This window comes from Methylobacterium sp. J-072 (genome assembly GCF_022829425.1).
Taxonomy (GTDB): domain Bacteria; phylum Pseudomonadota; class Alphaproteobacteria; order Rhizobiales; family Beijerinckiaceae; genus Methylobacterium.
The window spans coordinates 1-112,981 of sequence record NZ_JAKSYK010000076.1 but is presented as its reverse complement, the minus strand read 5'-3'; the positions used below and the strand labels follow the sequence as shown (position 1 = coordinate 112,981).

Here is a 112,981-nt window from a genome sequence, read left to right as displayed (position 1 = left end):
ACGCCTGTCGCCCGCCGGCAACAATCAGATCGGCCTCAGACGGCCCGGGCCAGCGGCACGACGTTGTGCAGGGTCTTGTCGCCGCCGTCGAAGAACCGGCGGATGTTGCGCGCGGCCTGCCGGATCCGCTGCTCGTTCTCGACCAGCGCGATGCGGACATACGCGTCGCCGAATTCGCCGAAGCCGATGCCCGGCGCCACGGCGACGTCGGATTTTTCGAGCAGCAGCTTCGAGAATTCGAGGCTGCCCATCTCCTGGTAACGCTCCGGGATCGGCACCCAGGCGAACATCGAGGCCGCGGGCGACGGGATCGTCCAGCCGGCCTTGCCGAAGGATTCCACCAGCGCGTCGCGCCGCTTGCGGTAGGTCGCCCGCATCTCGTCGATGCAGTCGTCCGGGCCGTTCAGCGCCGCGGTCGCGGCGACCTGGATCGGCGTGAAGGCGCCGTAATCGAGATACGACTTCACCCGGGAGAGCGCCGCCAGCAGACGCTCGTTGCCGACCGCGAAGCCCATGCGCCAGCCGGCCATGGAATAGGTCTTCGACAGGGAGGTGAACTCTACCGTGCAGTCGATCGCGCCCGGGACCTGAAGGACCGAGGGCGGCGGGTTGCCGTCAAAATAGACCTCCGCGTAGGCGAGGTCCGAGAGCAGGATCAGCTCGTGCTGCTTGGCGAAGGCGACGAGGTCCCGGTAGAAATCGAGATCGGCCACGTAGGCGGTCGGGTTCGACGGATAGCAGACCACCAGGGCGACCGGCTTCGGGATCGAGTGGCGCATGGCCCGCTCGAGGGCCGGGAACATCGCCGGGGTCGGCTCGGCCGGCACGGAGCGGATCACGCCGCCGGCCATCAGGAAGCCGAAGGCATGGATCGGGTAGCTCGGGTTCGGCACCAACACCACGTCACCCGGGGCGGTGATCGCCTGGGCCATGTTGGCGAAGCCTTCCTTCGAGCCCAGCGTCGCCACCACCTGGGTGTCGGGGTTGAGGCTCACGCCGAAGCGGCGCTGGTAATAGCCGGCCTGGGCCTTGCGCAGCCCGGCGATGCCCTTCGAGGCGGAATAGCGGTCGGTCCGCGGACGCCCGGCCGTCTCGCACAGCTTGGCGATGACGTGCTTGGGGGCGTCGAGGTCGGGGTTGCCCATGCCGAGATCGATGATATCGGCGCCCTGAGCTCGGGCGGTGGCCTTGATCCGGTTGACCTGCTCGAACACGTAGGGCGGCAGGCGCTTGATGCGGTGGAAATCGGTCATCGGCGTGTCCATCGGCGCGTCCCGAATCCGGCGTCTCTCGTTCATGGCGGGCGCGCGAACGAATCGCTCTAGCAGAGTTGCGCGCCGCCGCCGACCCTCAAAAATCCGGTCCGGATCGGGCGCGCTATTGCGCCGCCGCGGGGGCCGGCTTGATCGCGGCCGCAGCCCCACGGCCGGCGCTCTCTGCAGCGCGCCCGCGGGACTCGTTGCGGCCGCGGGCGCCTTCGAGCTCGGCCTCCAGGGCCTTCTGGCCCTCCGACGACTTGGCCCGGACCGGGCGCTTGGGCGCATCGACGCCCACCGGCATGAAGGCCGGCGCCTCCTTGCCGCGCGACTCGGTCACGAAATCCGGCGCGGCGACGACCCGGGGGCCGTAGCCGGCATCGGTGGCGAGCGTGCGCACCGCATCCCCCGAGCAGGCGGCGAGCAGCCCAGCCGACAGAGCCAGGACAGCCAGCGCGAAGCCCCGCGCCGGTTTCAGCCGTGCGGAAGGCCGGGCGGCGGACGAAGCCGGGTTCAAAAAAGCGCGGCGCATGGGCACACAGGATGGGCACAAAGGTATGAGAAGAACGCCCGGATGTTTCGACGACCTGTGCGGCCGGGCTGGTGCAACCTCTCGCTCGCTCCCTAATTTGTCGGAAACGAGGCTCATGATCAGTCGAGCCGAAACATACACAGGGAGGCACGCGTGACGAGCCCGCGAACGCAGGCGCCGGACCCGGCAGCCGCTCGGACTTCCCTGGCCAACGGCGCGATGCCGGACGGCATCACACCGCCGTTGCCGGACATCGAGGCCCTGTCGCGCAATGCCGGGCAGTTCGTGGAGGCGCTGGGGCGCAGCGCCGCCCGCATGCTCACGCCCGAAGCCCAAGCCGGCGGCACCTCCGGAGAGATCAACGAGGCGGTCAAGACGCTGGGCCAGGTCGCCGAGGCGTGGATGTCGGATCCGAACCGGAGCGCCGAGGCCCAGGCCAGGCTTTCCCAGGCGTTCCTGACGCTCTGGGGCTCGACCTACCTGCGCCTCCAGGGCCAGCAGGCCGATCCGGTCGCGGTCCCGGAGCCCCGGGACGCGCGCTTCAGCGATGCCGAATGGTCGACCAACCCGTATTTCGATTTCCTCAAGCAGGGCTACCTGATCGCGACCCGCTGGGCCGAGGGACTGGTCGACGAGGCCCAGGGCATCGACGAGCACACCCGCCACAAGGCGCAGTTCTACCTGCGTCAGCTCACCAGCATGCTGTCGCCGTCGAACTTCCTGCCGACCAACCCGGAATTGATCCGCCACACCCTGAAGGAGAGCGGCGCCAATCTCGTGCGCGGCCTCAAGATGTACGAGGAGGATCTGGAGGCCGGTGGCGGCCAGCTGCGGGTCCGCCAGACCGATACGAGCGGGTTCGAGGTCGGGCGCAACATCGCCGTGACCCCCGGCGAGGTGGTGTTCCGCAACGACCTGATCGAGCTGATCCAGTACGCGCCCGCCACCGAGACCGTGCTCAAGCGCCCGTTCCTGATGGTGCCGCCCTGGATCAACAAATTCTACATCCTCGATCTCAATCCCCAGAAGAGCTTCCTGAAGTGGATGGTCGACCAGGGGCTGACGGTGTTCTGCATCTCCTGGGTGAACCCGGACGCGCGCCACGCCGACAAGGACTTCGAATCCTACATGCGCGAGGGCATCGAGGCGGCGATCGACGCGATCGGGGTCGCCACCGGCGAGACCGAGGTGCATGCGGCCGGCTACTGCGTCGGCGGGACCCTGCTCTCCGTCACGCTCGCCATGCAGGCCGCCACGGGCAACCGCCGGATCAAGAGCGCGACCCTGCTGACCACCCAGGTCGACTTCACCCATGCGGGCGACCTCAAGGTCTTCGCCGGCGAGGAACAGATCCGGGAGGTCGAGGCGCGGATGGCCGAGCGCGGTTATCTGGAGGGCAGCCGCATGGCCAACGCCTTCAACATGCTGCGGCCGAACGACATGATCTGGTCCTACGTCGTCAACAACTACATCAAGGGCAAGCCGCCCGCGGCGTTCGACCTTCTGTACTGGAATTCCGACGCCACCCGGATGCCGGCGGCGAACCACTCGTTCTACCTGCGCAACTGCTATCTCGAGAACAGCCTGGCCCAGGGCCGGATGGTGCTCGGCAACGTCCGGCTCGACCTGAAGAAAGTGCAGGTCCCGATCTTCAATCTCGCCACCCGGGAGGACCACATCGCGCCGGCGATCTCGGTGTTCGAGGGCTCCAAAACCTTCGGCGGCAAGGTCGATTACGTGCTGGCCGGCTCCGGCCACATCGCCGGGGTGGTCAACCCGCCGTACAAGCCGAAATACGGCTACTGGACCGGCGGCCCGGTCAAGGGCGAGCTGAAGGACTGGATCGCCGCCGCAGCCGAGACCAAGGGCTCGTGGTGGCCCTACTGGTTCCAGTGGATCGAGGCCCAGGCCTCCGAGCGGGTCCCGGCCCGCAAGCCCGGCGGCGACGCGCTGCCGTCCCTCGGCCCGGCGCCGGGGACCTATGTGCGGATGCGGGCCTGAGGGGACCACGCCGGCCGCGCAGCTTGCGGATTGACGGAGCGGGTTCCGACCCGCTGTGCAAAGGCCTGCGCGTTCGCTGAGGCGCGCGGGCGATTTTCCCCTCGCCCCGCTTGTGGAGAGAGGGGTGAGTTGAGGGATCCGGTCTTTCCGGGGAGGTCGCACCCCTCACCCTGTCCCTCTCCCGCACGGGCTACCGGACTCACATATCGGGCTGGGTAACACGGTTGCAGGATCAGGTGCGGGTCCCCTCTCCCGTGCGGGAGAGGGACAGGGTGAGGGAACAGGTCTTTCCGGAGATGTCGCATCCCTCACCCCAACCCTCTCCCGCACGGGAGAGGGGGTTCGTCGCGCCCTATTGAGTGCCGATGTGTGAACGCCGTAGCCCGCACGGGAGAGGGGACCGACGCCATGTCTGGACACCTTTGGTCCGGTAGCCGCGAATGCGGGGGGCTTGCCCCTCAATACCCCAGAGCCGCCCCGTCCTTGCGCGGATCGGAGCCGGCCACCAGCGTGCCGGCCGTGCGATCGATCCAGATGATCTGACCGCCGCCGAGCGGCAGCGGCGCCCGGATCGCCGGGTGGCCGCGTTCGATCAGGCCGGCCATCGCGGCGTCGGAGATGCCGCCCTCCAGCTCCAGGCTGCCGCCATAGGCGAAGCTGCGCGGGGCATCGAGCGCCGCCTGGACATCGAGGCCCCGGTCCAGGATGCCCGACAGCAGCTCGACATGGCCCATGGCCTGGTAATGGCCGCCCATCACGCCGAACGGCGCGACCGCTTGGCCGTCCTTCATCAGCATGCCGGGGATGATCGTGTGCATCGGCCGCTTGCCCGGCCCGATGCTATTCGGGTGCCCGGCCTCCGTGCGGAAGGACAGGCCGCGATTGTGCAGCAGCACGCCGCTCTCCGGCGCCAGGATCCCGGAGCCGAAACCCTGGAACACCGAGTTGATCAGCGACAGCGCGTTGCCGTCCCGGTCGACCACGCAGAGATAGACGGTGTCCTTGTGGGCCCGCTCCTCCGCGATCTCCCGGGCGATCTCGGGATAGATCTCGGGCGGCCGCGCCCGGTCCATGTCGATCGCCCCATGGGCGGCCGCCTTCCAGGCATCCGACAGCAGGTGCTCCACCGGCACCCGGGCGAGGTCGGCGTCGCCGAACAGCACGTCGCGGTGGTGATAGGCCTGCTTGCAGGTCTCGGCGAACAGGTGGAGCCGGTCGAGATCCGACAGCGCGCCCACGTCGTAATGGGAGAGCACGTTCAGCATCATCAGCGCGGCGAGGCCCTGGCCGGCGGGCGGGCATTCGTAGACGTCGTAGCCGCGGTAGCGGGTGGAGACCGGCGTAACCACGTCCGGTCGGGCGGCGGCGAAATCATCCGCGGTGTGCAGGCCCCCGAGTTCGTTCAGGCGACGGACCATGTCGTCGGCCACCGGCCCTTTATAGAAGCCGCGCGGGCCCTCCTCGGCGATGCGCCGGAGCGTTGCCGCGAGCTTCGGCAGGCGGAAGACGCTGCCGATCGCCGGGGCCGCGCCGCCGGGCAGGTAGGTCGCGGCGGCGTGGGGATCGCCCGCGACCCGGGGGGCGCAGCGCAGCCAATCCCAGCCGACGCGCTGCTGGATCACGAACCCGTCCTCGGCATAGCCGATCGCCGGCTGGAGCAACTCGCTCAAGGGACGGGTGCCGTGCTGGCGCACCAGCAGGTCCCAGGCCCCGACCGCCCCCGGCACCGTGACCGCGTGCGGCGAGGTCGGCGTGATCGCGACGCCGTGCTCGGCGTACCAATCGGGGGTCGCGGCCGCGGGCGCCCGGCCCGAGCCGTCCAGTGCGATCGGCTTGGACGCGCCGGCCGGCGCATAGAGGGCAAAACAATCGCCGCCGATGCCGGTCATCAGCGGGTCGACCACGCATTGCACCGCCACCGCGGCGATGACGGCATCGACGGCGTTGCCGCCCGCGCGCAGCACCTCGATGGCCGTCAGGGTCGCGAGCGGATGCGAGGTCGCCACGGCGGCGTTCGCGGCATAGACCGGGGAGCGTCCGGGTGCGGAAAAGTCTCTCACGGGAAATCCTGTCCTGTGCGATCGAGCCGCCGGCCTTCCGCCCCGTCGGAGCGGAGGGGCCGCCGCCGCTCATGCCGAACCGCCGGCTCGACCCTGTCGGCGCCGGCTCGAAACCGTATCCTATATTCAAATGATCCGCAGCGCCCCCGGAGGGCGCCGATGCAAGCTCGGCGGCTCGCGTCACGCCTTCTCGATGATCGAGACCTTGCCGTCGCGCTCGACGATGCCGACCGCGACCTTGTCGAGATCGTCCAGGCCCTGCTGGCGGGCGGCGGTGCGGATGTCGGCCTGCTGCATGCGCAGCTGGCGCATGCGCGCCTCGTCCCAGATGCCGTCGCGATAGACCACGATCGGCGTGCCGTCGACGATCCGCTCGAACCAGACGACGCGCAGCTTCAGCCACGAGACGGCGACGTGCATCAGCCCGACCGTGAGCAGCGCGCTCATCGCCCCGGTGAAGGAATGGTCGTCGCCGAGCACCGCGCTGACGCTCAGGCCGCCGAACAGGAACAGCACGACCATGTCGATCGGCGCCTGCTGGCTGGCCGTGCGCCGCCCGATCAACCGGATCACGAACAGGACGATGAGATAGGCCGCCGCGGCCTTGACGACGGTGTTCATGGCTACGGCACCGCGTATTGCGACCAGGACAGGGTCTCGCCGGCGTCGAGATGGGCCGTGAGGTCGACGCCGCCGTGGAAGCTCGGCGACCCGGTGAAGCGGATCAGCGCGCGGGTCTCGCCCTGTTGCACCGGGAAGACCAGCCGGATGTTGGCGCCGGCGATCTGCCAGGTCTCGGGCCGGGGCGTGATGCTCTCCAGCCCGAACAGGTCGACGAGGTTCTTGGCGATGGTCACCGCGACCTTGTCGCCGCCCGGGGGCACGCGGGTGTCGAGCCGCAGGATCGTCGGGGCGCCGAACCGGACCACCGGCTCGTACCGGATGGTGATCGAATCGTCGGCGTTGGTGCGGGTGCGCTCGCTGAACGGCCCGTGCCCGAGGAGGCCGAGCGCACAGATCGCCACGAAGGCCAGCATCCCGAAGCGGCCGGCGATCTCGGCGCGGCGCCAGCCGTCCTCGAAGGCCGGGTAGAAGCCCGCGGCGATCTCTTCCGGCATCGGCGGGTCGTCGTGGATGATCTCCAAGGCTCATCTCCTCCCGCGCGGCGCGCCCGAAGGCGTGACCGTTACGCGCACCGGAAGCCGGAGTTCCGCCGTTGCTCGCGATGCTGAGCCTTTACAGGCCTGCATGCGCCCTCGAGTTGTAGATTGAAGTCTCCGTTGGATGACGGCCTGCAGACGAATCGATTTTAATGAAATTCGGAAGACCTTCGCAGGCTTCGCCATCGCAGAAGCCCGTCGATGGATCGAACACCGATGACAGGTCGATGACCGGCATGACGAGCCAACGGCACATGGTCGTGCTGCCTGCTCTCTGCTGGAACATCCGCAGGCCGGATTTCTACGCAGTTACGGCCGACGTCACCGCGGAGGGGATCCGGCTCCGGTCCTCGGCCCGGCTGGCGGCGGGTGAGGATCTGACCTGCAGCATTCGCCATATCGGGCAGCTGGAGGTGCGGATCACCGAGGTGTCCGGCCAGGACTTCGTCGTCTGGGTCCGCGGCGGCCGGGCGACGCTCAACGGGCTGGCCCGGCAATTCGTGACGCTGGCACGCGCCCAGAACTTCTCCCTGGAGCCGATCCGCGGCCACCGCCGCATCGTGCCGGCCCAGAAGACCGCCGTGATCACCCTGGAATCCGGGGTGACCTTCCCGGGGCACGTCCTCAACGTCTCGGCCTCGGGCATCGCCCTGCTGGTCGACCAGGCGTTGGAGCTCGGCGAGACCATCTGGGTCGGCAGCCGGGCGGCCCGGGTCGCCCGGCATTTCGAGCACGGCATCGGGGCGGCGTTCCTGGAGCCGTTGGAGCCGGACGCGGTCCACGCGGCGATGACGCTCTGAGGGCCCCCTGGGCGGCGCCCCTCGCAGAGCTGCGGGATCGGCGCTACATCTTGGGGAGACCCTCGAAGGATACCCGATGAAGCGCCTGCTCGCCGCACCCCTCGTCTCGTCCCTGGCCGCCCTTCCAGCCGCACTCGCGCTGCTGCCGCAGGCGGCTTTGGCCCATCCCGGCCACGGGGCCGCGCTCGGCGCGGAAGCCGGCTTCCTGCACCCGCTGATGGGGGCCGACCACGTGCTGGCGATGGTCGCGGTCGGCCTGCTGGCTGCGCTACGCGGCGGCCGGGCCCTATGGGCATTGCCGCTGTCGTTCCTGGCGCTGATGAGCGTGGGGGCGGGGCTGGGCATGGCCGGCGTGGCGCTGCCCTACACCGAGACCGGGATCGCGCTCTCCATCGTGGTGTTCGGCCTTGCCGCGATCGTCGGCCTGCGGGCGCCGGTGGCCTTGCTCGCCAGCCTGGTCGGGGTGTTCGCGGTGTTCCACGGCTACGCCCACGGCGCCGAGATGCCGGAGACCGCCTCAGGCCTGTCCTTCGGCCTCGGATTCCTGGCCGCCACCGCGCTCCTACACGCGGCCGGGATCGGCCTCGGCATCGCCGCCGCGCTGCTTGGTGCGACTCGGGCCGCCCCGGCGCTCGGCGGCGCGGTCGCGGCGGCCGGCCTCGCCCTCCTGGCGCTCCCGGCCTGAGCATCGACGCCGGGTCTGGGCGGCTGACCGCCCCGCCCGGCGGTCGCGATGTCACAGGCGCTTGGGGCTGACACGGACGCCCCGAGTCCCAGGTCACGCTCGCCGCGCATGTCTCCGCGGCGAGAGGACCCCTAAATGGCAAAACTCCCGACACTCGCCTTGGCGAGCCTGCTGACGCTCGGCACGCAGGCCCAGGCCGCCGCGCCGCCCGAGCGCCTGCGCGGCACGATCGAGGCCGTCGCGGACGGCGGCTTCACCCTCAAGACCCTGGACGGCAAGAGCGAGCGGATGACCCTGGCGCCGGACGCCAAGGTGTCCTGGGTGGTCCCGGCCCAGCTCGACCAGATCAAGGATGGCGTGTTCATCGGCACCGCCACCAAGGGCGAGCCGCCGGTGGCCCTGGAGGTGGTGCTGTTTCCGGAATCCATGCGCGGCACCGGCGAGGGCCATTACGATTGGGACGTGATCCCCGATCGCACCGGCGGCTCGGCGGTGAAGAGCACCATGACCAACGGCACCGTGAAGGCCGCTGGGCCGTCGACCGCGCCGGACGCCCCCCGGGTGAAGAGCGCGATGACCAACGGCACCGTGAAGGCGAGCGGCAGCGGTGCGGAGCGCACCCTCACGGTCGATTACGGCAAGGGCCAGTCGATTCAGGTCCTGGTCCCGCCTCAGGCTCCGGTGGTCACCTTCGAGACCGCGGATGCGGGCGCGATCGCGCCCGGCGCCAAGGCGTTCGTGGTCGCCGCGCGCGGCGCGGACGGCACGATCACGGCGCGCCGCGTCGCCGTCGGCAAGGACGGCCTGACGCCGCCGATGTGAGCCGATGCCGGGCGCGTCCCCCCGAACCGGGGTGTCCGACGCCCGGACGGCGCGATGCCGGTGACTCGCGAAGATCCCACACGGTCTGATCGCCCCGACCCATCCGGCCGGTCGGGGCGGCACCGGCCGTGCCCGGTTCGGCAGCACCGCTGCCGCTCCGGAATGCATACCATTACATCCGGCAAGCTGTTGCCGGCTAAGGCGTTCTGATATTGTTGCCGGGCGGCAACATCGCACAGGAACCAATTTATCCGAGCCGAATTCTGATTGCTCGCCGAAACCCGTTCGCACATGGTGATCGTGCACGGGGGCATCGCCAAGCGAGAGCCCGCAGGAGCCTGCCACCTAAGACGCAGGCCAAACCTACAAGACGTGCGGCAAGATCCGGAGAACCGGACATGTCCGCATCATTGGGTCTCGAAGCTTTGGAGATGTCTATGAAGCTCTTGAAGAGCTCTCTACTCGGTTCCGCCGCCGCGTTCGCCGCGATCGGAGCCGCCCACGCCGCCGACCTGCCGGTCAAGAAGGCGGTCCCGATCGAGTACGTCCGCGTCTGCTCCGCCTACGGCGCCGGCTTCTTCTACATCCCGGGCACCGATACCTGCCTGCGTCTCTCCGGCCGCGCGCGGTTCGAGGGCGGCTACATGACCAGCTACTCGCGTCAGGCCGGCACCAACGGCGGCGACACCTCGGGCTACCAGGGCCGCATGCGCATCAACCTCGATGCCCGCACCCAGACCGCCTACGGCACCCTGCGCGCCTTCGTGCGTCTCGATGCTGGCGCCCGCACCGGCTATTCCGGCGTCGGTCAGTCCGGCACCCAGCAGCGTATCGGCCAGGCCTATGCTGGCATCGGAACCGACAGCTTCGGCCGCGACTCGCAGTTCTCGAACGTCGACAAGGCGTTCATCCAGTTCGCCGGGTTGACCGCCGGTCGCGCGTCCTCGTTCTTCGACTTCTACGCCCACGACTTCGAGTTCGCCGGCGCCACCGCGGGTTCGGACCTCGCCTCCACCAACCTGCTCGCCTACACGGCGACTGTCGGCAACGGCTTGTCCGCCACGATTTCGATCGAAGATCCGGTCTTCCGCCGCACCCCGATCTTCTCGCCGAATAGCATTTCTCCTACGGTAAGCACTGGGTCTGCATCGAACTTCGGTGTGACCAATCAACCGACCCCGATCTTCGTGGGTCCTGGCCGCTACGGGAACATCGATAGCATCGAGCGCTCGCGCTTGCCCGACTTCGTCGGCGCCCTGCGCCTCGACCAGGCTTGGGGCTCGGCCCAGCTCTCTGCCGCCACGCACGAGCTGAACGTCGGCAACTTGTCCAACACCGCCAGCGTGGGGACGGGTCCGATCGTGGTGCCGCCCCACACGAACAACGTCCAGGGCTGGGCGGTGCAGGGCGGCATAAAGGTGAACACGCCGTTCATCGCGCCGGGCGATGCCTTCTACCTGCAGGGCGCCTACGGCGACGGCGCGCAGCTCTACACCGGCTACTCCTCCTTCACGGGCTCGTATATTCAGAGCACGACGACCATCCAGGGCCAGAAGTTCGCCCAGTACTTCTCGGATGCGACAGTCAACCCGTTCACCGGTCAGCTGCAGACCTCGCAGAGCTTCACGGTGGTCGGTTCGTACCTGCACTACTGGACGCCGGAATGGCGCTCGGCCATCTTCGGCTCCTATGGCGAGCAGAGCTTCTCCAGCGGCGCTCGTTTGGCTCAGGGCTCGATCTACAACCTCGTGAGCGGACTTGCCGGCAGCAACCCCTTCGGAACCAACGCGGTGGGCGCACCGGGGACCCGGTTCTACCAGCTGAGCCAGGCGCTGCGCGACACCTACCAGTTCGTCGCCGGTGCGAGCTTGATCTGGTCGCCGGTGAAGGATCTCGATATCGGCGTCGAGGGCTACTACACGCAGATCGGCCTGAAGAGCGGCCGGGCTATCGACCTCGACAAAAGCCCGACGGCCTATACCAACGTTGCCGGCATCAACAACGGTACCTACGTGCCGCGCACCGCGACGCAGGACTCGGTCTCCTCGTTCCGCATGCGCGTCCAGCGCGACTTCTAAGCCGCAAACGCGGCGCCGGGGATACGATCCCGGCGCCGACCCCCGTGCATCACGGATCTCAAGGCCCAGCCCTCGGCTGGGCCTTTTTCGTTGCGGGCAGCACGGACAGGCGGGATCTTGCGTCCCAGGCGTCCCAGGCGCCGCGCATAGCCCTTCCGCCAAGCCTCTTGTGGCCCACCTCGGCCGAGGCATGGCTCAGGCCCGACCGGTGCCGCGTATCGCGCCTGGTACTGCGCCGCGAATCGATGGCGCTGCCTCGCGCGGATCCCGACCCGTGTCGCGCGCTATTTCGCTCCACCGGACAGGCCGCTGCGGACCGTCTGTCCGCTCCTCGCGCTGTCCCCGCCGCCGGCCAGCTATCCGATGCCACGCCGAGACCGAGGCGGCGATTGCCCTGGCCAAAGACCTTGGACGCTGAGTCCGGCGGGATACGATAGCGGCCTTCCCGATGTTCTCGACCGGCGCCCACACCAGGGGGCGGTAAGTCGTCCGGCCTGGGCGTCGGCCTCGTCGAGGTGGAATTGGACTCGCGCGGCAGCGCGACCAACGCTCGGGTGCGCTGCCGCGGCAGCCAGAATGCGCGCATCCCCGAAGTGATTCTCCCATCCGTTCGAATCACCGTCATCGCGGGCGCGCCAGCCGCCGGCCTTCGGGGCCGTCGCGTTTGAACGATGTGGTGCTGAACCTTGCCGGCTTAACAGATGTACGAGGCGGTTCTGCGGGCCAATGCGAGCGCTGGGCCCATGCGCCAAGGCATGTCTGCATCCGTTGCAAGGGACGGAATGTCATTATCCCAGTTTTTGATATATGTCCGATATAAATCGTAATAAATATCCGACACGCCGATAGTTATATCATTCAAATTCTGAAAAATAATACTTATAACTACTTCCAGAACGTTGCGAGTGTGCAACAACATAAAGCAATCCTTGAGTCGATATGAAATCGATGTTGCTCGGATAAGCGCGGATCCACCATATGGACCGGCGAAGAGGAATCTCGGACGCGAGATATCTCTGAAGTATGCCGTCAAATTTGCAGATAAAAACAAAAATAAACGCTGCGACGACCGGATAACCCGGAGTCGTTGTTGTTATCGGGTCTCGAAGCTTTGGAGATATCTATGAAGCTCTTGAAGAGCTCACTGCTCGGCTCGGCCGCCGCCTTCGCGGCGATCGGAGCCGCCCATTCCGCCGACCTGCCGGTCAAGAAGGCGGCGCCGATCGAGTACGTCCGCGTCTGCTCCGCCTTCGGCGCCGGCTTCTTCTATATCCCGGGCACCGATACCTGCCTGCGGGTCTCGGGCCGCGCCCGGTTCGAGGGCGGCTACATGGGCAGCAATTCCCGCAGGAGCGGGGATGGCGGCGACACGTCGGGCTACCAGGGTCGTCTGCGCATCAACCTCGATGCCCGCACGCAGACCGCCTACGGCACCCTGCGCGCCTTCGTGCGCCTCGATGCCGGCAGCCGCACCGGCTATTCCGGCATCGGCCGGTCCGGCACCCAGGAGCGTATCGGCCAAGCCTACGGCGGCACCGGCGTCGATCAGGCCGGCCGCGATCAGCAGTATGTGAACGTCGACAAGGCGTTCATCCAGTTCGCCGGTCTGACCGCTGGTCGCGCGTCGTCGTTCTTCGACTTCTACGCCCACGACTTCGAGATCACGGGCAACACCGCGGGTTCGGACATCGCCTCCACCAACCTGTTCGCCTACACGGCGACCTTCGGCAACGGCCTGTCGGCGACCCTGTCGGTCGAAGATCCGGTCTTCCGCCGCACGCCGATCTTCGCGCCGTCGGGCGGCGCTGCCCCCGTCAGCCCCGTCTTCGTCGGCTACACCCGGGGCGTGCCGTCGAGCTTCTCCAACATCGACGCCATCCAGCGCGAGCGTCTTCCCGACTTCGTCGGTGCCCTGCGCGTCGATCAGGCCTGGGGCTCGGCTCAGCTGTCGGCTGCGACGCATGAGCTGAACGTCGGCAACATCGCAACAACTCCTGTCGCTGGCGCGAACGTCGGCCTCGCGCACACCAGCAGCGTGCAGGGTTGGGCGGTGCAGGGCGGCCTGAAGGTCAACGCGCCGTTCATCGCGCCCGGTGACGCTCTGTACCTGCAGGGCGCCTATGGCGACGGCGCGCAGCTCTACACCGGTTACTCTGCGTTCAGCGGCTCCTACGCACAGAGTGCGGCCACAATCCAGGGCCAGAAGCTCACTCAGTACTTCGCCGATGCAACAATCAATCCCTTCACGGGCCAGTTGCAAACCTCGCAGAGCTTCACCGCGGTGGCGTCGTACCTGCATTACTGGTCGCCGGAATGGCGCTCGGCCTTCTTCGGCTCCTACGGCGAGCAAAGCTTCGCTCGCAGCGCTCGCCTCGCCCAGGGTGCGGCCTACGGCCTCGTGAGCCCGACCGTCGCGACCGGCGCCAATGCCGTTGGCGTACCGGGCACCCGGTTCTACCAGCTGAGCCAGGCGCTGCGCGACACCTACCAGTTCGTCGCCGGTGCGAGCCTGATCTGGTCGCCGGTGAAGGACCTCGATATTGGTGTCGAGGGCTTCTACACACAGCTTGGCCTGAAGCGTGGCCGGGCGATCGACCAGGACAAGAGCCCGACGGCCTATGCCAACGTCGCCGGTATCAACAACGGCACTTTCGTGCCGCGCACCGCGACGCAGGACTCGATCTCGCAGGTCCGTTTCCGCGTCCAGCGCGACTTCTGATCCGACACACCGGCGCCGAGGCGTTGGCCCCGGCGCCGGTCCCCGTGCATTTCGACTTTCAAGGCCCGGCCCCGCGCCGGGCCTTTTTTTGTCGCGGGTATCGTCGTGCTCGCCGTTCCCCAAGATATCGCGGCCTCGGCCTCGGCCTCGATCATCGGCGAGCCGGTGTCTCCCGGCATGTCCGAGCCGGGTCGCGCGCGCTCTGGAGTGGCGACGCCAGCGGGTTGAGAGCGGTGCCGCTTCCCGATCGAAGGCGCCGCCGGGAAGGACCTGTGCGGCGTCCGCCGGCGGGAACATCGGTCCAATGTGCCGGCCGGTCGCGCCAACTACCCATCCGACGTGATTAAATAAATACCTCTCGTTTCCAATATAACAGTGTTTATGTAAAATAAGAACGCGACATTCTCTACATATACCGGCATGAGCACAATAATACATTCAATAATATTTGCAATTGATATGTTGTTATGAAGCAACAAGCTCATAAATGTAATTTTATTTTCGAAATAAGTCTTGCTCCGTGACATTATGGAATGCAGAATATACATATTGATAATATATAAGGCAATATGTATGGTAATTTATAGAAATAGTTCGATAATAATTATTTTAGATGAATTTTAATTGCAATAAACAGCCCCAAGTTTGAGGTCAAATATCGAGGCCGCGATGAGATTATTAAGACGTTGCCTGCTCGGGTCCCTCGCAGCGTTCGTCGCGGTCGGAGCCGCCGACTCCGCCGACCTGCCGGTCAAGAAGGTGGCGCCGATCGAGTACGTCCGCGTCTGCTCCGCCTTCGGGGCCGGCTTCTTCTACATCCCCGGCACCGAGACCTGCCTGCGGGTCTCCGGCCGAGCGCGGTTCGAGGGCGGCTACATCACCGCCTATACCCGGCAAGCCGGCACCAACAGCGGCGATACATCGGGCTATCGCGGATTGCTGCGTTTCAACCTGGATGCCCGCACCCAGACCGCCTACGGCACTCTGCGCGCCTTCGTACGCCTCGATGCGGGCAGCCGCGCCGGCGCTTCCGGCGTCGGCCGGTCCGGCACTCAGGAACGCATCGGCCTAGCCTATGCCGCCACCGGCGTCGATGAGACCGGCCGCGCGCAGCAGGTCGTGAACGTCGACAAGGCGTTCATCCAGTTCGCCGGCCTGACCGCCGGTCGTGCCGCCTCGTTCTTCGACTTCTACGCCCACGATTTCGAGCTCTCGAGTGCCACCGCGGGGTCGGATGTCGCCTCCACCAACCTGTTCGCCTACACGGCGACCTTCGGCAACGGCCTGTCGGCGACCCTGTCGGTCGAAGATCCGGTCTTCCGCCGCACGCCGATCTTCGCGCCGTCGGGCGGCGCTGCCCCGGTCAGCCCCGTCTTCGTCGGCTATACAAGGGGTGTCCCGTCGAGCTTCGGCAACATCGACACCATCCAGCGGGAACGCCTGCCCGACTTCGTCGGCGTCCTGCGCGTCGATCAAGTCTGGGGCTCGGCCCAGCTCTCGGCTGCAACGCATGAGCTGAACGTCGGCAACATCGCCCTCGGTACCGGTGCGAATGTCAGCGTCGCCCATACCAACAGCGTCCAGACCTGGGCGGTGCAGGGCGGCCTGAAGGTGAATGCGCCGTTCGTCGCGCCCGGTGACGCCCTGTACCTGCAGGCTGCCTATGGCGACGGGGCCCAGTTCTACACCGGCTATTCCACGTTCAGCGGCTCAGCGTCCCCGAACGCCGCCACGATCCAGGGCCAGACGTTCAACCAATACTTCTCCGATGCGACGATCAACCCGTTCACCGGCCAGTTGCAGACCTCGAACAGCGTCACCGCGGTGGCGTCGTATCTGCACTACTGGTCGCCGGAATGGCGCTCGGCCGTCTTCGGCTCCTACGGCGAGCAGAGCTTTTCCCGGAGCGCCCGCCTTGCCCAGGGCGCGGCCTTCAACCTTCTGAATCCGAACGGCACCAACACCTTCAGCACCAACGCCGTCGGCGTGCCGGGGACTCGGTTCTACCAGTTGAGCCAGGCTTTGCGCGACACCTACCAGTTCGTCGCCGGTGCGAGCCTGATCTGGTCGCCGGTGAAGGATCTCGATCTCGGCATTGAGGGCTACTACACGCAGATCGGTCTGAAGAGCGGCCGGGCGATCGACCTCGACAAGAGCCCGACGGCCTATGCCAACGTCGCCGGCATCAACGCCGGCACCTTCCTGCCGCGCACCGCGACGCAGGACTCGGTCTCGCAGGTCCGTCTCCGCATCCAGCGCGACTTCTGATCCGACCTATCGGTGCCGGGCCTCACGCCTGGCACCGGTTCCCGTGCATGTCGACGTCCAACGCCCGGCTCCGCGCCGGGCTTTTTTTGTTGCGGCTTTCGAACCGACGCACGGCCCCGGCTTGCAGCGCGTCGACCCGGTGCCGAGTCAGCGCACGCCTCCGAAGCCCGTTTGGAACGACGGCACCGTCGAGGTGCTCGATGGCCGGCGCCCTTGGCGCCCACCGCTCAGGGATGCGCGCGCCATCACGATTAAACAATCGGACGCGTCGGCCGCTGCGTGAGAACGATAGTAACGCGACCGAATTTTTCAAAAATCAATAATCAACCCGTCGTATATTTATATGATCCTCCCATATAAATCCGCATTTTACTGTTTCTTATATGCAACTCATTCGCAAATGAGCAGATGAGTTCAAGAATGACTGTTGCCCGCTAAAGAACTGAAACGCAGGATAATCATCCAAATACGGACTTTATCCGCCAGATTTGGAATAAATATTCCGCCAACAAGCGGAATGAGAAAAAATCCTTCGACAGATGGGGGAAGCCGAGGAGGGTTGCCGTTATCGGCTTCAAACATCTGGGGGCATTGATGAGTCTATCGAATCGTTTCCTGCTGCTTGGTTCTACCGCTGCTTTCGCCACGGTCGGCGCGGCGCACGCGGCCGACCTGCCGGTGAAGAAGGCCGAACCGGTCGAGTATGTCCGCGTCTGCACCACGCACGGCGTCGCCTTCTTCTACATCCCCGGTACCGATACCTGCCTGCGCATCTCCGGCCGGACCCGGTTCGAGGGCAATTACCAGACGACCTACTCGCGCCAGACCGGCACGGGCGACACGTCGGGCTATCGGGGGCTGTTGCGCTTCAACTTCGATGCTCGCACCCGGACCGAGTACGGAACCCTGCGCGCCCTGGTGCGCCTCGATGCCGCCTCCCGCACCGGCCTCATCCATTCCGGCACCCAGCTGCGCATCGGCCATTCGTACGCCGCCACCGGCGTCGACGAGGCCGGCCACGCACAGCAACATGTGAATGTCGACAAGGCGTTCATCCAGTTCGCCGGCCTGACCGCCGGTCGTGCGGCGTCTTACTTCGACTTCTACGCCCATGACTTCGAGTTCTACGGCGCCACCTCCGGCTCGGATACGTCGTCGACCAATCTGCTCGCCTACACGGCGACCGTCGGCGACGGGTTCTCGGCGACGCTGTCGGTCGAAGACCCGGTCTACCGCCGCACGCCGGTCTTCGCGCCCTACGCGACCACGGCCACGACCCCGGTTGGCCCCGTCTTTGTCGGCTATGCCGACGGCCTGCCGTCCCGCTACGGCACCATCGACAGCATCCAGCGCTCGCGGCTGCCCGACTTCGTCGGCGCCCTGCGCGTCGAGCAGGATTGGGGCTCCGCGCAACTCTCGGCCGCCACGCACGAGATCAATGTCGGCAACCTGAGTACCGCCCCGGCCGACGGCACTGGTGGTGTGATCACCGGTGTTGCGCATACCGGTTCGGTCCAGGGCTGGGCGGTGCAGGGCGGCGTGAAGGTGAACACGCCGTTCATCGCCCCGGGCGATGCCCTCTACCTACAGGGCGCCTACGGCGACGGAACGCAGAACTATGTCGGCTATTGCATGATTGCCGGCTGCTATGCGCAGGCCAATACCGGTTTTGGTGGGCAGAAATTCGCGCAGTCCTTCGCCGATGCGTCGATCAACCCGTTTACCGGCCAGTTGCAGACCTCGACTAGTTTTTCGGCGGTCGCCTCGTTCCTGCATTACTGGTCGCCGGAATGGCGCTCGGCCGTCTTCGGCTCCTACGGCGAGCAGGATTTCTCGGCCGGCGCCCGTTTGGCGCAGGGCGCGGCCTACAGCCTCGTGAGCCCGAACGGCGCCGTCGCGTTCGGCGCCAACGCCGTCGGCGTGCCGGGGACCCGGTTCTATCAACTGAGCCAGGCGCTGCGCGACAGCTACCAATATGTGGTCGGGGCGAGCTTGATCTGGTCGCCGGTAAGAGATCTCGATATCGGCGTCGAAGGTTTTTACACCCAGGTCGGCGTGAAGAGCGGCAGGGTCATCGACTCGGACAAGAGCCCGACGGCCTATGCCAACGTCGCCGGCATCAACGCCGGCACCTTCGTGCCGCGCACCGCGACACAGGATTCGGTCTCGCAGATCCGCCTCCGCGTCCAGCGCGACTTCTGATCCGACACATCGGTGCCGGGTCTTCGGTCCCGGTCCCGTGCGATGCGACGTTTGAGGCCCGGCTCCGCGCCGGGCCTCTTTTTGTTGCGGGCGTCATCGTGCCGACCGGTCGCGACGCTCCCCCGGCCAATGGCGTCCGGGCACCGCGCCTGCGCATACGGCTGAAGGTGATCGAAGGCGGTTGCGATTCGCTGGCGAGGATCAGCGTGGCCACTGCCCGTCAGGATGGCGGCCCAAGCGGCGCCCACCACCGACAGGCGAGGGCAGCCTGCCGGCAGTGGCAGGAACACCATCGGTTCAGCAGGCCGGGCGACTCGTCCGCCGCCCCTCAAGATCAGATGATCTGCTGCATCGGGCGCGCGTCAAAACAGCGATAGCGCAAGTGATCATTTCCTATTGAATGATTTGATGTCGAATATTTGAATATAGACTGAACAATAATAGGCACATTCAACGTGGCGGATTAGCAACATCAGCGTAAATGCGAAGACGAATCATGGAATAAATGTTGCTCGCTAAAGACCGCGATCGCAGGATGAACGTCGAAAGATGAATTCCGGGTCCTAAGTCTCGGATCAATCTTCTACAGAACATAAAGCATAAAAAAAATCCTGCAATCGTCAGGACATGCGAAACGCATTGCCGCCGTAGGCTCAAAATATCTGGGGGTCTTGATGAGATTATTGAATCGTTTCTTGCTTGGGTCCGTCACCGCATTCACCGCGGCCGGAGCCGCCCACGCCGCCGACCTGCCGGTCAAGAAGGCCGCGCCGATCGAGTACGTCCGCGTCTGCTCCGCCTACGGCGCGGGATTCTTCTACATCCCCGGCACCGATACCTGCCTGCGCATCTCTGGCCGGGCCCGGTTCGAAGGGGCCTACCAGACATCGTCCAGCCGCCAGCCGGGCGCTGTCGGCGAGACGTCGGGCTATCGCGGGTTGGCGCGCTTCAACCTCGATGCCCGCACCCAGACCGCCTACGGCACCCTGCGCGCCTTCGTGCGCCTCGACGCCGCCTCCCGCACGGGCGTCATCCATTCCGGCACGATGCTGCGCATCGGCCAGGCCTACGGCGCCACCGGCGTCGACGAGCGGGGCCAGGCGCAGCAATACGTGAACGTCGACAAGGCGTTCATCCAGTTCGCCGGCCTGACCGCCGGTCGCGCGTCGTCGTTCTACGACTTCTACGCCCACGATTTCGAATTCTACGGCGCGACCTCGGGCTCGGACAATTCGTCCACCAACCTGCTCGCCTACACGGGCACCTTCGGCAACGGCGTGTCGGCGACCCTATCGATCGAAGATCCGGTCTTCACCCGCTCGCCGGTCTTCTCGCCGTCCGGGAACGCACTCACCCCCGCCTTCGTCGGCTACACCGACGGCCGGCCGTCCCGCTACGGCAACGTTGATACCGTCCAGCGCTCGCGGCTGCCCGACTTCGTCGGCGCCCTGCGCGTCGACCAAGCCTGGGGCTCGGCTCAGCTCTCGGCCGCCACGCACGAGATCAACGTCGGCAACCTGAGCACCGCCACGGCCGCGGGCGCGGGCGGCGTGCTCACCGGGATCCGGCACGCCAATTCAGTCGAGGGCTGGGGCGTGCAGGGCGGCGTGAAGTTCAACCTGCCATCGATCGCCCCGGGGGATACCCTCTATCTCCAGGGCGCCTACGCCAACGGCGCGCAGAGCTATGCCGGCTATTGCATGATCGCCGGCTGCTACGCGCAGTCCAACACCGGCTTCGATACCCAGAAGTTCGAGCAGTACTTCGCCGACGCGTCGATCAACCCGTTCACCGGCCAGCTCCAGACCTCGACCAGCTTCTCGGCAGTGGCGTCGTACCTGCATTACTGGTCGCCGGAATGGCGCTCGGCCCTGTTCGGCTCCTACGGGGAGCAGGATTTCTCGGCCGGCGCCCGCCTGGCCCAGGGCGCGCTGTTCAGCCTGGTGAACCCGAGCGGCAACAGCTTCGGCACCAACGGCGTCGGCGTGCCCGGCACCCGGTTCTACCAGCTGAGCCAGGCCCTGCGCGACACCTACCAGTACGTGCTCGGCGGCAGCCTCATCTGGTCTCCGGTCACCGACCTCGATATCGGCGTCGAGGCCTTCTACACGCAGGTCGGCGTGAAGAGCGGCCGGGTCATCGACCTCGACAAGGGCCCGGGTGCGTACGGTGCCGTTGCCGCCATCAACAACGGCACCTTCGTGCCGCGGACCGCGACGCAGGATTCGATGACCCACGTGCGCTTCCGCGTGCAGCGCGACTTCTGATCCGACCGGCCGACCCCGATCCCGGAGCCGGCCCCCGCATCGCGACGTTTTCGGCCCGGCCCCCCGCCGGGCCGTTTCGCGTCGCGCCCGCGTGCCGAGACTGAGAAGCCAGTTTAATCCTGATCCTCAATACAGGTTGCGCGCTTTGTTCCGCGGTTCGCGTTGCCGGTCTCGGCGGGCGCTGATACGCCGGAATCGACTTTATCTCCGCCGACCGCGCGGCCCCGGTCGCCACCATCGCGGCGACCGGGGCCGCGCGGCGAAGGCCGGAAGGGCCCGCGCGTGGTCGGAAGTCCGGAGGAAGCCGATGACCAGTTCCGCCTCGACCAGCCCCGTGCCGGCATCGGCCGAAAACCCGGTCGCCGAGCGCCGCGCGTCGCGGTTCTGGCCGGAGGGCTGGTGGCGCCTGGTCGACATGAAGATCGGCATCATCCCGCTGCCGCTCTACGTCATCGTGGCGATCCTGCTGGTGGTCCTGGTCCAGGAGGGCGAGGTCAAGCCGGACGGGCCGACCATGATCGCCGTGCTGGTGATGGGCGGCTTCACCTGCGCGGAGATCGGCAAGCGCATCCCGATCCTGCGCAACATCGGCGCGGGCGCGATCTTCGCAACCTTCATCCCGTCGGCGCTGGTCTATTACAAGCTGGTGCCGCCGCAGATGGAGAAGGCGATCTTCGATTTCACGAAGTTCACCAACTTCCTCTACATCTACATCGCTACGATCATCGTCGGCTCGATCCTCGGCATGGATCGCGACGTCCTAATCAAGGGCTTCCTCAAGATCTTCGCGCCGCTCGCGGTCGGCTCGGTGGCGGCCGCCATCGTCGGCACCCTGGTCGGCACCGCGCTGGGCCTTGGCCCCTACAAGACCTTCTTCTTCATCGTCGTGCCGATCATGGCAGGCGGCGTCGGCGAGGGCGCGATTCCGCTCTCGATCGGCTACGCGGCGATCCTGGGCCAGCAGCAGGGCGTCGTCTTCGCCCAGGTGCTCCCGCCGGTAATGCTCGGCTCGCTCACTGCGATCATCTTCGCCGGCACCCTCAACGCCGTCGGCAAGCGCTATCCCCACCTCACCGGCGAGGGCCGGCTTCAGCCCGGCGCGGAGGGCATGGAATCGAGCGACGCGCAGGCGCGCTCCGAGGCGGCGCGGGGCCAGATCGACGCCGCCACGATCGGCGCGGCCGGGCTCACGGCCATCACCCTCTACCTGCTCGGGGTCATCGCCCACCACCTCGTCGGCCTGCCGGCGCCGGTGGCGATGCTGTTCCTGGCGGTGTTCGCCAAGCTCGGCAGCGCCGTGTCGCCCCACCTCCAGGCCGGTGGCTTCGTGGTCTACAAGTTCGTCCAGGTTTCGATGACCTATCCGCTGCTCTTCGCCATCGGGGTGGCGCTCACCCCCTGGAACGAGCTGATGGCGGCCTTCACCCTGGTGAACCTGATCACCATCGTGTCGACCGTCTCGACGCTGATGGTCACCGGCTTCTTCGTCGGCCGCGCGCTCGGGATGTACCCGATCGAGACCGCCATCGTGAACGCCTGCCACAGCGGCCAGGGTGGTACCGGCGACGTCGCGATCCTCACGGCGGCCAACCGCATGGCGCTGATGCCGTTTGCCCAGATCGCAACCCGGATCGGCGGCGCCCTGACCGTGACCGGGACGATCATCGCGATGAAATGGATCGGCGTTTGAACGCGAAATCCGGAGCGTTGCATCATGGCCGGTGATCCGGGCTCCGTCGAAGCGACTCTGCAATCCAGGATCGGGGCGATCCTCCGCGCGACGAGCGGCAACTTCCTGGAGATGTTCGACTTCTTCCTGTTCGGGTTCTACGCCAGCTACATCTCGCGGGCGTTCTTCCCCTCGGGCAACGAGACCACCGAGCTGCTCCTGACCTTCGGGACCTTCTGGCTCGGCGCGCTGATGCGGCCCCTCGGGGCGATCGTGCTCGGCGCCTATATCGACCGGATCGGGCGCCGGAAGGGGCTGATCGTCACCCTGGCGATCATGGCGAGCGGCACGGTGCTGATCGCCTTCTGCCCGAGTTACGGGACGATCGGCATCGCCGCACCGCTGATCGTGCTGGCCGGGCGCCTGCTGCAGGGCTTTTCCGCGGGCGTCGAGATCGGCGGCGTCTCGATCTACCTGTTCGAGATCGCCACCCCTGGGCGGAAGGGTTTTTACACGGCGTTCCAGTCGGCCAGCCAGCAGGTGGCGATCATGTTCGCGGCCGTGATCGGCTACGGGCTTAACGCCTACCTGACCAAGCAGCAGATCGGCGATTTCGGCTGGCGGATCCCGTTCTTCATCGGCTGCCTGATCGTGCCGTTCATCTTCTTCATCCGGCGCGCCCTGCAGGAGACCCAGGAATTCGCCCGCCGGACCCATCATCCGGGCACGCGCGAGATCCTCACCACCGTGGCGACCAACTGGCGGATCGTGCTGCTCGGCATGATGCTGTCGACCATGACCACGGTGACCTTCTACATGATCACCGTCTACACCCCGACCTTCGGCAAGAACGTCCTCAAGCTCACCGAGACCGACAGCCTGATCGTCACCCTGTGCGTGGCGATCACCAACTTCATCTGGCTGCCCGTGGGCGGGGCGCTCTCGGACGCGGTCGGGCGCAAGCCGGTGCTGCTGACGATCTCAGTCCTGTCGCTGCTGACCACCTACCCGGCCCTGCACTGGCTCGTGGCCGATCCGACCTTCGGCAAGATGCTCGGGGTCGAGCTGTGGCTGTCGTTCTTCTTCGGCGTCTACAATGGCGCGATGATCGTGGCGCTGTCCGAGGTGGTGCCGGCGCGCGTGCGCGCCAGCGGCTTCTCCCTGGCCTACAGTCTCGCCACGGCCCTGTTCGGCACCGCCACCCCGATGGTCTCGACCTACCTGATCGACCAGACCGGCGACCGGGCGGCGCCGAGCTACTGGCTGATGGCGGCCGCCGCCTGCGGCATCGTCGCGACGCTCGCGCTGTTCCGCGGCGGGCCGCGGGACGCGCGGGTTCCGGCCCACGCCTGACGGCGAGGTCCCTACACCCCCTGCCAGATCCGGATCCGTGCCTTGAAGGCGGCGCGGATATGCGCGCGCGCCGCCGCCTCGGCGCCGTCGCCGTCATGGACCCGGATCGCCGCGATGATCGCGGCGTGCTCGTCGAGGGACTCCCCGGCGCGCTCGGGCGCCGCCAGCGTCGTGGCGCCGGGCAGAAGCACCAGCGACAGCCGCATCGTCTCCAGGGTGCCCTGCAGGAAGCGGTTGCGCGCCGCCGCGTGGATCTGCCGGTGGAACAGCCGGTTGTTGCGGGCCAGTGCCGCCGCGTCGCCGGTGAGCGTCCGGTCGCGGGCGATCATCTCCTCCAGGATCTCGGTTTCGACCGCGCTCGCGTGGATCGCGGCGAGCCGGGCGGCCGTGCCCTCCAGCACCTCGCGCATGTCGTAGAGCTCGCTGACCTGGCCGTAATCGAGCTGCGCCACGCTGGCGCCCCGGTGCGGCTCGTGCGCGACGAGGCCCTGCGCCTCCAGGCGGCCCAGCGCCTCGCGCACCGGCGTGCGGCTGATCGCGAAGCGCTCGGCCAGCTCCGCCTCGCGCAGGCGGCTGCCGGGGGCCAGCTCGCCCTCCTCGATCGCTTGCAGCAGACGCTCATAGGCGGCGACGCCGTTGGAGCGCTCCGACTCACTCGCTTTCATGTCAGGCTCTCCTCGACCGGGGCCTTAGCCTGAATCCACGCCGTCCGGAACGCTTGCAGCCGATTGCATGCGAGCGTATACAATCATGGACATAGAGCGGAGCGGTGGAGGCGGGGATGCAGGATCGTCCGGACGGATCATGGGATGTCGTGGTGGTCGGCTCCGGCAACGCCGCCATGAGCGCGGGCCTCGCCGCCCTCGAGCGCGGCGCCTCGGTGCTGATGATCGAGAAGGCCGAGCCGGATCTCGCCGGCGGCAACACCGCCTACACGGCCGGCGCCATGCGGTTCGTCTACCAGGGCAACGACGATCTGCTCCCGCTGCTGGCCGACCCGGACGATCCGCGCCTGCCGCGCACAGATTTCGGCGCCTACACGGCCCAGACCTTCGAGTCCGACCTGCTCGGCTTCAACGACGGCCGGCCGCTCTCGCGCGAGCAGCGCATCCTGATCGACGAGAGCGGCGCGGCCCTGCGCTGGCTCTCGACGCAAGGCGTGAAGTTCGAGCCGATCTATGCCCGGCAATCCTTCGAGAAGGATGGGCGCTTCGTGTTTTGGGGCGGCCTGACGCTGGCCACCCACGACGAGGGCTTCGGACTCGCCCGGGCTGAGCTGGAGGCCTTCACCAAGGCCGGCGGCGAAATCCGCTACGGCTGTCCGGCGACTGGGCTGATCGTCGAGGCGGGCCGCGTCGTCGGCGTGGAGACCCCCCAGGGCGCGTTCCGGGCCAACGCCGTGATCCTGGCCTGCGGCGGCTTCGAATCGAACCCTGAGCTGCGCACGCGCTTCATCGGCGAAGGCTGGGACAAGGCCCGGGTGCGCGGCACCCCGCACAATCGCGGCGACGGGCTGGAGATGGCCCTGGCGCTCGGCGCCAAGCCGCACGGCTTCTACGGCGGCTGCCACGCCACCCCGATGGACCTGCACACCCCCGATTACGGCAACCTCGACCTGCCCCACGGCGAGCGCAAGCACTACCGCAAGATCTGCTATTTTTTGGGCCTCATGCTGAATGCTGAGGGGCAGCGGTTCGTCGACGAGGGCAAGAATTTCCGCAATTACACCTACGCCCAGTTCGGCCGCTCGATCATGGAGCAGCCCGGCCACGTCGCCTGGCAGATCTTCGACGCCAAGGTCGATCACCTGCTCTACAGCGAGTACCGGTTCCACGACGCCCACTTCGTCGAGGCCGACACGCTCGACGGCCTCCTGGACAAACTCGACGGCATCGACCGCGCGGCGGCCAAGCGCACCATCGCCGAGTTCAACGCCGCCGTGGACGACACCGTCCCGTTCGACCCCACCGTGAAGGACGGCCGCGGCACCAAGGGGCTTCCCCTGCCGAAGTCGAACTGGGCCCAGGCGATCGAGACCGGGCCGTTCAAGGCCTACCCGGTCACCGGCGGCATCACCTTCACGTATGGCGGGGTCGAGGTCGGAGAGGGCGGCGGCGTTCGGCGCGAGGACGGCAGCGAGATCCCGGGCCTCTACGCCTGCGGCGAGATGGTCGGCGGCGTGTTCTTCAACGGTTATCCCGGCGGCTCGGGCCTGACCTCCGGCGTCGTCTTCGGGCGGCGGGCGGGCTACGGCGCCGCCGCGGCGGCGCGGGGGGCATAGGTTCTCACCGCCCACCGTCCTTGCGAGCGTAGTGAAGCAACCTAGGGCAACGCTACGTCCGGGGATCGCGCGCCGCGCTGGGTTGCTTCGCTGCGCTCGCGATGACGGCACGCGTTCGCCGTCGTCGCACGCCCCTGTCCCGACCCGCCGAGCCCGCGTAAAAGGCGCTCCATGTCAGAGCGGCAGGCCGTCTTTACCATCACCCGGGGCGTCCCGTTCCTGCCGGTGCTCGCCGAGGCGCTGCTGTCCGGCCGGCTGGTCGGGCCGGTGGCGGAGGATCCGCTGGCGCTTGCATCGGTCACCATCTATTTGCCGACCCGCCGCGCCGCGCGGGCGCTGGGCGCCATCCTCGCCGACCGGCTCGGCCGGCGGGCGCATGAGCGGGGCGCGCCTGGCTACGCCGCCCTGCTGCCGCGGATGATCCCCCTCGGCGAGGCCGACGAGGCCGAGCTCGACCTCGCCTCCGAGCCGCTGCTGGAGGACAACGATCCGCTCAGCACGCCGATGCCGCCGCTGGAGCGCCGGCTGATTCTCGCCCGCCTGGTCCAGGCCTGGGCGAAGTCGGTCGACCGGACCCTGCTGCCGCTGGACGCCGAGGTGCCGTTCCTGGTGCCGTCCTCGCCCGCCGACGCGGTCGGGCTCGCGGGCGATCTCGAGCGGCTGATGGATGCGCTCACCGTCGAGGGCCTGCCCTGGTCGGAGATCGGCGCTGCCGTGGAGGCCGAGTATTCGCGCTATTTCGGCCTGACCCTGGATTTCGTGAAGATCGCCGCCGAGAACTGGCCGAAGCTCCTGGCTGAGCGCGGCCTGTCCGATCCGGTCGCCCGCGCCCGCGGCCTCGTGCTCGCCGAGGGCCAGCGGTTGGCGCGGACCGCGCCGACGGATCCCGTGATCGTCGCTGGCTCGCTGGGTTCCGTGCCCGCCACGGCCCGGCTGATCGCGGCCGTGGCCAAGCTGCCCCGCGGCGCCGTGGTGCTGCCGGGGCTCGATCTCGACCTCGACGAGGCCGGCTGGTCCGACATCGACACCGGCGAGGGGTTTTCCCGGGTGATCGCCCACGGGCACCCCCAGGCGGTGCTGCACCGGCTGCTCGGGCCGGACAATCTCGCCCTGCCGCGGGCGGAGGTCGTGGCTTTGGGCGATCCCGATGCCGGCCAGGCGGCCCGGGCCGCTTTGCTGTCCCAGGCCCTGCGCCCGGCCGACACCACCGACGCCTGGGCCGATCTCGACCCGGAGAAGCGGGACTCGGTCGCCGAAAGCGGCTTGAAGGGGCTGGCTCTCGCCGAGGCCGCCGACGAGCGGGAGGAGGCCCTGGTCGCGGCGCTGGCCCTGCGCGAGGCCCTTCAGGTCCCCGGCGCCACCGCGGCCCTGGTCACGCCGGATCGCGGGCTCGCCGGCCGGGTCGCGGTGGAGCTGCTGCGCTGGGGCATCGTCGCCGAGGATTCGGCCGGGCTGGCGCTGGCCGGAAGCCCCGCCGGACGGCTCGCCCGGCTCACCGCGGAGCTGGCCGCCGACCTCGCCCGCAACCAGGCCGACGCGATCCCGGCCCGGCTGATCGCGCTGCTCTCGCACCCGATGGTCCGCCTCGGCCTGGCCCGGTCCGACGTGGTGCGCGGCGCCGCCGCCCTGGAGATCGGGCTGCTGCGCGGCCCCGTCCCGGCCCCGGGTTTTTCCGGGCTGCGAAATGCGCTGGCGGCCGAGCGGGTCGGGCCTCTGGAGCGCCGCCCCCGGGCCAAGCGCCGCCTGAAGGATATCGACTGGGATCTCGCCGAGGACCTGCTCGACCGGCTGGATCAGGTCTTCGCCGACTTCCCAGGCCCGGACGGGGCCGGCGAGTGCGATCTCGTCGCCACCGCCGCCCGGCATCGCGCCGCCTGCGACTGGCTGCTCGCCGGCCCGGAAGACGCCCCCGAGGAGGTCGAGGACGGCTCCCTGTCCTGCCTCGACGCCCTGTTCGACGATCTGGAGATGGCCGAGCCCGGCCTGATGCCGGGGCGGTTCGACGATTACGCGACGTTCTTCACCGCGCTCGCCCGGGAGCGCCTGGTCGGCTGCTCCGGCGAGGCGCCGCATCCACGGCTGCGCATCCTGGGCCTGCTGGAGGCGCGCCTGCTCTCGGTCGACCGGGTGGTGCTCGGCGGGCTCGACGAGGGCGTCTGGCCGGTGCGGACCCTTACCGACGCCTTCCTCAACCGGCCGATGCGCGAGCGGGTCGGCCTCAACCCGCCCGAGCGGCGCATCGGCCAGATGGCGCACGACTTCGTGCAGGCGCTCGGCTGCCGCGACGCGGTGATCACCCGGGCGCTCAAGCGCGAGGGTTCGCCGACCGTACCGTCGCGGCTGATCCAGCGCCTGCGCGCCCTCGCCGGCGATGCCCGCTGGGAGGCGGTGCTGGCGGCCGGACGGCGCTTCACCGGCCTCGCCGCCAGCCTCGACACCGCCCCGGCCGAAAAGCGGCTGAAGCGCCCGGCGCCGAAGCCGGACCCGGCTCTGTTCCCGCGCTCGCTCAGCGTCACCGAGATCGAGACGCTGGTCCGCGACCCCTACAGCATCTTCGCCCGCCACGTGCTCGGGCTCGATCCGCTGGAGCCGCTGGCTGCGGTGCCGAGCGTCGCCACCCGCGGCTCCCTGGTGCACGACATTTTTTCGGAGTTTGCCAGTGCCCATCCGGATGGCCTACCCGGGCGGCCGGAGGAGCATCTCTTCGCCATCGCCACCAACGCCTTCGGCGAGATCGCCGACACCTATCCGGAACTCTACGCCGAGTGGTGGCCGCGCTACGAGCGCATGGCGGCGGCCTATCTCGCCTGGGAGACGGAGCGCCGGCCGGTCTTGCGCCGCATCCACCCGGAGGTCTCCGGGCGCTGGGTGATCCCCCTAGGCCGCGAGAGCTTCACCCTGCGCGCCCGGGCCGACCGGATCGAGCTGCGCCCGGACGGCAGCGCCTGCATCGTCGATTACAAGACCGGTACGCCGCCCTCGGCGAAGATGATCTTTTCGGGATTCTCGCCGCAGCTCACCCTGGAGGCGGCGATGCTGATGCACGGCGCCTTCGACGGCCTGCCGGCGGTAAAGACCACCCCCGACCTGCTCTACGTCCATGCCTCGGGCGGGAGGAAGCCGTTCGTCCCGGCCCCGGTGAAACCGCCCCGCGGCGAGGAGCGCAGTGTCGAGGCGATCGTGGCCGAGCACGCCACGCGCCTGAAAGGCCTGATCGCCCGCTTCCTCACCGGCGAGGCCGCCTACACGGCCCGGCCCTACCCGCAATATGCCAGCCAGTACGGGGCGTACGACCACCTGGCGCGGGTGCTGGAATGGTCTCTGGGCGGGGAGGAGGGTGGGGAGTGAGCCGCACTGGACGGCGGGCGAGACTCGGGCTCGGGTCCGAATCGCGGTAAGTACATCTCTCGATGGCTCGTCCCATCTGCGTCCGATCCAGTCTGACCGGATGGGGCTCTGAAGGGGGGAGCCGGTCTGTTCCTGGGGGTTGTGATGGCCGACAAGAAGCCGCTGGCCGATCCGGCCGATAGGGCGGCGTCCTCGGGATCGGGTGCCGCGCCGCAGGGCGGGTTCGCGGCCCTCGTTCCGGAACTCAGCGTGACGGATCTCGATGCCAGCCTTCGGTTCTGGTGCGGTCTATCCAACCGCGCAAAGCCGTTAAGCACCGCCGCAAGTCTCCCGACCGACTCGGATCAAGCCCGGCGGAACCGGCGGCTCAGAAACACGCTGCCCAGCGCGAACAGCGCCAGCATCGCCAGCCCCGCCACCATCTTGGGCGTGATCAGCGCCCGCAGGGTCAAAGCCTCGTCGCAGCCGGGCGCGCCCGAGGCCAGGCAGGCGGCCTTGGCGGTCTCGTGGGCGGCGACTACGTCGTCGATCCCGGCTCCGGTGGTGGCGTAGACCAGCGCGCCCGGCAGCAGACCCAAAAAGGTCGCCAGCACGAAGATCCGCATCTTCACCCCGCAGGCGGCGGGCGCGAGATTCGTCATCCAGAACGGGAATAGCGGCAGCAGCCGCATCACCGCGATGTACCCGAAGGCGTCGCGCCGGAACCCGTCCGTGAAGGCCGCGAGCCGCGTCCCGCCCACCCGGCGCAGCAGATCGACGCCGGGCCCCTTGCCGATGGCGAATACGATCGCCGCCCCGGTGGTGGCGGCGCAGACTGCGGTCAGCGCCCCCGGCACGATCCCGAACAAAAAACCGCAGATCATGGTCAGGATCAGCGTGGCCGGCACCGAAACGACCACGGAGATGACATAGAGCAGGTAGGCGGCCACCAGGGCGCGCACGAACCCGGCCTCGACGAAGCCGTGCAGCCAGGCCCGGGAGGCGAGCAGCCGGTCGAGGCTCAGGAGGTGCGCGGCCCCCGAGACCAGCACGACCGCCGAGATGCAGAGCAGCAGCACCAGCGGCAGCCAGCGCCGCAGTCGCTTCCAGAGCCCCTCGGGGACGGGGGCTGATCCGGTCTTGCTCACCCGGCTTTGCGCATCCGCAGGATCTTGAAGAAGCCGCCCGGGAAGGTCGGCTTCAAGCCCAGCACCTCGACGCCGTTGCGCCGGGCCCAGGCCTCGATCCGGGTCGCCTTGAAGTCCGACGACCAGCCGATCTTGGTGCAAAGTGGCGCCACCACCTCCTCGACCCGGGCCAGCGGGCCGTCGCTCTGGCCGAAATGGTTGGCGAGCACGATGCCGCCGCCCGGCCGGACCACCCGCAGGAACTCCGACATCGCGGCTTCGGGGTCGGGCACCAGGGTGATCAGGAACTGCGCCACCACGGCGTCGAAGCTCGCATCGGCGTAGCCGAGGTGGCAGACATCCATCACCTGCAGGCCCTTCACGTGGGACAGGTTCCGGCGCTTCACCTTGGCGCGGGCGCGCTTGAGCATGTCCTCGGAGAGGTCGACCCCGCAGACGAAGCTCGCCTTCGGGTAGTAGCCCAGCGCCAGCCCGGTGCCGACGCCGGCCTCCAGGATCCGCGGACCGTGCTCGGCCGCCGCCTCGACGGCCGCGCGGGCCGCCGGCTCGGTGAGCTTGTCGTAGACCACGTCGTAGACGGGGGCCCAGCGGGCATAGGCCTTACGCATCAGGGCCGTGCTCGGCCCGGCCATCTGCGGCTCGCTCAGCATCGTTCAGACTATCCAGAGATTGAGATCAGGCGGCTTCGCGGGGCCGGGCCGACAACGCATCGACCCTGCGGATGGTGCCGCCGCCGAGCACCCGAGCCCGGGGGCCGTCGTCGCCGTAGATCGCGCAGGCCTGGCCGGGGGATACGCCATCCTCGGGCTCGGCCAGCACCACCTCGGCGGTGCCGTCCGGACCGATGCTGAGCGTCGCCGGCCGGGGCGGCCGGGTCGAGCGGACGCGGACTGCCACGGGCAGGTCGCGCACCGACTCGGGCCGGCCCTCGCCCAGCCAGTTGAGGTCCGACAGGCGGATCCGGGTCGTCGCCAGGGCGGTACGCGGCCCAACCACCACCCGGGCGGCGTCCGGCTCCAGGCGCACCACGTAGAGCGGCTCGGAGCCCGACAGGCCGAGGCCCCGGCGCTGGCCGACCGTATAATGAACGATGCCGTCGTGCCGGCCGAGGACGTGGCCGGCGAGGTCGACGATCTCGCCGGGCCGGGCCGCGTCCGGCCGCAGGCGGGCGATCACGTCGCTGTAGCGGCCCTGCGGCACGAAGCAGATGTCCTGGCTGTCCGGCTTCTCGGCGAGCGACAGGCCGAGATCCTTGGCGAGCGCCCGGGTCTCGACCTTGGACATCTCGCCCAGGGGAAAGCGCAGGTAGGCGAGCTGCTCGGCGGTCGTCGCGTACAGGAAATAGCTCTGGTCCCGGGCCGGATCGAGCGCGCGATGCAGCGCCCGGCCGCCCTCCGGCAGGGCACGGCTCGCCACGTAGTGGCCAGTCGCCAGGGCGTCGGCGTCGAGATCCCGGGCGAGACCCAAAAGGTCGCGGAACTTCACCGTGCGATTGCACTCGACGCAGGGGATCGGCGTCTCGCCGGCGAGGTAGCTCTCGGCGAATTTTTCGATCACCGCGTCGCGGAACCGGTCCTCGTAATCGAGGACGTAATGCGGGATGCCGAGATGCTCGGCCGCGGCCCGGGCGTCGTTGATGTCCTGGCCGGCGCAGCAGGCGCCCTTGCGATGGGTCGCGGCGCCGTGGTCGTAGAGTTGGAGCGTGACGCCGACCACGTCGAAGCCCTGCCGCTTCAGGAGCCCCGCGACCACGGAGGAATCGACGCCGCCGGACATGGCGACGACGACGCGCGTCTCGTGGGCTGGCTTGGGAAGGTCGAGGGCGTTCATCGCAGGGGTCCGCCGCCGCCGGCTGAAAGGCGTCTCGGCTGCACGGCCCGTCTATAGCGGGAGTCGGGTTGGCTTTCCAGGGCGGCGTTTTTTGACGGGGGCGAGCCGGTTTGCGCGGGCGCGGTGCGGGACGTGGGATCAATCCCGGCAGCAAGCGCCGTCCACCCTCGCTGCAGCCAAAAGGAGGCAGAGGTTTCCGGACGACGCGCAAGTCCCCTCTCCCGCGCGGGAGAGGGACAGGGTGAGGGATGCGACCTTTCCGGATGAACCTAGTCCCTCACCCCAACCCTCTCCCGCACGGGAGAGGGGGCACGTCCCGTCTCCAAAGTAACGATGGTGATCATCACAGCCCCCTGAGATGGGAGGGAGCCGCGGGTGTCTCTCCGGCCTGCATGACCCAGCGACCGAGTGCCCCCCACCCGGCAAATGCTGCCGGGCGCGCGGCAGCTTCGGACCCGGACGATATCCGGCACCCGAGAGCGGCACGACAAAAGTCATTATCAATCAGTCTGTTATCCAACCGCCCCAATGGCCTGGCCCTTGCTCAACTCCCATCGAGAGGAGCCCAGCATGGCGAGCGGTGCGGCGGATCGGTTGGATGTCACCGGGTGGATTCCGTCCGCCCGCGCGGCGTCAACCACGCGATCGAGCTGGGATGCGGCGGGCGTTGCCGCCCGATCCGGCGACTCGTCGCAGGATCGCTTCGGCGCGGCGCTGAGCGCGGCCCGGGCTCGGGACGATGCGGCGGCGACACAGGCTCGCACGGACACCCAGCGCAGCCAGGCCGACGCGGCCCGCACGGCCGCGGAGCGTGCGCGGGATGCGGCCGATACCGCGAAGGCCCGCGCCGCCGCCCGGCCGGACGCCCGGCCCACCAATCCCGCCAAGCCGCCGGAGCCCCGCGCGCAGGCTCAGACTGCGACGCCTCCAGACAAGCGGTCTGACACATCGATGTCCCGCGCCGGGGTGCAGGCGCCGGCGAAAGCCTCGACATCCACCCCCGCCGGGGCTGCCCGAGACACGGATCCGAAGGCGCAGCCGGCCTCCGATACGGCCAGCCCCCCCGCACCGGAAGCCGCGACCGATGCGACGGCCGCCGATGCCGCCAAGACCGACACGAAAGCGGGGGATCCAGCCGCCACCGAGACCGCCCAGATCGAAGCCGTGCCGAGCGAGGCGCCGCCGCAGACAGCACCTCAGCCGGCGAGCCCAGCGGTGCCGGGAACGCTGCAGTCCCTGCTGGCCGAGCTGGTCAAGGGTGCCCCCGTCCTGGCCGGCGCCGCCGCGGCCGGTGGAGAGAGCGGAGAAGTGGGGGCGACCGGAGCGGTCGGCGCCGGTGCCGCGGGTTCGGGCGCGGCGGGTTCAGCGACGGCGCATGCCGACATCGCCGATGCCGCCGCGGCTTCGGCCGGCGCCGGGACCAAGATGGGCGTGGCGCCCACAACTCTGCGGGCTTCGGGCCAGGGCGCGAGCCCGGTGGAGGCCGTGAAGGCCGGCGCGGTTGATCCCGCGGGGACAGAGGCGGCTTCAAGCGCGTCCGCCGGCTCGGACTTTTTGGCCGCCCTGGCGGATGCCGGCCAGGGGAGCGGACAGGGCGCGGCCGCGGGTCTGCAGGCGCCGGTCCCAGCCCTGCCCCAGGGCAATCCGGACGCATCCGTTCTCGCCCCGCAGGCAGCCGGGACGCATACCGCCGCGACGCAGGCCGCCGCGCCGACCCCGACCCAGGCGCAGGCCCCGGTGGATCCGGCGGTGCCGATCGGCCAGGTGCCGATGACCATTGGGTTGCGCTCCCTTGCCGGGTCGAGCGAATTCCAGATCCGGCTCGACCCCGCCGAACTCGGGCGGATCGACGTCAAGCTCGAGATCGACAAGGCCCGCGGCACGGTGACGACCCACCTGGTGGTCGAGCGGCCCGAGACGCTGGCCATGCTCCAGCGCGACGCCAACCAGCTGCAGCAGGCCCTGTCTCAGGCCGGGCTCGATCCGTCCGCGGGCGGGCTCAACCTGTCGCTGCGCAGCGACGGCAACGCCCAGGGCGGCGCGGGCGGCGGCCAGGGCGAGGCGCCCCGGAGCGGCCAGACGGCCTGGGCGCAGGATCGCGCCGAGGCGCCCCAGGAGACCGCCCCGACGCGCTGGCTGCGCGGCTACGGCGGCCTCGACATCCGGATCTAGCGCGATGCGCGACCACATCGAAACATCCCGCGTCCCGGCTGTCCGCCCCGACGCGCCACGGGAGCGAGCCGCATGACCTCCGGCATATCCAGCGTTACCAACACGTCATCCACAGCGTCGAGCGCCACCGCGAGCGGCAATGCCAGCGAGATCGCCAGCAACTTCACGCAGTTCCTGACGCTGCTCACCACGCAGCTCAAGAACCAGAACCCCCTCGACCCGATGGATACCAACCAGTTCACTCAGCAGCTGGTCCAGTTCGCGGGCGTCGAGCAGCAGCTCAAGTCCAATGATCGCCTTGACAGCATCCTGACCGCGTCGAAATCGGCGAGTTCCGCCTCGGCCACGAGCTATATCGGCAAGAGCATCACGGCCGATGGCAGCGCGTCCCAGCTGTCCAAGGGCTCGGCATCCTGGACGCTGACACCCGCCCGGGCTGCCCCCAAGGCAGTGGTGACGATCCTCGATTCTAAGAACAACGTCGTGGCGACACAGACCACGTCGCTCACCGCCGGCAGCCAAACCTACAGCTGGAACGGCAAGACTTCGGCAGGGCTGACCGCGCCCGACGGGGCCTATTCGATCAAGGTCTCGGCCTCCGATACGACCGGGGCGAACGTGGCGGTCGACACCAGCCTCAACGGGACGGTGGACTCGGTCGACCTCAGCGGCGCGGCGCCGGTCCTGATGATCGGCTCTCAGAAAGTTCCGCTCAGCAGCGTGCAAAGCATAGGGTTGTCCACAAGTGGCACCTGACGAATCATATCCGAGTGATCCGCTTCAACATCTCTTAAGCGGAGGCAAGTACCTTCAACGCTCGACAGGTCAGTCGAGTGTAGAGCGTATCATGACCGAACCCAGCCGCCCGAGAGTCAAATACGTGATCGGGCCCGACGGCTCTCCTCTGACCATCGCGGATCTTCCGCCGCCGAGCACCCGCCGCTGGGTGATCCGGCGCAAGGCAGAGGTCGTGGCCGCCGTGCGCGGTGGCCTCCTCAGTCTCGAGGAGGCGTGCAAGCGCTACACCTTGACCACCGAGGAATTCCTGAGCTGGCAGTTCTCGATCGACCAGCACGGCCTCGCCGGGCTGCGGACGACCCGGATCCAGCACTACCGGCACTGAGCCGATGGGAGTCGGGATCGCGCCCCGTGCGGCCCGATCCCCCAAAAAAGCCGTCCGAAGCCGCTTCCGCACCCCGGATGCGGCTTCGTTCCGTTCCAGGGCCGTCTTTAACGCCCGTACGGCGCCCGGCATTAACGCCCCGCTAACCTTGGGCTGGGCAATTTCTGCCGGGCGGCCCGTCGGGCGCCGCCAGCGTTAGAGTGCAGCGAACCATCCCGTGAAGCTGGTCCTCGATCTCGTCACGAAGCTCGGACCCGCCCGGATCGCCGCCATGGCGGCGGTGACGCTGACCCTCATCGGCTTCTTCGCCTTCATCATCCTGCGGGTCTCGCGCCCCGATATGGGCGTGCTGTTCTCCGACCTGACGATGCAGGATTCGGCCGCCGTGATCCGCGAGCTCGACAGCCGCGGCATCCGCTACGAATCGAAGGGCGATACCGGCCAGACCATCATGGCGCCCCGGGCCGACCTCGCCCGGCTGCGGATGGACCTCGCCGGCAAGGGCCTGCCGGTCCAGGCCGGCGTCGGCTACGAGATCTTCGACAAGGGCGACGCGTTCTCGTCCACCAACTTCGTGCAGAACGTGAACCACCTGCGCGCCCTGGAGGGCGAGCTGTCGCGTTCGATCCGGGCGATCGGCCGGGTCCAGGCGGCCCGGGTCCACCTGGTCCTGCCCGAGCGGCGCCTGTTCGAGCGCGACCGGGAGACCCCGAGCGCCGCCATCGTGCTGAAGCTGATGGGCGAGCTCGATGCCGGGCAGGTGCGGGCGATCCGGCACCTCGCCGCCTCCGCCGTGGAGGGCCTGAAGCCCGAGCGGGTCTCGATCGTCGACGAGCGCGGCCGCCTGCTGGCCGACGGCGCCAAGGACGCCGATCCCAACGCCGCGAGCGCCTTCGAGGATCGGCAGATCGGTCTGGAGCGGCGCCTACGCGGCCAGATCGAGGACGTGATGGCCGGCATCGTCGGCCCGGGCCGTGCCCGGGTCCAGGTGAATGCCGAGCTGGACCTCAACCGGATCGAGAGCCGCTCCGAGACCTTCGACCCGGAGAGCCGGGTCGTGCGCTCGGCCCAGACCCGGACCGAATCGGCCGTCACCGGCAATGCCGACGGCCAGGTCACGGTCGGCAACGAGCTGCCGGGCGCCAATGGCGGCGACAAGCCCCCGGCCCCGAAGGACGCGACCAACAAGAACGAGGAGACCACCAACTACGAGATCTCGAAGGTCACCAAGACCGAGATCGCCGAGGGCGGCCGGGTCAAGCGCCTGTCGGTCGCCGTGGTGGTCGACGGGATCTACGCCATCGCCCCCGACGGCAAGCAGACCTACACGCCGCGCCCGCCCGCCGAGATCGAGCGGATCACCGCCCTGGTCCGGAGCGCGGTCGGCTTCGACAAGGCCCGCGGCGACCAGATCGAGGTGGTGAACCTGCGCTTCGCCGAGGCGCCGAGCGTGCCGCAATTCACCGAGCCGACCCTGATCGAGTCGCTGCTCGCGCCGACCAAGGAGGACGTGCTGCGCATGGCCGAGCTCTCGGTGCTGGCGCTCCTGACCCTGATCGTCCTGCTCACGGTGGTGCGGCCGCTGTTGCGGCAGGTGCTGGCGCCGGTCCCGGCCCCGCCGGTCCTGGCCGCCCCCGCGACCCTCGCCGAGGCCGCCGCCGCCGCAGCCGCGGGTGCGACGGTCACGATGATCGAGCGCGACAGCCCGACCGCCCGGCTGATGGAGTTCGCCAAGATCAACGGCCAGATCCAGGCCGACACCGTGCAGCGCGTCGTCGACATGGTCCGGGCCAGCCCGGCCGAGACGGTCGAGGTGCTGCGCGGTTGGATCCAGGAAGAGTAGCGCGTCGAGGATCGGGGACGAACGATGGCGGCAGGACTGGCGAATTCCCTGACGGCCGAGGGCGGCGACGCCTTCGCGGCGATGCCCGGTGCGCAGCGCGCGGCCGCGCTGCTTCTCATGCTTGGCGAGGCCGAGGGCGCGCCGATCTGGCAGATGCTGGAGGAGGACGAGGTCAAGAAGGTCAGCCACGCGATGGTCCAGCTCGGCACGCTGGAAGTCGCCACCGTCGAGCGGCTGATCATCGAGTTCGTGACGAAGCTCAGCAACAGCGGCGGCATCTCGTCGAACTTCGAGCGCACCGAGGCGCTGCTCCTGAAGATCTTCCCCAGCGATCAGGTCTCGCTGATCATGGCCGAGATCAAGGGCGCCTCGGGCAAGCGCGTCTGGGCCTCGATCGCCCAGGTCGATCCGGAGATCCTGGCCTCGTTCCTGCGCAACGAGTACCCGCAGACCGTGGCGGTGGTGCTGTCGCGGGTGCGGGCCGACTACGCCGCCAAGGTGCTCACCATCCTGCCCGAGGAATTCGCCATCGACGTCCTGAACCGGATGCTCCGCATGGAGACGGTGCAGAAGGAGGCCCTGCGCCACATCGAGGAGACCCTGCGGGTCGAGTTCGTCTCGACCATCGCCCAGACCCAGCGCCGCGACGCCCACGAGATGATGGCGGACGTGTTCAACGCCTTCGACCGCCAGACCGAGGGCCGGTTCCTGGCCGCCCTCGACCAGGCCAATCGCGGCTCGGCCAAGCGCATCCGCGAGCTGATGTTCACCTTCGAGGATCTGCTGAAGCTCGATCCGGGCAGCGTCCAGACCCTGATGCAGAGGATCGACGGCGCGACCCTGTGCCGGGCGCTCAAGGGCGCCAACGAGCCGACCCGGGCCTTCTTCATGAAGCAGATGTCGACCCGGGCCGCCAAGAACCTGACGGACGAGATGGCCTCGCTGGGCCCGGTCCGCCTCAAGGAGGTCGATGAGGCGCAAACGAAGATGACCGAGGTCGCCAAGGACCTCGCCGAGAAGGGCGAGATCATGATCGCCAAGAACAGCGCCGAGGAGGAGCTGGTCTATTGAACGCCTCGTCGCCCCAGATCGCGAAGCCGTTCTTGTTCGAGACCGACTTCCGCAGCCCGCGCCCGAGCGCGGCGGCCCAGCGCGCCGCCGAGGCGGCGGCCCGCGCGGAGGTGGAGGCGCATGCCCGCGGCGTGCAGGAGGGCCTGATCCAGGCCGAGGCCGAGATCCAGGGCCGGCTCGCCGGCGCGCTGAGCCACCTGGCCCAGGCCGCCGCCGCCCTCCTCGCCCGGGCCGACGCCCACGATGCCGAGCGCGAGGCGCAGGCGGTCGAGGTCGCCGTGCTGATCGCCCGGAAGGTCGCCGGCGACGCCCTCGACGCCGCCCCGCTGGCCAGCATCGGCGAGGCCGCCCGCACGGCGCTCCAGCACCTGCGCGGCGTGCCCCATCTCGTGGTCCGCGTGCATGACGGCCTCGTCGAGGACGCCGAGGCCCTGGTGAAGAAACTCGCCCGCGAGCGCGGCTACGAGGGCCGCCTCGTGGTGCTGGGCGATCCCGACATGCAGGCGGGCGACGCCCGCATCGAATGGGCCGACGGCGGCATCGTCCGCGAGCGCGCCCGCATCGAGGCCGCCGTCGCCGACGCCCTCGGCCTGCCCCCGACCGCCTAAGGATCCCGGATGTCCGACGATTTCAGCCTGCCCCAGCTCGGTGACACCGATCCCGACTACGCCGCGGGCTCGATCCGCGACACGCCCACCACCCCGAAGACGGCCGCCGACCTGGAGCAGCTGTTCGACGTGCCCGTGATGGTCTCGGCGGTGCTCGGCTCCTCGCGGATGCCGATCGGCGACCTGCTCCGGCTCGCCCCCGGCGCCGTGCTCGAACTCGACCGGAAGGTCGGCGAGGCGATCGACGTGTTCGTCAACAACCGACTCGTCGCCCGCGGCGAGGTCGTCCTCGTCGAGGACCGGCTCGGCGTGACGATGACCGAGATCGTCAAGGGCGAATGATTTTTTTGGGACTTTGCGCGGGAGACCGCCGCCTTGCGAGGCGGCTTGCACCTCACGCCACGACATTTGAGAGGGACGAACCATGCGGCTCCTGATGATCGGGCGGCTCAACGGCGAGCTGATCACCGCCTCCAAGATCGCGATGCGGCGCGGCGCCTCGGTGACGCAGGCGGACGCGATCCCGCAGGGCCTCAACGTCCTGCGTGCCAAGGGCGCCGACCTGATCATGATCGACGTGTCGCTGGAGGTGCGCGATCTCGTCGACGCGCTGGAAGCCGAGCGCATCCGCACGCCGGTCGTGGCCTGCGGGGTTTCGGCCGACGCGCAGACCGCGGTCGCGGCGATCCGGGCCGGGGCCAAGGAGTACATCCCGCTCCCGCCCGATCCCGAGCTGATCGCCGCGGTGCTGGAGGCGGTCGCCTCCGACCGCGCCGCCTTCGTCTGGCGCGACCCGTCGATGGAGCGGGTGGTCAAGCTCGCCGAGCAGGTCGCCCCCTCCGAGGCCTCGGTACTGATCACCGGCGAGAGCGGCACCGGCAAGGAGGTGCTGGCCCGCCACGTCCACCTGAAATCCCACCGGGCCGGCAAGCCGTTCGTCTCGGTCAATTGCGCGGCGATCCCCGAGGCCCTGCTCGAATCCGAGCTGTTCGGCCACGAGAAAGGTGCGTTCACCGGCGCGGTCGCCCGGCGCATCGGCCGGTTCGAGGAGGCCAATGGCGGCACCCTGCTGCTCGACGAGATCTCCGAGATGGATGTCCGCCTGCAGTCGAAGCTGCTGCGCGCCCTGCAGGAGCGGGTGATCGACCGGGTCGGCGGCACCGCCCCGGTGCGGGTCGATATCCGCGTGCTGGCGACCTCGAACCGCAACCTGATGGAGGAAGTCCGCAAGGGCACGTTCCGGGAGGACCTGTTCTACCGGCTCAACGTCGTCTCGCTGAAGCTGCCGGCCCTGCGCGACCGGCCGGCCGACATCCTGGAACTCGCCGCCCATTTCGCCCGGAAATACGCCGAGGTGAACGGCGTGCCGGCCCGGCCGCTCAGCGCCGAGGCGCGGGCGCTGATGCTGAAGAACCCCTGGCGCGGCAACGTCCGCGAGCTCGAGAACACCCTGCACCGGGCGGTCCTTCTGGCCTCCGGGCCCGAGATCGGCCCCGACGCGATCCTGTCCCCGGACGGCGAGTCGATCGCCACGGAAGGGCCCGCCGGCCGCGCCGTGCAGGCCGCCGAGGCCGCCACCCGCGGCCTGGTCGGCCGGACCGTGGCGCAGGTCGAGTGCGACCTGATCCTCGACACCCTCGACCATTGCCTCGGCAACCGCACCCACGCAGCCAAGATCCTCGGCATCTCGATCCGCACCCTGCGCAACAAGCTCAACGAGTACGTCTCGGCCGGCCTCGACGTGGCCGAGCCCGGCGCCGTCCGGGCGAGCGCGGCTTACGGCTGAGCTGTTTCTTGGACTGACGGCCGTATCACGCGCGTGGAAGCGGCCCGATCGCGCCCGGGCGCAGCTTGCACGCGCGGCAACCCGCGAGATAGGCGCCGCTTGCCGCGAGCTGGATGGCGGCGGCGGCCCAAAAGATCGCATTGTCCGATCCGAGCTGCCGCAGCAGGCCGAACAGGGCCGGCGCGAAGGCGTAGGCGGCCTGCGAGAGCGCCACGATCAGCGCGACCACCCGCGGCGCGTCGGCCTGGGCGAACTCGACCTGCGCGATGAGCGGCGGCAGCGAGGTCGCGTTTCCGATGCTGGACCCGACCAGGACGATTCCGAGGAGCAGCAGGGCAACGTCGGTGCTGCCGGACAGGATCAGCACGCCGCAGCCCAACGCCTGGACCAGCAGGTTGAGCGCGGCGACGGCGCGGCGATCCGCGCCGGCCGGCATGCACCAGCCGACGAGCATCCGCCCGGCGATGGCCGCGGCGGTCGAGAGCCCGGCCGCGAGGCCCGCCCCCTGCGTCCCAAGGGCCGGCGCGAGCACGGAGACGAACTGGGCGATCAGGCCGATCTGGGCGAACAGTGCCAGGGCCATGCCGAGGCTCAGCGTCAGGAACGCCCGGTCGTGCGCCAGACGCGCCACGGGGCGCATGGGGGCGCTCTCCATCTTCGGATTTGCGGCTGCACCGGCATTGCCATCGGGAATTTGGCCCATTCCGCCGGGGGTCCGTGGGAGCACGATCAGCGCGAGCAGCCCGAGCGTGCCGACCATGACGGCACCGACGATCAGAGCCGCCGCCGGAAAGCCGACCCGGCCGATCAGCGCGACCCAGAGCGGGGAGAACAGGACCCCGCCGATGCTCGCGCCGTTATAGGCCATGCTCAAAGCGGCCGGGCGCCGCGCGACGAACCACGGGGCGATCATGGCGTTCACGGCCGCGGCACCGAGCGCCGGCCAGCCCGCGCCGGTCAGCAGCGCGGCGGCATAGAGCTGCCCGGGGGTCTGGGCACAGGCCCAGCCCAGGACGCCCAGCGCCAGCACCACGGCCCCGGCGAAGGTCACGGCGGGCAAGCCGAAGCGTCGATGCAAAGCGGGCAGGTTGGCGACGATGCCGACGCCCGCCAGGAAATGCAGGGTCACGGCCCCGGACACCAGGGTGATCGGCCAGCCATGGGCCTGCCGGACCACCTCCAGATAGACCGGCGGCCCGTAGAAGCCGACGCCCCAGCCGAACACCGCGACGATGAAGGCGGCGGCCACGACGCGCCAGCCATAGAAATCCGATAGGCTGCCCATGCTCGAAACTCCACGCGGTCGGAGAGACTGGACGACCGGAAGCGTCGCCCGATCCGGCGATCCCGCGCTCGGCTTCGGAGGTCGTCGGGGTCGCCGTCCCTGGCCGGACCTATGGCCGAGGCAACCGGCCGGCTGCTTCGGTGGGCACCGAACCATCGCCGCCCGAAAGCCGCTATGAATCGGGGTACGAGGTGGAGCGATGGTGACGACGGTCTCGGTCGCGCAGGTCGGCGCCCTGGTGGGCGATCCGGCGCGCGTGGCCATGCTGCAAGCCCTGATGGATGGTCGCGCCCTGACGGCCTCCGAGCTGGCGCAGGCCGCCGGGATCACGCCGCAGACGGCGAGCGGCCATCTCGCGCAGCTCGCGGCGGCGTCCCTCGTGACCGTGTCGAAGCAGGGCTGGCACCGCTACCACCGCCTCGCCAGCCCGGAGGTCGCCCGGCTGCTGGAAAGCCTCATGCTACTTGCCTCCAATGCGGCGGTGCGTCGGCCCCGCACCGGACCGCGGGATCCGCACCTGCGCCTGGCGCGGACCTGCTACGATCACATGGCCGGCTGGCTCGGCGTCCAGCTCGCCGATGCGCTGGTGGCCCGGAACTGGGTCGAGCTCGCCGAGGACGGGGCGCTGGTCACACCGGAGGGCCTGAATCGGCTGGCTGCCCTTGGTCTCGATGCGGCAGCCGGCGGCCGGGCGAAGTTCTTGTGCCGCCCATGCCTGGATTGGAGCGAGCGCCGCCCGCATCTCGCCGGTCGACTCGGCACGGCGCTGTGCACGCACAGCCTGCAACGGGGCTGGGTCCGCCGGCAGTCCGGCTCGCGCGCGCTCAATGTCACGTCCGCCGGCTGGCGGGCCTTCCACGAGCTGTTCGATATCAGGCCGCCCGCGGCGCCCTGAGCCGCGGCCCGCGTCACCGCCCGTTGCGGGACGCCTTGTTGGCCTCGTTCTGGGCCGCGAAGGCCGCGTCGAGCTTGCGCAGGGATTCGTAGCGGGCGACATCGCCCTCCACGTCGCGGATCGTCTCCTCGACGAGATGGCGCTGGAGCGCGACGCGCGGGTCGTCGGGGGGCAGCGCCTCGCGCTCTTGGAGGCGGAGCACGGCCTGCCGCACGACCGTGTAGACCGCCTCGCGCTCCGCCCGGCTCATCGAGGGCCGGATCGCCTTCGCGACGAGATCGGAGAAATCCGACATGGACCGTTAGACTTCACGCATTGACCGGGGAGGCCCGGGACACCGGGCCGTCTCCCTCTACAGACCGCGCGGCGCGGGATCCAGACCCCGCGGCGCCGGCTTACATCCGCTGGTCGCGGATGCCGGCGATCAGGAGCGAGGACGAGCTCCAGAGCACGAAGAAGCAGAAGAACGCCACGATCAGGGTGTGGCCCCGCTCGGGGTAGAGGCTGTCGGTCGGGAGGACCGGCGGCACGAAGGTCGCCAGGAAGATGTGCTGCTTGCTGGCCGAGACCCGAGCCCGGTCGAGCAGCATGTGCGCCGATTCCTCGAGTTTTTCCGCGATGGTCCGCTCGACCAGCAGGCCCTCGTACTGGAGCAGCGCCTCGGTCAGGTTGGTGCCGCCGCCCGCGGCCGCGCCGGCATTGGTCAGCTCGTCCTGCAGCGTCTTCATCTGCTGCTCGATGGCCGCGATGTTCGAGACCAGCGTCTGGATCGAGCGCGAGCGCTCATCGAGGTTCGAGCCGCGCAGGACCTGCAGGTCGGTCTCGAGCTTCAGCTTCTCCTTGCGCAGGATCGTCAGGGTGGTGAGCGTCCCCTCGGCGGTCTTGATCGGGTCGATCACGCCCCACTGGTTGCGAAAGCTCTGCAGCCCGAGATGCGCCTTGCGCAGGCGCTCCTGCGCCACCGTCGCATCCGCCTGGGCCTGCTTGACCATGTCGGCCTGGGCGCGCTTCGAGATGTCGTTGATCAGCGCCTCGGACCGGCTCACCACCTCGCGGGCAATGGTCAGGGCGTCCTGCGGGGTGAAGGCGCGCACCGACAGGCGGATCACGCCCGAGATCGAATCGATATGCGCATCGACGTGCTTGCGCCAATATTTCGTCAGGTCCTCGATCGGGTCGCTCGGATCGAACCGGGCCCAGAAATCGGCCTCGGGACGGGAGAACATCTTCGAGATGCCGATGCTCTTCTCCAGCGCCTCCACCAGGGTCTGGCTGGCGATGAAGTCGCGGACGATGAAGCTGTCCTGGCTGTTGTGCTTCTGAATCAGGTTCGTGTACTGGCCGAGCGAGATGTTCTCCATCGGCTCGACGTTGCCGCGCACCGTGAACTGCGCTTCGGCGATGTACTGGTTGGACGCGAAGGCGAACAGGTACAGGCCGACCACCAGGGTCGGCAGCAGCACGAACATCCCGACGCGGCGGATGATCCGCGCCCCGTAGCTCGACGTGTCCTCCCGGCGCCGGCCGAGGCCGGGCAGGCGGGTCCAGTCGAGACGCTCGCGCGCCGCGGCCACCAGCGCCCGGGCGCCGCGCTTCTCAGGCACCGGACGGATCGTCTCCGCGCCGTGGCGCAGCTCGGTCATCGTCGATGGGGCGAACGTCACGAGTTCGCCTTCGCGCGTGTCGTCCTTGACGTCGTCGAAGCTCATCCGCTCACTGTTCCTGGGTCTGCGCCGGATCCGCCACCGCGAAACCGGCCGGAGGACGGCCCGTGCGCAGGGTCGGAATCCCGTTCTTTTAGGCCCTTTTTAAGGCACCGCCCCCCGCCCCTGCCGCACCGCGGCGACGGGCAGCGTAGCCGGCCCCGGTATCGCGCCGTAGAGTCTCCCGATGATGACACGCCCTCGCGTCTCCCCCGGCCCCGGAGACCGCACCGCCGGCCGACCGGCCCTCACCAAGTCGGCCAAGACCCGGTCAGCGAAAACCAAGCTCGCGGAGGTCGTGGTGGTGTGCTCAAAATGCGCCAAGCGCCAGGGCCTGCGCCCGCGGGCGGTGCGGGCGATGCTGAAGGGCGCGGCCAAGCAGGCGGCCAAGGACGGGCTGCTCACCGGGCGGACCAAGCTCTGCATCGTCGAGTCGGGCTGCCTCGGGCCTTGCCCGAAACGCGCGGTGGCCGTGGCCACGGGTGCGAGCCTGGCGGAGGGCCGCGTCGTCCTGCTCGATCCCGAGGCCGCCCCCCAGGACGCCCTCGCCGCGGTGCTGCGCCCCGTGCTACCGCGGCGGTGCGCCCCCGAATTCGGCCCCAATACCCCCCTAGCGGCGGTGGCACCTGCCGAATCGCCGCCGGATGCTTGACTGGCGCAACCTGGAGCGCTCGCCCTTGCCCGCCATTCGGCGCACATCCCCTGCGGGCCGGCCGTGAGCGGCGACCGCGCCTCCCCGATGCGCCGCTTCGGCCTGGCCGTCCTGCGCCGGCTGCCCCTGATCGGCACGCTGATCGGCCTCGGCCTCGCGGTCTGGCTGGTGGCGACCAACGATCTCTCCGCGGTGGCCGCGGCGTTCGGGCGGATCGGCTTCGTGGGCTTTGCCGGCGTCACGCTGGTCCGCGCCCTCGTGGTGCTGGTCTGCGGCCTCGCCTGGGCGCGCATCATGGACGGGCTGTCGCCCGCCCCGGCCTCGGCCTGCCTGATCCTGCGCTTCGTGCGCGAGGGCATCAACGTGCTGCTGCCCGTGGCCTCGGTGGGCGGCGACGTGCTCGGAGCGCGGCTCCTGACCTTCTGGGGCGTGACCGGCACCCTGGCGGCGGCCTCGGTGCTCGCCGACATGCTGTTCCAGGTCGGGACGCTGGCGCTGTTCGCCGGCCTCGGCGCCGGCCTGTTGAGCCGGGTCGAGGGTCCGGCGGCCGCCGAGCTGGCGCACTGGACCTTGCGGACGCTCGCGGTGGCGGGCCTCGCGGTGGCGGCGTTCTTCGCGCTCCAGCGCACCGGGATCGTGCGCGTGCTGGAGGATCGCATCGCGGCTCTGGGCCGGCGCTTCGTGCGCGAGACGGAGGCGCGTTCCGAGCCGGCGCCGCGGATCCAGGGGGCCCTCGACACGGTCTGGGCGGCGGAACGGCGCGGCCGCCTCGTCCAGTCCTTCGCCCTGCACGCCCTGGCCTGGCTGCTCGGCGCCGCCGAGGTCGCGGTCGTCCTCACCTGCATCGGCGTCGAGAATCTCAGCCTGTCGGAGGTCCTGGTGATCGAGGCGCTGAGCCAGGCGATCAAGGCTGCGGCCTTCCTGGTGCCGAGCGGGCTCGGTGTGCAGGAGGGCGGCCTCGTGCTGGTCTGCGGCCTGTTCGGGATCGATGCCGGCACGGCGATCGCCCTCTCCCTCGCCCGCCGGATCCCGGATGTCGTGCTCGGCCTGCCGGCGCTGTTGGTCTGGCAGAACCTCGAGGCGCGGCGCACGGGCGTGCGCCCGGCCACCCCCACCTGCGACCGTCCGTGACCCCGATGCCCGTGACCCCGATGGATGACGCGCCGGCCGGCGACGCGAAACGGTCCCTTGTCCGAAAACGCCGCATCCTGAGCCTCGCCGGGCTGGCCGGCGCCCTGTTGGCGGCCGGACCGGCCCTGGCCCAGAGCCTCAGCGTCGATCTCGGCGCGGGCGGCACCACCGAGCGGGCGCTCCAGCTCGTCGCGCTGATCACCGTCCTGGCGGTGGCGCCCTCCGTGCTGGTGATGGCCACTGCCTTCACCCGGATCGTCGTGGTGCTGTCGATCCTGCGCTCGGCGCTGGGCACCCAGACGGCGCCGCCGACCGCAGTGATCGTCAGTCTCGCGCTGTTCCTCACCGCCTTCGTGATGGCCCCCACCGGGCGCGCCGCCTACAGCGCCGGAATCGAGCCCCTGGTCGCTGGGCGGATCACGCAGGTCCAGGCCTTCGAGCGGGCGTCCGCGCCGTTCAAGACGTTCATGCTGAAGAACGTGCGCGAGAAGGACCTGAAGCTGTTCCTCGACCTCGCCAAGGTGCCGGTGCCGAAGGGGCCGGAGGATGTCGGCCTCGAGATCGTGACCCCGGCCTTCATGATCTCGGAGCTGCGCCGCGCCTTCGAGATCGGGTTCCTGCTGTTCATCCCGTTCCTGATCATCGACCTCGTGGTCGCCTCGGTGCTGATGGCGGTGGGCATGATGATGGTGCCGCCCGCCACCGTCGCCCTGCCGTTCAAGCTGATCTTCTTCGTGCTGGTCGACGGCTGGACCCTGGTCGCCGGGTCACTGGTCCAGAGCTACGGCGGATAGAACGCGCGTTGCCGAAGTGGATACCGGTTCGGCGCCAGTTGGCGCGTCATGGCAATGACTTTGAGAGGCCGGCCCAATGCGATCAGGCCGGATGCGGCCCAAGATTCACCAAGGTAAGTCCATAGAGTCCCCAAGTCTGTCTTAACTTGGGTTTAGCAATCCCTTGCTAACTGAGCGCATGTTTTTCATGCATCACTACGTTCGCGATCGGAAAGGGGCGGCTGCGGTCGAGTTCGCCCTGGTCGCGATGCTGTTCATCCTGGCCCTGCTGTTCGTCATGACCGTGGCCACGATCCTGTTCATCAACCAGTCTCTGGACTACGCCACGACGCGAGCCGCCCGGCAGATCCTCACCGGGGCGGCCCAGGCGAGCGCCCTCGACCAGGCGAGCTTCAAGACCTCGCTGTGCCGCAACCTGCCGGCGACGCTGAAATGCAGCAACCTCGTCGTGAACCTGTACGTGGTGCCGACCGGTTCTTCCTCCAGCGGCTACTACACCTACGTGAAATCCGACCTCAGCGGCCTGGCGATCCCGGCGCTGACCCCGGGTTCCGGCCAGTACAGCCTCGGCACGCGCGGGCAGTACCAGTACCTTTTGGTGATCTATCCGATCACCTTCCTGCCTTCGGCGTTCGCGTCGATGCTCGGCGGCGGTGCGACCTTCAACGGCGCACCGGCCTACCTGACGATCTCGACGGCGGCGTTCCGCAACGAGCTGTTCTGATGGCGGGTGGTTTGCCCTCGGCAGCGTCCTTCTTCCGGGACACGCGGGCGGTCTCGGCGATCGAGTTCGCCCTGCTCCTGCCGGTTCTGCTGATCCTGATGCTCGGCGGCATCCAGCTGGTCACCTACGTCAACGCCAGCCGCAAGGTCGGGCTGGTCGCCCAGTCGATCAGCCAGATGATCTCCCAGGCGATGCCGCCCTCGGGCTCGACGGTGGCGACCGTCAACGCCGCCGACCTGCATTTCAGCTACGATTCCACCCTCGTGCTGTTTCCGTATTTGATGAAGGACGGGCCGCGGCAGGGCCTGCAATGGTGGCAGGACATCGCCATCACCTACGCCGCGGTCGCGTTCACCCAGACGGCGTCGAGCTGTACGGGCAGCGACCTGAGCGCCTGCTACACGGCCGCCGTCGCCTGGACGAGTTCGGGCACCACCGGCGGCAATTACCGGCCCTGCGCGGTCCCGCAGCTTCCCGCCGCCGACACCGCCCCGCCCAACCGGACGACGCTGCCCCGCTCGGTCTTCGGGCCGGGTTCGATCGTCGCGGTGGATGTGGTCTTCAACTTCCGGCCGTCCTTCGGCGCGCGGTTCGTCCCCGCCGTTCGGATCGCCCGCTCGATGTACGTGCAGCCGCGCTACGCCTCGCTGGTCAATTTCGACCCGGCGGGCAACGATGGGATCGCCGTGAAATGCCCGGGTTTCTGAACCGCGCGCGCCGCCTCGTCGCCCGGGCGGCGCCCCTTTCGGGCGCGCGCGCCGGCAACGTGACGATCCTGTTCGGCCTGAGCCTGCTGCCGATGGTCGGCCTGCTCGGCTATGGGGTCGATTACGGCGTGGCGATCACCGACAAGGCCAAGCTCGACGCCGCCGCGGATGCGGCCGCCATCGCCGCGGTGGCGACCGCCAAGGCCTACATCGCCGCCAATCCGGGCCAGGCGAACGTGACCGCCAACGCCATCGCGGCCGGCATCGCCCAGGCGACCAACGCCTTCAGGGTCAATGCCGGCACCGTGCCGTTCGCGCAGGTGCAGCTCCGGACGCCGACGATCGTGCGACGAAGCCAGACCCTGGTGTCGACGGTCGTCTACAGCGCCGCGGTGAAGAACAACTTCGGACAGATCTTCCGGACACCGACCACGAATTTCTCCAACACGGTCACGGCCTCGGCCGACCTCGCGAGCTATCTCGACTTCTACCTGCTCCTGGACGTGTCGGGCTCGATGGGCCTGCCGGCGACCACCGCCGGCATGAGCAAGCTGGCGAGCCAGAACAACGACATGAAATGGGATTACCAGCAGGGCTGCCAGTTCGCCTGCCATTATCCCGGCAACGACGGCTGGGGCTTGGCCGCAGGCAAGATCCAGCTGCGCTCGGACGCCGTCAACAACGCGGTCTGCTCGCTGATCCAGCGGGCCGCCAACCCGACGGTGACGAATCAGTACCGCGTCGGCCTGTACCCGTTCATCAACCAGATGGGCACGCTCGCCGACATCAACAGTTCGATCGCGACCCTGAACACCGCCGCCCAGTGCTCCCTGGCCTGGCCCCTCGCCCTGACCGGCCTGCTCGATACCGGAACCACCCAACTCTACACGAACAACGACCCGAGCACCGGCATCGGCTCCGGCGGCACGCATTTCGAGGTCGTCCTGCCGCAGATGAGGACCGCCATCACCAATACCGGCGGGTTCGGCGACGGCTCCAGCATCAACGCGCGCAAGCCATTCGTCTTCCTGATCACGGACGGGATGCAGAACGGTCAGCACTATTCCATCTTCAAGAACAACAAATACTACTACCCGGGCAACCCTTCAAAATTCTCGGGCTACGCCAACGCCGACTTCGACATATCGACCCCTTCACAGATCGATCCGTCACTCTGCACGGCGCTGAAGAATGCCGGAGCGACGATCTCGATCCTGTACATTCCCTACAACATCATCACCTTCACGGATTACGGCGGGATCGTCGCCGGGGAAAACAAGAAGGTGAACGCGTTCAGCCCGACACTCGCGACGCCTCTGCAGAGCTGCGCCTCGCCGGGATATTTCTACACGGCCAACAGCCCGGCTGACATCAAGAGTTCGCTCAACGCCATGTTCGATCAAGCGCTGCAGGTCGCGCGGCTGACGCAGTGAGGATCGGGCCCTCCAAGTCGCCCTCACCGTCATTGCGAGCGCAGCGAAGCAACCCAGGGCTGCGCGCGCGTTCCGAACGTGGCGGTTCCCTAGGTTGCTTCGCTCCGCTCGCAATGACGGCGCGGGGCGATGGAAGTCCGGGATCGGGCGTCGACGATCCGCATGACCGAAAACCCCACTTCGCGCGCCGGCGGCTCGAACGGGTGCTTACGAGCGGGACACGCTTGTCGCCTCGCCGCCGCGGGTTTCGCCCCGGGGGACAGCGTGGAGAACATCCCTCACCCCGGCGGCGTGCCCGGGGTCTCGACGCTGCTCTGACGCGCGCCGGTCGCCGCGCCGCGCTCCGGCAAGGCGGTCTCGGGATAGCGCTTGCGGTACTCGGCCAGGAAGGCCGACAGAGTCTCGGCCTTGGTGGCGCGGGCCGCGATGGCGCGGAATTCCGGCGTCTTCGTCGGATTGGCACCCGTAAGCAGCGCAAAGGTGCGCGCGTCCGGGCTCTCGGCCATCGCCTCGGAGAACTTCGCCTTCAGCCGCTCCAGGCCGATCGCCTCGCCGGCGAGGTCGTACGCGATCGCGGCGCGGACCGCGTCGGCCCGGGCCTGCTCGTCCAGCGGCCGGCCGGCGCGCCAGGCGTCTCCAAGCAGCGCCTCGTGCGATTCGCCGGCCTCGCGCCAGCGGCGGGCGCCCCAGTAGATGTCGGCGCGCAGGCGCTCGATATCGGAGCCGCTCTCGTCCTCGATCGTCTCCAGGGCGAGGTCGGTGCGAGTGAGGTCCGAGAGGGCGCGGGCGCGGACCAGGGCGCGGGCGCGCTTCAGCTCGCCGGGCAGCTCGGGCAGGTTGGTGGCGTCGAGCACCTGCAGCGCCCGCATCGGCTTGTCGTCCATCAGCCGGATCGTGGCGAGCCGGGCCGCCACGGCGGACTTGGCCGGGCCGGTGAGGCGGTTGTCGATCTGGTACTGGAGCAGGTCGGCGGCCGAATCGAGCAGGTCGAGCCCGACCAGGCGGTCGGCCAGCCGGCGCACCACCTCGTCGCCGCGCCGGCCGATCGGGGCAAGCTCGCGGAAATCGAAATACAGCGCCACCGCGTCGACCCCGGAGAGCGCGTCGCCCTTGTCGGTGAGGTAGAGGTTCTCGAAGGCGGCGCGCACCTCACGGGCCAAAGCCTGGGTGGCGGTGTCGTTCGGCGCGAAGGCGCTGGCCCGGCGCAAGGCCGTGAAGGCGTCGCGCCAGCGGCCGGCGCCGAGATAGAGCCGCGCCAAGCCGGCCGAGATGCCGGTCTCGGTCGGGCCGCCGTGCCAGGTGAGCGCCAGCCGCTCCAGCCGGTCGATCGCCGCATCCGGTTCGAGCTTGCCGGAGGCGCGGGCCAAGAGCGTGCCGCGCAGTTGCGCTTCGGCCGCCACCGGCCGCTGGCCGACCTTCTCCAGGCGGGCATAGGCGTCGAGCGCCGCCTCGGTCTGGCCGGTCGCCTCCGAGACGCGGGCGCGGACCAGGGCGAGGCGATCGCGGATCCAGGGGGGCAGGTTGGGCGCGTCCTCGGCCCGGGCGGCAGCCGTCTCGGCATCGCCGTTCTCGATGGCCGATTCCGCGGCCTGGGCGCGAATCTGCTGGGCGAGGTCCGGGGGATAGCTCTCGGACAGCGGCAGCGTGTTGAGGAAGCCGGTCTCGGCCGCCTTCCAGTCGCTGAGCCCGGCCGCGGCCATCGCCCGCCACAGGGCGGCCTCCGGGTCGCTGGCGAGCTGCGGCGCCGACAGGGCCTTCAGGGCCTCGGCGTTGCGGCCGCTGCGCACCAGCGCCAGGCCGCGCAGGACGGCGACGTCGCGCTGGGTCGCCAGCAGCGGGTCGTCGGCGGCGGCCGCCTCCAGGGCCGCGAGCCCTTCGAGGTCGAAGCCGTTGGCGATGTTGGCACGGGCATGTGCGAGCCGCGCCGGGCCGCGCTGGGCGGGCGGCACGGTCGCGGCGGCATCGGCCAGGGCCCGCAGGGTCTCGCGCACGTTGCCGGCCCGGGCTCGATCCCACGCATCGGGCGGGACCGCGAGGGTGCCGGCCTCGGCCAGGGCGGGATCGGCCTTACGGGCGGCCGTCGAGGCGGCGAGACCGCCTTCCCGGCCGATCGTCACCCCGTCGAGCTGGGGCCGCACCGCGAGATCGTCGGCGCCGGCCAGCACCGCAACGCCGTGCCGGCTCGGCAGGATCTCGAAATCCACGAAGCGGCGGCTCTTCGGATTGCCGATGGCGCGCTGCGCCGCCGAGGTGACCACGGCGATGCGCTCGCCGTCGCGGTCGAGCCAGGTCGCCGATCCGGGCCGGGGCAGCGCCAGCGCGACGGTGATCCGGCCGGTCGGGTCCGGCTTGCGGATTGGGTCGAGGCTGTCGCTCGGGCTCAGGGCGTCGCCGGCCGACAGCTCCCAGGCCGGACTGGCCCCGGTGGTGACGGCGGCCAGATCCACCAGCCGGCCCGGCGGCACGGTGAAGCGCAGGATTGTGACCGCGCCGATCCGCTCCGCTGCTCCCACCGGCGCGAGGCCCTGGCGGCTCGCCGGCACGGTCACGGGCTCTGCGGTCTCGAACACCAGCGTGGCGACGCCGCCGCGCTCGAACAGGGCCGCGGGCGGCAGGGTCTGGAACGGGAAGACCAAGCCGGCGCCCGCCTGGCGCTTCGGCAGGGCCTGGGGGGCAGCGTCCGGGACGGCCGGGGCCTCGGCCTTCCGGGTCGGTGCGGGGATGGGTGCGGCCGGCTTTGCGACGCTCGGCTCGGCCGGGCCGGGCACGTCGGCGGCCTTGGACTTCGCGGCCTCCGGCGGCGCCTTGCTCACGACATCGATCGTGTAGGCTCCGTCCTCGCGCTCCGTGGTGATGGAAAAACCCTCGGCGGGGGTGACCAGGATGCTGGCCGAGCCCTCGTCGGATTCGGTGGCGAGCTTGGCGATGCCGGGCCGCGGGCGGCCGCGGGCGTCGTTCGAATCGATGGTCCAGGCCCCGGCCACGCGCAGGCGCGTCGTCGCCCCCTCGGCACTCACGGTCGCCATCGTGTCGTCGGGCAGGCGCAGGGACAGGCGCGTCAGGGTCGGGAGCCGGGCGAGTTCCAGGCTGAGGGGCTTGCGCACCGGCGGCGGGGTGCGCGCCCGCAACGCCTCCTCGGCGACCCGGGCCCGGCGGGCGAGTTCGGCGACCACCTCGGGGGGCAGCGGCGGCGGCAGGCCGGACCAGCCCTCCGGCAGCAGATCGACGAACACGCGCTCGCCGGCCGACTGGACATTGGCCCGGAACGGCCGCTGCAGCGCGACCCGCAGGCCCGAGCCGTCGGGATCACGCCGGACTGTGGAGACGAAGGCCGGCATCTCTTCGGCGAGATGCTCGGGACCGGGCGCGACGCGCTCGCCGTAGCCGATCAGCAGGATGCCGCCGGCGAGCTTCGCCTTGACGGTGACCGGCTTGTCGAAGGTGAGCACGATCCGGCCGTAGCCGCCGGGGCCGGTGCCCGATTCGCTGCCCTTGGCGCCGATCAGACGGGCGGCCAGTGCCGGGTCCATCGCCGCCAGAAGGGCAAGCGCGGGCAGCGACACACGCAGCAGCGCGCCGCCGTATCGGCCGATCCGGGATCGCCTGCCCTCCGAACCCATCGCCTCGCCGATCCGATCCCGGCGCGCGACCCCCTCGGGCCACGGCGCCCGGCGCCACACATGGGATCCACCTTGCGGCACCGCGGCTAACGCTGGCTTAACCGTAACCCGGGGATTGGCCGGATCCGGTCCGATCGGTCTCAGCCGCTGAGGGCGACGGCGCGGTCGAGCGCCTGCGGAAACCCTTCCAGCGGCACCGTGATGGTGGCGGGCTCGGTGCCGCTCGACTTCTGGCCGGTCACGAACAGCTGCTTGGCATTGCGCATGCCGTCGAGCGCCAGCGCCGGGAAGCTGATCGGCACGAGGCAGCCGTCGGAGACGCACAGGCTGTAGGGTGCGCCCTTGCCGAGGGTCTGCTCGTCCAGCTTGAAGGTCACGCCGGCCTCGATGGATAGGCCGAAGGGCATCAGCACGATGCCCTCCGAGCGGCCGTCATTCGGAACCTGCAGCTCCACGCCGAACTTGCGCCGGCCGGTCTGCGAATCGCCCTGGGACTGGGCGATGATGCAGGTGACCTTCTCGCTCGGGCGGGTGCAGGTCATGGTCCAGTCACCGTAGCTCTCGCTGACCGTGCTGGCGCCGGTGGGCCAGGTCGCGTGCGCTGCAGCGGGCGTGGCGGCGGCAGCCGGCTTGGCCGCCGGCTTCGGAGCGGGCGGCTTCGGCTTGGGTTTGGGCTTGGCTTTGACCGGCGCGTCACCGGCGGCCGGCGCCTCGGGCTCGGCATCCTGGGCACGCGGCGACGCGAACGGAACGGCAAGCAGCAGCGTCGCGATCAGACTGAGGCGAACGACTGCTCGAAACGTCGACATGGAATCACGATCCCCCGGGCCATTGACGGCAAAGCCGCCTAACGTCCCAATCGGGGTGAGGCAATCACCGGCCGACGCCGGTCCACTCCGTCGGCAAGCCTCAGAACGGGTTCGGTCCGCCGGCGGCCTCGGCGAGGGCGCAGCGGCGCGCGAAGGCGGCCTCGGCCCCGATGCGGATGGCGCGGGCCAGGGTGAACACGAGGGTGAGGATGCCGGGATCGCGGTCGGCGGTCTCGGCGACCGGGCCGGGGATGCGGGTGGCGATGAAAGCGAGCATGACGACTCCGAAGATCAGGATCTCGGACGTTTCCTCGGCCCCAGGGATGTTGATTGTTCTGCGGGACCTTTGCTGCACCGCAATATGAGCCATGCGGAGACTGCTCGCCACTCGCCTTTGCGCGTAGGCCACATGCACTGCAAACATGATGGCGTGTGCCGTTCCTCAATGGCGCCTTAACCGTCTATGGTGCAGCGCAGTTGACCGCCGGCGGGTGAGCCGCCATTGAGCGGCTTTCCGACGACCGGATTCGACGTACGCGCCGGCGCAGGCCGCGCAGCACGCCTGTCGCCCCACTGTCACACGCGCGCCATAACCCGCTCGCGAGCCTCAGAGCGGACCTCAGGCGTCCGCCAGACAAGGATTTTTTCATGACCGAACAGCCGTCCCGTCACCCGATCCATGGCCGTATCAGCGGTCCCATCGTGATGATCGGCTTCGGCTCGATCGGACGCGGCACCCTGCCGCTCATCGAACGGCACTTCGCGTACGACCGCGCCCGCTTCACCGTGATCGACCCGGTCGACACCCACCGGGCGCTCGCCGAGAAGCACGGCCTGCGCTTCGAGAAGGTCGCGCTGACCCCGGAGAACCTGCGCGCGGTGCTCACGCCCCTCCTCACCGAGGGCGGCGGCCAGGGCTTCTGCGTGAACCTCTCGGTCGATACCTCGTCGCGGGCGATCCTGGAGCTGTGCCGCGAGCTCGGCGCCCTCTACATCGACACCGTGGCCGAGCCCTGGCCGGGCTTCTACTTCGACAAGAGCCGCGGCCAGGGCGACCGCACCAACTACGCCCTGCGCCAGGATATCCTGGACGCCCGCGCCCAGAAGCCGGGCGGCCCCACAGCGGTCTCCTGCTGCGGCGCCAATCCCGGCATGGTCTCGTGGTTCGTCAAGCAGGCGCTCCTGAACATCGCCAAGGATACCGGCGTCACAACGCCCGAGCCGAAGTCCCGCGAGGACTGGGCCGCCCTGATGAAGACCCTGGGCGTGAAGGGCGTGCACATCGCCGAGCGCGACACCCAGCGCGCCAAGAACCCCAAGCCCCGGGGCGTGTTCGTCAACACCTGGTCGGTGGAGGGCTTCGTCTCCGAGGGCAACCAGCCGGCCGAGCTCGGCTGGGGTACCCACGAGACCTGGAAGCCCGCCAATGCCCGCGAGCAGGAGAAGGGCTCGCGCTGCGCGATCTACCTGCTGCAGCCGGGTGCCGACACCCGCGTGCGCACCTGGGTGCCCACCGCCGGCTCGCAGTTCGGCTTCCTGGTGACCCACAACGAGGCGATCTCGATCGCCGACTACTACACGGTGCGTGAGGGCGATCAGGCCGTCTTCCGGCCGACCTGCCACTACGCCTACCACCCGGCCGACGACGCCGTGCTCTCGCTCCACGAGATGTTCGGCAAGGCCGCCAAGGTGCAGGAGCAGCACCACATCCTCGACGAGACCGAGATCGTCGACGGCATCGACGAGCTGGGCGTGCTGGTCTACGGCCACGCCAAGAACGCCTACTGGTACGGCTCGCAGCTCTCCATCGAGGAGACGAGGGCGATCGCCCCCTACCAGAACGCTACCGGCCTGCAGGTGACCTCGGCGGTGCTCGCCGGCATGGTCTGGGCCCTGGAGAACCCGGAGGCCGGCATCGTCGAGGCCGACGAGATGGATTTCCGCCGCTGCCTGGAGGTCCAGACCCCGTATCTCGGCCCGGTCGTGGGCGTCTACACCGACTGGACCCCGCTCACCGACCGTCCGGGCCTGTTCCCGGAGGACATCGACACCAGCGATCCCTGGCAGTTCCGCAACGTGCTGGTGCACGGCTGAGGTCTCCCGGGCCGGCGGATCCTGTCCGCCGGCCCGGTCTTGCTTTCGGTCGCCCCCCTGTCTCAAGCTTAGCCGTGACTTGATGGGGGAGCACGACAGATGACAGCGACGACCCAAGAGAAGATCCTGATCGAGCAGCGCGTCGCCAACGAAGGACCGAGCGTCGTCCTGGCCTACGTGCTCTGGTTCTTCTTGGGCTTTTTCTCTGCCCACCGGTTCTATCTCGGCCGAACCGGCACAGCGATCCTTCAGATCGTGCTCAACTGCATTGTCGTCGGGCTCGTCTGGCTCGTCATCGATCTGTTCCTGATTCCCGGGTTGGTGCGCGCGAAGCAGGCCAGCCTCCGCGCGCGCCTGACGCAGGAACTCGGACCGTCCCTCCCCGCCGGTGGCGCAGCCCTGGCCTCACCCGCTGCCGTTTGAGCCCCGGCCCGGCTACTCCGCCTGCCGGCGCGTCACCAGGGTGCGGTTCGGCTCGACCTCGTTCGTGTCCTGCTGGTAGAGCGGCACGATCACCCGCAGCCAGCCGCGGGTCTCGCGGCCGCGGTAATTGCGCTGGACCACATCGCGGGTGAGATAGGCCTGCAGGTTCACCGGCCCGAAATTGTACCCGACCAAGCCGCCCACCGCGATCTGGCCTTGGGACAGGTAGCTGGACACGCCGGTCGGCAGGTCGCTCGATCCGAACGCGACGGCGCCGACCTGCCACTTGCCGAACTTCTTCGCCGCCGTGAGATCCAGGTTCAGGTAGTCCGGGTAGAGCGTGCCGAAGGGCGAGCGCGTGTCGAGAAAGATCCCGTGGAGCAAGTTCGCGGTCAGGCTCCAATCCTGGCCGGTGTAGCTGATCGCGAAACGGTGGGTCAGCGACGCGGATTGGGTCAGGAACCGCGTCTCGATCGGCAGGTAGCCGCCGAAGAAGTAGCTGACGCCGACATCGTTGCCGAGATCCCAGGCGAGCTGGGCGGCGAGCAGCGGCTGGCCGATGCCGCTCTGGTAGGGCGCGCCCTGGAGGGTCGCGGCCACGACCGGCTGGGTGACGAAGAATTGGAGGCGCCCGCCCGCGATGTCCCACGGCGTCGCCCAGGCGAAGGTCGGCAGGTTGACGTTCGTCGCGGTGTCGCCCGGCCGCGCGCTGCGGCTACCGAAGCTCGACAGGTTCACGAAGTACAATCCGACCGGGAGCTGCGCGCCCACTGGCAGGCCGATGGTCTGTCCGGGCTGCGCCGCGGAAGCAGCGTAGGCCGAATTCGTGGCGCTCGCACTGTAGAGGGCCAGAGCAGCCGACGCGATCCCACGTAATCTCAGGCCAAATCCGGTCATGAAACCCCCGATCCAGAGCCCCGTGACTAGGGGCTGATCGAGGTATGACGCTCGGTCGAACCAGGCTCATCCGGGCTCTACGGCCAAGCTGTGTGCAACGACACGCCCTGGACGTGTCGCGCCCGCCGACCGGGACTAAACCGGCCGGCACCGTCCAGTCCGTGCGCGCCCGCCGCGGTTCAGCTGCGCGGCGTCGACAGGGCCCGGCCGGCGGGATTCCAGGCCAGCAGTCGCGCCTCGACCAGATCGACCTCGCGGACGAGCTGGCGCAGGACGACGTCGTCGATGGCCCGCGACCGGCGCAGGCGATAGAGCGCCTCGCGCTCGGCCTCGATCCCGGCGAGCCGCAGGCGCTTCTCGGCCACCGCGAGCTGCCGAGCGCGGCCGCCTCCCTCCCGGGGGGCACCGGTCGGCGCTTCCAGGCCTTCGTAACGGTCCATGGCCCGGGCGCCGGCCTCGACCGCGATGGACGCGTCCTCCTGCTCCTCGACCAGCCGGTGCTGGAGCGCCTCGATCGCCGTCACGGCGTCGTGGCGCGCGGCGGCGCGGGCCGAATCCTCCTCGGCGTCGTGGCTGGAATCGGCTGGCAGGCGCAGGCCCCGCAGCAGCGGCGGCAGGACCGTGGTGGCCAGTAGCAGCGAGGTCATGATCACCCCCATCGCCAGCAGGATCGCGAGATCCCGGGCCGGGAACGGCGTGCCATCCTTCAGGGTGAGCGGCAGGGTCAGGATGCCGGCGAGCGTAATCGCGCCCTTCACGCCCGCGAGAGTCGTGGCCGCCACGAGCCGCCAGGTCAGGCCCTCGCGCCGCTCGCCCCGGCGATGCGCCTTTACGAGGACGAAGTGGAGCGAGACCCAGACCCAGGCGAATCGGATCGCCATGAGGCCCGCCGTGATGGCCAGCACCCAGGCCACCAGCCAGCCGGCGCCCTGCACGTCGGCCTGCTTGACCGCGTGGCCGAAGACCTCGGGCAATTGCTCACCCAACAGGACGAAGATCGACCCGTTGGCGGCGAGCGCGACGGTGTCCCACACGGCGGTGCGGCGGACCCGGGTGGTGCCGAGGCTGCGCCCCTGGATCTCCACGTAGGTCATGGCGATGCCGGCCGCGACCGCGGCCAGGATGCCCGAGGCGTGGACGTGCTCGGCGGCGAGATAGGCCCCGAACGGCGTGAGCAGGCTGAACAGGATCTGCAGGCCCGGATCCTCGCCGGTCCGCCGCCGCAGCAGGTCCTGGGCGCCCATCAGCAGGAAGGTCGTGGCGGCGCCGATGCCGAGGCCGCCGAGCGCCAGCCAGACAAAGGTGGTGGCGGCCTCCGATAGGGAGAAGGTCCCGGTGAGTGCCGCCGCGATGGCGAAGCGCAGGCAGACGAGGCCGGTGGCGTCGTTCAGGAGCGCCTCGCCCTCGAGGATGTGCATGAGCCGCCGCGGCACCGGGGCCTGCGCGGCGACCGACGAGACCGCGATCGGGTCGGTCGGGGACAGGACGGCCGCGAGGGCGAAGGCGACCGCCAGCGGGATGCCCGGGATCATGGCGTGGATCAGCATGCCGATCCCCAGCACCGTCAGCGCCACGAGACCCAGCGCGAGCGCCAGAACGGTCCGGCCGTTGCGGAACAGGTCGCGCTTCGGGATGCGCCAGCCGTCGAGGAACAGCAGCGGCGGCAGGAACACCAGGAAGAAGATCTCGGGATCGAGGGCCGTGCTGGGCAACGGCCCCAGCGCCAGGGCCACGCCGATCGCGATCTGGATCAAGGGCAGCGGCAGCGGGACCAGCCGGCCGAGGGCGCCGCTCACCAGCACGGACAGCAACAGGGCCAGGACGACGGTGACGCTTTCCATGCGTGTCTTTCGAACAAGGGCCGGCTTCCCCTCGGGAGGCGTCGACCGGGTGATGCGCGGATGGCCGGGATCGGGCCTTGTAGCATCTGCCGGGCTGCGGGATGCCGGCGATCGACGACGCCGGGCGACCGATCGAGCGAAACGATGCCGATCGATTAATCGGAATTTTTAGAAATCATTATATAGCATTCGAAGAGCGCAGAGGGCGCTTTTGCGAGTCTATTCTGGAAGTATAATGCTCGACTTTATGTCAATCAAAGGCAAGCTGATCATCTGCTTTTCGGTTATGCTTGCTCTGATCTGTAGCCTGGCGGCGTTGTCCTACTACCACATTGAAACGATCAATCGTGTTGCCACGGACATGCGCGCCAGCCGCCTGCCGGCGGCGCAGGCCCTCACCGGCATCCAGGTCGTGACCTTACGGATCCGCGTCAACGGCAGCCGTGCCCTGACGGCGAAGTCGGCCGAGCACAGAAAGGACGCCTTCGATTCGATCCAGCGGCGGCTGGCCGAGTTGCGGACCTACCAGGCCAGCTACGCGAGCCTCCTAGAGACCGACGCGGCCCGCGAGCTCTACAAGACCTTCGAGCGGCAATGGGCGACGTATCTCGACCAGCAGGCCGATGGATTCGCGCGGGCCGAGCGCGGCGACCTCGTCGGCGCCCAGGAACAATACAACACCACGATGTCGGACACGATCCGGACGACCATCGCGACCCTCGTCGCGATGTCGGATCAGCAGAGTGCGGCGGCGGCGGCCAGCGGGGCGGAGGCGCAGGACGCCTATGGGCGCGCCCACCGGCTGATGACGGGCTTCCTGGCGCTCGCCGCGATCCTGGCGATCGGGGCCGTCGTGATGCTGGTCCTGGAGATCAGCCGACCCCTCGGACGCATGACCGCGGCGATGCATCAGCTCGCCTCGGGCGATACCGGGACGGAGATCCCCGCCGTGGGGCGGCGCGACGAGGTTGGCGCGATGGCAGGGGCCGTCCAGGTCTTCAAGGAGAACATGATCCAGACCCGTCGGATGGAGACGGAGACCGCGCAGGCGCGGCTGGAAGCGGAGGCGCAGCGCAAGGCCGGCATGCGCCAGATGGCCGACAGCTTCGAGCAGACGGTCGGCGGCATCATCGGCCAGGTCTCGGCCTCGGCCACCGAACTCCAATCCACCGCCCAAACGATGAACGCCACCGCCGCCCAGACCGCCAGCCAGTCGACCACGGTCGCGGCCGCGGCCGAGGAGGCGGTGTCCAACGTCAACACCGTGGCCGCCGCCGCGGAAGAACTCGGCTCATCGGTCCAGGAAATCGGCCGGCAGGTCGACGGCTCGGCGCAGTTGGCCCGGCTGGCCGTGTCCGAAGCCGACCAGACCGGCGCGCTGGTGCAGGAGCTGAGCACGGTCGTCGGACGGATCGGCGACGTGGTCGGACTGATCTCGGATATCGCCGGGCAGACCAACCTGCTCGCCCTGAACGCGACCATCGAGGCCGCCCGCGCGGGCGCGGCCGGCAAGGGCTTCGCCGTGGTCGCCTCCGAGGTGAAGGCGCTGGCCGAGCAGACCGCCAAGGCCACGCAGGAGATCTCCGGACAGATCGCGCAGGTCCGGGGCTCGACCGGACAGGCGGTCACGGCGATCGGCGGCATCACGGCGCGGATCCAGGAGATCAGCGGCGTCGCCACCGCGATAGCGGCCTCCGTCGAGCAGCAGCAGGCGGCGACTCAGGAGATCGTACGCAACGTCGGGCAGGCGGCGAGCGGCACAGCCGAAGTCACGACGAACATCGCCGGCGTAGCCGGCGCCGCCGACGAGACCGGAGCCGCGGCATCCCAGGTTCTGTCCGCCGCCTCTGCGCTGTCGCGCCAGTCCGAGCATCTCTCGGCCGAGGTCCGGAACTTCCTGGCCACCGTCCGCGCCGCCTGATCTTCTTGGGAGCGATCGAACCGGCCCGACCGGCGGCGATCTTCGCCGGTCGGGCTGCGCTGGCGCACTGCGATCGCTTGAACCCCCTGTTCCATCTGCGATGCCGGTGGCAGCTCGATAAACAACGCCGTCATTCCGGGGCGCCGCAGGCGAGCCCGGAATGACGGAGAGGACGCTCTAAACCCCGCCCTCCGCCCCGACCGTCACGCAAAAATCCGCCCGGTAACTCTGCCCCTCGACCGGGTTCGACACCCAGCGACAGCGGCCGATCCGCAAATCGTGGCCGGCGTGGAAATGGCCAGAGATCCACAGCTCCGGGCGCGCGGCATCGGGGAGGTCGTCGAGCGCGGTGCTGGCGTAGAAGGCCGGCACCCACCAGGGTACGCCGGGCTGGCCGCGGTAGCGATCCGCCGCCAGGGGGCTCGCCGGATGATGGGTCACCACCACGGTCGGGCCGTCATGGGGCACGCGGAGCGCGTCGTGCAGCGCCGCGCGCTCGGCCGCATGGACCGCCATGGCGTCCGCGGGCTGCCACGCCCCACCATCGGCCTTGCGGATCGAGCCGAGATATTCGCGCGAGCCGGTGACCGGGTCGGTCATGCGCGCGGCCGCATAGGCGACCGGATCCTCCGGGCGGTCGGGCGCGTCGGCGGAGAGCCAACGTCCGGCCAGCCGCCAGTCGCTCCAGAGGGTCGTCCCGACGAAGCGCACGCCGTCGATCACACAAGCCTGCGCGCCCTGCAGCAGGTGGATGCGCGCGCCCAGCGCGTTCACCCGGGCGACCTCGGCCTCCAGAGCCGCCAGCAGCTCCGGCGCCGAGCGCATGTCGCCCGTGGGGGCGTAGCGCTCGTGGTTGCCCGGCACCAGCACGATCGGCCTGCCCTGCGCCAGGTGTACCAGGGCGGCCAGCCCCCGCTCGGGATGCCCCTCGTAGAGGTCCCCCGGGCAGGCGAGCAAGTCGAACGGCTCCTCGGGCAGCGCGATCAGGTCGAGCCGCCGCCGCTCCAGATGCAGGTCGGAGATCGGAAAGATGCGCATGGGGATGCCTATTTCGCGGCCCGGCGCTCGGCCGCGGCGGCCCGGAAGATGTCGGCGGCGGAATCGGCGTTGAGGATCGCGATGCCGGCCGCCGCGATCAGGTCCGGCCAGGGGCTGGGATGGAGAGCGGTGACCAGCCCGGCCGCGATGATCGCCAGGTTGGCGTAGGCGTCGTTGCGGGCCGAGAGATAGGCTGCCCGGCTCAGGCTGCCCGAGCCGGACCGATGCCGGGCGAGCATCAGCGCGCAGGTGAGGTTCACCGCGAGCGCCCCGAGCCCGGTCAGCGTCAGCGGCAGGGCCGCCGGGGGCACGAAGTCCGCGAATTTGTCGTAGGCGGCGTAGGCCGTCGCCACAGCCGGCACCAGCAGGATGAATGCCATGGCGGTGCCGAGCCGCGCCCGGTTGCGCGCGCTCCAGGACAGGCCGGCGACGATCAGCAGGTTGATCGCCGCATCTTCCAAGAAATCGAGGCTGTCGGCGATGAGCGCCACCGAGCCGATGGCGAGCGCCACGGCGATCTCGATGCCGAAATAGCCGAGGTTGAGCGCCGCCACGCGGGCGACGACCGGGCGCAGGGCGGGCGGCTCGGGGCGGGCGGCGGTGTCAGCGGTCACGGGGCGCGTCATCGCCGAGTGCGGCGCGCCTGTCGAGCGGATGTTGAGAAAACCCTGTCCGCGCCTCAAGAAAGTTCAAGGATCTTGCGCCTTCGTCCGGGTGGATTCGGCGGCGCGATCGTGCGACGCGGTCTTGTTGAGCCGGCTGCGCCAGAGATGCGACCGGCCGGAACCGGAGGTCTGCCGAGCCATGCTGCCCGAATTGCGCGTGCTCTATTTCGAGGATCTCGAGGTCGGGTTGTCGGAAACCCTCTCGAAGACCATCGCCTCCTCCGACGTGGTCGGGTTCGCCGAGATCACCGGCGACCGCAACCCGATCCACCTGTCCGAGCACTTCGCCGCGCGCACGCCGTTCGGCACCCGCATCGCCCACGGCCTGTACACGGCCGGGCTGATCTCGGCGGTGCTCGGCACCCGCCTGCCGGGCCCAGGGGCGGTCTACATCTCCCAGACCCTCAATTTCCGCGCGCCGGTGCGCATCGGCGACGTCGTCGACGTCACCGTCACGGTCGCCGAACTGATGCCGGAGCGTCGGCGCGCGCGTCTCGCCTGCCGTTGCTCGGTGGCCGGCGAGACCGTCCTCGACGGCGAGGCGCTGGTGAAGGTGCCGACCAAGGCCGAGGCCGATCCGCTCGCGATCCGCGCCGAGCGTCAGCAGGGCTGAGGTGGACGAGGCCGGGGACACGATCGCCGCGGAGACGATCGCGGATCCGGACGACCCGCGCCTCGAACCCTACACGCGGATGCGCGAGCGCGACCTCGTCGGCCGCGCCAGGCGCTTCATCGTCGAGGGCGAAGTCACCCTCCGGCTGCTGCTCGGCCCCCGTGCCCGCTTCCGGGCCGAATCGATCCTGCTTGCCCCGGAGCGCTGGCCGGGCCTCGCCCCGGACGTGTCCGCCTGCCCGGAGAAGCCGCCGGTCTATCTCGCCGCGAAGGCGGTGATGAGCGCGATGACCGGCTTCCCGATCCATCGCGGCGTCCTGGCCGTGGGCCTGCGCGGACCGGAGCCCGAACCCGCTGCCCTCGTGCCGCCGGCTCCCGCACCGGCGCTGGTGCTCGGGCTCGCGGGCCTGACCAACCACGACAATGTCGGCGCTGCCTTCCGCAACGCCGCGGCCTTCGGGGCCGACGCCGTGCTCCTCGACGCCGCGAGTTGCGATCCACTCTACCGCAAGAGCATCCGGGTCTCGGCGGGCGCCGCGCTGATCCAGCCCTTCGCCCGGCTCAGCCCCGGGCAGGACTGGCTGGCTTTGGCCGAAGCGCTCGACCTTGAGGCCCTGGCGCTCAGCCCCGGAGCGTCCGAATTGCTCGGTGACCGCCCCGTGCCGGCGCGGGTGCTTCTGATCCTCGGGACCGAGGGGCCGGGCCTCGACGCGACGACGCTCAGTCGCGCCCGCCCGGTGCGGATTCCGATGGCCCCGGGCTTCGATTCGCTCAACGTGGCGACTGCAGCGGGGATCGCTCTCCAGACGATCGCCCGCGGCCAAGGTCGGCTCGTTTCGGCCGGTTGACTCCATCCCTTTGCGTCCGGCGCCGAACGCGCGACAAAGGGCTGCAATTGCCGAGCGCCGATGTGAGGCTAGCTTGGCCGATAGGGTTTGGGGGTTGCGAGGGGAGTCGGCGGCGTTGCTTCAGTCTGGGGATGGTTTGCGGGCGCTGACCGGACGCCGGGTGGCCGTGGTCGGCGCCGGTCCGGGCGGCCTGGCCTCGGCCCTGTTGCTGGCCCGCGCCGGGATCCACGTGACCCTGTTCGAGAAGGACGCCCAGGTCGGCGGCCGCACGAAGACGGTGACGGCGCCCGGGGGCTACAAGTTCGATATCGGCCCGACCTTCTTCCTCTATCCCCAGATCCTCGCCGACATCTTCACGAGCTGCGGCGAGCGGCTCGAAGACCATGTCAAGCTGGAGCGGCTCGATCCGCAATACAACCTGGTGTTCGAGGGGCCGGACGGCATCTCCGGCACGATCCGCGCCACCGGCGACATCGCCCGCATGGAGACGGAGATCGCCCGGATGGCCCCGGACGACGCCAAGAACGTCCAGGCGTTCTTCACCGAGAACCGGACGAAGCTCGACTACTTCAAGCCGATCCTGCAGCAGGCCTTCCACACCCTGCGCAGCATGGCGAGCCCGGCGATGCTCGCCGCCCTGCCCCACCTACATCCCGGCCGCAGCGTCGACCGCGACCTGAAGCGCTACTTCGCCGATCCGCGGGTGCGCCTCGCCTTCTCGTTCCAGACCAAATACCTCGGCATGTCGCCGTTCCGCTGCCCGAGCCTGTTCACGATCCTGTCGTTCCTGGAATACGAGCACGGCGTCTATCACCCGGTCGGCGGCTGCGGCGCGGTGTCGGAGGCGATGGCCGGCCTGGCCGGGCGCATGGGCGTCGATCTTCGGCTCAACGCCAACGTCGAGCGGGTTGTGTTCGACGGCAAGCGCGCCAGCGGCGTCGTGGTGGACGGCGAGACCCTCAACGCCGACGCGGTGCTGATCAACGGCGACTTCGCCAAGGTGATGCGCGCCCTGGTACCGGAGCGGCACCGCCCGCGCTGGCGCGACGCCAAGATCAAGAAGGCCCGGCTCTCCTGCTCGACCTTCATGCTGTATCTCGGGATCGAGGGAAACGTGCCTGCGAGCCTCGGGCACCACACGATCCTCCTGGCCGACGGCTATGAGAAGAACATCCGCGAGATCACCGAGGGAACGCTGCCGATGCAGCCCTCCCTCTACGTCCAGCATGCCGGCTACACCGATGGCGGCATGGCGCCCCCCGGACACACCGCCCTCTACGTCCTCGTGCCGGTGCCGAACCTGAAGGCCGGGATCGACTGGCCGGCGACCCGGGCGAGCTACCGCGCTCTGATCCTGGAGCGCCTGAAGCATCTCGGGTTGGAAGATATCGAATCCCGGATCCGGTACGAGCGGATCATCGATCCGACACAGTGGGAGGAGGATTTCGCGGTCCACGAGGGCGCCACCTTCAACCTCGCCCACGATCTGATGCAGATGCTGTATTTCCGGCCGCACAACCGCTTCGGGCCTGGGCTCTACATCGTCGGCGGCGGCACCCATCCGGGCTCCGGCCTGCCGGTGATCTACGAAGGCGCCCGCATCACCGCGCGGCTGCTGATCGAGGAGCTGGCCGGCGCCCGCGCCGCAGCCCAGGCGGGCATCCCCGATACGGCGCCGCTGGCGACCTCCGGCGAGGCTTCGTGATCGGCGCGCCGGGTCGGGCGACGCTCACCGCCGGTTTCTGCGCCGTCGCGGCGCTCGCAGGCGCGCCGGCCGTGGCCGCGACGCTACAGGTCGAGATCGACGGGATCGAGCCCAGCGGCGGCCCGGTCCGGGTGGCCCTGTGCCAGGGCGGTCTCGCCGAAGCGTTCTGCACGCAGGGCGACGAGGCGCCGGCCTCCGGAGGGCGGGCCCGGTTCACCTTCCGGGATGTGGTCCCCGGCACCTACGCGGTGGCGGCCTTCCAAGACGAGAACGGCAACGGCCGCCTCGACCGCACCGGGCTCGGCCTGCCGCTCGAACCCTACGGCTTCTCCGGCGCCGTCGCGCGCCGAGCGCGGCCGGACTTCTCTGATGCGGCCTTCGCGTTGCAGGAGCCCGGCGCCTCGGTGCGGGTTCGCCTCGCCCGCGCTTTGCCGCGGCGGTGACCGAGTGAGCGATCCCCTCGTACGGATCGCAGGCGTCGGTCTCGTTCTGCGGGGACGGCGGGTGCTGGAGCACGTCGATCTCGCGCTCGACGCCGCCGAGACCCTGGCGCTGCTCGGGCCGAACGGGGCCGGCAAGTCCTCGCTGATGCGCCTCGTCGCGGGCCGTCTGGCGCCCAGCGCCGGGACGGTGCGGGTGGCCGGCGCCGACCCGTTCCGGGAAGGCCGCGCCCGCCGGAGCATCGGCTGGGTGCCCCAAGAAATCGCCCTCTATCCGCGCCTTACCGTGGCGGAAAATCTCGGGATCTTCGGCCAGCTCGCGGGCGTACCCCGGCGGGACCGGCGCGCCGCCGTCGCGGCCGCCCTGGAGATGGCCGACATCGCCGACGTGGCGCACCGCCCGGTCGGAATCCTGTCGGGCGGCTACCGGCGTCGGGTCAACATCGCGGCGAGCCTGATGAACCGGCCTAGCCTGGTCCTGCTCGACGAGCCGACCAGCGGCGTCGATCTCGCCGCAAGGGCGGCGATCCACGCGGTGCTGGACCGGTTGAAGGCGGCGGGCACCGCGATCCTGATCGCCACCCACGATTTCGCCGAGGCCGAGCGACTCGCCTCCCGGGTCGCGTTCCTGGCGCAGGGGCGGATCGTGCGCGAAGGGCGTCTGGCCGACCTGCTGGCGCAGCTGCGGGTCGGCGCGCCCGAACGAGAGCTGAGCCTGGCCCTGCCGGCGGATGCGGCCGCGGAGACCGTTCTGCGCCGCAGCGGCTTCGTGCCGGCCGAGCCAGGCGGCCTGGTCTGGCGCTCGGTCGAGCGCTCCGGCCTCGACGGGGCGGCCCTGCTGGGTTCGCTGCGGGCGCAGGGCGTGCCGGTGGCCGAGGTGCGGGTCCGCGCCCCGCGGCTGGAGGCGCTGTATCTCGACGCGATCCGGCCCCGGGAAGTCGCAGAGCGCGCGGCCTCCGAGCCGCGCCGGGCGGGAGCGGCCGGATGATCGGCGCCGCGTTCCGGGTGATGGCGCTGAGCCTCCTGCGCGACCGCGCCGCCCTGGTGATGGCCTTCGTGCTGCCGACCGTGATCTTCTCGATCTTCGCCGCGATTTTTTCCGGCGCGACCGGCGACCGGATCCGCATCCATCTCGGCCTCGCCGACTTCGCCCGGACGGCGGCCACGCAGCGCCTCGCCGACGCCCTCGTGGCCGACCCGTCCCTGCGGGTCACCCGCCTGCCGGCGACCGATCTGGCGGAGGTGACCCAGGCGGTCCGCTCCGGCGCGGTCGACGTGGCCCTGGCGCTCCGGGGCGACCTGATCGCCCCCCCGGCGGACGCCCCGCCCGGCCCCGCGGACCAGCCGGTGGTGCTGGTCGAGAACCCCGCCAAGGCGCTCGCCACGCCGATCGCCCTGGGCCAGCTCCAGCGCGTGCTGAACGAGGCGCTGCCCGACGTGGTGCTCTCCCGCATCGTCGCCGACGTGGAGCGCACCGGCAAGATCGGCCCGGACGAGCGGCGCTTCCTCGACGAGGCGTTTGCCGAGCAGCGGGCCAAAAAGGAGCCGTTCAGCTTCGCCTCGCTGGTCGAGCGGCAAAGTACCGCCGCCGGCACCGCCAACGCCCGGGTGAGCTACTATGCCGGCGCGATCACCGCGGTGTTCCTGCTGTTTGCCGCCATGCAGGGGGCGCTCTCACTGGTCGAGGAGCGGGAGACCGGCATCGCCGAGCGCCTGATGGCCGGCCCGGGCGGCCTGCCGGTGGTGGTGCTCGGCAAGTTCGGTTTTTTGACCCTCCAGGGCATGGTCCAGGCCGGCCTGATTTTTTTAGCCGCCGGGCTCCTCTACGGCGTCGAGATCGGCCCACACTGGCCGGCCTTCCTCACCGCCTGCCTGCTGGTCTCGGCCATGGCCGCGGGCCTGGCGCTCGCCGCCTGCGCGCTCGCCGCCTCGCGCCAGCAGGCCCATCTCGCCTCGACCTTCGGGGTGCTGCTGCTCTCCGCAGTGGGCGGCTCGATGGTGCCGCGCTTCCTGATGCCCCCCTGGCTGCAGCAGGCCGGCTGGCTCACGCCGAACGCCTGGGCGATCGAGGCCTACCAGAACGCGCTCGGCGAAGGGTTCGGCTCGGCGACGCCCGCCTTCGCGGTCCTGGGCGTGCTGACGCTTGGCGGCCTCGGGCTGGCCCTCGGCCTGGTGGCGCGGCGAACCGCCTGATCGACCCACGCCGCGACGATCCGCGCCGCACCTGCGACCAGCCGTCCCCGGACACGGCCCGGCCGATCGGGCAGGGTCCGCCTCTGCACATTGTGAGATACTTATGCTCCGCCTGCTCATCGCCGACGGCAACGATCGGGCGGCCCGCGAACGGCACGTTGGTGCGACAGGCCGGACCTCGGCCGAATCCTATGCCGTGGTGGTCCAGGATCTCGTCCCCGAGACCACCTGCCGCTTCCTCAACCCGGCCGACGCCGACGCGGCGCTCCCCCAAGACCTGTCGGAGTTCGACGGGCTGATCTTCACCGGATCGACCCTGAAGGTCTCCGAGGGTACGCCGGCGGTGACTCGCCAGCTCGATCTGATGCGCACGGCCCTGGAGGCGGGGCTGCCGGTGTTCGGATCCTGCTGGGGCGTCCAGGTCGCGGCCACCGTCGCCGGCGGCCATGCGGCCGAGAACCCGCGCGGGCCGGAATACGGCTTCGCCCGGGCGATCACCCCGACCCAGGAGGGCCGCACCCATCCGCTGCTGGCCGGCCGGCCAGCGGTCTGGGACGCGCCGGCGATCCACTCGGACGCGGTGCTGGAGCCGCCCCCGGGGGCCCGGGTGCTGGCGGGCAACCGCGTGCTGGGCGTCCAGGCCATCGAGATCCGGCACGGGGCCGGCTGGTTCTGGGGCACGCAGTACCACCCGGAACTCGACCTCGAGGAGGTCGGCGCGATGCTGCGCCTCTGCGATACCGCGATCGTCGAGGCCGGCCTCGCCGAGGATCCGGACGCGGTAGCGGCCTATGCCGACGAGATCGCAAGCCTGCAGGGCGACGATCGCGAGGCGGCGCGCCGCCTCGCCTGGCGCCATGGGCTCGGCCCAGAGGTGCTCGAGGCGCCCCTTCGCCGCCGCGAGATCGGTAACTTCCTGGCCCAGCTGTCTACGAACAGGCCCTGACCGGCCGGTGCCGCGACCGGGTGGCGCGTTGACCCGCCGGGCGCCGCGTCTAGCTTCACCATGTGGGCAACGCTGAGACGGGCCCGGGGAGCGACCTTTCAGAATGAGCCAGGATTCGACGGTCGCCGTGATCGGCAGCGGGCTCGGTGGACTCGCGGCCGCGTGCGTCGCCGCCGCGCGGGGCCACCGCGTCACGGTCTACGACAAGAACGGCTGGCTCGGCGGCAAGGCGGCGGTGCTGCACGAGGGCGGCTTCCGCTTCGACATGGGCCCGACCATCCTGACGGTTCCGCGGGTCCTGGAACGGATTTTCTCCGAGGCCGGGCGCTCGGTCCACGATTACATGGACCTGCGCCGCCTCGACCCGCAATGGCGCTGCTTCTTCGACGACGGCAGCCGCATCGACCTGATGCAGGATGTCGAGCGGATGGCCGGCGACATGGATCGCTTCGCCCCCGGCAGCGGCGACGGCTACAAGAAATTCCTTTCGATCTCAGAGCACTTGCACGGGGTCTCGGAAAAATTCTTCTTCTGGAAGCCGGTCGAGGACCTGTTCGACACGATCAACATCCGGGCCAATATGAATCCCGGCACGCTTCGCGACGTGCTGTCCCTGCGGATGCACGCATCGGTCGCCTCGACGATCCGCGGCAAGGTCAAGGATGCGCGGCTCGCGCAGATGCTCGACCACTTCGTGCAATATGTCGGCTCCTCACCCTACGGCGCGCCGGCGGTGCTCTGCGCCATCGCCCATATGCAGATGGCCGACGGCGTCTGGTACCCGATGGGCGGCACCCGCGCGGTCGCGGAGGGGCTGGCCAAGCTCGCCCAGGAGCTCGGCGCGACCTGCAAGACCAACACCGAGGTGACCGGGATCGAGACGGCCAACGGCTCGGTTCGGGGCGTGCGCACCGCCGACGGCGTGACGCCCTTCGATGCGGTGATCTCGAACATGGATTCGGTCCGCACCTACCGCGAGCTCGTCGGCGGCGCCGTCGGCAAGGCCTACGAGAAGAAGAATCCCGAGCCGGCCTGCTCGGGCGTGGTGCTCTATCTCGGCCTAAACAAGCGCTACGAGCACCTGAACCACCATGACTTCGTCTTCTCCCGGGACCCGGAGGAGGAGTTCGACTTCATCTACAACAAGGGCGAGCCTGCCCCGGACCCGACCGCCTATCTCGCGGCCCCCTCCTCCACCGACCCGAGCGTGGCACCCGAGGGCGGCGAGGCCCTGTACGTCTTGGTGCACACGCCGTATCTGCGCCCGCACCACGATTGGAGGCCGGACGGTCCCCTGTTCCAGAACTACCGCCGGACCATCCTGGACAAGCTCAAGCGCACCGCCGGCATGCCGGACCTGGAGGAGCGCATCGTCGTCGAGCGCCACCTGACACCGCAGGACATCCACGAGCGCTACCGGGTGCTCAACGGCGCGATCTACGGGCTTGCCTCGCACGGTCGAGTGATGGGCGCGTTCAAGCCGGGCAACCGCTCGCGGCAGGTGCGCGGCCTGTACCTTGCCGGCGGCGCCGCTCATCCCGGGCCCGGCATGCCGATGGTGATGATGTCTGGCTGGATCGCCGCCGACGCGCACGATCAGGATGCGCGCGGAACGCTGCGCGCTTCGGCGTGACATCAAACCCGCCATCTCCCCTCCCTTCGGCGGGGCGGACTGCGGTGTTCACTTATCGCTGTCGGATTAAGGCAAAGGCCGGCCTCGGGCGCGTCTCCCTCCCCCCTCTGCGGGGGAGGGAGAGCCGCGGTGTCTCCAGCGTATCCTGCCGACCCCGATGGGTGAATCCGCTCAACCATACGGGAGGAGAAGCCCGCGTTGCATCCGGCCTTGCGCGGGGGATTGGATAGTGCGCTCCCCGCCACCCGCGCCCCTGCGTCCAGTCTCGCCCCTGATCCGCCGCTTCATGGAAGCGTGGTTCGAGCGCTACCTGCATCGGCACTTCGACGCCCTGCGGATGCCGCTCTGGAGCGAAAAGCCGGCCCCAACACATCCCGGCCCGCTGGTGATCTACTGCAACCACCCCGCCTGGTGGGATGCCGCGGTGATCATCGTGCTGTCCGGCCGGCTCTATCCCAAGCGCGAGAACCGGGCGCCGTTCGACGCCGCCATGCTGGCGCGCTACCGGGTGTTCGAGCGGATCGGGGCCTTCAGGGTCGATCTCGACAGTCCCCGGGGCGCCGCTCAGTTCCTGGCCGCCGCGCGGGCGATCCTGACACGCTCCGGCACGGCCCTCTGGATCACCGCGCAGGGCCAGTTCGTGGACGTTCGGGTCCGGCCCCTTGGCCTGCGTCCGGGCGTGGCGCGCCTGGCCGAACTCGCCCCCGACGCGCTGTTCGTGCCGCTCGCCCTGGAATACGCCTTCTGGGACGAGCGCGGCGCCGAGGCCTTCGCGGCCTTCGGGCCCGGGATCCCCGGCACCGAGCTGGCGGCCCTGCCGCGGGCCGCGCGGCTCGCCCGCCTGGAGGCCGATCTGACCGCGACCCTCGACCGTCTGAGCGCCGACGTGATCAGCCGCGAGCCGGAGCGCTTCCAAGCCCTGGTCGCGGGCCGCAAGGGCGTCGGCGGGGTCTACGATCTCTGGCGGCGCCTCGCCGCGCGGCTGGCTGGCCGCCGCTTCGATCCGGCCCATCACGCCGCCGACGGGCACGATCGGGCCGCATGATGTTTTTCTGTCCGCGCGCGATGCCGGCAGCCGGCGGCTGCCTTACCTCAACCTGAACGATGACCGACCTGATCCCCACCGCCCTGGCCCTGCTCTGCCTGATCGCCGCCCTGCTCCCGGCCGGGCTGGCGGCAGTGAACCTGTTCGCCCTGCGCCGGCCCACCCCCGAGGCGGATCCCGGTCTGATCTCGATCCTGATCCCGGCCCGCAACGAGGCCGGCAACATCGCCGAGACCGTGCGGGCCGCGCTCGCCAGCACCGCCGTGCCCGTGGAGGTGATCGTCGGCGACGACCATTCCACGGACGGCACCGCCGAGATCGTGCGGGCGATCGGCGACCCGCGCCTGCGCGTCGCCCCGGTGCCGCCTTTGCCCGAGGGCTGGACCGGCAAGAACCACGCCTGTGCGCATATCGCCGGGCTCGCCAACGGCCGCCACCTGCTGTTCATCGACGCCGATGTCCGCCTGGAGCCCGAGGCCGCGGCGTCGCTCACCGCCCGAGCCCGGCGTGTCGGCGCGGCCCTGGTCAGCGGCGTGCCCCGGCAGCGCACCGAGACCCTGGGCGAAATGCTCACCGTGCCGATGATCGATTTTCTGCTCGTCGGCTTCCTGCCGGTCCCGCTGATGCGCCGCCGCCCGGATCCGGCGCTCGGCGCGGCCTGCGGGCAGCTCATCCTGTTCGAGCGCGCGGCCTACGCGGCGATCGGCGGCCACGGCGCGATCTGCGGCTTCCTGCACGACGGCGTGCGCCTGCCCCGGCTCCTGCGTGCGGCCGGCTACCGCACCGACCTCGTGGCCGGGGCGGGTCTCGCGACCTGCCGGATGTATCGGGGGTTTTCGGAAGCCTGGGCGGGATTCTCCAAGAACGCGCACGAGGGCATGGCCACGCCCCGCGCCCTGCCGGTCTGGACCCTGCTCCTGGGCTGCGGCCAGATCCTGCCGCCGCTCCTCGTGCTGGCCGGCCTGTTCGGCCTGATCCCGCCCCTCCCCCTGATCCTGGCCGCGTCGGCCTGCGCGCTGTCGCTCGCGACCCGGGCGGCGATCACCCTGGCGGTCCGGGCGCCGCTGGCGACAATCCCGCTCCACCCGGCCGCGGTGCTGGTGGCGCTCGCGATCCAGTGGAACGTGCTGCTGCGGGGCGTACGGGCCGGCGCGGCCACCTGGAAGGGTCGCACCTACCCGGTCAGCGGCGCCTGAACTTTTTCCGATGGTCCGGCGGAGCGTATCCGCCGGATTGTTTATGTCAGCGATCAGGCAAGCCCGGCCATCACCGCGCGGTCGGCTGGCACGGCTCGGTCGAGCGCTTCCCCTTCCGGGGCTTCAGCGACACGATCAGCTGGACGTTCGGCACGTCGCCGACCTGGCGGGTGAGGTGCCCGACATGGCCCTCCGGCCCCTGCGGGGTCGATCCCGTGTCGGCGTTGAACTCGACCTCGCCCGGCCCCTGCTCCAGCACGGAGCCGTCCGTGGCCTCCACCGACCAGCGCCCCGACAGGGTGATCACCCATTGCGGGCCGGGAGCGGTGTGCCAGGTGCCGACATAGCCGACTGGGAGGATCGCGTACTTGATCGACGCCACCTCGCCCGGCGGGAAGCCGACATATTGCGGGGCCGCGGGCGGCGCGTAGCTCTTGAAGATGAAGTTCTTCAGGTCGCAATACTGGACGTGGCTCTGGCCCTTGGCGTCCGCGTAGAGGGTTCCGTAGCGCAGCGCCGGCGGATTGGCCGCGGTCAGACCGGCCGGACCCGACGGAGCCGCTTCGATGGTCATCAGCGGCTCGCTCGGCTTGCCGCCGGCCGCCGAAACGCCCGTCCCGCTCGCGACGGAAGCCAGCAGCACCACCGCGATGCGGCCGGCTTTGTTGAATGACATCATGGTTTCGACGTCCCAGACTTCACGGCGCCGAAGACGACGCCACAGGTCCTATAGTCGGAGACATCGACAGCGCCAAATTATCCACTTGTAATACTAAAAGTAAAAGCCAATTAAATCTCCGAAATTCTGGATTTTGCCAAATTATATCTTGGCGTGATTCGCGTCGAATTCGTGCCTTCGAGCCTATTTATGAACTCAAATCTTGAACGCTTCTCTCGGCGCAGGCGGCTGGCGTCACGTGACGCGGGCTGACAGGATCGGGAGCCGCGCCGCCGATCATCACCGCCGCGTTTCCAGGACCGACCATGGATGACGACCTTCCGGACCTGCGCGACCTCATTGCGCGCTATCCCGTCTCCTGGCTGGGCGCGCTCGCCCTGGCCCCCTGGGAGATCACGGCCCGGGCGGCGGCATTGGTCGCCGAACGCATCGCCGGCCTCGACGGGACCTACCGGGCCGCGGACGGCGTTGCGATCCACGCGGAGGCGATCGTGGAAGCCGGCGCGACCGTGAAGCCGCCGGCGATCATCGGCCCGGGCTGCTTCGTCGCGGCCGGAGCCTACCTGCGCGGCGGATGCTGGCTGGAAGCGGATTGCATCGTCGGCCCCGGCGCGGAGCTGAAATCCGCGTTCCTGTTCGCGGGCGCGGCGGCCGCGCATTTCAACTTCGTCGGCGACAGCATCCTCGGCGAGAACGTGAACCTCGAAGCCGGCGCAATCATCGCCAACCACCGTAACGAGGCACCGGACCGGCCGATCCTCCTCCGGTTGGGGGCCGTCTCGTCGAGACCGGAACCCGCAAATTCGGGGCACTCGTCGGCGACGGCGCCCGGATCGGCGCCAATGCCGTGATCGCCCCGGGCGCGGTGATCGAGCGGCACACCATCGTGCCGCGCCTCGGGCTGATCGATCAGGGCGGGTGAGGCGCCCCTCAATTCCACGTATGCAGCACCGTCCGCCAACCATCCTTCTGGCGCTCCAGCACGTTCACCCAATTGCCCTCGAATTTCTTCTTGGCGCCGCCGTCCACCGGCCCGGTCATCTCCCAGCGGCCCGAGACGATCAGGAGGTTGTCCTTCGCGACCGCGTTCTTCACCGTGGTCTTGTGGTCGTCCCACCCCTTCGCCTTGAGGCCGGAGAAGAACTTTGGGATGCCGTCGCGGGTCTGGGTCGCGCCCTTCGTGACGACGATGGCGTCTTGTGTGTAGAGCTTGCCCAGCGTGTCCATGTCGTCGCGGTTGTAGGCCTCGTCCCACTTGGTCGCCGCGCTCTGGGCATCGGCTTCCAGGGCCTCTGCCCGGCACAGACCGGGCATGAGGGCGGCGGCGAAAACCAACGCCGGCAGACCATACATTCGGGGCATGTCGTCCTCCCTAAAGAGCCGCGAGTTTGAAGATCAGGGGTACTTTTCCCAGACCAACGTGATGACGCTCAGCTTTCCGTCGACGTTGAACTTGAACGGCGTGGTCGTGTAGATCAGTTGCCGTCCCTTCTGCTCGACCTGCCGGACCTGGGATGTTCCCGTCCAGGCCTCGTTCCAGGACGTGTCGATGCTGTGGGTGACGCGGTCGGCCTCGAACCGGTACGTCCCCGCATAGGCGAAGAAGGTCTTGTGCAGGTGGATCCTGTCCGCGTCGGACATCGCGTCGTTGGCGGCGAGCCGCGTGCGTCCCTCGAAGGCGCAGACGACCATCATCCGCCCATCGCGACCATAAGTGATCCAGCCATTCGGCTTGGGGCCGCCATAGGCATCGATGACCTCGCCGGTCTCGACGATCTTCCGCGTGGCGGTGACGAGGCGCCAGGTTCCGACCACCTCGTCGGCCTCCAGGGCTTGCGCGGCCGGGATGCCGAATCCGATCGCAAGGATTGCAATCAATCCTCTCATCGCACGCTACCGCAAGTCATGAAGCCGTATTCGACTTACGGCACGATGATAATTCAGCATTGAATTTTCACGAAGTCAATTGTCGCCGTAGGCGATTTGCGGACATACCGATTCATCCCTCAATGAATGCATTGAAGGCCCGTATTTGTGTCCGTCCGAGCTCTGTTGCAGTGCCGTTTCCCGGCGGCGGCGGTCAGGATGACGAGGGCGCCGCGGGGGCCGCGGGGGCCGCATCGGCAGGCTGCGTCTCCGCGAGGATCCAGGCAGCCGTGTCGGCGTCCGCGCCGGCGACCGGGAGATGCAGGATGATCGGCGTCTCATAGGGATGGCGCGCCTTGAGGGCGGCCGACAGGGCATCGGCCAAACCCTCCCGGCTCTTGAGGATGGCCGCGACCTCCTCGCCCAGTTCCACGGCGCCCTTCCAGCTGTAGACCGATAGCATCCCGGGCAGGACGTTGATCCAGGCGATCAGGCGCTCGCGCACCAGGGCCTCGCCGATATTCAGCGCAGAGGCGGCATCGGGAAAGGTGGTGTAGACGAGGAGCGGACGCTCCATGCTATGCCTCCTGGATCGCGCATGTGCTTGAGGAGTCAGACGCATGCGGGGCACCGACGTCAACCGGGCGGTTCGCTCATCAGACTGGAGCCGTGACGTGACCCCCGACGCGACCCCGACGCGCCCGCCAAGCGGCGCCTGACACCATGCCGTCCTCTAAAAAAATCGCCTTCGTGGCGAGCCCCACCGGCTACGCCCGCGAAGCCGCCGCCGCCCTGATGCGGCGCTACGACCATGTCCCACCCGAGGAGGCGGATGTCGTCGTGGCGCTCGGCGGCGATGGGCTGATGCTGCAGGTGCTGCACCGCTTCATGGATCACCCGAAGCCGATCTACGGGATGAACCGCGGCACGGTCGGCTTCCTGATGAACGAGTTCCGGGACGACGACCTCCTGGAGCACCTGGACTCCGCCCAGCGCAGCGTCATCCACCCCCTGGTGATGGACGTGATCGACACCGAGGGCCGCAGCCACCGGGCGCGGGCGATCAACGAGGTCTATCTGCTGCGCCAGACGCACCAGACCGCCAAGCTGAAGATCGCCGTGGATGGGCATGTCCGGCTGGACCTGCTGATCGCCGACGGGGTGCTAGTCGCCACGGCGGCGGGCTCGACCGCCTACAATCTCTCGGTCGGCGGCCCGATCCTGCCGCTCGACGCGAAGCTGCTGGCGCTGACCCCGATCTCGGCCTTCCGCCCCCGGCGCTGGCGGGGCGCGCTGTTGCCGGATTACGCCCGGATCCGGATCGACGTGCTCGACGCCCCTCACCGGCCGGTGGCGGCCGTGGCCGACCACACCGAGTTCCGGAGGGTCTGCACCGTGGAGACCTCCCTCGACCGCGCCACCGAGCTCGTGCTCCTGCACGATCCCGGGCACAGCCTCGACGAGCGCATCCTGCGGGAGCAGTTCGGGTGAGCGCCTGATCTGCGAACGCGGCGGGACCTTGAATCGTCTCGCGACGCTCGGGATGGCGGAGGGACGGGACCGTGGCCGAGCGATTAAAGATGAACCGCATCCCTTTCCCGGACGCCTGGAACGTCAGTGGAAGGTGATCCGGGATCCGGCGCAGAAAGCCCGCCGCGAAGCGGCACGATCGAGCCGCACCGTCGCTGCGAGCGGACGCTTCGCGTTATCCTAATGCTGGGTCCCGGGTCGCATTCCGCTGATGCTGCATGCGCCCGGGAAAGGGCACCGCGAGACCGGCACAGTTGTGCGCGTCAGTTTTTACTTCGGCAGTGGACTAGGGAGCCTTCCGGCATCCGGGTCTGGGCCTGATCGACGCCCTGGTGATGGTCAGGGCGCTCTGAATCGATGGCCGTTCAGAGACGGCTGACGGCGACCAGTTCGCTCTCGCGGATCGCCCGCTCGCCGGCTTCCGTCCGGATCCGGTAGGAACGCTCGCCGGTCTGATCCTCAGGCATGAGGCGCAGAACCTCGAAGATCTCGCCGCCGCCCTTGTCACCCGGAAGTCCGAGCTGCACCCGGCAGACACGCTGGCCGATCTTGAATTTATGGGTCATGCCAAGCTCCTGTGACGGGGTCTCGAACGGGACGCTCGAGGGCGGCCGACCGCGTCACGATCGGACCGGCCCCCCAATGTCTTTGACTCTCACGCGCCCGCGTGCCGGATCGGCTGCTACTTGGGCGTTGAGACCTTACCGCTTCTTGGCCGCCTTGGCCTTGCGGGCGAGGTAGCGCGCATCGCGCTGGAGCTTCTGCTCGGCCTGAAGGGCCTTGGCACGCTCCTGGGCGGCGAGCTGCTCGGCGAGCTTGCGCTCGGCCTCGGCCTGACGCTCGGCCTCGGCCTGGGCGGCGGCGCGGGCGAGTTCCGCCTCGCGCTGGGCGGCACGCTCGGCCGCGCGGGCCTCGCGGGCGTCAACCACGGCGCGGCGCGCGGACTGGCGGGCGAGGACGGCCGGATCATCGGCAGTCGGGCGGGCCCGGAAGCGGGCCAACATCTCGGACCGCGCCTTGGCGGCGGCCTCCAGTCGATCGACGACGCCTTGCTTGTTCGGAAAGCTCACAGACACTCCTGTGTTGGGCGCGGCGGGCCGCCGTCGTCCCGAAATCGGATTTGAATACGAAGAAGCCGCTCCCTCAAGAGCGGCTTCGACAAAGGCCGACGAAGCGGCGATCAGACCGTCTGGAGCTGGCCAGCGGATTCCTTGCCGCTGCGACGATCGGTTTCCAGCTCGTAGGAGACCTTCTGGCCCTCGTTCAGGCCGCGCAGGCCGGCGCGCTCGACAGCCGAGACGTGAACGAACACGTCCTTGCCGCCGTCATCCGGCTGGATGAAGCCGTAGCCCTTGGTCTCGTTGAACCACTTGACGGTTCCGGTGCTCATGGAATTCCTCGATCTTCGCAGGCGTCGTGAGAGATGGCACCCGCTCTGGAAGCGAATGCCGGTATCGACCGATAGCGATAGGAAAGTCAGAACCGCCCTGCGAAGGCGTAACGGTCCAAGATATCCGGACACGTGCCGATGAACCGGAGATAGGCCTTTGGCGACCCATTGGCAAGTCCGAAGAAATATTTCGGCTGGATCCAGGATCGACCCAGCAACGATATTATCGGCCGACATAGACATGTGACGTCAGGAGAAGATCCGCGTCGTCAGACAGATAGCCTGGGCCGCCGAATCGACGATGATCTGGCTTCGCCGAGCCGCAAGCCCAGCGTCGGGCGCGGGTCAGGCCGGAACCAGCCGCAGAACGCCTTCGCCGCGGCGATGGCCGACCGTCGTCACCGCCACCTCGCGGGCCGATCCGGCCGCCACGAGACCTGCGGCAAGCGCCGCTCCGAGCGGGGCGACGACCTCGAGTCCGTGCCCGATCACGTCGCCGAGGGCATGAAGGCCGGCATCGGGTGCGAGCCGCGCGAGCGCGTCCCGTTCCTCCGCGGTCATCGGTGCGACTCCGGTGGCTCCGGAGAGGACGCGGTCCGGAGCCGTGAGGCCGGCCTGCGGCCAGAGCGCTTCGAGACTGGCGGCGACGCTGCCGGGGATGCGCCGCGTGCGATCGCTCGCCACCCGGTCCAGCCGGGCGAGCGCCCGAGCCCCGCGGGCGGCGGCGTGCGCCTCGGATTCCAGCATCAGGAAGGCGGCGCAGCTCCCCAGGATGAAGCCTGGCGCCGCATCGGCCCGCCCGAACACCGGGCGGTAGGGCGCGCGGGCGAGGTAGCCGCCCATCTCATGGACCACAAGCACGTCCGGCCGCTCGGCGCTGTAGGACCCGCCGACCAGGATCGCATCGATCTGGCCCGAGGCGACCCGCGCCTGCGCGATCCGCAGCGCATCGACGCCGGCCGATTCCTCGCCCATGAAGGTGCGCGAGGCGCCCGTGACCCCGTGCACGATCGCGATGTTGCCGGCGAGCAGGTTCGAGAGCTGAGCCAGGAACAGCGTCGGCCGCAGGTCGTTCTGCAGCCGCTCGTTGAGATAGGCGCCCGGATCGGCGGCATCGCGCATGCCGGTCAGGATCGCGCCGTCGACCGCGTAGTCGCGCTCGCCGCCGCCGGCCGCCACCACGAGATGGAGCGCCTGCTTGAGGGCGGCATCCTCCTTCACGCCGGCGGATTCGAGGGCGAGGCCGGCGGCGTAGACGCCGAGCCGCTGCCACGCCTCCATCTGGCGCTGGTCGCTGCGCTTGGGGATCTGCCCATCCCAGGCGATCGGCGGCGCCGGATGGACGCAATAGGGTGCGAAGGTCTCGGTGTCGGCCCGAGGAGCGGCGCCGCTCTCAAGGGCGGCGAGATGCGCGTCGATCCCCTCCCCCACACACGAGACGAGGCCGAGGCCGGTGACGAGGACCGGGCGGCTCATGGCTGCACCGGATCCGGGAACAGGCCGATCGCCCGGGCCCGCTCGCGCATCGGTGCGTCGAGCCCGTCCGGGAACGGCATGGTGCGAAAGCGCAGCTCCGCGTCGCAGAGCGGCTTGCCGGCATGGCTGATCGCGGCCTTGGTCACCGCGTAGCCCGAGCCATCATGTTCGAGGCTCGCCGTCACGATCAGCTCCGCGCCGGGCCCGACGAAGGACCGGAACCGGGCCTTGTCGACCCCGGTGAGGAACGGCATCCGGGTGAAGTCGAGATGGGCGAGCACGAGGTAGCCCGAGGCCTGCGCCATCGTCTCGGTCAGCAGCACGCCCGGCACCAGCGGATGGCCGGGGAAGTGCCCCTCGAAGACGGGGCTCTCCAGCGGCACCCGGGCGAGCGCCTCGATCCGGCCGGCCGCCCGGTCGAGGTGCCGCACGGCATCGATCATCTCGAAATATTCGAGGCGCATGGGGTGCGTCGGGCTCTGGGGCGTCAGACCTTGGCGGCCTTCTCGGCCACCAGGGCGTCGATGCGCGCGCACAGGTTCTTGAGCACGAAATACTGTTCCGCCGGGACCTTGCCCTCGTTGACCTCCTGGGTCCAGCGCTCGAGGGGCAGCTTGATCCCGAAGGCCTTGTCGACCGCGAAGGCGATGTCGAGGAAGGCCAGGCTGTCGATGCCGAGATCGTCGATGGCGTGACTCTCCGGCGTGATCTTGTCCCGCGGGATATCGGCCGTCTCGGCTATGATGTCGGCCACGCGCTCGAAGGTGGCGGTGCCGTGGGCGGGCTCGTCGGACATGTCTTCTCGCGGGCTGTTCGGTTTCCGGACCGGTCGGGCGGGGAGCCCCCTCGACGCCGGGCGACCCGGCGCTCACGCCCCGCGCGGCCACCAATACGCATGCCGGCCCCTGTTGCGCGGGCCGGTCGGACGGCCGCGACCTCTACACGAGGGGGTCGGAGGCGGCAACCGTAACGGTTCCCGGTGCGTTGCAGCGCTGGTCCCGGGTCGTCCGTCGAGATGGGCGCAGGGACCACGCGCCGCCCCGCGAAGTGTTCGGCTGATCTGCGCGAGATCCTTCGCACGGCGTTCAGGAGACGAAACCGATGTTACCCACGGCCCAACCCGTCGCGGTTCCGGCGCATGCCGCCCCCCCGCCCCCGCCGGAGCGGGCGCGCTCACAGGGGACGGCGCGGGTCATGCTGGTTCTGGCGCTGTCCGCGCTCGGCCTCTGGATCCTGCACGGCTTCCTGCCGGCCCTGGCCTGGGCGGTGGTGCTGGCCATCGCGCTGTGGCCGCTCTACGCCCGACTGGAGCGGCGTTTCCCGCCGGGCCGGCACAACCTGCTGCTGCCGACGCTGATGACCGCGGCGGTGGCGCTGGTCTTCCTCGCGCCGCTCGCGATCCTCGGCGTGCAGGCGGCGCGCGAGGCCCACGACGTCGCCGAGTTCGTGCGTAGCGCCGAGGCGAACGGCGTCCCGGCTCCGGACTTCCTTCAGCACCTGCCCTACGGCGCCGCTCAGGCCACCGCCTGGTGGAACGACAATCTCGGGCACGCCCAGGCCGGCTCGGACCTGCTGCACCGGTTCGAGAACAACTCGGTGATCGGCGCCTCGCGGAATTTCGGGCGCGAGGTGCTGCACCGGATCGTGCTGTTCGGCTTCAGCCTTGTGGCCCTGTTCTTCCTGTTCCGCGACTGGCGCACGGTGACGGAGCAGGCCCGGGTCGCCTGCGACCGGCTGTTCGGCCCCCGGGGCGAGCGCGTGGCGCGGCAGATGGTGGCCTCGGTGCACGGCACCGTCGATGGCCTCGTGCTGGTCGGCCTTGGCGAGGGCTTCATCCTCGGCGTCGTCTATTACTTCGCCGGCGTGCCGCACCCGGTGCTGCTCGGCGCGTTCACGGCGGTGGCCGCCATGATCCCGTTCGGCGCGGCCGTCGCCATCGCGGTCGCGGCGCTGCTCCTGGTCGCGGCTGGCTCGGTGAAGGCCGCCGCCGTCGTGGCGGTGGCCGGCTTCGTCGTCACATTCGTGGCCGACCACTTCATCCGGCCGGCGCTGATCGGGGGCACGACCAAGCTGCCGTTCCTGTGGGTGCTGCTCGGCATCCTCGGCGGCGTCGAGACCTTCGGGCTGCTCGGCCTGTTCGTCGGCCCGGCCGTGATGGCGGCCCTGGTCCTGCTGTGGCGGGACTTCACCGAGGGCCACGACAAGACGGCGTGAGCGCGCCGGCTCGGCCGCTCCCCACGGCGACCGGGCGTCAGGCCCGGTACTTGCCGTTGCGCTTCACCAGCACTCGGGTGCCCACCGGCACGCGCTCGTAGAGGTCGGCGACGTCCTCGTTGAGCATCCGGACGCAGCCCGATGACATCTGCTCGCCGATGCTCCAGGGCTCGTTGGTGCCGTGAATCCGGAACAGGATGTCGCGGTTGCCCTGGTACAGGTAGCGGGCGCGGGCGCCGAGCGGGTTGTCGACGCCACCCTTGCGGGTGCGCGGCAGGTCCGGGTTGAGCGAGACCATCGTGACGGTCGGGCTCCAATCCGGCCAGACGCCCTTGCGGCCGACCCGCGCCTCGCCCTTCCAGGAGAAGCCCGCCTTGCCGACGCCGACGCCGTACTGCATCGCGGTCCCGTCCGCCTGGACTAGGAGAAGCTGGCGCTGGTCGATATCGACCAGGATCGTGCCGGGCTTCTCCGGACCGTTGTAGCTGACCTGCTGGCGGCGATATTTCGGATCGAGCCGGGCGGTGTCGACCAGCGGGATGTCGTAGGGTTTGTCGGCCTTCGTGCCGATGTACCAGGCCGATTCATCGTCCTGCGCCAGCTGGGACGGGCGCGTTTGGCAGGCGGCCAGCGGCGCGATCGCCACAACGGCGAGCAGAATTCGCGAGAGCAGGAGCCGGCGAATTCGGCTCCAGGCCGATCGGTGTGGTGCGATCATGGGTCCTGACATGCGGGATACGGTCCTGGGCGCTATGCCTACCGTCTCGCAGTCTGCGACGATGTAGCTTTTGCGCCGCACGGACGCGCGAGCGGCTGCTGCCGCGGCCATGGTTGCGCCCTAATTCAGATCGCGAGACCCGAAGCCAGTGCGACAACCGCGAAGGTGATCATGGCCGAGACCGAGACCCTTTCGACCGACGCCGTGGTCGCGCCCGTGATGCCGCTGCGCCCGGCGATCCACCTCGACCATTGCGTGATTCACGTCACCGACTGGGCGCGGTCCAACGCCTTCTATCAGGACGTGGTCGGCGCCGAGGTGATCGAACGCGGGAGCGGCTTCGCCTACCGGTTCGGCGGCGTGCAGCTCAATTGCCACGGCCCGGGCGTGACGGCGGAACCGGTAGCGGCGCAGCCCGTGCTGCCGGGCAACAGTGACCTGTGCTTTCGCTGGTCGGGCACGATCGAGGAGGCGATGGCGCATCTCGAAGCGACCGGCGTGCCGGTGGAACTGGGCCCAGTCGAGCGGAATGGTGCCGCGGGTCCCGGCCTCAGCGTCTACTTCCGCGATCCGGACGGCTCGCTCCTGGAGTTCATCACCTATCCGACCGCATGAGGTCAGCCTCGGCTCTCGGCAAGTGCCTGGTTGGTCTGCTCCAGCCGCAGCGCCAGCACCCGCATCAGCGCGATGCTAATCTGGGGAAACTGCGCCAGCAACTCCAGGAACACGCCGCGATCGATCCGCAGGGCCGTCACGGCCGACTCCGCCGTCACGGTCGCCGAGCGGGGCTGGTCGGCCAGGATGCCCATCTCGCCGACCAGGGCGTCCTGCCCGAGCAGCGCCAGCCGGACCGGGCCCGCCGGCCCGTCGATGCTCACCTCGGCGCTGCCCTTGAGGATCACGTAGGCGGCATCGGCCACGTCGCCCCGGGCGAAGAAGCGCTGTCCCGGCTCGAAATGCACGCGCTCGCTCGTGAAGGCCAAGAGCTTCAGGCGCGCCGGCTCGACCTCGCGGAACAGCGGCACCTGACGTAGAGAGGAAACCTCGGTGTCGAGGGTCATGCGCTGGCTCCGCGACGGGCTTCACGCCCTCGCGGGCATGGGTGGACTTGAGAGGGCCGGACAGGCCGACACATCCATGCGGTTCATCAAGCCCTTGTCCAGCCCCACGCACGATGCGACCCGCACGGTCCAGTACCTGATCGTCGGCGTCCTTACGATTGTTTGCAGCTGCCTGGCAGGTTCCGAAGCCGTCGAGGCGCGGCTGGTTCAGGCCGACCTCGCCCGGGTCGCGGCGGCCCCCGCGCCCGGCGCCCAGGCGCCACTCTCCGTCGCGGTCACGGATGCCCGGACCGGAGAGGCCACCACCTTGGGACAGGCGATCGGCGGACGTGCCGCCCTTCTGCTGCCAGTGGACTATACCTGCGGCAATGTGTGCGACCCGATGGTGTCGATGGCCGCGGATGCGCTGGCGGCGACCGGCCTTGCCCCAGAAGACTACGCATGGGTGCTGGTCGGGATCGACCCCCGCGACGATGCCGCGGCCGCACGCCGCATGATCCATGAGACCCTCGGCGCACGCACGGCCGGCGTCACGCCCCTGATCGTTTCGGACTCCGCCCTCGCCCGGCTGGCCGGCGCCCTGGGCTACACGGCGGTCTACGATCCCGGGACGGATAGTTTCGCCCACCCCGCCGCCGCGATGCTGCTCACCCGCGACGGTCGGGTGGCTCGGGTGTTGTCACCGCTGGCGCTGACCGGACGCGACCTCCGCCTCGCCCTCACGGAAGCCGGCGAGGGACGGGTCGGCGGCCTGGCGGATCGCTTGGCCTTGCTGTGCTACGGCTACGATGCCGCACGCGGCATCTATACGCCCCTCGTCGAGCGGATCCTGACGGTGGCCGGTCTCGCGACGATCCTCGCGATCGGCCTGCTCCTCCTCGGCCTGTCCCGCCGGACCCGCTTGCGGTCCGGCTGACGGGCGTCGCCTCAACGCTTCGTCGACAGACCCTGTTCACCCGGAGCAGGGGCTTCCCGCTTCAGGCTGGCATTCAGGTGGGGTGAATCCACCGGCTCCTCGCGGGTGGTCGGCGTCGGCGAATCCTCAGGCGCCGGCATCGGCGGCAGTGGCGGCGTATTCGGCTTCACGGCTGGCTCGGATCCGGCCGCGTTCTTGACCATGCTGCGGTTCGTCAATGCCGAAACCTCTCTTCCCAAGCCTGCATCGTCGGGTGCCCAGGGGATGCGGCACGAGAGTAGGCCGGCCTCAGGCCGGTCCGCATCGGGCCCCGTGGACAAACGCGCAGATCAACCGGGGACCAACGCCGCACACAGCCGGCGGTTGCTGCCAAGCTTAGCTTTGCCAAACTTGACCACGTCTCGTCACAGGAACCTTGGTTATTGCTGAAGGTTGTTGCGGGGTGAAGCGAAGCCTGAGGAGGAACTGATGGCATCCGGAAATTCAACCTCGAAGCGGGGCTTTGCCTCGATGGACCTGTCGCGGCAGCGCGAGATCGCCAGCAAGGGCGGACGCAGCGTGCCGGCCGAGAAGCGCTCCTTCTCGCAGGATCGCGAACTGGCCTCGGCGGCCGGTCGCAAGGGCGGCCAATCCACGGGGACCGGCCGCGCCGAGTGACCCAAAGCCAAGATCGAGTCGCGTAACGGCGCCGTGTCCCCAGGACCGGCGCCGTCTTTCGTTTGAGGCAACGCCAAAACAGCAAAAGGCCCCGCTGGGACAGCGGGGCCTTTTGCTTTCCATGCTTCGTCTGGAGCGGCGATCAGGAGATGCAGCGACCCGGGGTCATGCGGCGCGCCTCGGGGCCGACCAGGGAGCTGAGAGCGATCTCACAGCCATCGCGAACCAGCCGTCGCGGCTGCGGCAGCTGCTTCAAGATCGGCCGAATACCGATCTCCTGCCCCTCCTCGGCGACCGGGACAGAGCGCCCATCGACACGCTGGACGCCGGCGACCCGCGTCGGGCTCAAGGCCAGCGAGACCGGACGCATGCCCGGAAGCGGCGCCTGCACCGTCGAAGCAGCGGCCAGGATCGGGGGGGTCCAATGGTCGGCCGTCTCACGCACCACCGGTTGGATCAACACGGTGAGAAGAGCCGCGGGAGCACTCACGCCCAGAATGAAACCAGACCGCAGCATCGCCCCGACCTCATCATGAGAGCTTGACAGGATGTTTCCATAACGCGGTCTGCAATCGCGGGTTCCACGACTGTGCCGTCTCTGTGCTTCCTGAGTATTCGCTGACGAACCGGCTGTTGGTGCGGCGGCGCACCCCCGTCATCCACAACCGTCCCATGTGCCGAAAAGGTCACATTCGCGCAAAAAGCGTACTTCCGGAACCTCCCAGCCCCGCGCTCGTTTTATCGAGACCCGGCCACCTGGTCCTCCCCGCATTCCCCTTGTGCATCGGCCGGAACCTTTTCGACGGGCTGGAGCCATCTCCAGCCCGTTTTTTTTGCGCGCTTTCGACTGGACCACGGCAACAAAAAACCCCGGCTCGGACCGGGGCTTTTTTCGAGGGTCGTGGCTGGTCCGGAGCGGCGAACCGCTCCGAAGGTCGGAGCTTCAAGCCGTCTTGGCTTCCCGGCGGCGCGCGGTCTGCTGGAAGAACAGCGCCTGGCTGATCACCGCGGAGACGTTCGCCGGCTGGAACGGCTTGGCGATGAGGAAGGCCGGCTCGGGCCGCTCACCGGTGAGGAAGCGCTCCGGATAAGCGGTGATGAAGATCACCGGCACCTCGAAGGTCTTCAGCAGGTCGTTCACCGCGTCGAGGCCCGAGGACCCGTCGGCCAGCTGGATGTCGGCCAGGATCAGGCCCGGGCGCTTGCCCTCGCTGGCGATCTTGATCGCCTCGGTCCGGGTGCGGGCGACGCCGATGACATTGTGGCCGAGGCCTTCGACTAGAGCCTCGAGATCCATGGCGATCAGCGGCTCGTCCTCGATGATGAGGATCTCGGTGGCCATGTCGGCGGCGAGCTCGCGGCCGGCCTCATCGACCAGGTCGCGGACCTCGGAGACGTCCACTGCCAGGATGATCGCGGCGTCCTCTTCCGAGAAGCCTTCGAGGCAGGAGAGCAGGAACGCCTGGCGCGGCAGCGGCGTGATCTGGCCGAGGCGGACTTCGGCGGGCAAATCGTGCTGGACCTGCTCGCTGCGGCCGTTCACCGACAGGGAATTCCAGATCCGGGTGAAGACCCGGAACAGGTCGGCCTTGATGTTGGTGCTGCGGCCGAGCGTATCCGGCTCGTTGACGAGGGTTTCCAGGGTGGCAGCGACATAGGCGTCGCCCGCCACTTGGCTCCCCGTGAGCGCCCGCGCGTAGCGGCGCAGGTACGGCAGGTGCTGTACCACGAGTTGCGATGTCGACATTCGATCCCCTGTGCCTCGCCGTGTTGCCCGGCCGCGATGCCTCGGTCCTCGACCGAGGTCGTGCCGGGGCCGGCTTGTATCCTGCGCAGCCTACCGCCCAACGCGGAGGCCCGCACTCCGTTCCGCCCCCAGCGGAACCGATCCGGCGGGCGGGCGTTGCAGCCGCAGCCATGGCGTATGTCGAGCCGCAGTACAATGCGGCCCAGCGGACTTCGGCAACAAGGGGCGTGTGAATGGCGGACCAGGGCAAGGATGCGGACCTCCGCACGGGAGATCCGCATGCCGGAACCGCCGCAGATCGCCTACTCCCCTCCGATGAAGGTCGGGTCGCCGTCCCATCCACCGGAGACCGGCCCGCCGCCCGTCATGGCCTCAGCGACCACACCCGCAATCGCCTCGCCGCACAGTTGCGTGCGATGTACGACACGGTAGCTCAGCAGCCGGTCCCTGACCGTTTTGCCGAACTCATCGCCAAGCTCGATGGCGGCGACCGCGAAAAGGCATGATGTCCAGTGATAGGCCCATGCGCTTTGCTGGCCGGACAGCCTTCCAAGATGGAAAAGCCGCCGTTGGTGACGGCGGCTCCCCCCAATTCGCGCGCCAGCCAGGCGCCAGCGTCAGTCGTTACGACTGCTTTACAGAGTTGGCGAACGGCCGCGCATCAGGCCGACAACGGCCGAGATCGCGAACAGGACGATCGCCACGAAGAACACCAGCTTGGCAGCTTCCATGGCGGTTCCGGCAATACCACCGAATCCGAGCAGAGCGGCGACCAGTGCGACGACGAGGAAAGTTACGGCCCAACCGAGCATGGTGCGTATCCTTTAAAAGTACCGGCGCGGGCGGCCGCGTCGTTCTGGACTCGAAAACGCCAAGGTTTCACTTCGGTTCCGCACACTTGACAACGGACCCGCTTTTCGTCTCGCTGATGGACCTCCCCGCGACGAAGGGTGACGGAACGGGAGTTGGGCGGTCGCGTTCGATGATTGGTCATTAGGTCCGAACCGGGATCCGAGATGCTGCAAACTGCAAAGAGAGCCGTTCGATCCAAGATCGCTGCCCTCGCGGCGCGCGTGACGGAGATCGTCGATGGGGCTGCCGACATGGCGCGCGCGGCTGCCCTTGGGCTCGGCGTCGTGCCGGCTCCCGTTCCCGTACCCGTCCGTGTGCGGGCCGGCCGGTCCCACCGGGCCGGCTGAGTCGCGACCCGCCTGACACTGACAGGCGAACCGGCGCATCGCCGCAACCAAGGCTCCCGAGCCGCTGGCCGGGGGCATTTCTCCGTCCGCCCCCCCCTGAACCATCGCACCCGATTGCGCTGCCCTTGGGCGCAGCCGTAGAACCACCGCCGGGAAGGCACGGGGTGGCGATGGCGGTTGAAGACGAGAGCAAGCCAACCTTCGATCGGTCCTTGCCCGAGAGCGGGCGCATGGAGCACGTCGCCCCGCTGATCCGGCGGCGAATCGCCCCGAACGGCGGCCCCTACACGGCGACCGGGACCTGCACCTACGTGGTCGGCCACGAGCGGGTCGCGGTCATCGATCCGGGTCCGGACGATCCCGCTCATGTCGAGGCGCTGCTGACCGACCTCGGCCCCGAGCAGGTCGCGGTGATCGTGGTCACCCACACGCATCGGGATCATTCGCCGGGCGCGCGTCTCCTGGCGGCCCGGACCGGTGCGCCGATCGTCGGCTGCGGCCCGCATCGCGCGGCCCGCGCCTTGGCGGAGGGCGAGGCGCCGATGCTCTATGCCAGCTCCGACAGGGCGCACGCCCCCGAGCGGGTCATGGCGGACGGCGATACCGTTTCCGGGCCGGGCTGGACCCTCGTGGCCGTGGAGACTCCCGGCCACACGATGAACCACCTCGCTTTCGCGCTGCCGGAGGCCGAGGCCCTGTTCTCAGGCGACCACGTGATGGCCTGGAACACCTCGATCGTCGCCCCCCCGGACGGGGAGATGCGGGCCTACATGGCCTCGCTGGAGAAGCTGCGCGGGCGCGGCGAGACGATCTACTGGCCCGGCCATGGCGGCCCGGTGCGCGAACCCGCGCGCCTCGTCCGCTGCCTCATCGGCCACCGCCGCCAGCGGGAGGCGGCGATCCGCGCTCGCCTGGCCGCCGGGGATGCGCGCATCCCGGAGGTGGTCGCGGCGATCTACCAGGGTCTCGACCCACGGCTGCGGGGGGCGGCCGCCCTGTCGGTGTTCGCCCATCTCGAGGATCTCGTCGGACGCGGGCTCGCGACCTGCGACGGACCACCGCGCCTCGATGGGACCTACGCGCCCGCCTGAGGCTACTTAACCGCCAGCGCCAAGTTGGCGACGTCGTCGAGATAGGCCCGGATGCGGTCGGCATTGCTGCCGAAGTCGCGGCCTCCGAGCCGCGAGGCTGAGCGGACATCGATCCGGGCGCCGTCGGCCCGGGGGCGAATCCGCACGGTCACGTCGTCGGGTAGGTTCAAGATGAGACCGCGGGCCACGGCCTCGATCCGGCCGTTGCCGGTACGCCCCCCCGGACGGATCGCCTCGACGATCTGCCAATGCCGGTTGAGGGCGGCCTTGCGGGCCAACTCGAAGGCCTCCTCGGCGCCGATATCGAGCGTCAGCGGGGCGATCTGCGGGTAGGCGCCGCGCTGGCGCTCGCGGATCGCGGGGCCGGGATCGGCCGGGTAGAGTCCACCCCGGGCCGCGAAGGCGGCGCGCGAGCGCGAGAAGGCCGGCGGGTTGTCGATATCGGTGGTGATGTCCGACAGGATCGGCAGGCGCAGGCCGCGCACACCCAGATAGGCCGGGTAGCCCAGGAGCAGCAGGGCGAGCAGCAGTCCGGCCAGCGCAGCCCCCAGGCCGCGCGCGCCCTCGCGCCAGACATGCACGAACGCGAAGAATGCCGCGACCGCCGCGGCCAGGGCGACGCAGAGCCCGGCCGCGAGAGCCACCAGCGCCGCGTCGGTATCGGCGCGCGGGTCCCGGACCAGGATCAGGGCGAGCCCGGTGGCGATGATGGAGAACACCGCGAGCTGCCGCGACAGCGGTCCGGCGCGGGTGACGGGATCCTCGACGAGCTGGCGGCGCATGGGGGTCACGGAGGGGTTCGGGGCCGGAGCTTAAAGCATCATCCCGAAAGGTGGCCACCGGCTTTCGGGAAAAAGATGATGCGACATCAAGGATCTACAGCATCGCGCCGGTTCCGATATCCGGCACGATGCTGGAGGTTCGGGCAGGCGCGATGGCCAAGGTCAGGGTGCGTAGGCGCGGGCGGTGCCGCTCAGCCCGAGGGCGGCCGGCACCTTGAAGGGATCGGGCAGCATCGCCTCGCCGTGGGACACGATCTGCGCCGTGGGCGCGTCCCACGGACCCGAGACCTCGAACAGCAGCCCGCGGGCCGGGTCGGCCAGGGCCCGCAGCGCGAGGTCGCCCCGGGCCTCGATCCGCCGGCCCGGCAGCGAGACCTGACCCTGCAGGCTCGCTCCGACGCTCGGGCCCCGCAGGCCGGATTCGGCGAACTCGCCGATCCCGTCGGAGAAGCGCAGGGTGATCGCGGCGCGCTCGAAGACGGTCCGGCCGTTCCGGCGCGCGAGCGCGCCGGCGGGAACTACGCCGTTGCGATGGACGAGCTCGGCCAGGTCGAGTCCCGCGATCGCGCCCCCATCCACCGAGAGGGTGGCACGGCCGCCGAGATGGGCGAGCAGGCCGGCGCTGTCGCGGGCGCTGCCCTCCAGGCTGAATTGACCCTGCAGGGGCCCGCTCATCCAGCGTCCCGCGCCGATCTCGCCCAGCAGGGTCCCGGCATCGACCCGATCCAGGCTGCCCTGCATTCGCACCTCGGTCTCGGCCGGATCCTCGGCACACGACAGGGTGAGACGCCCCTTGAGCGTCCCGTCCTGAAGGCGTGCCCGGTTCACGGCGACTTCCACGGCGCCGTCCCGCACCAGGATGCTGGCGGCCAGATCCTGCGCCTGGACCGGCCCGACCCGGCCCTCGGCCGCGGACAGGCGCAGGTCGAGATCCCCCTTGGTCAGCGGTGCCAGCGCCAGGGACGTCGGCTCGGACTCGAACAGCTTGATGAGGTCGCCCATCAGCGGCGACAGATTGAGCGTCTCGGCCGCCAGCGTCGCCTGGACCGAGAGGCGCGGCGCGGCCCCGGCCCCCAGGGTCACGGCGCCCGCGCCATCCAGAACGTCGTCGCCGAGCCCCACGCGCAGGCTCGGCCACGACACGGATCGGTCCGCAGCCTCGAACCGTCCCTCGAGCGAGAAGGCGCCGGCAAGCGCCGCGAGCGGTGCATCGCGCCCGAGCCAGGCCAGGGTCCGGGGGAGCGAGCGGCTCTCGAACCGGGCGCGCCCGGCCAGCGCCGGCAGGCCATCCCCGTCCGGTGGGGACCCCGCCGTCCCCTCGGCGGCCAGGCTGCCATCCGGCCAGGTCACCGACGCCGTGAACGGGGTGCGCAAGCCCTGCGCGATGTAGGCCGGCAGCAGATGAGTCAGCGCGATCCGCGTCGGCACGCCCCGCCAGGTCAGGCCGGCATGGGCTTCGGCGGACGCGCTCCAGAACGGCCAGGCGAGGTCGACATCGATATCCCGCGCGTCGTCGCCGTTGCCGATGCGGGCACCGCTCAGGGCGATCCAGCGCGGGCGCTGGGTCAGGCCCGAGCGCATCCGCCCGGCAAGCTGAGCCAGCGGTGCGCGCCAGGCGGCGGCATCCGGCGACAGCCGTGCATCGTCCAGCCGGAGCCCGCCCAAGGCGGCGCGGCCGGCCAGCAATCCGAGCGGGTCGAGGTCGATCGTCAGGCGGCCGCCCTCTGCGAGAGTCAGCCCGTTGGGTCCGGCGGCGATGCGGACGCGGCCGAGGCTCAGGCGCGGGATCGGCAGGAGCCTGAGGCTCGCTGGTCCCTGAGCGGTCAGCGCCAGGCCGTAATCGTCCAGCGCATGGCCCGCGAAGGTCATCGCCCGGCCGCCATCGACCGACCAGTCCTGCAGGCCGAGCCCCGCGAGGATCAGACCTCCGAGGGCGACAACGAAGATCGGGCGGCGCGGCGACATCATGCTCCGAATGGGCGAGCCGCGGGTGCGGCCGGGGGCCAGGTGCCGCGCCAGCCCCCTCAAGCCGTCGCGGCCCGGTCGGGTCTGCTCGTTGGGTGCACGTCATAGCGCGCTCCGCCGGCCTTGTCTGCGGGGGGCCGCGCGGGCCGCTCCGCTCTCCCCAGCGCGGTGCGGGTTACGGATCGCCCCGGACGCCATGTGGGCTGAGGATACCGGTACTGGATTTCGTCAGCGGAATCAGGGACAGCAGGCCCAAGGAAACGCGCTTCCCAAGATTTCGGCCGGGACAGACCGGGCGGGAAAAGGACGGTTCGATGAAGAAGGTCTACACGGATCCCACGGCGGCTCTGGCCGGCCTGCTGCGCGACGACATGATGGTGATGTGCGGCGGCTTCGGCCTCTGCGGCATCCCCGACGAGCTGATCGAGGCGGTGCGCGCCTCGGGGGTCAAGGGTCTGACCATCGTCTCGAACAATGCCGGCATCGACGGGGTCGGCCTAGGCAAGCTCCTCGACACCCGGCAGGTGCGCAAGATGATCTCGTCCTATGTCGGCGAGAACAAGGAGTTCGCCCGGCAGTATCTCGGGGGCGAGCTTGAGATCGAGTTCAATCCGCAGGGGACCCTGGCCGAGCGCATCCGCGCAGGCGGCGCCGGCATCCCGGCCTTCTTCACCAAGACCGGCGTCGGCACCAAGGTCGCCGAGGGCAAGGAGGTGCGGGAGTTCGACGGCGAGCAGTACGTGATGGAGCGGGGCCTGTTCGCGGACCTCGCCATCGTGCACGCTCATACCGGCGATACCGAGGGCAACCTCCGCTACCGGATGACCGCCCGCAACTTCAACCCGATGATGGCGACCGCCGCCAAGATGACGGTGGCGCAGGTGGAGCACCTCGTGAAGCCTGGGGAGATCGACCCGGACACGATCCACACACCCGGGATCTTCGTGAAGCGGATCATCGAGGTCGGCGTGCGCGAGAAGCGCATCGAGCAGCGCACCACCCGCAAGCGCGGCGATAGCACGCGCGCGGCCGCCGCCGGCGGCGGCACGCACTGATCGAGGGAAGGGAGTAAAACGATGGCCTGGACCCGCGAGCAGATGGCGGCGCGCGCCGCCAAGGAGCTGGAAGACGGCTTCTACGTGAACCTCGGGATCGGCATCCCGACGCTGGTGTCGAACTACATTCCCGATGGCATGTCGGTGCAGCTGCAATCCGAGAACGGCATGCTCGGCATGGGCCCCTTCCCGTACGAAGGCGAGGAGGACCCGGACCTGATCAATGCCGGCAAGCAGACGATCACCGCGCTGCCGACGACGAGCTACTTCTCCTCGGCGGACTCCTTCGGGATGATCCGGGGCGGGCACATCAACCTGTCGATCCTCGGGGCGATGCAGGTGGCCGGCAACGGCGACCTCGCCAACTGGATGATTCCCGGCAAGATGGTGAAGGGGATGGGCGGCGCCATGGACCTCGTTGCCGGCGTGAAGCGCGTCATCGTGGTGATGGAGCACGTCGCCAAGAACAAGGACGGCACCGAAAGCCCAAAGCTGCTCAAGGCCTGTGACCTGCCGCTCACCGGAACCCGGGTGGTCGATCTGGTGATCACCGATCTCGGGGTGTTCGAGATCGACAAGAAGGGCGACGGCGGCATGAAGCTGATCGAGCTCGCCGACGGCGTCTCCGAGGAAGAGATCCGCAAGAAGACCGAAGCGGATTACACCGTCGCGCTCGCGGCCTGATACGGGGCGATCTCACGGCTCGAACATGGGTTTCCAAAGGGCCTGCGGCCCTTTGGCGGAGTTCGGGGCGCGGAGCCCCGAGTCTTCGCAGGGCTCTGCCCTGCACCCGCAAAAGGTCGAAGACCTTTTGAAACCATGATCTTTTGCGCGTCTATCGGACCGGCACCATGCTGCCTCAGGCGGCCCGGATGCCGTTGAGGAAGCGGGCGACCTCGGCGTTCAGGCGCCCGGACTGATCCGAGAGCACCGCCGCCGCGCCCAGCACTTGAGTCGCGGCCGCTCCGGTCTTCTCCGACGCTTCCGCGACCCCGACGATGTTGCTGGTGACCTCGCCGGTGCCAGAGGCCGCCTGCGCGACGTTGCGGACGATCTCCTGGGTCGCGGCGCCCTGTTCCTCAACCGCCGCGGCGATGCTGGCGGTGACGCCGTCGATCTCGCCGATCCGGCTGGTGATGCCGCCGATCGCCGCCACGGCGTTCTCGGTCACCGCCCGGATCGCCCCGATCTGGCCGGTGATCTCGTCCGTGACCTTGGCGGTCTGGCTGGCCAGCTCCTTCACCTCGCTGGCGACGACGGCGAAGCCGCGCCCCGCCTCGCCGGCCCGGGCCGCCTCGATGGTCGCGTTGAGTGCCAGCAGGTTGGTCTGGCTGGCGATGCTGGCGATCAGCCCGACCATCTCGCCGATCTTCACCGAAGTCTGGTTCAGGGCCTGCACGAGTTGGGTCGTCTCGCCGGCTTCCCGGGCCGCAATCCGGGTCAGATCGGCCGATCCGGTAACCTGACGGCCGATCTCCTGGACCGAGCTGCCGAGCTCCTCCGCGGCCGCCGCGACAGTCTGGACGTTGCCGGCGGCCTCCTCGGCCGCCGCCGCGACGGTGGCGGCTTGCATCGCCGCGAGGCTGGCGGTGTCGGTCATGCTCTGGGCGGCGGTCTGCAGCTCGGTGGCCGAGTTCGACACGGCACCGACGATGCCGCCCATGGTCCGCTCGAAGCTCTCGGCTAGTTCGGCCCGGGCACGCCTGCGCTCGGCCGAAGCCTCCGCTTCAACACGGCGCCGGATCTCGGCCTGCTCGGCCGCCTTCTCGGCCACCATCCGCTTGATCCCCTCGACCGCACGCCCGACCGCGCCGATCTCGTCGCCGCGGACGGCCTCGGCGATGTCGCTGTCGATTTCCCCGCGCCCCATCCGTTCGAGCGTCCGGACCAGCCTCTTGAGGGGCGCCGTAACGCCGAGGATGACCACCACGACGCCCGCCGCGATGGCGACGGCGAGGCCGATCGAGGCCGTCGCGACCAGCGTAAGGGTGGCGCGAGAGGCGGACTGCTCGGACGCATCGCGCTCGTTTTGGAGTTCGGCCGTCAGGACCTCGACCCGAGCTTGCGCCAGCTCCCACAGCTTCGCGCGCAGCGGATTGCCATCGCCCAGCAGGATGTCGCGCGCGAGTTCGCTGTCACCCTGCTCCGCGCTGGCGATGACTCGGTCGATGACCGCACCGAGCGCCGTCAAGGTCTGGCGCAGCGCTTCGTTCGCCGCGCGCCGCTCGACCGTATCGGTGAGCTTCCCCAGTTCATCGATGACGCCGAAAGCGTGCGCCTTGGCCTGCTTGATGCGGGTCTCGTACCCCGCCATCTGGGACTCCCGCGTCTCGAGGACGAGGTTCCGCGCCTGGACGGAGATTTCGCTGCCATCGATCTGGAGGCCGAGGATCAGCGCGAGGCGCTTGGCCTGCACATCGACGATCTGCCGAGTCTGTCCTGACTGCGCGATCAGGCTCGAGCGGGCGTAGATAAGCAATCCTCCAGCCGCGAAGGCTATAATGACAAGCGGAATGATAAATTTCACAAGAATTTTTGCGTCGCGCAAGAATTTCATCGCGCCGGTCCCGCGTCTTCGAGGCTAGATATCCGATACTCTAGCACAGTCGCGAAAATATCAACTCCTGAGATCAGCCGGATTACGCTGCTCACAAACCGAACATGATATGACCCATTATATAACGCGCTAATTTTTCATACTAAATATCAATATGATAGGAAGTATTATTTTACGGTCGTTGACTCGGATTACAAATGTATTGATCATCCTAAGCCTGATCACCCCATGTGAGGCAGGTTGCTGATGTGGAGCCGTTTCTCAGGATTGGGAAAAGCCCGACCTCTGTCCATGAACGGCGTTCAACCGTGCCGATGATTTGTGCACGCGCTTGCAGCATTCCCGGACGCCAAGCACCGCCGCCCGAACACTGCAGGTTCAGCCTTCATGTCCGAACCTGCAGAACGCCCGAGCTTCGATGATGGACCCGCGCGCCGCAGCCAGCCTGGCCGAACGCGGCGCGCGAAGACTCCAAAAAATCACATCGGCGGGGTGAGTCCATCCTTGCCGACCGCCACGAGCTTGCCCTCGGCCTTGGCGCCATCCTTGGCGACGACCGCGAAAACCTTGGAGCCGGGGGCCAGGATCGCCTTGTCGGCCGGCTCGAAGGCGACGATCGGCGCCGAGGACGGCACCACGATCTCCTTGGACCCGTCCTTGCCGTAGCTCACCGTCAGGGTGCGCTCGCCGCCCGACGCGGCCTTGTCGGCCTTCACGGTGCCGTTGGTCATCGCGCTCTTCACCTTCGGCGCGTTGGCCGTCTCGGCCTTCACGGTGCCGTTGGTCATGGCGCTCTTCACCTTGGAGCCGGCGCCGCCGGTCTGGTCGGTGATCGAGTCCCAGCCGTAATGGCCTTCGCCGGTGCCGCGCATCGACTCGGGGAACAGCACGACTTCGAGGGCCGTCATCGGGTTCTCGCCCTTGGTGGCGGTGCCGATGAAGACGCCGTCCTTGATGGCGTCGAGGCTCGACGGGACGACCCAGGCGAACTTGGCGCCGCCGACATCGACGGTCTCGGACTTGCCGTCGTCGGTCTTGATCGTGAGCGTGCTGCCCTCGGCCTTGTCGATGGTGCCGCGGACGCGCTCGACCTGGGCGGCGAAGGCCGTGCTCGACAGCAGGGCGGTCAGGCCGGCGGCGGCGAGGATTTGTGTGGCGTGCTTCATGGGGATCCCATCCTGGCTTCAGGAGCCGGGTTATGGGGTGCCGGACGGCGAAAACAAGATTGCGCGCAAGACAACAATCGTAAGATGCGCAGCCCAGCGCGCATGAAAAAGGCGGCGCCGGATCGGCGCCGCCTCGTAACGGTTCAGGCGACCCTACGGAGGCCGCCTGACCGAGGGTCAGGCCGCGAGGGAGCGCAGCACGTACGGCAGGATGCCGCCATTGCGAAAATATTCCAGCTCGTCGAGCGTATCGATCCGGCAGGTGAGCGGCACCTCCTTCTTCGATCCGTCCGCCGAGGTGATCTCCGCGACCAGGGTCTGGCGCGGCTTCAGCTCGCCCGACAGGCCCTTGATGGTGACGGTCTCGTCGCCCTTGAGGCCCAGGGAGGCCCAGGAGGTCTCGCCCTGGAACACAAGCGGGACGATGCCCATGCCGACGAGGTTCGAGCGGTGGATGCGCTCGAAGCTCTCGGCGACCACGGCTCGGATTCCGAGCAGCTTCGTGCCCTTGGCCGCCCAGTCGCGCGACGAGCCGGTGCCGTATTCCTTGCCGGCGAAGACGACGAGCGGCGTGCCGCTCTCGGCGTATTTCTGCGCCGCGTCGTAGATGAACATCTTCTCGCCAGTGGGCTGGAACAGCGTCCAGCCCCCCTCGACCACGTTGCCGGACGGGTCCCGGACCATCTGGTTCTTGATGCGGATGTTGGCGAAGGTGCCCCGCATCATCACCTCGTGGTTGCCGCGCCGCGTGCCGTACTGGTTGAAGTCCTGCACGCGGACCTGGTGCGCCTGCAGGTACTCGCCGGCCGGCGAGGCCGCCCGGATGTTGCCCGCGGGCGAGATGTGGTCGGTGGTGATCGAGTCGAGGAAGAGCCCGAGGATGCGGGCGTTCTCGATGTCCTCCACGGGCTTGGGCGTCTTCTCCATGCCGACGAAGTACGGGGGGTTCTGGACGTAGGTGGAGCCGGGGTTCCACGCGAAGGTCTCGGCCTCGGTGACCTCGACGTCCTTCCAGTTCTGGTCGCCGCCGAACACGTCGGCGTAGCGGCGCTTGAACAGCTCCGAGGTGATGTTCTCCTCGATGAACTGCTGCACCTCCGCCGAGGACGGCCAGATGTCCCGGAGGTAGACCGGCTTGCCGTCGGAGCCCTGGCCCAGCGGCTCGGTGGTGATGTCGATCTGCATGGAGCCGGCCAACGCGTAGGCGACGACCAGCGGCGGCGAGGCGAGGTAGTTCGCCCGCACGTCGGGGTTCACCCGGCCCTCGAAATTGCGGTTGCCCGAGAGCACCGCGGCGGCCACGACGTCGTTGTCGTTGATCGCCTTGGAGATCGCCTCCGGCAGCGGGCCGGAATTGCCGATGCAGGTGGTGCAGCCGAAGCCGACGAGGTTGAAGCCCAGCGCGTCGAGGGGCTCCTGCAGGCCGGATTTTTCCAGATACTCGCCGACGACCTGCGAGCCGGGGGCGAGCGAAGTCTTCACCCACGGCTTCGAGCGCAGGCCTTTGGCGACAGCGTTGCGGGCGAGCAGGCCCGCGCCGATCATCACCGACGGGTTGGATGTGTTGGTGCAGCTGGTGATCGCAGCGATCACCACGTCACCGTGGCCGATGTCGAAGTTCGTGCCCTCGACCGGATAGCGGCTGGCGAGGTCGGCGGCCTTCTTGAACTCGGTCTCCATCGAGGTCGCGAAGCCGGGCTTGGCGGCGTCGAGCAGGACGCGGTCCTGCGGGCGCTTCGGGCCGGCCAGCGAGGGCCGGACCTCGCCCATGTCGAGCTGCAGCGTATCGGTGAAGACCGGGTCGGGCGTCTTGGCGTCGCGCCACATGCCCTGCGCCTTGGCGTAGGCCTCCACCAGGGCGATCCGGTCGTCGGACCGGCCGGTGACCTTCAGGAAGTCGATGGTCTTCTGGTCGATCGGGAAGAAGCCGCAGGTGGCGCCGTATTCCGGGGCCATGTTGGAGATCGTGGCCCGGTCGGCGACAGCCATGTCGTCGAGGCCAGGGCCGTAGAATTCCACGAACTTGCCGACCACGCCCTTCTTGCGCAGCATCTGGGTGACGGTGAGCACGAGGTCGGTGGCGGTGGTGCCCTCGGGCAGCTTGCCCGACAGCTTGAAGCCCACGACCTCGGGGATCAGCATCGAGAGCGGCTGGCCGAGCATGGCCGCCTCGGCCTCGATGCCGCCGACGCCCCAGCCCAGCACCGCCATGCCGTTGACCATGGTGGTGTGCGAATCGGTGCCGACCAACGAGTCGGGATAGGCGATCTCGGCCCCGTCCTCGGACTTCGTCCAGACGGTCTGGGCCAGATATTCCAGGTTCACCTGGTGGCAGATGCCGGTGCCGGGCGGAACCACGGAGAAGTTGTCGAAGGCCGACTGACCCCACTTCAGGAAGGTGTAGCGCTCGCCGTTGCGCGAGTATTCGAGGGCGACGTTGTCGGCGAGCGCCTTCGGGGTGCCGAACTCGTCGACGATCACCGAGTGGTCGATGACGAGATCGACCGGCACCAGCGGGTTGATCTTCTGCGGGTCGCCGCCGAGGGCCACCATGGCGTCGCGCATGGCCGCCAGATCGACCACGGCCGGGACGCCGGTGAAGTCCTGCATCAGCACGCGGGCGGGGCGGAAGGCGATCTCGACCTCGGCCTTGCCCTTCTCGGCGAGCCAGCCGACCGTCGCCGCGATGTCGGCCTTCCGGACGGAGCGGTCGTCCTCGAAGCGCAGCAGGTTTTCGAGGATGACCTTCATGGAGAAGGGCAGCGCGGTGGCGGAGGCGAGGCCGTTCTTCTCGGCCTCGGGGATCGAGTAGTAGGTGTAGGTCTTGCCGCCGGCTTCGAGCGTCTGGCGGGCCTTGAAGCTGTCGAGTGATGGCACGGCTGGTTCTATCCTCGCTGCGGGTTGTCGAACACGCGCAGGCAAGACCTGCGCTAGGAAGTCTGTGTTCGGCCTGTGTAGCGCCCGACGGGCGCGCGCCGCCCCGGGAGTGCCCGGGCAGGAGACGATGCGCGGGGGCGATTTGGACGCCCGTGGAGCCGCGCGGCGCAGCCAGGACTCGATATAGAACTTTTCGAATCTGGCCGCTACCGGGTTGCGATGACAGCCGCGCGGCCCTGTCGGGCCTGCGCGCATGTGCCCACGGCACGGCCTATCCCGAGACGCGGACCGATCCCGGGGGCCTTTGCGACCTGCTCAGGTGCGGCTTGAGGACCGTCAGCCCTGCTGCGGCGCGCCGGACAGCGTCTTGAAGCGATTCGGCTGGGCGGCGAGCTTGCGCAGGGACGCCACGTTGGCCGCGGCCTCCTCGGGTCCCATGTCGCGGCGCAGAACCGTCTCGGCATCGGCGAAGCGGCCCTTGAGACCGAGCACAAGGGCGAGGTTGGCCCGGACGCGGGCATCGGCGCCGGGCTGGTCGGCGGCGAGACGCAGGGTCTGCTCGGCCTGATCGAGATTGCGCGACAGCGCGTAGGACAGGCCGAGATTGGACAGCAGCGAGGGCTCGTTCGGCCGGATCTTGAGCGCGGCCTCGTAGAAGCTCTGGGCCCGGGCCTGCTCACCGAGCTGCGCGGAGGCCGAGCCCTGCGCCGACAGGATGCGCCAGTCGGGCGAGGCCGGGGAATGGGCATTGGCGAGCACGTCGATCGCCTCGCGGTAGCGGCCGGCCTCGACCAGCGACTTGCCGTAGGCGCCGAGGATGAACGTGTCGCGTGGGTTGCGCAGGGCCGCCTGCTGCAGCACCGCGGAGGCCTGGGCCGCCTGATCGTTCGAGCGGAGAGCGCGGGCGTAGGCAACCGCCGTCCGCCCGTCGCCGGGATTGGCGTTGAAACGCTCGGCCAGAGCGTCGATGTCCTGACGTGAAGGCGTCTCTTGGCGTGAAGCCGTCTGGCGCGCGCCGACTTCACCGATCGAGCCGGTGGTCTCCGGGGAGCGGGTGTTGCAGCCGGCAAGACCCAGCGCCACGAGGACCGCGGCGGCGAGGCCGGCGCGGCGGCGGGTGGAAGCCGGGGTCGTGGTGACCCGGATCGGGGCCGTCTTCATGATACGCTCCGCCGGCACTGGCCGGGCGGGCTCTGGCTCGCGCTTCACGCTCCCGGCCGGCCGGTGATAGAGCGTTAACCCTAACCACCGGTTAAGCCGCTGCCGGCCCGACCGCTGCACGAGAGGCACATGACCCAGGCCGACACTTCCGCGACGCCCGCCCTGCTGCCCGGCGACACGCCCTCCGTGCCGGTCACCCTCGTCACGACGGCGTCCTGGCCCGAGGCCGAAGCCGCCCTGGAACCGGCGCACAGGAGCTTTGCGCACGCCATCGGCTTCAAGCCGAAGGCCGGGAGTCTCGCGCTGCTGCCGGGACCGGACGGAAGCCTCGCCCGGGTGCTGTTCGGCCTCGGCGATCCCGAGGCGCCGACCTACGACCGGCTGATCGCCGGCAAGCTTCCGGGGCTGCTGCCGGATGGCGCGTTTCGCCTGGAGAACGCCCCCGAACCCGCCGAGGCCGCCCTGGCCTGGCTGATGGGCAGCTACCGCTTCGGTCGCTACCGGTCCTCCGGGGGCACGAAAGCCCGACTGGCGGCACCGGCCGGGATCGACGCTGCGGAGGTCGAGCGGGTCGCCGGTGCGGTGGCGCTGGGCCGCGACCTGATCAACACCCCGGCCAACGACCTCGGCCCGGCGGAGATCGAGGCCGCCGCCCGGGCCCTGGCCGAGCGCTACGACGCGGCCATCGATGTCACGCAGGGCGAGGAACTGGCCCAGGAATTTCCCCTGATCCACGCGGTCGGCGCCGCCTCGACGCGGGCACCGCGGCTGATCGATCTGACCTGGGGTCCGGAGGACGCGCCGAAGGTGACCCTGGTGGGCAAGGGCGTCGCCTTCGACACGGGCGGGCTCGACATCAAGCCATCCTCCGCGATGCTGCTGATGAAGAAGGACATGGGCGGCGCCGCGGTGGCGCTGGCCGCCGCCGACATGATCATGGGCGCCGGCCTCAAGATCCGCCTGCGGGTGCTGATCCCGGCGGTGGAGAACGCGATCTCGGGCAACGCCTTCCGCCCGAGCGACGTGCTGTCCAGCCGAGCAGGGCTGAGCGTCGAGATCGGCAACACCGACGCCGAAGGCCGGCTGATCTTGGCCGACGCGCTGGCGCTCGCCGACGCGGAGGGACCCGAGCTGATCCTCGACTTCTCGACGCTGACCGGGGCTGCGCGCGTGGCCCTGGGGCCGGACCTGCCGGCGTTCTTCACCGAGGACGAGACCCTGGCGGCAGCCGTCGCGGAGGCGGGGCGGATCGCGATCGACCCGATCTGGCGGATGCCGCTGCACGCCCCCTACGCGAGCCTGCTCGACTCCAAGGTGGCCGATCTCAACAACGTCTCCGGCGGCCCGTTCGCCGGGGCGATCACCGCGGCCCTGTTCCTGCGCCGCTTCGCCCCGAAGACGCGGGCGCACGGCCATTTCGATCTCTACGGCTGGAACCCCTCGACCAAGCCCGGTCGGCCCGAGGGCGGCGAGGTCCAGACCGCGCGCCTGACCTACGCGCTGCTCAAGGCCCGCTACGGCGCCTGACTGTCCGAGTCAGGCCAGGCCCGTCAGCCGCAGCACCATCCCGGCCCCGGCGCAGAGCGCCAGGGTGGGGACCGCTCCAAGCCCGAGCCGGAAGACGGCCAGGATCGCCAGCAGCGTCAGCCCCAGGGCCGCGGGGTCGAGGCTGCCGAGCACCGGCAGGTCCAGGCGCAGCGGCCCGAGCGGCACCGTCCGGACCTCGCGGAACAAGGTCCGCAGCCCGAACCAGACCGCGAGGTTGAGGATCACACCCGCGACCGCGGCGGTGATCGCCGAGAGTGCGCCGGCGAGCAGACGGCTGCCGCGCAGGCGCCCGATCAGCGGCGCCCCTGCAAAGATCCAGAGGAAGCAGGGTGCGAAGGTCACCCAGGTGGTGAGCAGGCCGGCGAGCGTTCCGGCGAGCAGCGGTTGCAGGGTGCCGGGCGCCCGGTAGCCGGCCAGGAAGCCGACGAACTGAAGCACCATGATCAGCGGGCCGGGGGTGGTCTCGGCGAGTCCGAGCCCATCGAGCATCTCCCCAGGCCGCAGCCAGCGGTAATGCTCCACCGCCTGCTGCGCGACATAGGCCAAGGCCGCGTAGGCGCCCCCGAAGGTCACAACCGCCATCTTGGCGAAGAACACAGCCACCTGCCCGAAGACCGGCGGCAGCCCGGGCAACACCAGCAGAGCGACCACCGGCAACAGCCAGATCGCCAGCCAGAGCGCGCCGATGCGCAGCGAATCCGCCGGCCCCGCGTGCTCCCGCGGCAGCATGGCCTCGCCGATCAGGAACCCGGCCTCGTCGGCTGCCGCCTCCACGGGGGTCGAGGCCGGTGCGGGTCTCCGCCCCAGCACGAGGCCGAGGATGCCCGCCGCGACCACGACCAGCGGGAACGGCACCGCGAGGGCGAAGATGGCCACGAAGGCGGCACCCGCGATGAGGCGGTCCGCCCGCCCGCGCAACGCCCGGCCCCCCAAGCGCCAGAGCGCGTGCAGCACGATGGCGAGCACCGCCGCCTTGAGCCCGAAGAACAGGCCCTCGACCCACTCCACCGCACCGTACAGCACGTAGAGCCAGCTCAGGCCCATCAGGGCCAGCAAGCCCGGCAGCACGAACAGCCCGCCCGCGACCAAGCCGCCGGCCGGGCCGTGCATCAGCCAGCCGATATAGGTCGCGAGCTGCTGCGCCTCCGGCCCCGGCAACAGCGTGCAGAAGCCGAGCCCGTGGAGGAAACGCCGCTCGGAGATCCAGCGCCGCTCCTCCACCAGGAGGCGGTGCATCACGGCGATCTGGCCGGCCGGACCGCCAAACGACAGGGCCGCGACCCGCAGCCAGACCGGGACGGCCTGCCGAAGGGTCGGGAGCGGGATGCGGGCGGCGCTCGCCGCCGTCACGCCGTCCGGGGCAGCGCCGTCTCGATCAGGCGCGCCCACAGCGACGCCCCGTAAGGCGCCGCGGCGTCGTTGAAATCGTAATGCGGGTGGTGGAGCGAGGCACTGTCGCCGTTACCGATGAACATGTAGGCGCCGGGGCGGCGACCGAGCATGTAGGAGAAGTCCTCCGCCGTCATCATCGGCGCCACCGTGCGGTCGACATTCTCGGCCCCGACCAGGGACTCGGCTACGCCAGCCATGAAATCCGTCTCGGCCGGATGGTTCTCGGTCACCGGATAGCTCGAGCCGTACTCGACCACGCCAGTAGCGCCGAAGGCACCCGCGATCTCCGCCACCAGGGTCTCGATCCGCGCCTTGATCTGGCTGCGCACCGCCTGGGACAGGGTGCGCAGGGTGCCGCGCATGGTCACGCTCTGCGGCAGCACGTTGAACGCCTCGCCGGCATCCAACGCACAGACCGAGACCACGGCCGATTCCAGCGGATCGAGGTTGCGCGACACGATGCTCTGCAGGGCGATGATCACGTGGCTCGCCACCAGCACGCTGTCGACGGCGTTCTGCGGGAGGGCCGCGTGGCCGCCCCGCCCCTCGATGGTGAGGGTGAAGCGGTCGGTGGACGCCATGATCGGCCCCGGCCGGATCGCGAAGGTACCGACCGCCATTCCGGGAATGTTGTGCATGCCGTAGACCGATTCGATCCCGAACCGCTCCATCAGGCCGTCCTCGACCATCGCCTCGCCGCCGCCACCGCCCTCCTCGGCGGGCTGGAAGATCAGCACCGCCGCGCCGTCGAAATCCCGGGTCTCGGCGAGGTACTTGGCGGCTCCGAGCAACATCGTGGTGTGCCCGTCATGCCCGCAGGCGTGCATCTTGCCCGGCACCGTGGAGCGGTAGGGGAGATCGCGCACCTCCTGAATCGGCAGGGCGTCCATGTCGGCGCGGAGCCCGATGGCGCGGTTCGAGCTCCGGCCGTTGCCGCGGATCACCCCGACGACGCCGGTGCGGCCGATGCCGGTCTCCACCACGTCACAGCCGAAGGCCCGGAGCTGGTCGGCCACGAACCCCGCGGTCCGCTCCACGTCGTAGAGCAATTCGGGATGGGCATGCAGATCGTGCCGCCACGTCGTCATCGTGTCGGCGAAGTCGCGGATCCGTTCGAGGACGGGCATGGGTCCGGGCTTTCGTGGCCTTCAGGTCTGAGCCCGACCAGCAAAGCCGGGGCCAGACATGGCGTCAACGGCCACGCTTGTCGCGCGGGACATCAAATCGGTCGGTCTTCCCGGTCAGCCACAGCATCCCAACCCCAAGGACGAGCCCCGCGAGCGGCACGGCAAGGAGGCTGGCGAATTGAACCGTCGTCATGAATCCGAACCCTCCGAAGCAGCTTACACCATTCCCCGCCCCCGTCCGCGATCTGACAGGCCGCGAGTCGACCGCCGCGGCGCCGGCGCATGATCCTCGGTGGCGAGATCGTCCAGGATCGGACATTCGGGCCGTTCGTCGCCGCAGCAGCTCTCGGCGAGGCGCTCCAGGGTCCGGGCCATGCCCTCCAGCTCGGCGATGCGCCGGCGCAGATCCGCGATCTGCTGCTCGGCGATCGCCTTCACGCCGGCGCTCGGCCGGGCGCGGTCGCGCCAGAGGGCCAGCAGGTCCGCGATGGCCTCGACGCTGAAGCCGAGGTCGCGGGCGCGGCGGACGAAGCGCAGGGTGTGCAGGTCCGCATCGTCATAATGGCGATAGCCCGCCTCGGAGCGGGTCGCGGGCGGCAACAGGCCGGTCGCCTCGTACCAGCGGATCATCTTGGCCGAGACGCCGGTGCGCCGCGCCGCCTCGCCGATCGTGATCGCGCTCATGCGGGCCTCGGCGCCAGCGCCGTCGCCGTGACGGGGGCGGCCCGTCCGCCGGCCCGGCGCAACCGCAGGGCATTGCCGAGGACGAAGACGCTGGAGAAGGCCATGGCACCCGCGGCCAGGACCGGCGACAGGGCCGGGCCTCCGAACGGCACCAGCAGGCCCGCGGCCACCGGGATCAGAGCCGCGTTGTAGGCGAAGGCCCAGAACAGGTTCTGGCGGATATTGGCCATCACCGCCCGGGACAGGGCCAGCGCCTCGACCAGCGCCGCCGGATCCCCCGACATCAACACCACGTCGGCGCTCTCGACGGCGATGTCCGTGCCGGTGCCGATGGCGAGGCCGACATCGGCTTCAGCCAAAGCGGGCCCGTCGTTGATGCCGTCGCCCACGAAGGCCACCGGCCCATGCGCCGCTCTGAACCGCTGGACGGCGTCGACCTTCCCGCCGGGCAGGATGCCGGCGGCCACGTCGTCGATGCCGAGATTTTTGGCGATCTCGGCGGCGGTGCGCGGATCGTCGCCGGTCACCATCGCGACGACGAGGCCCTGCGCCTTCAGCGCCGCCACGGCCTCGCGGGCGCCCGGCTTCACCGGGTCGGCCACGGCCAGCAGGGCGGCGTGACGGCCATCGAGGGCCAGGTGGATCGGGCTCTTACCGTCCCGAGCCAGTCGCTCGGCCCGATCGGCGAGGTCCGGGTCCTGGGCGATGCCGAGTTTTTCCAGGTAGCGCGGCGCGCCGAGGGCCACGCTCCGGCCCGCGACCCGGCCGGAGATTCCAAAACCCTCCAGCGCCTCGAAGCGCTCCGGCTCGGGTATGGCGAGGCCCCGGCCGCGGGCAGCCGCCACCACGGCGCCGGCCAGCGGATGTTCGGACCGGCTTTCCAGACCGGCGGCCAGCGCCAACGCCTCGTCCTCCGCGAGGCCCGCGCCGACGAAAAGATCGGTGACGCGCGGACGGCCCTCGGTGAGGGTCCCGGTCTTGTCGAAGGCGACGACGCGCACGTCGCGCAGGCCCTGCAGCGCCGCGCCGTCGCGGAACAGGATGCCCCGGCCAGCCGCGCGGCCGGTCCCGACCATGATGGCGGTGGGGGTGGCGAGCCCCATGGCACACGGGCAGGCGATGATCAGCACCGCCACGGCATTGACCAAAGCCGGCCCGAGGGCAGGCGCCGGGGCGAGGATCAGCCAGCCCAGGAAGGTTAGAAGAGCGATCCCGATCACCGCCGGCACGAAGCGCCCGGTGACGCGGTCGACCAGGGCCTGGATCGGCAGCTTGCCACCCTGGGCGCGCTCGACCATGGCGGCGATCTGCGCGAGCACGGTGGCGGCGCCGACGGCATCGACCCGCAGGTCGAGGCTGCCGCGCCCGTTGAGGGTGCCGCCGACCATCCGGTCCCCGGGCCCCTTGCGCACGGGCGCCGGCTCACCCGTGACCATGCTTTCGTCGACGTGGCTCGTGCCGGACACCACCGCACCGTCGGCGGCGACCCGCTCGCCGGGACGGACGCGGACGACGTCGCCGACCGCCAGGGCCGAGAGCGGTACCTCGACCTCGGCCCCGTCCCGGATCACGCGGGCGGTCTTGGGCGCCAGGTCCATCAGCCGGGCGATGGCCTGCCCGGTCCGCCCTCGGGCGCCGGCCTCCAGGGTTCGCCCGAGCAAGATTAGCGTGACGATCAGCACGCTGGCCTCGAAATAGAGATGCGCCGCACCGGCGGGCAGCAGGCCGGGGAGCAGTGTCGAGACCAGGGAATAGAGGTAGGCGGCCCCGGCCCCGAGGGCGACCAGGGCGTTCATGTCGGGGTGGCCGCGCAACAGGCCCGGCACGCCCCGCAGGAAGAAGCGGCGGCCGGGCCAGGCGAGCACCAGGGTCGCCAGGGCAGCCTGGACCATGGCCGTCACCGGATCGCCGTGGAGGGTGGGCAGGATGTGGCCGCCCATGTCGAGGACGACCACGGGGGCGGACAGCAATGCCGCCACGGCGAGGTCGCGGCGCAGGGCACGGCCCTCGGCCTCCTGCCGGGCCGCGGGATCGCGTCGCGGCCCATCCTCGACGGGTCGGGCCTCGTAGCCCGCCGCACCCACGGCCGCGACGAGGTCGGCCACGGACACCAGGCCCTCGGGATGGCGGATCGCGGCCTGGCCGGTGACGAGGTTGACGCTGGCGCCGCTTACGCCCGGTAGGGCGGCGAGCGCCCGCTCGACGCGCCCGACGCAGGAGGCGCAGGACATTCCGGTGACGGCGATCCGGCTCTCCGTCTCCGGGACGGGGTAGCCGGCATCGGCCAGCGCCGCCGCGGCATCGGCCGGGCTGGCGCCGCCGCCGAGGACGAGGCTGGCCCGGTTGGTCGCCAGATTGACCGCCACGTCGCGGGCGCCGGGCAGCGCCCTCAGGACGCGCTCGACCCGGCCGACGCAGGACGCGCAGGACATTCCCGTGACGGGAAAGCTCAGGGAGACGTGTTCGGGCACGGGGGCGGTTCCGATCGAAGCATCCATGCCGCCTCAGATGGGGGTTCCCATCATGGGAAGGTCAAGAGCCGCCCGGATCGCATTGCCAAATCGCGCGTGGCCGGACAGATTTCCTTCGCACGCCGCGCGGGAGACCCCATGGCCGAGAAGCTGACCATCTATGGCGACCCCGGCTCGGGGAACTGCCTGAAGGTCAAATGGGTGACCGATCATCTCGGCATCCCGGCCACATGGCACACGATCGATGTCCCGGGCGGCGGGACGCGCGATCCGGCCTTTCTGGCGCTGAACTCCGCGGGCCGGGTCCCACTGGTCGTCTTTCCCGATGGCGAGACCCTGTCGGAGTCGAACGCGATCATCATCCACCTGGCGGAAGGCTCGGCGCTCGTGCCCGAAGCGGCGCGCGCCCGCGCCCGGATGCTGCAATGGATGTTCTGGGAGCAGTACAGCCACGAGCCCTACATCGCGGTCCGCCGCTACCAGCTCCACTACCTCAAGCGCGCCCCGGAGGGGCTCGACCCGAAGCTCGCGGAACGCGGTGGGGACGCGCTGCGGCTGATGCAGGGGACGCTCGAACGCTCCGCCTTCATAGCCGGCGATGCGCTGACGCTCGCCGACGTGGCGCTGGTCGCCTATACCCGCATGGCCCACGAGGGCGGATTCGACCTGGCCACCTACCCGGCGATTCGCGCCTGGATCCCGCGGGTCGAGGCCGGGCTGGGGATCGGCCCCTATACCGGCCCGGCCTGATCGGCGACGCGCGGCCCCTCCGCCAGGGCACCGTGTTCCGGCAGGCTGACGCGCACGATCGTCCCCTGGCCGACCGTGCTCTCGATGGCGAGGCGGCCGCGGTGGCGGTTAAGGCTGTGCTTGACGATGGCGAGGCCGAGGCCCGTCCCGCCCCGGGCGCGGCTGGAGGCCACGTCGACCCGGTAGAAGCGCTCGGTGAGGCGCGGGATGTGCTCGGGCGGGATGCCCGGGCCGTCATCCGTCACCGACAGCACGATCCGGCGGCCGAGCCGGGGATCGTCCTCCCGGCTCAGGCCGACGCCGACATGGCCGCCACCGTATTTCACGGCGTTCTCGATCAGGTTCTCGATCACCCGAGCGAGCTCGTCGGCATCCCCGGGCACCGGATAGGGGCCGTCGCCGTCCGCGAACTGCACCGTGGCGCCCCGCGCCTCGGCGGGCGGCCCTTGCGCGTCGACCATCTGGCGGGCGAGCGCGCCGAGATCGACCACAGTGGTCGGGGCCACGTGCTCGCGCAGCTCGATCCGCGACAGCGACAGCAGGTCGTCGATCAGCCGCGTCATGCGCAGGGCCTGGACGCGCATGATCTCGAGGAAGCGCTCGCGGGCCTGCGGATCCTCGCGGGCGGGCCCCTGCAGCGTCTCGATGAACCCGATCAGGGTGGCCAGCGGCGTGCGCAGCTCGTGGCTGGCATTGGCCACGAAATCGACCCGCATCGCCTCCAGGCGGCGGGCCGAGGTGAGATCGCGCAGGAACAGCACGGCGCTGACCCCCGACCCGTCCGGCATCGGCAGGGCGCCGATCTGGACCTCGAAGGTCCGCTCCAGGGGGACTCGGGTCGAAAGCGGGACGCGGCGGGGCATGCCGGAACTGAGAACCGCCTCGACCCCGTCGAGGACCTCCGGGCTTCGCAGGGCGAAGGACAGGGGCCGGGCCTGATGCAGGGCCGGCAGGAGCGCCCGGGCCGCCGGATTGGCCTCCACCACCAGGGTGCGGCGGTCCACCAGGATGACCGGGTCGGGGACATGGGCCAGCAGCGCCTCGGCGATCGCGTGGCGCTGGGCCGTCGCCGCCGGCCGCGGCGGTGGGGCGTCCCGGCCGCGGCCGGCGAGCCAGCCGCCCAGGCAGACCGAGACGAGACCGGCGAGGATCAGCGGAAGGTCGAGACGGCCGGACAGCCCGACGATGGCACCGAACAGGCCGATCGCGATCGCGGCGCCCATCCAGGATTGGGAACTGCGCGGGCGGTCGGACATGGGCGACGGCGGGCCGGAGCGGTTACCGGGACTCGGTGTCGTCGGGCCATGGCCGACCGGACGGGCCAGCCGTGCCTTCCGGCGGTCCCGGATCGCGCGCACCGCCGGCCCTCTTCACGATCTCGTAGAGGCCCAGCATCGCGAGCGCGGTCATGAACGGCACGACGTAGTAGCAGCCCCGGAACAGCAGCAGCGAGGTCAGCACCTCGTTGCGCGGCAGGCTCGACAGGGCGAGCAGCACGGTGGCCTCGAACACCCCGATTCCCCCGGGGGCGTTGGAGGCGATGCCGAGCATGGCGGCCAGCACGTAGATCGCCAGGAAGGTGGTGAAGCCCAGCGTCATCTCCTGCGGCAGCAGGACGTAGAGCACGGCCGCCGCCGCACAGACATCGCCGATCCCGACGAGCATCTGGCCGATCGAGACCGAGGCGCCGGGCAGTTCCAGCCGCCACTGCCTGACGGTGATGCTGCGCTTCTTGGCCGAGACCCAGGCGAGGTAGCCGAGCACGAGGCCCAGCGCCGCGAGGCCGACGCCCTGGTTGATCCGGATCGACGTGAAGGCGAGCCCGGCGAGCTGGCCGGCCTCGATGATCAGGCTGAGGCCCAGCACCACGCCCATGCCGAGCCAGAAGGTGAAGCCGGCGATGACGGTGAGCGCCGCGATCTTGGCCGTGGACAGACCCTGCCGGGCGTAGATCCAGTAGCGGATCGTGCCGGCGGTCAGCAGCGGGAAGCCGAGGGTGAAGCTCACCGCGTAGCTCGTGAACGAGGCGAGGGCGGTGATCCGGTACGGGACCTTGATCCGGAGCTGGCGCAGGGCCAGCGCGTCGTAGCCCGTGAGGAACAGGTAGCTGATCCCGACGAACAGGAAGGCCAGGCCGAGCTGCTCGGCGGTCGCCGCCGCGACGGCGGCCCGCACCTCCGCCCAGCTGACGCTCTGGACGAGCTTCCACAGCACGCCGAGGGAGACCGCGAACAGCACGATGCTGGCGGCCGTGCCGATCCAGGCATACCGGCCGCGCCAGCTTTTCCGCGGGGTGTCCGCGGCAGCGTCGTGCTTTACCGGCTCGACCGGCTCCGCCGGTCCCCGGTGCTGTCCCTGAAAGTTCATGCCGTTCGGCGTCCGCCCTTCCGGCTGCGCGGCCCGGCCGAAGGCCTGCGCCCGTACCGGATGATCCCGGACCGCGGCCCGTTGCCTCGCCATGTAGGCCGAACCGGCGCGCAAGGCCAGGGAAGGCCCGGCAAGAGACGGGGATGCTATCCGCGACGCAGGATCGCCGCCGCGTCCGACAGCCCGCGACGGATCCGCGCCGGTACCTCCGGCGCGGTGCAGAC

General features: G+C 69.5%; 103 protein-coding genes. 54 read left to right on the top strand and 49 right to left on the bottom strand.

The window, feature by feature from the left end; translation table 11 throughout:
- Window positions 1–35 precede the first annotated feature (35 nt).
- Together MKK67_RS07885 and MKK67_RS07880 are read right to left on the bottom strand one after the other, a co-directional pair.
- Complete coding sequence (locus tag MKK67_RS07885) at window positions 36–1,253, bottom strand: LL-diaminopimelate aminotransferase (protein ID WP_243963267.1); 1,218 nt, start codon at window positions 1,251–1,253, stop codon at window positions 36–38.
- 124 nt (window positions 1,254–1,377) lie between these two features.
- On the bottom strand, window positions 1,378–1,788 hold the full coding sequence (locus tag MKK67_RS07880) for a hypothetical protein (protein WP_243963246.1): 411 nt from the start codon (window positions 1,786–1,788) through the stop codon (window positions 1,378–1,380).
- Window positions 1,789–2,007: 219 nt separating this feature from the next.
- Here MKK67_RS07880 and MKK67_RS07875 point away from each other — a divergent pair, with 219 nt between their 5' ends.
- Window positions 2,008–3,789 (top strand): PHA/PHB synthase family protein, encoded by a 1,782-nt coding sequence (locus MKK67_RS07875; RefSeq protein ID WP_243963266.1) that lies wholly within the window; start codon window positions 2,008–2,010, stop codon window positions 3,787–3,789.
- A 458-nt stretch (window positions 3,790–4,247) separates the two neighbouring features.
- On the opposite strand, the gene MKK67_RS07870 is transcribed toward MKK67_RS07875, so the two are convergent.
- From MKK67_RS07870 to MKK67_RS07860, 3 genes are all read right to left on the bottom strand, one after another.
- Complete coding sequence (locus tag MKK67_RS07870) at window positions 4,248–5,849, bottom strand: gamma-glutamyltransferase family protein (protein WP_243963244.1); 1,602 nt, start codon at window positions 5,847–5,849, stop codon at window positions 4,248–4,250.
- Between the two features lie 180 nt (window positions 5,850–6,029).
- Window positions 6,030–6,470, bottom strand: coding sequence for a DUF421 domain-containing protein (locus MKK67_RS07865; RefSeq protein ID WP_243944408.1), 441 nt, complete (start codon window positions 6,468–6,470; stop codon window positions 6,030–6,032).
- Between the two features lie 2 nt (window positions 6,471–6,472).
- Window positions 6,473–6,994: a hypothetical protein gene (locus MKK67_RS07860; protein ID WP_243963243.1), complete on the bottom strand. Its 522-nt coding sequence runs from the start codon at window positions 6,992–6,994 to the stop codon at window positions 6,473–6,475.
- 251 nt (window positions 6,995–7,245) lie between these two features.
- Between MKK67_RS07860 and MKK67_RS07855 the strand changes: the two genes are divergently transcribed.
- The 6 genes from MKK67_RS07855 to MKK67_RS07830 all read left to right on the top strand — a co-directional run bounded on the left by MKK67_RS07855 (window position 7,246) and on the right by MKK67_RS07830 (window position 16,381).
- Entirely contained in the window at window positions 7,246–7,809 is a 564-nt protein-coding gene (locus tag MKK67_RS07855; protein WP_243963242.1) for a PilZ domain-containing protein, read from the top strand.
- A gap of 76 nt (window positions 7,810–7,885) precedes the next feature.
- Window positions 7,886–8,494, top strand: coding sequence for a HupE/UreJ family protein (locus MKK67_RS07850; RefSeq protein WP_243963241.1), 609 nt, complete (start codon window positions 7,886–7,888; stop codon window positions 8,492–8,494).
- Window positions 8,495–8,629: 135 nt separating this feature from the next.
- On the top strand, window positions 8,630–9,316 hold the full coding sequence (locus MKK67_RS07845; RefSeq protein ID WP_243963240.1) for a metal ABC transporter permease: 687 nt from the start codon (window positions 8,630–8,632) through the stop codon (window positions 9,314–9,316).
- Window positions 9,317–9,753: 437 nt separating this feature from the next.
- A complete protein-coding gene (locus MKK67_RS07840) occupies window positions 9,754–11,394 on the top strand; it encodes a porin (protein WP_243963239.1) in 1,641 nt (546 codons plus the stop codon).
- A 1,123-nt stretch (window positions 11,395–12,517) separates the two neighbouring features.
- Window positions 12,518–14,113, top strand: a complete 1,596-nt coding sequence (locus MKK67_RS07835) for a porin (RefSeq protein WP_243963238.1) — start codon at window positions 12,518–12,520, stop codon at window positions 14,111–14,113.
- 669 nt (window positions 14,114–14,782) lie between these two features.
- Complete coding sequence (locus tag MKK67_RS07830) at window positions 14,783–16,381, top strand: porin (protein WP_243963237.1); 1,599 nt, start codon at window positions 14,783–14,785, stop codon at window positions 16,379–16,381.
- Between the two features lie 414 nt (window positions 16,382–16,795).
- Here the strand turns inward: MKK67_RS07830 and MKK67_RS07825 are convergent, their stop codons facing one another.
- Entirely contained in the window at window positions 16,796–16,963 is a 168-nt protein-coding gene (locus MKK67_RS07825) for a hypothetical protein (protein ID WP_243963236.1), read from the bottom strand.
- A gap of 12 nt (window positions 16,964–16,975) precedes the next feature.
- On the opposite strand from MKK67_RS07825, the gene MKK67_RS07820 reads away from it, so the two are divergent.
- The 4 genes from MKK67_RS07820 to MKK67_RS07805 all read left to right on the top strand — a co-directional run bounded on the left by MKK67_RS07820 (window position 16,976) and on the right by MKK67_RS07805 (window position 23,872).
- Entirely contained in the window at window positions 16,976–18,583 is a 1,608-nt protein-coding gene (locus tag MKK67_RS07820) for a porin (protein ID WP_243963235.1), read from the top strand.
- 674 nt (window positions 18,584–19,257) lie between these two features.
- Window positions 19,258–20,850: a porin gene (locus MKK67_RS07815; protein WP_243963234.1), complete on the top strand. Its 1,593-nt coding sequence runs from the start codon at window positions 19,258–19,260 to the stop codon at window positions 20,848–20,850.
- A gap of 307 nt (window positions 20,851–21,157) precedes the next feature.
- On the top strand, window positions 21,158–22,540 hold the full coding sequence (locus MKK67_RS07810) for a 2-hydroxycarboxylate transporter family protein (RefSeq protein WP_243963233.1): 1,383 nt from the start codon (window positions 21,158–21,160) through the stop codon (window positions 22,538–22,540).
- Window positions 22,541–22,564: 24 nt separating this feature from the next.
- A complete protein-coding gene (locus tag MKK67_RS07805; protein WP_243963231.1) occupies window positions 22,565–23,872 on the top strand; it encodes an MFS transporter in 1,308 nt (435 codons plus the stop codon).
- Between the two features lie 11 nt (window positions 23,873–23,883).
- Here the strand turns inward: MKK67_RS07805 and MKK67_RS07800 are convergent, their stop codons facing one another.
- A complete protein-coding gene (locus MKK67_RS07800) occupies window positions 23,884–24,537 on the bottom strand; it encodes a GntR family transcriptional regulator (protein WP_243963229.1) in 654 nt (217 codons plus the stop codon).
- Window positions 24,538–24,653: 116 nt separating this feature from the next.
- On the opposite strand from MKK67_RS07800, the gene tcuA reads away from it, so the two are divergent.
- Together tcuA and addB are read left to right on the top strand one after the other, a co-directional pair.
- On the top strand, window positions 24,654–26,153 hold the full coding sequence (tcuA, locus tag MKK67_RS07795) for an FAD-dependent tricarballylate dehydrogenase TcuA (RefSeq protein WP_243963227.1): 1,500 nt from the start codon (window positions 24,654–24,656) through the stop codon (window positions 26,151–26,153).
- A gap of 171 nt (window positions 26,154–26,324) precedes the next feature.
- A complete protein-coding gene (gene addB / locus MKK67_RS07790) occupies window positions 26,325–29,501 on the top strand; it encodes a double-strand break repair protein AddB (protein ID WP_243963225.1) in 3,177 nt (1,058 codons plus the stop codon).
- 344 nt (window positions 29,502–29,845) lie between these two features.
- Here addB and MKK67_RS07785 read toward each other — a convergent pair whose 3' ends face one another.
- Genes MKK67_RS07785 through mnmA form a run of 3 tightly spaced genes read right to left on the bottom strand, consistent with a single transcriptional unit; the run spans window position 29,846 to window position 32,458 of the window.
- The gene (locus tag MKK67_RS07785) at window positions 29,846–30,628 is read right to left on the bottom strand and encodes a TVP38/TMEM64 family protein (protein ID WP_243963223.1); all 783 of its coding nucleotides are present in this window, start codon (window positions 30,626–30,628) and stop codon (window positions 29,846–29,848) included.
- Window positions 30,625–31,278 carry a class I SAM-dependent methyltransferase gene (locus MKK67_RS07780; protein WP_243944429.1) on the bottom strand — a complete coding sequence of 218 codons (654 nt, stop codon included), beginning with the start codon at window positions 31,276–31,278 and terminating at the stop codon, window positions 30,625–30,627. Before MKK67_RS07780 ends, MKK67_RS07785 begins: the two co-directional genes overlap by 4 nt.
- A 25-nt stretch (window positions 31,279–31,303) precedes the next feature.
- Window positions 31,304–32,458 carry a tRNA 2-thiouridine(34) synthase MnmA gene (mnmA, locus tag MKK67_RS07775; RefSeq protein ID WP_243963221.1) on the bottom strand — a complete coding sequence of 385 codons (1,155 nt, stop codon included), beginning with the start codon at window positions 32,456–32,458 and terminating at the stop codon, window positions 31,304–31,306.
- 570 nt (window positions 32,459–33,028) lie between these two features.
- On the opposite strand from mnmA, the gene MKK67_RS07770 reads away from it, so the two are divergent.
- From MKK67_RS07770 to MKK67_RS07735, 8 genes are all read left to right on the top strand, one after another.
- Complete coding sequence (locus MKK67_RS07770; protein WP_243963220.1) at window positions 33,029–34,630, top strand: flagellar hook-length control protein FliK; 1,602 nt, start codon at window positions 33,029–33,031, stop codon at window positions 34,628–34,630.
- A gap of 72 nt (window positions 34,631–34,702) precedes the next feature.
- Window positions 34,703–35,386: a flagellar hook assembly protein FlgD gene (locus MKK67_RS07765; RefSeq protein ID WP_243963218.1), complete on the top strand. Its 684-nt coding sequence runs from the start codon at window positions 34,703–34,705 to the stop codon at window positions 35,384–35,386.
- Between the two features lie 91 nt (window positions 35,387–35,477).
- Window positions 35,478–35,753 (top strand): DUF1153 domain-containing protein, encoded by a 276-nt coding sequence (locus tag MKK67_RS07760; protein ID WP_007569077.1) that lies wholly within the window; start codon window positions 35,478–35,480, stop codon window positions 35,751–35,753.
- A 217-nt stretch (window positions 35,754–35,970) separates the two neighbouring features.
- The gene (fliF, locus tag MKK67_RS07755; RefSeq protein WP_243963216.1) at window positions 35,971–37,596 is read left to right on the top strand and encodes a flagellar basal-body MS-ring/collar protein FliF; all 1,626 of its coding nucleotides are present in this window, start codon (window positions 35,971–35,973) and stop codon (window positions 37,594–37,596) included.
- A 24-nt stretch (window positions 37,597–37,620) separates the two neighbouring features.
- Complete coding sequence (locus tag MKK67_RS07750; RefSeq protein ID WP_243963215.1) at window positions 37,621–38,667, top strand: flagellar motor switch protein FliG; 1,047 nt, start codon at window positions 37,621–37,623, stop codon at window positions 38,665–38,667.
- Complete coding sequence (locus MKK67_RS07745; RefSeq protein WP_243963214.1) at window positions 38,664–39,275, top strand: FliH/SctL family protein; 612 nt, start codon at window positions 38,664–38,666, stop codon at window positions 39,273–39,275. Before MKK67_RS07750 ends, MKK67_RS07745 begins: the two co-directional genes overlap by 4 nt.
- Window positions 39,276–39,284: 9 nt before the next feature.
- On the top strand, window positions 39,285–39,617 hold the full coding sequence (fliN, locus tag MKK67_RS07740; RefSeq protein ID WP_058194015.1) for a flagellar motor switch protein FliN: 333 nt from the start codon (window positions 39,285–39,287) through the stop codon (window positions 39,615–39,617).
- An 82-nt stretch (window positions 39,618–39,699) separates the two neighbouring features.
- Window positions 39,700–41,061 carry a sigma-54-dependent transcriptional regulator gene (locus MKK67_RS07735; RefSeq protein WP_243963213.1) on the top strand — a complete coding sequence of 454 codons (1,362 nt, stop codon included), beginning with the start codon at window positions 39,700–39,702 and terminating at the stop codon, window positions 41,059–41,061.
- Between the two features lie 25 nt (window positions 41,062–41,086).
- Here the strand turns inward: MKK67_RS07735 and MKK67_RS07730 are convergent, their stop codons facing one another.
- Window positions 41,087–42,346, bottom strand: coding sequence for an MFS transporter (locus MKK67_RS07730; protein ID WP_243963212.1), 1,260 nt, complete (start codon window positions 42,344–42,346; stop codon window positions 41,087–41,089).
- Between the two features lie 199 nt (window positions 42,347–42,545).
- Here MKK67_RS07730 and MKK67_RS07725 point away from each other — a divergent pair, with 199 nt between their 5' ends.
- Complete coding sequence (locus MKK67_RS07725) at window positions 42,546–43,241, top strand: ArsR/SmtB family transcription factor (RefSeq protein ID WP_243963211.1); 696 nt, start codon at window positions 42,546–42,548, stop codon at window positions 43,239–43,241.
- Between the two features lie 13 nt (window positions 43,242–43,254).
- Here the strand turns inward: MKK67_RS07725 and MKK67_RS07720 are convergent, their stop codons facing one another.
- Complete coding sequence (locus MKK67_RS07720; protein ID WP_243963210.1) at window positions 43,255–43,536, bottom strand: hypothetical protein; 282 nt, start codon at window positions 43,534–43,536, stop codon at window positions 43,255–43,257.
- 100 nt (window positions 43,537–43,636) lie between these two features.
- Window positions 43,637–44,950 (bottom strand): capsule biosynthesis protein, encoded by a 1,314-nt coding sequence (locus MKK67_RS07715; protein WP_243963208.1) that lies wholly within the window; start codon window positions 44,948–44,950, stop codon window positions 43,637–43,639.
- Window positions 44,951–45,131: 181 nt separating this feature from the next.
- On the opposite strand from MKK67_RS07715, the gene MKK67_RS07710 reads away from it, so the two are divergent.
- The 6 genes from MKK67_RS07710 (at window position 45,132) to MKK67_RS07685 (ending at window position 50,385) form a co-directional block, all read left to right on the top strand.
- The gene (locus MKK67_RS07710; RefSeq protein WP_243963206.1) at window positions 45,132–45,596 is read left to right on the top strand and encodes a hypothetical protein; all 465 of its coding nucleotides are present in this window, start codon (window positions 45,132–45,134) and stop codon (window positions 45,594–45,596) included.
- A gap of 87 nt (window positions 45,597–45,683) precedes the next feature.
- Window positions 45,684–46,727, top strand: a complete 1,044-nt coding sequence (locus MKK67_RS07705) for a flippase-like domain-containing protein (protein ID WP_279601493.1) — start codon at window positions 45,684–45,686, stop codon at window positions 46,725–46,727.
- 5 nt (window positions 46,728–46,732) lie between these two features.
- The gene (gene fliP / locus MKK67_RS07700; protein ID WP_409568378.1) at window positions 46,733–47,521 is read left to right on the top strand and encodes a flagellar type III secretion system pore protein FliP; all 789 of its coding nucleotides are present in this window, start codon (window positions 46,733–46,735) and stop codon (window positions 47,519–47,521) included.
- A gap of 187 nt (window positions 47,522–47,708) precedes the next feature.
- Window positions 47,709–48,245 carry a TadE/TadG family type IV pilus assembly protein gene (locus MKK67_RS07695; protein ID WP_243963204.1) on the top strand — a complete coding sequence of 179 codons (537 nt, stop codon included), beginning with the start codon at window positions 47,709–47,711 and terminating at the stop codon, window positions 48,243–48,245.
- A complete protein-coding gene (locus MKK67_RS07690) occupies window positions 48,245–48,952 on the top strand; it encodes a TadE/TadG family type IV pilus assembly protein (RefSeq protein ID WP_243963203.1) in 708 nt (235 codons plus the stop codon). The genes MKK67_RS07695 and MKK67_RS07690 overlap by 1 nt, the downstream gene beginning before the upstream one ends.
- Window positions 48,937–50,385, top strand: coding sequence for a pilus assembly protein TadG-related protein (locus MKK67_RS07685; protein WP_243963202.1), 1,449 nt, complete (start codon window positions 48,937–48,939; stop codon window positions 50,383–50,385). The genes MKK67_RS07690 and MKK67_RS07685 overlap by 16 nt, the downstream gene beginning before the upstream one ends.
- A 278-nt stretch (window positions 50,386–50,663) precedes the next feature.
- Here MKK67_RS07685 and MKK67_RS07680 read toward each other — a convergent pair whose 3' ends face one another.
- From MKK67_RS07680 to MKK67_RS07670, 3 genes are all read right to left on the bottom strand, one after another.
- Window positions 50,664–54,005 carry a hypothetical protein gene (locus tag MKK67_RS07680; RefSeq protein WP_243963201.1) on the bottom strand — a complete coding sequence of 1,114 codons (3,342 nt, stop codon included), beginning with the start codon at window positions 54,003–54,005 and terminating at the stop codon, window positions 50,664–50,666.
- A 140-nt stretch (window positions 54,006–54,145) separates the two neighbouring features.
- Complete coding sequence (locus MKK67_RS07675) at window positions 54,146–54,814, bottom strand: invasion associated locus B family protein (protein WP_243963200.1); 669 nt, start codon at window positions 54,812–54,814, stop codon at window positions 54,146–54,148.
- 100 nt (window positions 54,815–54,914) lie between these two features.
- Window positions 54,915–55,091, bottom strand: coding sequence for a hypothetical protein (locus tag MKK67_RS07670; protein ID WP_243944475.1), 177 nt, complete (start codon window positions 55,089–55,091; stop codon window positions 54,915–54,917).
- Window positions 55,092–55,462: 371 nt separating this feature from the next.
- Between MKK67_RS07670 and MKK67_RS07665 the strand changes: the two genes are divergently transcribed.
- Entirely contained in the window at window positions 55,463–56,908 is a 1,446-nt protein-coding gene (locus tag MKK67_RS07665; RefSeq protein WP_243963198.1) for a homospermidine synthase, read from the top strand.
- 99 nt (window positions 56,909–57,007) lie between these two features.
- Window positions 57,008–57,331: a TM2 domain-containing protein gene (locus MKK67_RS07660; RefSeq protein WP_243963196.1), complete on the top strand. Its 324-nt coding sequence runs from the start codon at window positions 57,008–57,010 to the stop codon at window positions 57,329–57,331.
- A 12-nt stretch (window positions 57,332–57,343) separates the two neighbouring features.
- On the opposite strand, the gene MKK67_RS07655 is transcribed toward MKK67_RS07660, so the two are convergent.
- The gene (locus MKK67_RS07655) at window positions 57,344–58,228 is read right to left on the bottom strand and encodes a transporter (RefSeq protein ID WP_243963194.1); all 885 of its coding nucleotides are present in this window, start codon (window positions 58,226–58,228) and stop codon (window positions 57,344–57,346) included.
- 179 nt (window positions 58,229–58,407) lie between these two features.
- Entirely contained in the window at window positions 58,408–60,069 is a 1,662-nt protein-coding gene (locus tag MKK67_RS07650) for a Na+/H+ antiporter (protein ID WP_243963192.1), read from the bottom strand.
- A 235-nt stretch (window positions 60,070–60,304) separates the two neighbouring features.
- On the opposite strand from MKK67_RS07650, the gene MKK67_RS07645 reads away from it, so the two are divergent.
- Complete coding sequence (locus MKK67_RS07645) at window positions 60,305–61,990, top strand: methyl-accepting chemotaxis protein (protein WP_243963190.1); 1,686 nt, start codon at window positions 60,305–60,307, stop codon at window positions 61,988–61,990.
- Window positions 61,991–62,167: 177 nt separating this feature from the next.
- On the opposite strand, the gene MKK67_RS07640 is transcribed toward MKK67_RS07645, so the two are convergent.
- Window positions 62,168–63,028 (bottom strand): metallophosphoesterase, encoded by an 861-nt coding sequence (locus tag MKK67_RS07640; RefSeq protein ID WP_243963188.1) that lies wholly within the window; start codon window positions 63,026–63,028, stop codon window positions 62,168–62,170.
- A gap of 8 nt (window positions 63,029–63,036) precedes the next feature.
- Complete coding sequence (locus MKK67_RS07635; protein WP_243963186.1) at window positions 63,037–63,654, bottom strand: cation transporter; 618 nt, start codon at window positions 63,652–63,654, stop codon at window positions 63,037–63,039.
- 178 nt (window positions 63,655–63,832) lie between these two features.
- Here MKK67_RS07635 and croR point away from each other — a divergent pair, with 178 nt between their 5' ends.
- From croR to MKK67_RS07585, 10 genes are all read left to right on the top strand, one after another.
- Entirely contained in the window at window positions 63,833–64,306 is a 474-nt protein-coding gene (gene croR, locus MKK67_RS07630; RefSeq protein WP_243963184.1) for a MaoC family dehydratase, read from the top strand.
- Between the two features lie 79 nt (window positions 64,307–64,385).
- Complete coding sequence (locus MKK67_RS07625; RefSeq protein WP_243963264.1) at window positions 64,386–65,153, top strand: TrmH family RNA methyltransferase; 768 nt, start codon at window positions 64,386–64,388, stop codon at window positions 65,151–65,153.
- A gap of 115 nt (window positions 65,154–65,268) precedes the next feature.
- Entirely contained in the window at window positions 65,269–66,858 is a 1,590-nt protein-coding gene (crtI, locus tag MKK67_RS07620; RefSeq protein WP_243963183.1) for a phytoene desaturase family protein, read from the top strand.
- On the top strand, window positions 66,855–67,301 hold the full coding sequence (locus MKK67_RS07615) for a DUF2141 domain-containing protein (RefSeq protein ID WP_243963181.1): 447 nt from the start codon (window positions 66,855–66,857) through the stop codon (window positions 67,299–67,301). Before crtI ends, MKK67_RS07615 begins: the two co-directional genes overlap by 4 nt.
- Before the next feature lie 4 nt (window positions 67,302–67,305).
- Complete coding sequence (locus MKK67_RS07610) at window positions 67,306–68,286, top strand: ABC transporter ATP-binding protein (protein ID WP_243963180.1); 981 nt, start codon at window positions 67,306–67,308, stop codon at window positions 68,284–68,286.
- Window positions 68,283–69,491, top strand: a complete 1,209-nt coding sequence (locus MKK67_RS07605; protein ID WP_243963179.1) for an ABC transporter permease — start codon at window positions 68,283–68,285, stop codon at window positions 69,489–69,491. The genes MKK67_RS07610 and MKK67_RS07605 overlap by 4 nt, the downstream gene beginning before the upstream one ends.
- 103 nt (window positions 69,492–69,594) lie before the next feature.
- Window positions 69,595–70,437, top strand: a complete 843-nt coding sequence (locus MKK67_RS07600; protein WP_243963178.1) for a type 1 glutamine amidotransferase — start codon at window positions 69,595–69,597, stop codon at window positions 70,435–70,437.
- 103 nt (window positions 70,438–70,540) lie between these two features.
- The gene (locus MKK67_RS07595) at window positions 70,541–72,070 is read left to right on the top strand and encodes a phytoene desaturase family protein (RefSeq protein ID WP_243963177.1); all 1,530 of its coding nucleotides are present in this window, start codon (window positions 70,541–70,543) and stop codon (window positions 72,068–72,070) included.
- A gap of 286 nt (window positions 72,071–72,356) precedes the next feature.
- A complete protein-coding gene (locus MKK67_RS07590) occupies window positions 72,357–73,115 on the top strand; it encodes a lysophospholipid acyltransferase family protein (RefSeq protein WP_243963263.1) in 759 nt (252 codons plus the stop codon).
- Between the two features lie 59 nt (window positions 73,116–73,174).
- Window positions 73,175–74,311 (top strand): glycosyltransferase, encoded by a 1,137-nt coding sequence (locus tag MKK67_RS07585; RefSeq protein WP_243963175.1) that lies wholly within the window; start codon window positions 73,175–73,177, stop codon window positions 74,309–74,311.
- A gap of 70 nt (window positions 74,312–74,381) precedes the next feature.
- On the opposite strand, the gene MKK67_RS07580 is transcribed toward MKK67_RS07585, so the two are convergent.
- Entirely contained in the window at window positions 74,382–74,990 is a 609-nt protein-coding gene (locus tag MKK67_RS07580; RefSeq protein ID WP_243963173.1) for a hypothetical protein, read from the bottom strand.
- 305 nt (window positions 74,991–75,295) lie between these two features.
- Between MKK67_RS07580 and MKK67_RS07575 the strand changes: the two genes are divergently transcribed.
- Both MKK67_RS07575 and MKK67_RS32870 read left to right on the top strand, forming a co-directional pair.
- Window positions 75,296–75,841 (top strand): LpxA family transferase, encoded by a 546-nt coding sequence (locus tag MKK67_RS07575; RefSeq protein WP_243963171.1) that lies wholly within the window; start codon window positions 75,296–75,298, stop codon window positions 75,839–75,841.
- The gene (locus MKK67_RS32870; protein WP_409568379.1) at window positions 75,823–75,912 is read left to right on the top strand and encodes a hypothetical protein; all 90 of its coding nucleotides are present in this window, start codon (window positions 75,823–75,825) and stop codon (window positions 75,910–75,912) included. The genes MKK67_RS07575 and MKK67_RS32870 overlap by 19 nt, the downstream gene beginning before the upstream one ends.
- Before the next feature lie 8 nt (window positions 75,913–75,920).
- Here the strand turns inward: MKK67_RS32870 and MKK67_RS07570 are convergent, their stop codons facing one another.
- From MKK67_RS07570 to cutA, 3 genes are all read right to left on the bottom strand, one after another.
- On the bottom strand, window positions 75,921–76,352 hold the full coding sequence (locus tag MKK67_RS07570) for a YybH family protein (protein ID WP_243963169.1): 432 nt from the start codon (window positions 76,350–76,352) through the stop codon (window positions 75,921–75,923).
- A 33-nt stretch (window positions 76,353–76,385) separates the two neighbouring features.
- Entirely contained in the window at window positions 76,386–76,877 is a 492-nt protein-coding gene (locus tag MKK67_RS07565) for a lipocalin-like domain-containing protein (RefSeq protein ID WP_243963167.1), read from the bottom strand.
- A 193-nt stretch (window positions 76,878–77,070) separates the two neighbouring features.
- The gene (gene cutA, locus MKK67_RS07560) at window positions 77,071–77,433 is read right to left on the bottom strand and encodes a divalent-cation tolerance protein CutA (protein ID WP_243963166.1); all 363 of its coding nucleotides are present in this window, start codon (window positions 77,431–77,433) and stop codon (window positions 77,071–77,073) included.
- A gap of 146 nt (window positions 77,434–77,579) precedes the next feature.
- Here cutA and MKK67_RS07555 point away from each other — a divergent pair, with 146 nt between their 5' ends.
- Window positions 77,580–78,347 (top strand): NAD kinase, encoded by a 768-nt coding sequence (locus tag MKK67_RS07555; protein WP_243963165.1) that lies wholly within the window; start codon window positions 77,580–77,582, stop codon window positions 78,345–78,347.
- Window positions 78,348–78,751: 404 nt separating this feature from the next.
- On the opposite strand, the gene MKK67_RS07550 is transcribed toward MKK67_RS07555, so the two are convergent.
- From MKK67_RS07550 to MKK67_RS07525, 6 genes are all read right to left on the bottom strand, one after another.
- Window positions 78,752–78,952 (bottom strand): hypothetical protein, encoded by a 201-nt coding sequence (locus MKK67_RS07550; protein ID WP_243963164.1) that lies wholly within the window; start codon window positions 78,950–78,952, stop codon window positions 78,752–78,754.
- 135 nt (window positions 78,953–79,087) lie between these two features.
- Window positions 79,088–79,456, bottom strand: a complete 369-nt coding sequence (locus MKK67_RS07545; protein WP_243963163.1) for a DUF6481 family protein — start codon at window positions 79,454–79,456, stop codon at window positions 79,088–79,090.
- Between the two features lie 110 nt (window positions 79,457–79,566).
- Complete coding sequence (locus tag MKK67_RS07540) at window positions 79,567–79,776, bottom strand: cold-shock protein (RefSeq protein WP_007568877.1); 210 nt, start codon at window positions 79,774–79,776, stop codon at window positions 79,567–79,569.
- Between the two features lie 345 nt (window positions 79,777–80,121).
- Window positions 80,122–81,252, bottom strand: coding sequence for a beta-ketoacyl-ACP synthase (locus MKK67_RS07535; protein WP_243963162.1), 1,131 nt, complete (start codon window positions 81,250–81,252; stop codon window positions 80,122–80,124).
- Window positions 81,249–81,716 (bottom strand): 3-hydroxyacyl-ACP dehydratase FabZ family protein, encoded by a 468-nt coding sequence (locus MKK67_RS07530; protein WP_243963161.1) that lies wholly within the window; start codon window positions 81,714–81,716, stop codon window positions 81,249–81,251. The genes MKK67_RS07535 and MKK67_RS07530 overlap by 4 nt, the downstream gene beginning before the upstream one ends.
- Before the next feature lie 23 nt (window positions 81,717–81,739).
- On the bottom strand, window positions 81,740–82,048 hold the full coding sequence (locus MKK67_RS07525) for an acyl carrier protein (protein ID WP_243963159.1): 309 nt from the start codon (window positions 82,046–82,048) through the stop codon (window positions 81,740–81,742).
- A 305-nt stretch (window positions 82,049–82,353) separates the two neighbouring features.
- On the opposite strand from MKK67_RS07525, the gene MKK67_RS07520 reads away from it, so the two are divergent.
- Entirely contained in the window at window positions 82,354–83,466 is a 1,113-nt protein-coding gene (locus MKK67_RS07520; RefSeq protein ID WP_243963157.1) for an AI-2E family transporter, read from the top strand.
- 37 nt (window positions 83,467–83,503) lie between these two features.
- Here the strand turns inward: MKK67_RS07520 and MKK67_RS07515 are convergent, their stop codons facing one another.
- Window positions 83,504–84,196 (bottom strand): L,D-transpeptidase, encoded by a 693-nt coding sequence (locus tag MKK67_RS07515; RefSeq protein WP_409568377.1) that lies wholly within the window; start codon window positions 84,194–84,196, stop codon window positions 83,504–83,506.
- A gap of 159 nt (window positions 84,197–84,355) precedes the next feature.
- Here MKK67_RS07515 and MKK67_RS07510 point away from each other — a divergent pair, with 159 nt between their 5' ends.
- The gene (locus MKK67_RS07510; RefSeq protein ID WP_243963155.1) at window positions 84,356–84,799 is read left to right on the top strand and encodes a VOC family protein; all 444 of its coding nucleotides are present in this window, start codon (window positions 84,356–84,358) and stop codon (window positions 84,797–84,799) included.
- Between the two features lie 2 nt (window positions 84,800–84,801).
- Here the strand turns inward: MKK67_RS07510 and MKK67_RS07505 are convergent, their stop codons facing one another.
- Entirely contained in the window at window positions 84,802–85,245 is a 444-nt protein-coding gene (locus tag MKK67_RS07505) for a cyclic nucleotide-binding domain-containing protein (RefSeq protein ID WP_007568861.1), read from the bottom strand.
- A 76-nt stretch (window positions 85,246–85,321) separates the two neighbouring features.
- On the opposite strand from MKK67_RS07505, the gene MKK67_RS07500 reads away from it, so the two are divergent.
- Complete coding sequence (locus MKK67_RS07500) at window positions 85,322–86,161, top strand: SCO family protein (RefSeq protein ID WP_243963154.1); 840 nt, start codon at window positions 85,322–85,324, stop codon at window positions 86,159–86,161.
- An 11-nt stretch (window positions 86,162–86,172) separates the two neighbouring features.
- Here MKK67_RS07500 and MKK67_RS07495 read toward each other — a convergent pair whose 3' ends face one another.
- Window positions 86,173–86,379 carry a hypothetical protein gene (locus MKK67_RS07495; RefSeq protein ID WP_243963153.1) on the bottom strand — a complete coding sequence of 69 codons (207 nt, stop codon included), beginning with the start codon at window positions 86,377–86,379 and terminating at the stop codon, window positions 86,173–86,175.
- 250 nt (window positions 86,380–86,629) lie between these two features.
- Here MKK67_RS07495 and MKK67_RS07490 point away from each other — a divergent pair, with 250 nt between their 5' ends.
- Window positions 86,630–86,818 carry a general stress protein gene (locus tag MKK67_RS07490; RefSeq protein WP_058194055.1) on the top strand — a complete coding sequence of 63 codons (189 nt, stop codon included), beginning with the start codon at window positions 86,630–86,632 and terminating at the stop codon, window positions 86,816–86,818.
- A 142-nt stretch (window positions 86,819–86,960) separates the two neighbouring features.
- Here the strand turns inward: MKK67_RS07490 and MKK67_RS07485 are convergent, their stop codons facing one another.
- Window positions 86,961–87,335, bottom strand: coding sequence for a hypothetical protein (locus tag MKK67_RS07485; protein ID WP_243963152.1), 375 nt, complete (start codon window positions 87,333–87,335; stop codon window positions 86,961–86,963).
- A 426-nt stretch (window positions 87,336–87,761) separates the two neighbouring features.
- Window positions 87,762–88,565, bottom strand: coding sequence for a response regulator (locus MKK67_RS07480; protein ID WP_007568855.1), 804 nt, complete (start codon window positions 88,563–88,565; stop codon window positions 87,762–87,764).
- A 233-nt stretch (window positions 88,566–88,798) separates the two neighbouring features.
- Between MKK67_RS07480 and MKK67_RS07475 the strand changes: the two genes are divergently transcribed.
- On the top strand, window positions 88,799–89,071 hold the full coding sequence (locus tag MKK67_RS07475) for a NepR family anti-sigma factor (RefSeq protein ID WP_243963151.1): 273 nt from the start codon (window positions 88,799–88,801) through the stop codon (window positions 89,069–89,071).
- Between the two features lie 129 nt (window positions 89,072–89,200).
- Here MKK67_RS07475 and MKK67_RS07470 read toward each other — a convergent pair whose 3' ends face one another.
- Window positions 89,201–89,377 (bottom strand): DUF1328 domain-containing protein, encoded by a 177-nt coding sequence (locus MKK67_RS07470; RefSeq protein ID WP_007568853.1) that lies wholly within the window; start codon window positions 89,375–89,377, stop codon window positions 89,201–89,203.
- 557 nt (window positions 89,378–89,934) lie between these two features.
- Between MKK67_RS07470 and MKK67_RS07465 the strand changes: the two genes are divergently transcribed.
- Window positions 89,935–90,855: an MBL fold metallo-hydrolase gene (locus MKK67_RS07465; RefSeq protein ID WP_243963150.1), complete on the top strand. Its 921-nt coding sequence runs from the start codon at window positions 89,935–89,937 to the stop codon at window positions 90,853–90,855.
- Window positions 90,856–90,857: 2 nt separating this feature from the next.
- On the opposite strand, the gene MKK67_RS07460 is transcribed toward MKK67_RS07465, so the two are convergent.
- A complete protein-coding gene (locus tag MKK67_RS07460; protein ID WP_243963149.1) occupies window positions 90,858–91,637 on the bottom strand; it encodes a DUF1499 domain-containing protein in 780 nt (259 codons plus the stop codon).
- A gap of 162 nt (window positions 91,638–91,799) precedes the next feature.
- A complete protein-coding gene (locus MKK67_RS07455; RefSeq protein ID WP_243963146.1) occupies window positions 91,800–93,605 on the bottom strand; it encodes an AsmA-like C-terminal region-containing protein in 1,806 nt (601 codons plus the stop codon).
- Between the two features lie 311 nt (window positions 93,606–93,916).
- Between MKK67_RS07455 and MKK67_RS07450 the strand changes: the two genes are divergently transcribed.
- Window positions 93,917–94,657, top strand: a complete 741-nt coding sequence (locus MKK67_RS07450; RefSeq protein ID WP_243963145.1) for a CoA transferase subunit A — start codon at window positions 93,917–93,919, stop codon at window positions 94,655–94,657.
- Window positions 94,658–94,678: 21 nt separating this feature from the next.
- Window positions 94,679–95,341, top strand: coding sequence for a CoA transferase subunit B (locus MKK67_RS07445; protein WP_243963144.1), 663 nt, complete (start codon window positions 94,679–94,681; stop codon window positions 95,339–95,341).
- A 175-nt stretch (window positions 95,342–95,516) separates the two neighbouring features.
- On the opposite strand, the gene MKK67_RS07440 is transcribed toward MKK67_RS07445, so the two are convergent.
- The 4 genes from MKK67_RS07440 to MKK67_RS07425 all read right to left on the bottom strand — a co-directional run bounded on the left by MKK67_RS07440 (window position 95,517) and on the right by MKK67_RS07425 (window position 102,418).
- Complete coding sequence (locus tag MKK67_RS07440; RefSeq protein ID WP_243963143.1) at window positions 95,517–97,214, bottom strand: methyl-accepting chemotaxis protein; 1,698 nt, start codon at window positions 97,212–97,214, stop codon at window positions 95,517–95,519.
- A gap of 479 nt (window positions 97,215–97,693) precedes the next feature.
- Entirely contained in the window at window positions 97,694–98,380 is a 687-nt protein-coding gene (locus tag MKK67_RS07435) for a metal ABC transporter permease (protein ID WP_243963142.1), read from the bottom strand.
- A gap of 177 nt (window positions 98,381–98,557) precedes the next feature.
- On the bottom strand, window positions 98,558–101,257 hold the full coding sequence (gene acnA, locus MKK67_RS07430; RefSeq protein WP_243963141.1) for an aconitate hydratase AcnA: 2,700 nt from the start codon (window positions 101,255–101,257) through the stop codon (window positions 98,558–98,560).
- A gap of 336 nt (window positions 101,258–101,593) precedes the next feature.
- Window positions 101,594–102,418 (bottom strand): CDC27 family protein, encoded by an 825-nt coding sequence (locus MKK67_RS07425; protein ID WP_243963140.1) that lies wholly within the window; start codon window positions 102,416–102,418, stop codon window positions 101,594–101,596.
- Between the two features lie 129 nt (window positions 102,419–102,547).
- Here MKK67_RS07425 and MKK67_RS07420 point away from each other — a divergent pair, with 129 nt between their 5' ends.
- Complete coding sequence (locus MKK67_RS07420) at window positions 102,548–103,945, top strand: leucyl aminopeptidase family protein (protein WP_243963139.1); 1,398 nt, start codon at window positions 102,548–102,550, stop codon at window positions 103,943–103,945.
- Between the two features lie 9 nt (window positions 103,946–103,954).
- On the opposite strand, the gene chrA is transcribed toward MKK67_RS07420, so the two are convergent.
- The 5 genes from chrA to MKK67_RS07400 all read right to left on the bottom strand — a co-directional run bounded on the left by chrA (window position 103,955) and on the right by MKK67_RS07400 (window position 109,667).
- The gene (gene chrA, locus MKK67_RS07415; RefSeq protein WP_243963261.1) at window positions 103,955–105,316 is read right to left on the bottom strand and encodes a chromate efflux transporter; all 1,362 of its coding nucleotides are present in this window, start codon (window positions 105,314–105,316) and stop codon (window positions 103,955–103,957) included.
- Entirely contained in the window at window positions 105,313–106,485 is a 1,173-nt protein-coding gene (locus tag MKK67_RS07410; RefSeq protein WP_243963137.1) for a M20 aminoacylase family protein, read from the bottom strand. Before MKK67_RS07410 ends, chrA begins: the two co-directional genes overlap by 4 nt.
- Before the next feature lie 64 nt (window positions 106,486–106,549).
- Window positions 106,550–106,678, bottom strand: coding sequence for a hypothetical protein (locus MKK67_RS32555; RefSeq protein ID WP_279601489.1), 129 nt, complete (start codon window positions 106,676–106,678; stop codon window positions 106,550–106,552).
- 23 nt (window positions 106,679–106,701) lie between these two features.
- Entirely contained in the window at window positions 106,702–107,169 is a 468-nt protein-coding gene (gene cueR / locus MKK67_RS07405; RefSeq protein ID WP_243963136.1) for a Cu(I)-responsive transcriptional regulator, read from the bottom strand.
- Window positions 107,166–109,667 (bottom strand): heavy metal translocating P-type ATPase, encoded by a 2,502-nt coding sequence (locus tag MKK67_RS07400; RefSeq protein WP_243963135.1) that lies wholly within the window; start codon window positions 109,665–109,667, stop codon window positions 107,166–107,168. Before MKK67_RS07400 ends, cueR begins: the two co-directional genes overlap by 4 nt.
- Before the next feature lie 111 nt (window positions 109,668–109,778).
- Here MKK67_RS07400 and MKK67_RS07395 point away from each other — a divergent pair, with 111 nt between their 5' ends.
- Window positions 109,779–110,390: a glutathione S-transferase family protein gene (locus tag MKK67_RS07395; RefSeq protein WP_243963134.1), complete on the top strand. Its 612-nt coding sequence runs from the start codon at window positions 109,779–109,781 to the stop codon at window positions 110,388–110,390.
- Here the strand turns inward: MKK67_RS07395 and MKK67_RS07390 are convergent.
- Both MKK67_RS07390 and MKK67_RS07385 read right to left on the bottom strand, forming a co-directional pair.
- Complete coding sequence (locus tag MKK67_RS07390) at window positions 110,372–111,646, bottom strand: ATP-binding protein (RefSeq protein ID WP_243963133.1); 1,275 nt, start codon at window positions 111,644–111,646, stop codon at window positions 110,372–110,374. The two genes, MKK67_RS07395 and MKK67_RS07390, sit on opposite strands and share 19 nt — an antisense overlap.
- Window positions 111,647–111,668: 22 nt before the next feature.
- Window positions 111,669–112,757, bottom strand: a complete 1,089-nt coding sequence (locus tag MKK67_RS07385; protein WP_243963260.1) for a lysylphosphatidylglycerol synthase domain-containing protein — start codon at window positions 112,755–112,757, stop codon at window positions 111,669–111,671.
- Between the last annotated feature and the right edge of the window lie 224 nt (window positions 112,758–112,981).

Bases quoted from the DNA above. Each gene is read 5' to 3' on its own strand.
- MKK67_RS07885 (WP_243963267.1), bottom strand. From the start codon at position 1,253: ATGACCGATTTCCACCGCATCAAGCGCCTGCCGCCCTACGTGTTCGAG.
- MKK67_RS07880 (WP_243963246.1), bottom strand. From the start codon at position 1,788: ATGCGCCGCGCTTTTTTGAACCCGGCTTCGTCCGCCGCCCGGCCTTCC.
- MKK67_RS07875 (WP_243963266.1), top strand. From the start codon at position 2,008: ATGCCGGACGGCATCACACCGCCGTTGCCGGACATCGAGGCCCTGTCG.
- MKK67_RS07865 (WP_243944408.1), bottom strand. From the start codon at position 6,470: ATGAACACCGTCGTCAAGGCCGCGGCGGCCTATCTCATCGTCCTGTTC.
- MKK67_RS07855 (WP_243963242.1), top strand. From the start codon at position 7,246: ATGACGAGCCAACGGCACATGGTCGTGCTGCCTGCTCTCTGCTGGAAC.
- MKK67_RS07850 (WP_243963241.1), top strand. From the start codon at position 7,886: ATGAAGCGCCTGCTCGCCGCACCCCTCGTCTCGTCCCTGGCCGCCCTT.
- MKK67_RS07845 (WP_243963240.1), top strand. From the start codon at position 8,630: ATGGCAAAACTCCCGACACTCGCCTTGGCGAGCCTGCTGACGCTCGGC.
- MKK67_RS07840 (WP_243963239.1), top strand. From the start codon at position 9,754: ATGAAGCTCTTGAAGAGCTCTCTACTCGGTTCCGCCGCCGCGTTCGCC.
- MKK67_RS07835 (WP_243963238.1), top strand. From the start codon at position 12,518: ATGAAGCTCTTGAAGAGCTCACTGCTCGGCTCGGCCGCCGCCTTCGCG.
- MKK67_RS07830 (WP_243963237.1), top strand. From the start codon at position 14,783: ATGAGATTATTAAGACGTTGCCTGCTCGGGTCCCTCGCAGCGTTCGTC.
- MKK67_RS07825 (WP_243963236.1), bottom strand. From the start codon at position 16,963: ATGTTTGAAGCCGATAACGGCAACCCTCCTCGGCTTCCCCCATCTGTC.
- MKK67_RS07820 (WP_243963235.1), top strand. From the start codon at position 16,976: ATGAGTCTATCGAATCGTTTCCTGCTGCTTGGTTCTACCGCTGCTTTC.
- MKK67_RS07815 (WP_243963234.1), top strand. From the start codon at position 19,258: ATGAGATTATTGAATCGTTTCTTGCTTGGGTCCGTCACCGCATTCACC.
- MKK67_RS07810 (WP_243963233.1), top strand. From the start codon at position 21,158: ATGACCAGTTCCGCCTCGACCAGCCCCGTGCCGGCATCGGCCGAAAAC.
- MKK67_RS07805 (WP_243963231.1), top strand. From the start codon at position 22,565: ATGGCCGGTGATCCGGGCTCCGTCGAAGCGACTCTGCAATCCAGGATC.
- MKK67_RS07800 (WP_243963229.1), bottom strand. From the start codon at position 24,537: ATGAAAGCGAGTGAGTCGGAGCGCTCCAACGGCGTCGCCGCCTATGAG.
- tcuA (WP_243963227.1), top strand. From the start codon at position 24,654: ATGCAGGATCGTCCGGACGGATCATGGGATGTCGTGGTGGTCGGCTCC.
- addB (WP_243963225.1), top strand. From the start codon at position 26,325: ATGTCAGAGCGGCAGGCCGTCTTTACCATCACCCGGGGCGTCCCGTTC.
- MKK67_RS07780 (WP_243944429.1), bottom strand. From the start codon at position 31,278: ATGCTGAGCGAGCCGCAGATGGCCGGGCCGAGCACGGCCCTGATGCGT.
- mnmA (WP_243963221.1), bottom strand. From the start codon at position 32,458: ATGAACGCCCTCGACCTTCCCAAGCCAGCCCACGAGACGCGCGTCGTC.
- MKK67_RS07770 (WP_243963220.1), top strand. From the start codon at position 33,029: ATGGCGAGCGGTGCGGCGGATCGGTTGGATGTCACCGGGTGGATTCCG.
- MKK67_RS07765 (WP_243963218.1), top strand. From the start codon at position 34,703: ATGACCTCCGGCATATCCAGCGTTACCAACACGTCATCCACAGCGTCG.
- MKK67_RS07760 (WP_007569077.1), top strand. From the start codon at position 35,478: ATGACCGAACCCAGCCGCCCGAGAGTCAAATACGTGATCGGGCCCGAC.
- MKK67_RS07750 (WP_243963215.1), top strand. From the start codon at position 37,621: ATGGCGGCAGGACTGGCGAATTCCCTGACGGCCGAGGGCGGCGACGCC.
- fliN (WP_058194015.1), top strand. From the start codon at position 39,285: ATGTCCGACGATTTCAGCCTGCCCCAGCTCGGTGACACCGATCCCGAC.
- MKK67_RS07735 (WP_243963213.1), top strand. From the start codon at position 39,700: ATGCGGCTCCTGATGATCGGGCGGCTCAACGGCGAGCTGATCACCGCC.
- MKK67_RS07730 (WP_243963212.1), bottom strand. From the start codon at position 42,346: ATGGGCAGCCTATCGGATTTCTATGGCTGGCGCGTCGTGGCCGCCGCC.
- MKK67_RS07725 (WP_243963211.1), top strand. From the start codon at position 42,546: ATGGTGACGACGGTCTCGGTCGCGCAGGTCGGCGCCCTGGTGGGCGAT.
- MKK67_RS07720 (WP_243963210.1), bottom strand. From the start codon at position 43,536: ATGTCGGATTTCTCCGATCTCGTCGCGAAGGCGATCCGGCCCTCGATG.
- MKK67_RS07715 (WP_243963208.1), bottom strand. From the start codon at position 44,950: ATGAGCTTCGACGACGTCAAGGACGACACGCGCGAAGGCGAACTCGTG.
- MKK67_RS07710 (WP_243963206.1), top strand. From the start codon at position 45,132: ATGATGACACGCCCTCGCGTCTCCCCCGGCCCCGGAGACCGCACCGCC.
- MKK67_RS07705 (WP_279601493.1), top strand. From the start codon at position 45,684: ATGCGCCGCTTCGGCCTGGCCGTCCTGCGCCGGCTGCCCCTGATCGGC.
- fliP (WP_409568378.1), top strand. From the start codon at position 46,733: ATGCCCGTGACCCCGATGGATGACGCGCCGGCCGGCGACGCGAAACGG.
- MKK67_RS07695 (WP_243963204.1), top strand. From the start codon at position 47,709: ATGCATCACTACGTTCGCGATCGGAAAGGGGCGGCTGCGGTCGAGTTC.
- MKK67_RS07690 (WP_243963203.1), top strand. From the start codon at position 48,245: ATGGCGGGTGGTTTGCCCTCGGCAGCGTCCTTCTTCCGGGACACGCGG.
- MKK67_RS07685 (WP_243963202.1), top strand. From the start codon at position 48,937: ATGCCCGGGTTTCTGAACCGCGCGCGCCGCCTCGTCGCCCGGGCGGCG.
- MKK67_RS07680 (WP_243963201.1), bottom strand. From the start codon at position 54,005: ATGGGTTCGGAGGGCAGGCGATCCCGGATCGGCCGATACGGCGGCGCG.
- MKK67_RS07675 (WP_243963200.1), bottom strand. From the start codon at position 54,814: ATGTCGACGTTTCGAGCAGTCGTTCGCCTCAGTCTGATCGCGACGCTG.
- MKK67_RS07670 (WP_243944475.1), bottom strand. From the start codon at position 55,091: ATGCTCGCTTTCATCGCCACCCGCATCCCCGGCCCGGTCGCCGAGACC.
- MKK67_RS07665 (WP_243963198.1), top strand. From the start codon at position 55,463: ATGACCGAACAGCCGTCCCGTCACCCGATCCATGGCCGTATCAGCGGT.
- MKK67_RS07660 (WP_243963196.1), top strand. From the start codon at position 57,008: ATGACAGCGACGACCCAAGAGAAGATCCTGATCGAGCAGCGCGTCGCC.
- MKK67_RS07655 (WP_243963194.1), bottom strand. From the start codon at position 58,228: ATGACCGGATTTGGCCTGAGATTACGTGGGATCGCGTCGGCTGCTCTG.
- MKK67_RS07650 (WP_243963192.1), bottom strand. From the start codon at position 60,069: ATGGAAAGCGTCACCGTCGTCCTGGCCCTGTTGCTGTCCGTGCTGGTG.
- MKK67_RS07645 (WP_243963190.1), top strand. From the start codon at position 60,305: ATGCTCGACTTTATGTCAATCAAAGGCAAGCTGATCATCTGCTTTTCG.
- MKK67_RS07640 (WP_243963188.1), bottom strand. From the start codon at position 63,028: ATGCGCATCTTTCCGATCTCCGACCTGCATCTGGAGCGGCGGCGGCTC.
- MKK67_RS07635 (WP_243963186.1), bottom strand. From the start codon at position 63,654: ATGACGCGCCCCGTGACCGCTGACACCGCCGCCCGCCCCGAGCCGCCC.
- croR (WP_243963184.1), top strand. From the start codon at position 63,833: ATGCTGCCCGAATTGCGCGTGCTCTATTTCGAGGATCTCGAGGTCGGG.
- MKK67_RS07625 (WP_243963264.1), top strand. From the start codon at position 64,386: ATGCGCGAGCGCGACCTCGTCGGCCGCGCCAGGCGCTTCATCGTCGAG.
- MKK67_RS07605 (WP_243963179.1), top strand. From the start codon at position 68,283: ATGATCGGCGCCGCGTTCCGGGTGATGGCGCTGAGCCTCCTGCGCGAC.
- MKK67_RS07600 (WP_243963178.1), top strand. From the start codon at position 69,595: ATGCTCCGCCTGCTCATCGCCGACGGCAACGATCGGGCGGCCCGCGAA.
- MKK67_RS07595 (WP_243963177.1), top strand. From the start codon at position 70,541: ATGAGCCAGGATTCGACGGTCGCCGTGATCGGCAGCGGGCTCGGTGGA.
- MKK67_RS07590 (WP_243963263.1), top strand. From the start codon at position 72,357: ATGGAAGCGTGGTTCGAGCGCTACCTGCATCGGCACTTCGACGCCCTG.
- MKK67_RS07585 (WP_243963175.1), top strand. From the start codon at position 73,175: ATGACCGACCTGATCCCCACCGCCCTGGCCCTGCTCTGCCTGATCGCC.
- MKK67_RS07580 (WP_243963173.1), bottom strand. From the start codon at position 74,990: ATGATGTCATTCAACAAAGCCGGCCGCATCGCGGTGGTGCTGCTGGCT.
- MKK67_RS07575 (WP_243963171.1), top strand. From the start codon at position 75,296: ATGGATGACGACCTTCCGGACCTGCGCGACCTCATTGCGCGCTATCCC.
- MKK67_RS07570 (WP_243963169.1), bottom strand. From the start codon at position 76,352: ATGCCCCGAATGTATGGTCTGCCGGCGTTGGTTTTCGCCGCCGCCCTC.
- MKK67_RS07565 (WP_243963167.1), bottom strand. From the start codon at position 76,877: ATGAGAGGATTGATTGCAATCCTTGCGATCGGATTCGGCATCCCGGCC.
- cutA (WP_243963166.1), bottom strand. From the start codon at position 77,433: ATGGAGCGTCCGCTCCTCGTCTACACCACCTTTCCCGATGCCGCCTCT.
- MKK67_RS07555 (WP_243963165.1), top strand. From the start codon at position 77,580: ATGCCGTCCTCTAAAAAAATCGCCTTCGTGGCGAGCCCCACCGGCTAC.
- MKK67_RS07550 (WP_243963164.1), bottom strand. From the start codon at position 78,952: ATGACCCATAAATTCAAGATCGGCCAGCGTGTCTGCCGGGTGCAGCTC.
- MKK67_RS07540 (WP_007568877.1), bottom strand. From the start codon at position 79,776: ATGAGCACCGGAACCGTCAAGTGGTTCAACGAGACCAAGGGCTACGGC.
- MKK67_RS07535 (WP_243963162.1), bottom strand. From the start codon at position 81,252: ATGAGCCGCCCGGTCCTCGTCACCGGCCTCGGCCTCGTCTCGTGTGTG.
- MKK67_RS07530 (WP_243963161.1), bottom strand. From the start codon at position 81,716: ATGCGCCTCGAATATTTCGAGATGATCGATGCCGTGCGGCACCTCGAC.
- MKK67_RS07525 (WP_243963159.1), bottom strand. From the start codon at position 82,048: ATGTCCGACGAGCCCGCCCACGGCACCGCCACCTTCGAGCGCGTGGCC.
- MKK67_RS07520 (WP_243963157.1), top strand. From the start codon at position 82,354: ATGTTACCCACGGCCCAACCCGTCGCGGTTCCGGCGCATGCCGCCCCC.
- MKK67_RS07515 (WP_409568377.1), bottom strand. From the start codon at position 84,196: ATGTCAGGACCCATGATCGCACCACACCGATCGGCCTGGAGCCGAATT.
- MKK67_RS07510 (WP_243963155.1), top strand. From the start codon at position 84,356: ATGGCCGAGACCGAGACCCTTTCGACCGACGCCGTGGTCGCGCCCGTG.
- MKK67_RS07505 (WP_007568861.1), bottom strand. From the start codon at position 85,245: ATGACCCTCGACACCGAGGTTTCCTCTCTACGTCAGGTGCCGCTGTTC.
- MKK67_RS07500 (WP_243963154.1), top strand. From the start codon at position 85,322: ATGCGGTTCATCAAGCCCTTGTCCAGCCCCACGCACGATGCGACCCGC.
- MKK67_RS07490 (WP_058194055.1), top strand. From the start codon at position 86,630: ATGGCATCCGGAAATTCAACCTCGAAGCGGGGCTTTGCCTCGATGGAC.
- MKK67_RS07485 (WP_243963152.1), bottom strand. From the start codon at position 87,335: ATGCTGCGGTCTGGTTTCATTCTGGGCGTGAGTGCTCCCGCGGCTCTT.
- MKK67_RS07480 (WP_007568855.1), bottom strand. From the start codon at position 88,565: ATGTCGACATCGCAACTCGTGGTACAGCACCTGCCGTACCTGCGCCGC.
- MKK67_RS07475 (WP_243963151.1), top strand. From the start codon at position 88,799: ATGGCGGACCAGGGCAAGGATGCGGACCTCCGCACGGGAGATCCGCAT.
- MKK67_RS07470 (WP_007568853.1), bottom strand. From the start codon at position 89,377: ATGCTCGGTTGGGCCGTAACTTTCCTCGTCGTCGCACTGGTCGCCGCT.
- MKK67_RS07465 (WP_243963150.1), top strand. From the start codon at position 89,935: ATGGCGGTTGAAGACGAGAGCAAGCCAACCTTCGATCGGTCCTTGCCC.
- MKK67_RS07460 (WP_243963149.1), bottom strand. From the start codon at position 91,637: ATGCGCCGCCAGCTCGTCGAGGATCCCGTCACCCGCGCCGGACCGCTG.
- MKK67_RS07455 (WP_243963146.1), bottom strand. From the start codon at position 93,605: ATGATGTCGCCGCGCCGCCCGATCTTCGTTGTCGCCCTCGGAGGTCTG.
- MKK67_RS07450 (WP_243963145.1), top strand. From the start codon at position 93,917: ATGAAGAAGGTCTACACGGATCCCACGGCGGCTCTGGCCGGCCTGCTG.
- MKK67_RS07445 (WP_243963144.1), top strand. From the start codon at position 94,679: ATGGCCTGGACCCGCGAGCAGATGGCGGCGCGCGCCGCCAAGGAGCTG.
- MKK67_RS07440 (WP_243963143.1), bottom strand. From the start codon at position 97,214: ATGAAATTCTTGCGCGACGCAAAAATTCTTGTGAAATTTATCATTCCG.
- MKK67_RS07435 (WP_243963142.1), bottom strand. From the start codon at position 98,380: ATGAAGCACGCCACACAAATCCTCGCCGCCGCCGGCCTGACCGCCCTG.
- MKK67_RS07425 (WP_243963140.1), bottom strand. From the start codon at position 102,418: ATGAAGACGGCCCCGATCCGGGTCACCACGACCCCGGCTTCCACCCGC.
- MKK67_RS07420 (WP_243963139.1), top strand. From the start codon at position 102,548: ATGACCCAGGCCGACACTTCCGCGACGCCCGCCCTGCTGCCCGGCGAC.
- MKK67_RS07410 (WP_243963137.1), bottom strand. From the start codon at position 106,485: ATGCCCGTCCTCGAACGGATCCGCGACTTCGCCGACACGATGACGACG.
- MKK67_RS32555 (WP_279601489.1), bottom strand. From the start codon at position 106,678: ATGACGACGGTTCAATTCGCCAGCCTCCTTGCCGTGCCGCTCGCGGGG.
- cueR (WP_243963136.1), bottom strand. From the start codon at position 107,169: ATGAGCGCGATCACGATCGGCGAGGCGGCGCGGCGCACCGGCGTCTCG.
- MKK67_RS07400 (WP_243963135.1), bottom strand. From the start codon at position 109,667: ATGGATGCTTCGATCGGAACCGCCCCCGTGCCCGAACACGTCTCCCTG.
- MKK67_RS07395 (WP_243963134.1), top strand. From the start codon at position 109,779: ATGGCCGAGAAGCTGACCATCTATGGCGACCCCGGCTCGGGGAACTGC.
- MKK67_RS07390 (WP_243963133.1), bottom strand. From the start codon at position 111,646: ATGTCCGACCGCCCGCGCAGTTCCCAATCCTGGATGGGCGCCGCGATC.
- MKK67_RS07385 (WP_243963260.1), bottom strand. From the start codon at position 112,757: ATGAACTTTCAGGGACAGCACCGGGGACCGGCGGAGCCGGTCGAGCCG.